This window comes from Micromonospora sp. LHW51205 (assembly GCF_003315815.1).
GTDB lineage: Bacteria > Actinomycetota > Actinomycetes > Mycobacteriales > Micromonosporaceae > Micromonospora > Micromonospora chalcea.
Genome location: NZ_QMEZ01000007.1, coordinates 111,572 through 223,391 on the forward strand (window position 1 = coordinate 111,572; position 111,820 = coordinate 223,391).

A 111,820-nucleotide genomic window follows, 5' to 3' on the forward strand; every position below is an offset into this window, starting at 1 on the left:
GGCGCGGGCGGCGATCCGGGAGGTGTTCCTGCGGCACGTCATCGGCGGCAAGAAGCTGTCCCGGGGTACGCGGTTCGCGCGGCTGGTCCGCGCCGCCACCCCCGACGCGGTGCTGACCGGCGTGGAGGTCCTCGCCGGGACGCTCGGCGGTGACCTCGCGGTGGTGGACGTGGGTGGCGCGACCACCGACGTGTACTCGGTGCTCACCCCCGACGAGCGGGACAGCGGCCCGAGCCAGGAGGTCGCCGGGACGCTGTGGCGGGCCCGCACCGTCGAGGGTGACCTGGGCATGCGGTGGAGCGCGCCGGGTGTGGTGCGTGCCGCGGTCGAGGAGCGGCTGCTCGACGCGGCCGAGGAGGCGGATCTGGCGGCCGCGGCGGCGGTCCGGGCCGCCGACCCGGGGTTCCTGCCCGCCGGTGACGCCGACCGGGCCGTGGACCGGCGCATCGCGGCCCTCGCGGCGACGGTGGCGCTGCGGCGGCACGCGCGTGGGGCGGCGACGGGGGAGCGGGCCGGGCGGGACCTGCGGGAGGTGAAGCTGCTCGTCGGCTCCGGCGGGGTGCTACGGCACGCCGACCCGGGTGACGCGGCGGCGGTGCTCGACGCGGTGCTCACCGACCACGCCGGCGGGTGGGCGTTGCCGCGGGCGGCCCGCCCGGTCGTCGACGTGGACTACGTGCTGGCCGCCGCCGGGTTGCTCGCCGACGATCATCCGGGTGCGGCGGCGGCGATGCTGCGGCACCACCTCGGCGCCTGAAGCAGGCTCAGGAATCGAGACGCGCCGACGCGACACGCCGTGTCGCAACACACGACAGGCCCGGGTGGGTTGACAGCGGCGGGGGTCTACGCCGTACCGTCTTTGAGTCCTACCACGGGAAGCGGCTGTTGTTCGCTTCGTCCCTTCGTCCGCTGGCCGAGCGACCGGAAGGTTGCGGCGGCCAGGTCCAGCGGGCGGGGGTCGGCGGGGCGGCGCGAACCGGCCGCGGTTACCGGTGTACGGGCAAGGTGAAAGGCACGGCCAGTAGACAACGGCCAGGCGGGGGCAGCCAGTCCACGTCGGGTCGGTCCGAAGGTCGGCGCTGATCGTCTTCGCCCCACCGGCCGGGAAGGGCCTGGGAGCATCGGGGCGCGGCTTCGGCCGCGCCCCGATTTCATCCCCCCGATGCTCCCCGTGTCAGCGGCCGAGCCGCCGGTAGCGGCGCACCGCCGCCGGCGCGGCCACCGCGATCAGCGCCAGCGGCCAGGCGACCGCCAGTTCCAGCGCGTGCCGGGCCGGCCACGAGTCCCCGCTCAGGCCCGGGTTGCCGAACAGGTCCCGGGCCGCCGCCACCGTCGCCGACAGCGGATTCCACGCGGCGATCGCGCCCAGCCAGTCCGGCATCAGCTCCGGCGCCACGAACACGTTGGACAGGGCGGTCAGCGGGAACGCCAGCGGGAACACCACCACCGCGACCGTGTCCGGGTTCGGCACGAGCAGCCCGAACAGGATGCCCACCCAGGTCATCGCGACGCGCAGCAGCAGGATCAGCGCCACCGCCGTCAGGGCCGGGCCGACTCCGTCGCGCCACTGCCAGCCCACCAGCAGCCCGCACACCACCAGCGTGGTCATCTCCAGGCACGCGCGTACCAGGTCGGCGCCGGCGCGGCCGGACAGCAGCGCCGAACGGGCCATCGGCAGTGACCGGAACCGGTCCACCACGCCCCGGCCGGCGTCCGCCGCGATCGCCGACGCGGTCGCGCCGAGCCCGTAGAGCATCGTCATCACGAACACGCCGGGCAGCAGGAACTCCCGGTAGTTGCCGCCGCCCGGCACGGACATGCCGCTGCCGAACACGTAGCCGAACACCAGCACGAACATGATCGGCAGGCTGAAGTAGATGATGATCTCCTCCGGGGCGCGGACCACGTGCCGCATGTTCCGGCCCGCCATCAGCCACCCGTCGGTCAGCGCCCTCACGACGCCACCTCCATCCGCTGCGCGTCGAACCGGCCGCCGGTCAGGCGCAGGAACGCCTCGTCCAGCGTCGGCCGGCGCACCAGCACGTCCTCCACCGCCACCCCGGCGTCCTCCAGGGTCCGCAGCACTGTCATGAGCACGGCGATCCGGTCGGCCACCGGCGCGTCGACGCGCCGCAGCTCCGCGTCCACCGTCACCGCCGCGCCGGTGGCGCGTTCCACCACCGCCGCCGCCGTGGGCAGGTCCGCCGCGTCGCGGACCACCAGCTCCAGCCGGTCCGCGCCGATGCGGGCCTTCAACCGCTCCGGGGTGCCCTCGGCCACGACCCGGCCGGAGTCGATGACGCACACCCGGTCGGCGAGGTGGTCGGCCTCCTGCAGGTACTGGGTGGTCAACAGCACGGTCGTGCCGTCGGCGACCAGTTCCCGCACCGCCGACCACAGACCGTTGCGGCTGCGCGGGTCCAGGCCGGTGGTCGGCTCGTCGAGGAACAGCACCCGCGGCGGCACCACCAGGCTGGCCGCCAGATCCAGGCGGCGGCGCATCCCACCGGAGTAGCCGCCCGCCGACCGGTCCGCCGCCTCGGTCAACCCGAACCGGTCCAGCAGCTCCTCGGCGCGGTCGCGGGCCCGCCGCGCGGACAGCCGCCGCAGCCGCCCGAACAGCACCAGGTTCTGCCGCCCGCTGAGCACCTCGTCGACCGCCGCGTACTGCCCGGTCAGGCTGATCGCCGCACGCACCCGGTCCGGGTCGGAGGCGACGTCGTGCCCGGCCACCCGGGCCCGGCCGGCGTCGAACCGCAGCAGCGTGGTGAGGATCCGCACCGCAGTGGTCTTGCCGGCGCCGTTGGGGCCCAGCACCCCGTACACCGTGCCGGCCGGCACGGCCAGGTCGAAGCCGTCCAGCGCGGTGGTGCGTCCGTACCGTTTTCGTATCCCGTCGGCCAGCACGGCCGTCGTGTCGTCGCTCATGCCGGCAAGCGTCACCGGTGCCGCTGACCGGGCGCGCACCGCGCGCGCACCGGGCCGGTCAGCGCCCGTCGACCAGCGCCAGCGCCCGCTGCCGGGGCAGGTCCGCGCCCCCGGCGTACGCGGTGGCGAACGCCGCCTCACCCAGGTGTTCCCGCAGCTCGACGGCGGTGGGTGTGCCGGCCGGGGCGTCGGCCGCGCCGGTGCCCGCCAGCAGCGCCGCCGCCGCGCCCAGCAGCCGGGCCGCCGACTCGGGGTCGCCGTCGCGCAGCAGCGGCCCGGCCAGCCCGTCCGCGGCGGCGGCCACCACCGGCACGTCCCACACACCGACGCCGGCGGTGAGGACCTGCCGGTAGTGGGCGCGGGCCGTAGCCGGGTCGCCGGTGGCGTCGGCGAGCTGCCCGAGCGTCACCAGCGCCGCGAGCCGCACCACATCGGCGCCGAACCAGCCCGACGGGCACTGCGCGACCGCCCGTTCGCACAACGCCCGCGCGCGCCGCGGGTCGCCGTCGCGGCGGGCGATCTCGCCGAGCCCCAGGTACGCGGCGGCGACCAGCTCCGGCGCGCCGGCCGGACCGGCGATGCGCCGCACCCGCCGGAAGTCCTCGGCCGCGCCGGTCAGGTCACCGGCGGCGAGCCTCCCGTCGGCGCGGGTCCGCAGCAGCTCCGCCAGGTCCAGGGTGGAGCCGAGCTGCTCGGCCAGCTCCAGCGCCTCGGCCATCGGCGCGGCCGCCGACGCGACGTCACCGGTGCGGTAGGCGGCCTCGGCGCGGGTGGACAGCGTCACGATCATGCCCCAGCGGTCGTCGAGCGCCCGGAAACCGGCCAGCGCGCCGTCGAGGTCGGCGTGGGCCTGGGCGTGACGGCCGTGCAGCAGACCGACCATCGCGGTGCCCAGCAGGCCCAGCGCCCGGCTCCACGGGTCGGCGCCGAGCAGCCGGTCCCGGACGGCCCGCTCGTGCAGCGCCGCCGCGTCCTGCGGCGACGGGGGCCCGCTGGCCATGCCGGACAGGTAGAGCAGGAACGGATGCCGGGGCGGCCGGGCCATGGTCCACAGGATCCGCGACGCGGCGTCGACCTCGCTGCGGTCGCCGCCGCCGGCGAGCGTGGCGATCAGCAAGGCCAGCGCGTACTCCTCGGCCAGGCCGTCGGGCGGGCCGCCGAGCCGGTCGACAAGCCGCCGGGCCGGCGCCGCGCCCTCCCCACGCAGGCCCCGCAGCCACCAGTAGAACGCCAGCGCCGCGACCAGCCGCAGCCCGGTCGCGGTGTCCGCGTGGCGCAGCGCCGCGTGCAGGTCGTCGCGGGCGGCGTCGAGGCGGCGCAGCCACCGCTCCTGGCCGCCGCCGCGCAGGCCCGCGTCGCCGGCCTGCGCCAGACCCAGGAAGTACGCGGCGTGCGCGTCGCGGATCCGCCCGGTCTCGCCGTGCTCGGCCAGCCGGGCGGCGGTGAACTCGCGGATCGTCTCCAGCATCCGGTAGCGCCCGCCGGTGGCCTCCACCAGCGACTTGTCGATCAGGCCGGTGAGGGTGTCCAGGACGTCGGCGGCGTCCGGGCCGCACACCGCCTGCACGGCGGCCAGGTCGGCGGCGCCGGCGAACACGCTCATCCGGGCGGCCAGCCGCCGCTCCGGGGCGTCGAGCAGGTCCCAGCTCCACCCCACCACCGCCTCCAGCGTGCGGTGGCGGGGCGCGGCGGCGCGGTCGCCGCGGCGCAGCAGCCGGAACCGGTCGTCCAGGCGGGCCGCGACCTGCGTCACCGGCAGGGCCCGCAGCCGCGCCGCGGCCAGCTCCAGGGCCAGCGGCAGCCCGTCGAGGGTACGGCAGATCCGCAGCACCGCCGGGGTGGTGTCGGCGTCGAGGGTGAACCCGGGCGCCACGTCGGCGGCCCGGTCGGCGAACAGCCGCACCGCCGGGTACGCGGCCGCCGTCTCCGGTGCGCTCGGCGCGTCCGGTACGGCCAGGCCACCGACCGGGCACAGTGCCTCACCGGTGAGGCCCAGCGGCTCCCGGCTGGTGGCCAGCACCCGCAGCCCGGGAGCGGCGGCGAGCAGCCGGGCGGCCAGCCGGGCCGCGTCGTCGATCACGTGCTCGCAGTTGTCCAGCACCAGCAGCAGACGCCGGCCGGCCAGCGCCGCCACCAGCCGGTCGGTGAGGTCCCGGGGCCCGCCCGGGGCCCGCAGCCCGGCGTCGCGCAGGTCCAGCGAGGTCAGCACCGCCGGCGCCACAGGCGAGCCGGGCGCGACAGCGGCCAGCTCCACCAGGCACACCGGCCCGTCGTGCCGGGACGCCGCGGTGGTGGCCAGCCGGGTCTTCCCGGCGCCGCCGGGGCCGTGCAACGTCACCAGCCGCGCCGAGGCCAGCAGCTCCTCGACGCGCCGCAACTCCCGTTCCCGGCCGACGAAGCTGGTCAGCGGGGCGGGCAGCCGCGCCGGCGGCGCGGGGTCGTCGCGCAGCAGCGTGGCGTGCAACGCGACCAGCTCCGCCGACGGGTCGGCGCCCAGCTCCTCGGCCAGCACGCGGCGCGCGTCGGCGTACGCGGCGAGGGCCTCGGCGCGGCTGCCCGCGCCGTGCAGGGCGCGCATCAGTAAACCGTGCAGCCGCTCCCGCAGCGGATGCGCCGCCACCAGGGTCCGCAGCTCGGCGATCAGCGGCGCCCCGGGCGGCGCGAGCGCCAGGTCCGCCTCGACCCGGTCCTCGATCGCCGCCAGGCGCAGCTCGCGCAGCCGGGCCGCCTCGACGTCGGCGAACGGCGCCCCGGCGACATCCGCGAGGGGTTCACCGCGCCACAGGTCCAGCGCGTCGCGCAGCAGCGCCGCCGCGCCGCGCGGATCACCGTCGGCCAGCGCCGCCCGTCCCGCCCCGGCCAGCCGGGTGAACCGGTGCACATCCACCCGCTGCGGGTCGACGGCCAGCCGGTAACCGGCCGGACCGAACTCGATGCGCGCCCCGGGCAGCAGCCGCCGCAGCCGCGACACCTGCGACTGCAACGCGTTCGCGGCCTGCTCCGGCGGCCGGTCGCCGTAGACGCCGTCGATGAGCCGCCGCGGCGGCACCGTGCGGTCGGCGTCGAGCAGCAGCAGCACCAGCAGGGCACGCAGCCGCTCACCGGCGACCGGGAGCGCGCTGCCGTCGGCCGCGTACGCCTGGGTCGCGCCGAGCACACCGAACCGCATGGGCCCGATTGTCGCCTGTCGCCGGTACCGCCCACACTCCCCACCCGCCGGTCACAGGTGACGCCGGCGCCATTCGGACTGCTCCCGCTCGGCGGCGACCTGCTCGTCCAACGCGGTCCGGCGCACCTGACGACGCCACGGGTCACCCGCGCGCAGACCGAACAGCACCAGGAAGACGCTGACCGCCGCCAGGATCGCCAGAGCGGCCACCACCGGCAGCCGGCCCGCCCACGGCAGCCCCACCGCCAGCACGAGCACCACACAGGTGGCGACCGCCGGAATCCGTTGGGTCGCCCGCACCGCCAGCGCCAGCAGTCCCAACATGTAGATGACCACCCCGGCGAACAGCACCCGGCTGTCCAGCTCGGCGGCGTGTTCCCACCAGGGATCGCCGTGCGGGTGGGAGATGACGGTGAGGTAGCGCTTGAGCCCGAGGGCGAACAGGATGATCCCGGTGATCAGCGGCAGGTGCAGGTAGGCGTAGGCGTCGCGGGCGAGCGCCGCTCGTGCCCGGACGTCGCGGGTGCGATGCAGCCGCTGCTCCAGCGCGGGTGCCAGAGTGTCGAAGTACAGCCACCACAGGGACGCGATGATGGTGACGCCGAGCACCGACGCCACGATCACCGGCCACGTGGCCGGCAAGCCGGCGCTCAGCTTCGGTCCCAGCCCGAGCGAAATGATCGACTCGCCGAGCGCGATGAGCAGGATCAGCGCGTATCGCTCGGCCCAGTGGGCGGCGGACACGACTGTCAGCCCGGCGCTGGGGGCGAGGCCCCCGGAGGTGTACTCGACGCAGACCGCGGCCAGCCACAGCGCCAGCGGCAGCCACCTCGCCCATGGCTGCTGGGGTGACTCGGGCAGTGCCTTGGTGGCGAGGATCAACGCCACGCTGGTCAGCGGTGGGAGACCGAGGCGCAGGGCGGTCCGTCCGCGGCGGCTGCTGCGGGCCAGGAACACCAGCACCTGGGCCGCCCGGATGATGAGGTAGCAGCAGGCGAACAAGACCAGACCGGGCGGACCGGACTGCTGCTGCGCCTGCTCCTCGGCGAACGCCGACGGTGTGCTCAGCGTCAGCACGAACAGCGCGGCCACCGTCACCGAGCCGACAAGCGGCATCACCCCCTGGTCGGTGCGGACGACGTTGCCCAGGGCGGCGAAGGACACCCAGCACCACCACAGCAGCAACAGCAACAGCAGTCCCGCCAGCAACGACCTGCCGCTCAGGGTTTCGGAGAGGACGTTCGTGACGTTCAGGAACGCGAACACGAACACCAGGTCGTAGAACAACTCCACCCGGGTGACGCGCGAGCCGGGCGCGGTCGGCAGGACACGACCCCGTCCCCGCTCAGCGTTCATGCTGCCGAGCATGGCAGCGGGCCCCGCCCACCGAGGCGCAGTTGCCCGATCGGTGGCGCAGGGGCGCGGGCCGACGGCCGGTACGGGCGGGTAGCCTTCGGCCCGTGATCGTGGGGAGAAGCCGGTGACGACGCTGGAGCAGGAGCAGTCGCGCACCGTCGCCGACGGGGCGCGTCCCCTGCCGCTGACGCTGGCCGTGCCGGCCGCCGTACTGGCCGGGGTGGCGCTGCTGCTGGCGTTCCCGCCGTACGGGATGTGGCCGCTCGCCCCGGTCGGGGTGGCGTTGCTGGCGGCCGCCGCGCACCGGCGGCGGTTGCGGGCCGGCGCCGGGCTGGGTTTCCTCACCGGGGTGGCTCTGTTCGCGCCGCTGCTGGAGTGGACGAACCTGCACACCGGCTACCTGCCGTGGGCGCTGCTGTCGCTGCTGCAGGCCGCCTACCTGGCGCTGCTGGGCGCCGCCACCGCCTGGGTGTCGCCGCTGGCCGACCGGCACCGGGCGGCATGGCCGCTGCTCACCGGCGTGTTGTGGGTGGGGCAGGAGGCGCTGCGTGACCGGACCCCGTTCGGCGGGTTCCCGTGGGGGCGGCTGGCGTTCAGCCAGGACACGTCGCCGATGCTGCGGCTGGCCGCGCTCGGCGGCGCGCCGCTGGTCACGTTCGCGGTAGCGGTCGCCGGTGGGATCCTCGTCGCGGTGGCGTGGCGGGACTGGCGTCGCGCGCCCGGGCAGTGGCGGCCGGTGGCCGGGCTCACCGCCGGGCTGGTCGCGCTGCTCGCCGCCGGCCCGGCCGTGCCCGCCGAGGTACGCGGCGCGGACGGCACCGTCACCGTCGCGATCGTGCAGGGCAACGTGCCGCGCCTCGGGCTGGACTTCAACGCGCAGCGGCAGGCGGTGCTCAACAACCACGTCGACGCCACGCTGGAACTGGCCGAACGGGTCACCGAGGGCGGGCAGCCCCGCCCCGACCTGGTGGTGTGGCCGGAGAACTCCAGCGACATCGACCCGCTGCGCAACCCGGCCGCGGGGGAACGGATCGGGCAGGCCGCCGACGCGATCGGCGCGCCGATCCTGGTCGGCGCGGTGCTCGCCGGCCCGGAGGCGGGGCAGGTGCGCAACGTGGGGCTGCTGTGGCGGCCCGGCACGGGCGTCGACCTGGACCAGACGTACGTCAAGCGGCATCCGGTGCCGTTCGCCGAGTACGTGCCGCTGCGATCCGTCGCCCGCATGGTCAGCTCGCAGGTCGACCGGGTCAGCTCCGACTTCGTCCCCGGTGACCGGCCCGGCGTGGTCGACGCGGGCGCGGCGGTCCTCGGCGACGTGATCTGCTTCGAGGTCGCCTACGACGGGATCGTCCGGGACACCGTGACCGGCGGCGCGCAGCTGCTGGTGGTGCAGACGAACAACGCCACGTTCGACGTGGCCGAGGCCCGCCAGCAGCTGGCCATGGTGCGGTTGCGGGCGGTGGAGCACGGCCGGGCCGCGTTGATGGCCTCCACGGTCGGGGTGTCCGGGTTCGTTACCCCCGACGGGCGGGTAGACGGTGTGACCGGGTTCAACACCGCCGCGGTGGTGGTGCGGCAGATGGAACTCGGCAACGGGCGTACCCCGGCGACCACGGCCGGGGTGTGGCCGGAGGTGGCGCTCACGGCGCTGGCGGTCGCGGCCCTGGCCGGCGCGGCCGTGCTGCGCCGGCGCCGGGAGGTCGCTCCCGGCTGAGCCGACGAGCGGGAGGCGGTGCGACGGTGGCGGTGACAGCCGACAGGCGGACGGCCGGCCACCCCGGGGTGGGGCGGGTCCTGGTGGTCATCCCCACCTACAACGAGGCCGACAACGTCGAACGGATCGTCGCCCGGGTACGCGCGGCGGCGCCGGGGGTGGACGTGCTCGTCGCCGACGACAACAGCCCCGACGGCACCGGCGCGATCGCGAACCGGCTCTCCGGGGACGACCCGCGGGTGCACGTGCTGCACCGCGAAGGCAAGGAAGGGCTCGGCGCGGCCTACCTGGCCGGTTTCGCCTGGGCCCGCGCACGCGGCTACGACGCCGTGGTGGAGATGGACGCCGACGGCTCGCACGCGCCGGAGGACCTGCCGGCGCTGCTGGACGCCGCCCGCGACGCCGACGTGGTGATCGGCTCCCGGTGGACGCGCGGCGCGCGGGTGCTGAACTGGCCGTGGCAGCGGCTGCTGCTGTCGCGGGTCGGCAACCTGTACGCGCGGCTCGCGCTGGGCATGCCGGTCAGCGACGCCACCGGCGGCTACCGGGTGTACCGGCGCAGCGCGCTGGACGCCATCGACCTGGACTCGGTGCGCTCCCAGGGGTACGCCTTCCAGGTCGAGCTGTCCCGGCTGGCGCACCGAGCCGGGGTACGCATCGTGGAGGTGCCGATCACGTTCGCCGAGCGGGAACACGGCGACAGCAAGATGAGCCCGCTGATCGTGGTCGAGGCGCTGTGGCGGGTCACCCGGTGGGGAGTGCGGGACCGTTTGGCGACCGCGTCCGCCCGCCCGGACGCGCTCGCCCGCTGGCCTTGAGCCGAGGCGTGTCATGCTTGAGGGGCGTGATGACCCCGGGCGGATGAGGTGAGATGCGCCGAGGACTGAAGTACGTACCCCCGGCCCTGCTGCTGTTGGCGCTGCTGGAGCTGACCGTTTTCGTGCTGGTCGGCCGGGCTGTCGGGTTCGGCGCGGCGGTGCTGCTGGTGTTCGGCGCGTCCCTGCTGGGGCTGGTGCTGCTGCGCCGCGAGGGCATGCGGGCGTGGCGCGGATTCCGCGCGGCGGCGCAGGCCGGCCGTCCACCGGGCCCCGAGGTGACCGACGGGCTGGTCGGGCTGCTGGGTGCGCTGCTGCTGGCGATGCCGGGCCTGGTCAGCGGCGTGGTGGGCCTGCTGTTGCTGCTGCCGCCGATGCGCCGGCTGGCCGGTGGCGGGGTGCGCCGGGCCACCGAGCGGCGGGTGTCGTCGATGGTCGCCGGTGACCTGTTCGGGCCACGGCGGGTACGGGTGTACCGGGGCGCGCCGCAGCCGACCCCGCAGCCCACACCGTCACCGTCGCCGGGTCCCGCGCCGACGCCCCAGCCGGTCACCGACCCGGGCAAGGCCATTGAGGGCGAGATCGTAGACCGCTGACGCGCTGCGCTGCGCCCACGCGGTGCCACGCCATCGGCCTTGATCGACTCCACTTCGCCGAGGTGGTGGCATCAGACCGCGCCCGACCTCGCCACCACCCCGAACTGGCGGCCCGTCCACAGACCCGGCACCCCGGTTTGCCCGCATGCGGCGGATCGGCCGCCCACGGTCTCCCCACCCGCCCCATGATCGACGCCACTTCGGGGAGGTGGCGGTATCAAGGCACCTGCGATACCGCCACCTCCCCGAAGTGGCGACCGCGCCCCGCCCGGGCAACGGAAACGCCCCCGGGTGACCCGGGGGCGTTTTCGGTCATGCGGGAGATGCTCAGGCGCGACCGCGACGGGTCCGGACCTCCTGGAGCCGCTCGGCGAGGATGTCCTCCAGCTCGGCGATCGAGCGCCGCTCCAGCAGCATGTCCCAGTGGGTACGCGGCGGCTTGGCCTTCTTCTGCTCCGGCTCGGTGCCGTCGACCAGGCGGGCGACGCTGCCGTCGAACTTGCACTCCCAGGTCGTCGGGACCTCGGCGTCGACGGCGAACGGCACCTCGAACTGGTGGCCCTTGGCGCAGAGGTACTCGCGGGTCTGGCGCGGCGCGAGCTCCGTGTTGCGGTCGGATTCGTAGCTGACCGCGCCCAGCCGGCTACCGCGCAGCATGCGCTCGCCCATGATCGACTTCCCCTCGTCCGTGGTGCTGGTCTTCAGGTGTAACGGCCGGTCACCGTTCGCCCATTCCCCACCCACGTCGGCAGGGCCGTACGCGGGTCGGAAGAACCAAGGGTAACCGGCCATGACAGCTGCCCGGCGGGGTCGTCCCCGGCCGGGCCGAATCGGTGGAGTGTTTCGCCTGTCAATGGGGATGTTACCCACCTGTTTGCGTGCCGGAGGTGACGATGAGCAGTGACGCGCCGGTCGGGGCCCGGCCACCCGCGGGCAAGACCTTCTTCGGTCATCCCCGTGCGCTGTCCACGCTCTTCCTCACCGAGATGTGGGAGCGGTTCAGCTTCTACGGCATGCGGGCGATCCTGGTGCTGTACCTGACCGCCGCGGTCGCCGACGGCGGACTCGACATCGGTGAGTCCAGCGCCAACGCCGTGTACGGCACCTACAACGCCATGGTCTACCTGATGGCCCTGCCCGGTGGCTGGGTGGCGGACCGGCTGATCGGCGCGCGACGCAGTGTGCTGTGGGGCGGCGTGGTGATCGCCGCCGGCCACTACGTGATGGCGATCCCGACCGGGTGGAGCGTGTTCGCCGGCATGGCGCTGATCGTGCTCGGCACCGGCCTGCTCAAACCGAACATCTCCACCATGGTCGGTGACCTGTACGAGCGGGACTCGCCGCGCCGCGACGCCGGGTTCTCGATCTTCTACATGGGCATCAACCTGGGCGCGTTCATCGCGCCGCTGATCACCGGCTTCCTCGGCGAGAAGATCAACTGGCATCTGGGGTTCGGCGCGGCAGCGGTCGGCATGACCTTCGGCGTACTCCAGTACGTGCTGGGCCGGCGCAACCTCGGCGACGCCGGCGCCCGCCCGGCGGACCCACTGCTCGGCGCGGACCGGCGACGCGCGCTGACCCGCATCGGCGTGGCCACAGGGATTCTGCTCGCGGTGCTGCTGGTGCTGCTGCTGGCCGGCTGGTTCACCGTCGACACCGTGGTCAACCTGCTCACCGTGGTGACGGTGCTGGTGACGGTCGGCTACTTCGCGCGGATCCTCACCGACCGGGAGATCAGCGGCACCGAACGCAGCCGCATGAAGGCGTACGTGTGGCTGTTCGTGTTCGCCGCCTCCTTCTGGCTCATCTACGACCAGGCCGGATCGGTGCTGAACATCTTCGCCGCCGACCAGACCGACCGCTCGGTGGGCGGGTTCACCTTCCCGGCGTCGTGGCTGCAGTCGGTGAACCCGATCCTGATCATCATCGGCGCGCCGCTGGCCGCCGCGCTGTGGCTCAAGCTCGGGCACCGGGTGTCCACGCCCACGAAGTTCGCGGTCGGCCTGGTGCTCAACGGTCTGTCGTTCGTGCTGATGGCCGCCGCCGCGCGGGCCGCCGTCGGCGGCGACCTGGTCTCACCGCTGTGGCTGGTCGCGGTGTACGCGATCCAGGTGGCCGGCGAGCTGTCGCTGAGCCCGGTCGGCCTGTCCGCCACCACCAAACTGGCCCCGGTCAAGTACGCCAGTCAGATGCTGGGCCTGTGGTTCCTCGCCACCGCCGTCGGCGACGCGATCGGCGGCCAGGTGGCCCGGCTGGCCGGCGCCTGGTCGCAGCCGGTGTACTTCCTGACCTTCGGGCTGGCCTCGGTGGTGCTGGGCCTGGCCGCGGTGATGTTCACCCGCCAGATCCGGACCCTGATGGCCGGCATCCACTGACCTGGCTCACACCGACGGAGTGGGCGGCAGTGGCAGCGGCAGGCCGGGCAGCCCGTCGATGCTGGTGGCGACGTGGTCCTTGCCGGCGAAGTACGCGCTCAGCGACGTGTCGTCCTCCCGGGCGAACCGGCGTTCGTGCAGGTCGCGGTCGGCGTCGTAGGTCATGAACGGCACCGCGTAGCCGCAGGTGTCGCGGATCAGCTCGGCGTGCGCCACGATGATCGCCCGCAGGCCGTGCGGGCCGGGGTCGATGTCGGGGAAGTGCCGCAGCAGGCCGGGCCAGCGCGGGTCGTCGCGGAACACCGGCTCGCCGCGCCCGTGCACCCGCACGATGTTCGGCGGGCCGGCGAACGCGCACCACATCAGCGTGATCCGGCCGTTCTCCCGCAGGTGGGCGATGGTCTCGGCGTTGCTGCCGGCGAAGTCCAGATACGCCACCGTGTGCTCGTCGAGCACCGCGAAGCAGCCGCGCAGCCCTTTCGGGGACAGGTTGACGGTGCCGTCACCGGACAGCGGGGCGGTGGCGACGAAGAACATCGGCTGCGCCTCGATGAAGTCCCGCAGCCGGCCGTCGATGCGCTCGTATGTCTTTCCCATGCCCCGATCCTCGCCGCCGGCACGGGTCCGGCGCTGCCCCCTTCCCAGCCCGTGGCGGTCAGCCGGTGCGGGTGCCGAGCCGCGCCAGCGCCGTCGCCAGGTCACTGACCTGGTCGGCGAGCTGCCCGGCGCGCCGCTGCGCGGCGTCCCGGTCCGCCTCGATCACGGCCGTGCGCGCGGCCAGGTCGGCCGCCCGCGCCTCGGCGGCGCTCGCGGCACGCCGCACGTCGGCCAGCTCCGCGGCGAGCGCGTCCCGCTCGGCGGTACGGGCCGCGGCCTGCTCCACCGCGGCGGCCACATCGGCCCGGAACCGCTCGACGGCAGCGGCAGCCTCGGCGCGGACCGCCTCGATCGCCGCGCTCGCCTCGGCGCGGGCCCGCTCCAGCGCCGCCTCGGCGTCGGCACGTACCGCGTCGGCCCGGTCCCGCTCGGCGCGCGCCGCCCGCGCGGCGGTGGCCTCGGCGTCGGCGCGTTCGGCGTCGGTCCGCGCCGCGCGCTCGGCCTCGGTGGCCCGCCCTTGCGCGGCCTGCGCGTCGGCGCGCGCCCGGTCGGCGTCGGCGCGGGACTGTTCGGCCCGGTCCAGGGCCTCGGCGGCGGACCGGGTGGCCCGCTCGGCGTCGGCGCGGGCGGTGTCCCGTTCGGTGGTCAGCTCAGCGACGCGGCGGCGTTCGGCGTCGCGTTCGGCGCGTACCGTGCGCAGGTCGTGCCGGGCGGCGTCGCGGTCGCGTTCGGCCTGCACCCGCAGCGCCTGCGCCGCGCCCGCCTCGGCACGGGCCGCGTCGCGGGCGTCCTCGGCGGCGGCGACCCGCTCGGCGGCCGTCGCGGCCGCCGCCTCTGCCCGCTCGGCCCGGTCGGCGGCGGCGTCGCGTTCGGCGTACGCGGCGCGGGCCTGCTGCCGTTCGCGGGCCGCTGCCGCGGTCGCGTCCTCGGTCTCGCGGCGGGCCTCGTCGCGTTCGGCGTGCGCGGCCGCCACCTGCGCGGACGTCTCCGCGCGCAGCTCGGCGAGCTGGCGTTCCACACCCGCCGGGGACAGCTCGGCGTGCAGCGCCTCGGTGAGGGTCTCGACGATCTGGTCGAGCCGGTCCACCGCCTCCCAGGTGCGCGCCACCTGCCCGGGCAGGCCGGGGGAGTTGCGGTGACGCATCCGCGAGTTGCGCGCGGCCCGCTGGCAGGCGCCGTCGTTGTCCCGGCAGTAGCGGAACGGGCGGCCCGCGCCGACGCGCTGCGGCACGTCGCGTCCGCAGTGGGCGCAGGGTCGGGTGTCGGTGGCGGGCTCGGCGTCCATCGGGGGCGAAGTCTATCCGGCGGCGTCGGCGCGGGCCGCGCCGTCGAGGGTGTAGCGGCGCTGCAACAGCACCGCTACCACCATCACGGCGGCGGGCAGCAGCCCGAAGCCGTAGCGCAGCGCGTCCAGCGCGGCCGGGGACTGGGTCACGGTCTGCCCGGCGGTCGAGGCCACGAACCCGCCGGCGGTCAGGCACAGCGCGTACGCGTACGGGCCGAGCGCCGCGCCGGTGGCCTCGGTGGCGGTCCACACCCCGGTGTACGTGCCGGCCCGCTCGGCGCCGCCGCCCGCGCGGATCACGTCGGGCAGCATCGAGAACGGCAGCAACTGCATGCCGGCGAACGCCACCCCGAGCACCGCCACGGCGGCCACCAGCACCGGCAGTCCGGCGGGACGGCCGATCGCCAGCACCAGCGACCCGGCGGCGAACGCGGCCTGCGCGGCGAGCAGGGCGCGTTGCTTGCCGATCCGCCGCGCCACCGCCAGCCAGACCGGGGTCACCAGCAGCGCGGGCGCGACGAACGCGGCCACGAGCACTGTGGTGAGTCCGGGGCGGCCCAGCTCGTACTCGGCGTAGTAGGGCACGCCGGCCAGCACGAGGTGGGTGGTGGTGGACATGGCCAGGTATGCGCCGACCAGCCAGCGGAACTGCCGGTCCCGCAGGCTCGCGGCCAGCGCCCGCCACCCGCCCGGACCGTGCGGCGGGGCCGTGTCGGCGGCGGTACGGCGCAACCGGCCGATCCCGGCGACGCCGACCAGCATCGCGGCGAGCATCCCGGCCGCCAGCACCACGCCCATCAGCAGGTAACCGTCGCGGGTGGCGTCGTCGCCGCCGGCCAGCAGCGGCGCGAGCAGCCCGGAGACCAGGATGCCGAGCGTCAGCACCACCATCCGGAACGCCATCAGCCGGGTCCGCTCGTGGTAGCCGATCCGCAGATCGGCAGGGGTGGCCAGGTAGGGCACCTGGTACGCGGCGAACAGCAGGTTGCCGGCGACGAAGAACACCGCCACCCAGCCGGCCGCGGCGGCGCCGGTGAGGCCGCCGGGCACGGCGAACAGCGCGGCGAACGCCAGCGGCAGCGCGCACCCGGCCAGCAGCAGCCGTCGGCGGTGACCCCGGCGGGCCTGCTCGACGTCGCAGAGGTGCCCGATCCACGGGTGCAGCAGCACGTCGGCGATCTTCGGCAGCAGCAGGGTGAGCCCGGCCAGCCACGGGGCGACCGCCAGCACGTCGGTCAGGAAGTAGAGCAGCAGCAGCCCGGGCACTGTCACCCAGACGCCCATGCCGAGTGAGCCGGTGGCGAACCCGGCGAGCGGGCCGCGTGGCAGGGTGAGCGCGTCGGAGCGCTGATCCAGCCCGGTCATCGCGGCCTCCTGTCCTCGGGGCACGCCGCCCCCAATCCAACGGTTGCTGGATTGTAGGGGGAACAATGGCCGGATGACCATGCCTCGCCGCCGGCCCGGTCGGCCACGCCGCGACGACCAGCGCCCGACCCGTGACCTGGTGCTCGCCGCCGCCACCGCATTGTTCGCCGAGCGGGGCTTCGACGCGGTCAGCGTCCGCGACGTCGCCGCCGCGGCCGGGGTGGACGCCGCCACCGTGGTGCACCACACCGGCACCAAGGCGCAGCTCTACGACGCCTGCTTCGCCCGGGTGTTCAGCGCCGAGCGGGAGGTCATCGAGGCAGCCGGGGAGCGCGCCCGGGCGGCCCTGCCCGCCGGGCCGCACGACGCGCTGCGCGCGCTGCACGACCTGCTGGACGTGTTCGTCGACTTCCTGGAGGACCGGCCGGAGACCACCGCGTTGTGGCTGCGCCGCTGGCTGGAGCCGCAGCGGCACGGCGAGCTGGACCGCCGCTACGCCGCGCCGCTGTACGGGCTGGTCGAGGAGCTGCTCGTCGCGGCGGCCGAGGCGGGCGCGCTGACCGAGCCGACGCCGCACGTGACGGTGCGTTCCCTGGTCTGGACGGTGCACGGGCACGTGGTGGCCCTGGCGGCGGGCACCGGCTCGGGCGCGCGCGAGCGGCGGGAGTTCCGGGCGTTCGTGCACCGCTTCCTCGACGCGCTGTACGGCGGCACCCGGCCTTGACGCCGGCCCGCGCTCCGGGGATTATCCATCAGTCGTTGGATTAAGGAGGCGGGCATGGCCGTACCAAGGGTGGCCGTCGTCGGCGCCGGAGCCGCCGGGCTGGCCACGCTCAAGGCGCTCGCCGACGCCGGCGTCCCGGCCGTCGCGTTCGAGGCGGCCGACACGCTCGGCGGCCTCTGGGTGTACGGCGCACCCGGCTCGCCCGCGTACCGCACGCTGCACCTGAACACCAGCAAGGGGCGCACCGAGTTCGCCGACCACCCGATGCCCGCCGACTGGCCCGACTACCCCGACCACACCCGCGTCGCCGGCTACCTCGGCGACTACGCAGACCGGTTCGGGCTGCGCGAGGCAGTACGGCTGCGCCACACCGTCGAGCGGGTCACCCGCACCGGCGACGGCTGGCGGGTACGCGCCACCGGCCCGGACGGCCCGGTCGCTGTCGACGTCGAGGCGGTGGTGGTCGCCAACGGACACAACCGGGTGCCGAAGCGGCCCGAGCCGTACCCGGGCGAGTGCGCCGCCGAGCAGATGCACAGCCACGACTACCGCGGCCCGGAACAGCTCGCCGGGCGCCGGGTCCTCGTCGTCGGTGGCGGCAACTCCGCCATGGACATCGCCGTCGACGCCTCGTACGCCGCCGCGCGCACGCTGCTGTCGCTGCGCCGCGGCGTCTGGGTGGTGCCGAAGTACCTGCTCGGCCGCCCGTCGGACACGCTCAACGGCGCGCTGGCCCGCCGGCTGCCGTGGCGGCTGCGGCAGCGGATCAGCCAGACCATGATCACCACAGCGGTGGGGCCACCCACCCGGTACGGGCTGCCCGCACCGGCGCACGGCTTCCTCCAGGACCACCCGACGCTGTCCGACGCGCTGCTGTCCCGCCTCACCCACGGCGACATCCAGGCCCGGCCCGGCATCGCCCGCTTCGACGGCGACCGGGTCGAGTTCACCGACGGCCGCCACGACGAGGTCGACCTGGTCGTCTGGTGCACCGGCTACCGGGTCGAGATGCCGTTCCTCGACCCGGCGCTGCTCGGCGACGGCGCGGACCGGCTGCCGCTGTACCGGCACGTGTTCCACCTGGACGCCCCCGGGCTGGCGTTCGTCGGGCTGATGCAGTCCACCGGCGCCGCGTTCCCCCTGGTCGAGGCGCAGGCCCGGCTGGTCGCCGCGCGCCTGGCCGGCACCTGGACGCCACCGGACGCGGCCCGGCAGGCCGCCGCCTGCCGCGACGAGCTGCGCGCCGCCACCGCCCGGTGGGGGCAACGCCGCCCGCACATGCGCGTCGACTTCGACGTCTACCTGGCCGAACTGGGCCGCGAACTGGCCGCCGGCCGGCGCCGCGCCGGAGCGGCACGATGAACGCCCCGGGACGGCCCCCGGCCGAGGACGCGCAGCGGACCGGATCCGGCGCGGCAGGCCGAGGCTCGGCCGCCGGATCCGGCACGCCGGGCCGCAGCGCCCTGGCCGGACGACGCGTGCTGGTCACCGGCGCGCGTGGCACATTCGGGCAGCACCTGGGCGCGGCGCTCACCGCCGCCGGCGCGCACGTGGTCGGGCTGGACCTGCACGCCGACCCCGATGCCACCCCTGCGGTGCTCGGCGTCGACCTGACCGACCCGGCCGCGACGCCACCGGCCGTGGCCGCCGCGATCGACCGGCTCGGCGGACTGGACCTGCTCATCAACAACGCCGGTGTGGGCGGGCCCGCGCCCGCCGAGCTGCCGCCGGACGAGGTGGTACGCCGCCAGATCGAGGTGAACCTGCTCGCCGCCTGGCGTACCACCGCCGCCGCGATGCCGGCCCTGGAGGCCGTCCGCGGACGGGTGATCTTCGTGGCCAGCCGGATGGCCGTGCTGCCGCTGCCCCTCGCAGCCGCCTACGGGGTCAGCAAGCGGGCGCTCGTCGCATACGCCGACGCGCTGCGCCACGAAGTAGGCACCCACGTCGGCGTCAGCGTGGTCTACCCGAGCATGGTCGCCTCCCCGATCCACGACAGCACGGTGGCGGCCGGGCTGTCGCTGAGCGGAGTGTCCCGCCCGGAACCCGTGGAGGGAGTGGTGGCGGCGATCCTGCGCGCCGCGACCGCCCGCCGCGCGCCACGGGACGTGGCCACCACCCGGCGCGGCCGGATCGAACTGGCGCTGGCCCGGCACGCCCCGGCCCTCGCGGACCGGATCGTGCGCCGTACCGTCGCCGGAAGGCTGGCCGCCGGTGACCTGGACGGTGCGGCGCTGGCCGAGGGCATGGTCCGGCGGCACCGGCAGGACCGCCGGTAGCCTGCTCGCCATGGCCGTCTCGCCCTACATCGCCCGGCTGCGCCGCCACATCGGCCACGACCTGCTCATGCTGTACGGCGTCAGCGGCGTGGTCACCGACGACGCGGGACGGGTGCTGCTGGCCCGCCGGGGCGACAACGGCCGCTGGTCGATCCCGGCCGGCACCGTCGACCCGGGCGAGCAACCAGCCGACGCGCTGGTGCGCGAGGTCCACGAGGAGACCGGCGTCGAGGTGGCGATCGACCGGCTGGCAGGTGTCGCCACCCACCCGGTGGTCTACCCCAACGGTGATGCCTGCGAATACCTGAACGTCTGGTTCCGCTGCCGGGCGATCGGCGGCGCGCCGACGGCCGACGGTGACGAGTCGCTGGCGGTGGCCTGGTTCGCCCCGGACGCGCTGCCCGAACTGGACGACTGGGCGCGGCTGCGGATCGGCACCGCGCTCACCGACGACGCCCCGCCCTGGTACGCCGCGCCGGGCGAGAGCCACCCGGCGCTGCACCAGCCCGACAACCTCTAGCCGAACACCACCTCGCACGGCCGGCCCGGAACCAGATCCACCGCACGGCGGTCCCCGGGCGCGTGCACCACCACGCGCTGCGCCACCGGCGACACCAGCCGCGCCCGCACCCGGCCCGGCGCCCAGCTCAGCTCCTCGACGGTGACCCGGCCCCGGCAGGTGACGCCGCGCAGCGTCCCGGCGGGCAGATCGGGTAGCGGCGCGGGCAGCAGCCGCAGCGTTCCCGGGCGCGACTGCACCAGCGACTCGATCAGCACCGCCGGCAGCGTGTGCGCGGCGTCGGCGTTGTACGTCCTCCGGCCCGGGTTGTGCGCGCTCATCAGCGACCGGAAGAACATGTCCGTGCCGAGGATCTTGCCCAGGTTCGCCGCGACCAGGTCGCCGTCGCGCAGCCGCGCCGCCGCCAGCGCCCGGTGCAGGCTGCCGTGCGCGGAACCGTCCTCGTCGCCGCGCAGCGTCAGCGCCCGGTGCGCGGCGGCGGCCAGTTCCGGGGTGTCGTCCGGGTTGATCTCGTCGAGCGGCCACACCGGATACAGGTGACTGATGTGCCTGTGGTTCTCGTCGCCGGTGCTGCCGGTCCACGCCCACTCGGCGAGCGCGCCGCGCCCGTCCACCAGGTAGCCGGGCGGCCGTACCCCGGCCCACCGGTCGGTGCCGGTCACCTCGGCGGCCAGCCGCAGCGCGTGCCGGGCCGCGGCGACGTCCATGGTGGCGTTGACCGCGACCGGCGCGGTCCGGCCGGTGTCGTCGTACGGGCCGGTCTCCGGCGAGTACGACGGCACCAGCGCCGGCTGCCCGTCCACATCGGTGAGCACGTCGGCGAAGAAGTCCGCCACCTCGGCCAGCCACCCGGCCACCTCGCCCAGCGGCTCACCGGTGACCAGATGATGCTCGTGCAGCGGGTGCAGCAGCCAGTCCGCGCCGGCCAGCCACGCGGTGAACGGCCAGTCCGGGTGGACGTGGAACAGGTGCCCGTGCTCACCGTCGGTGCGGCTGGGCGCCAGCAGCCCGCGCGCGCCGTACACGGCCCGCGCGTTGGCGCGCCAGTCGGCCACCTGCGCGGCGACCAGCCGGGCGTGCGCCGCTGTCACCTCCGGCAGCGCGCCCACGTTCGCCCCGGCGAGCTGGAGGTTCAGATTCGCGTCGGTGGTGAAGTCACCGGCCCACGCCGCGTCCCACGAGCCCAGCCACAGCCCGGTCAGCCGGGGCGGCAGCACCCCGCTGGCGCTGAACAGCAGGTACCGGCCGGAGTGGAACAGCCGCTCCAGCAGCGCCGGGTCCAGCCGGTGCGGCGCGGCGGCCTGCCGGGCCAGCAGCTCACCCACCGGCAGCGCCCGGTCGGCGGCGGACACGCCGAGGTCCAGGCCGACCCGGGTGTACGGGCCGCGATGGCGCGGCGCGTGCCGGGCCAGCAGCGCGGCGTAGTCCCCGGCCAGCGCGGCGAGCCGCCCCTCCGAGTCCCGGGTACGCCACGGCGGCGCGTCGGGCCGGTCGACGAGCGTGGTGAGCAGGGCCGGTCCGCGTACCCGCACCCGGTCGCCGTCGACGCTCACGTCGCCGCGCAGCAGCGTCAACCCCTCGAACCCGTACGCGCCGCCGGCGTGCGGGTAGCGGGCGCGTACCCGCAGGTACACCAGCCCGTCGCGGCGGTACGCGGCCTGCTCGTACACCACGTCGGCGGGCCGGCCGGGCAGCTCACCGGTCACACCGACCACGCAGTCGCCCTGGTCGAGGTGGAGCACCGCCACGCCGTCGGCGCGGGAGACGAAGCAACGCCGCCGCCCGCCCGACCACTGCACCTCCACCTCCCCGGTGGTGAAGTCGGTGTCGCGCCGGTAGCCGCGTACCGGTCCCGGCGGCGCGTCGACGGTGAGCGCGTACCCGGGGTGGAACGACTGGGTCCACTCCAGCTCCCGGCCGCCGGTGAGCAGCCGGGCGGCCTCGGCACGGCGCCCGGCGAGCACCAGCGCGCGGATGTCCGGCATCAGCGCGGCCAGCTCGGGCGCGCGGGCGTCCCGGGCGCCGTTCGGCAGGACGAGCCGGTGGTGGTTCACCACGATCCGCTCCGCGTACGGCTGCCCGTGGACCATGAGTCCCAGCTCGCCGTTGCCGGTGAGGAACGCGTCGGTCCAGTCGGCGGCCGGCGCGGTGTCGTGGACGCGGTGCACGGTCACCGGCGGGCGCTGGTGTCCCGCACGGTGAGGTGCGGTTCCAGCAACGTCACCTCCGGCACTCCCTCGCCGCTCAGTCGCCGCATCAGCAACGCCACCGCCTGCCGGCCGACCTCCTCGGCGGGCACCGGTACGCAGGTGAGCCCGGACTGCTCGGCCAGCTCGTCGGGGCAGATCGCGACCACCGACACGTCGCGCGGCACCCGGCGGCCGAGCAGCGGCAGCGTGGCCAGCACCGGCCCGACCGCCGACTCGTTCTGCACCACCAGGCCGGTGACGTCCGGGTGGTCGGCGAGCAGCGCCTCCAGGTCGCGGCGTACCGCAGCCGGTCCCTCCTCGCAGGGCCGGGTCACCGCGTCGACGCCGAGCCGCCCGGCGGCGGCGCGTACCCCGGCGCGGGTGCGGTGGGCGAACCCGGTGCCCCGGTCGTAGACCGCGGCGGGCGCGCCGAGCAGCGCGATCCGCCGGTGCCCGGCGGCGGCCAGGTGTTCCACGCACAGCTCCCCGGCGCGCCGGAAGTCGAGGTCCACGCAGGCCAGCCCGGTGCTGTCGGCGGGGTGCCCGATCAGGACACCCGGCAGCGCCAGCTCCCGCAGCAGCGGCACCCGGGAGTCCTCCAGCTCGACGTCCATCAGCAGCACGCCGTCGACGAGCGCGCTGCCGGCGATGCGGTGCAGCCCGGCCGGGCCCTCGTCGGCGGTGACCAGCAGCACGTCGTGGTCGTAGCGGCGGGCGGTGGTGACCACTGCGGTGGCGAACCGCATCACCACCGGCACCTGCATGCCGGTACGCAGCGGCAGCACCAGCGCGATCACGTTGGCGCGGCGACTGGCCAGGGCGCGCGCCCCGGCGTGCGGGTGGTAGCCCAGCGCGCGGACGCTGTCGAGGACCCGTCCCCGGGTGGTGGCCGAGATGGTGCGTTTGCCGCTGAGCACGTACGAGACGGTGCTGGCGGCCACTCCGGCGTGCCGGGCCACGTCGGCGATGGTGACCTGCTCGCCGGGGACGCGCCCGCTCACCGGGCGGCTCCACAGCTGCGGTCGGCCGGGGCGACCGTCGTGGCGTCTCCGGTCACGGCGAGCGCGCCGACGAGCCGGATGTCGCGAGCGGACCGGCCCACCAGCACCGAGTGGACGGTGTCCTCCACCACCATCGCCGCGCGGGTCTCGTCCCACCAGGCCAGATCGGCGGTACGCAGGCGCATCGTCACCCGGGCGGCGCAGCCCGGATCGAGCGTGACGCGGGCGAAGTCGCGCAGCTGCCGCAGCGGCTGCTTGACCCGCGAGCGCCGCTGCCGGGTGTAGAGCTGCACCACTTCGGTGCCCGGGCGGCGGCCCGTGTTGGTGACCTCGACGCTCACCTCCACCTCCTCGCCGGCACGTGCCGTGGCGGTGCTCAACCGTAGGTCAGCGTAGTCGAACTCGGCGTAGCTGAGCCCGTGCCCGAACGGGTACAGCGGCTCACCCCGGTGGTAGAGGTAGGTGCTGTCCGCGCCGATGACGTCGTAGTCGAGCAGGTCGGGCAGTTCGGCCGTGTCGGCGTACCAGGTCTGGGTGAGCCGCCCGCCCGGGTCGGCGGCGCCGAGCAGCACGTCGGCGAGCCCGTTGCCGTGCTCCTGTCCACCGTGGGCGCTCCACAGCACCGCCGGCAGGTGCGCCTGCGCCCAGCCCACCGCGTACGGGTAGCTGCTGGTCAGCGCCAGCACGGTACGCGGGTTCGCGGCGTGCACCGCGCGCAGCAGCTCCTCCTGGCCGGTGGGCAGCGTCAGGTCGGCCCGGTCCTCGGTCTCCCGGCCGTTGACCATCGGGTGGTTGCCGAGCACCACCACCGCCACGTCGGCGGCGGCGGCGAGCGCGGCGGCGTCGGCGGCCCCGTCGGCGCGCAGCGTCACGGTGAACGCGGCCGGGTCGCCGGTGGCGACGCTCAGCCGCCCGTCAGGTGCGACGCCGACGTGCCGTCCGGTGGCGAGGTGACGCAGCAGCGCCGTGCCGTCGGGCCGGTGGTCGAGGCGGAACGTCTCGCGTACCACCCAGCCGCCCGGTCCCTCGCGGTCGGCCACCAGGGCCCCGGCGTCGTCGGCGCCGACGTACCGGCCGGTGTCCACGGCGCGCAGCGCCACCACGTCCTGTCCCCAGTCGACCACCTCGAACTCGGCCGCGGTGTCGCCGAGCGCCAGCGGGCCGTCGCCGTCGAGGCGTACCGCCCGGTCGCCGACGTGCAGCGTGACCCGGTCCGTGCCGGGGTGGGTGGTCACCTCCGGCAGCCGTCCGAGCAGCCCCGCGTAGGCGCTGATCGTGTACGGCGGGGTGCCGCTGTACCAGTCGGTGAGCACGGTGTCGGCGAGCGGTCCGAGCACCGCGACGCGGGTGCCGGGGCGCAGCGGCAGCAGGCCGTCGTTGCGCAGCAGCACGACCGACTGGCGGGCGGCCTCGCGGGCGAGTTCCCGGTGGGCGAGGCTGTCGAGCGTGTGGGGCGGCACGTTGTCGTGGGGGTCCGGGTCCAGGTCGCCCAGGCGCGACCGGACGGACAGGATCCGCCGTACCGCCCGGTCCACGTGGGAGGGCTCGATGAGACCGCGGGCCAACGCCTCGGTGAGGCGTTCCACCGTGGGGGCGCTGTCCTCGTCGTCCTCGGTGAAGCTGTCGATCCCGGCGCGCAGCGCGGCGGCGAACCCGGCCACGTGGTCGGGCAGGTACTCCTGCACTCCGGCGATGTTGCCGACCGCCCCGGCGTCGCCGACGACCATGATGTCGTCGTCGGCGTAGCCGCGCAGCTCGCTCTCGATGAGCGGGCTCAGGTGCGCCGGTACGCCGTCGACCAGGTTGTACGACGCCATCACCGCGACCGCCGCGCCCGCTGCCAGCGGGGCGCGGAACGCCGGCAGCTCGTATTCGTGCAGCACCCGGGGTGGCAGGTCGCTGGACGTGGTGGCCCGGTCGGTCTCGTTGTTGTAGCCGAGGAAGTGCTTGAGCGTCGGCGCTGTGCGCAGCCGGATCGGGTGGTCGCCGCGCAGCCCCAGCGCGTACGCGGTGGCGAGCTTGCCGGTCAGCCACGGGTCCTCGGACCAGCCCTCCTCGTTGCGTCCCCACCGGGGGTCGCGCAGCGGGTTGACCACCGGCGCCCACACGTTGAGGCCGACGCGGACCGGGTCGGCGCGGTGCTTGACCCGTACCTCGTCGCCGACGGCGGCCCCGACCGCCCGGATCAGGTCCGGGTTCCAGCTCGCGGCCAGGCCGATCGCCTGCGGGAAGACGGTGGCGGTGCCGAGCCACGCGACGCCGTGCAGCGCCTCGGTGCCGGTGCGGAACGCGCGCAGTCCGAGCCGGGGCACCGGCGCCTGCCACTGGTGCAGCAGGCCGAGCTTCTCCGGCAGCGTGAGCCGGGCCAGCAGGTCGTCGAGACGGTGGGGGACGGGGTCGGTCATGGTGGGCGCCTCCGGTCGGCGTACGGGCCGTCGCCCAGCCGTCGAAGCGCTTCGACGACCGTGCCGGTGACGGGGCGGCGCGTACGCGAAAAAGGGTGGTGGTCGGTGTCGGCAGGGTCGGCCCGGAGCGGTGGTGAAGCGCTTCGACAACCGCCGAAAAACACGCCGCTTTCGCAGGTTGCCCGGTCCCGGAACGCGGCGCTACCGAGGTTGACACCTTCCGGCCGGTGCGGTCAAGGGGTCACCCGGCGGGCAGGCGTCCCGCCTCCACTGTGGCCAGCGCCGCGGTGGCCCCGCCCAGCGCGCCGGCCGCGGACCCGAGCGTGCTGGCCTCCAGCCGTACGCCGGGCGGGACCGGTGTACGGGCGGCGAGTTCGGCGTGGGCGGCCGGCAGCAGCCACGGCGCGAGCGCCGCCAGGTGCCCGCCGACCACCACCACCTCCGGGTCGAGCAGCCCGGCCAGCACCGACGCCGCCTGGCCGAGCAGCCGGCCGATCTCGGTGAGCCCGGTGCGTACCGGCTCGTCCCCGGCGCGGGCGAGCGCCTGGATCCGTTCGATCTCCGGCAGGTGGTCGGTGACCGGGCCGGCGTCCGGCAGCAGCCGGCCGATCACCGCGTCCACGCCGAGCAGCGCGGTGAGGCAGCCGCGCCGCCCGCACGCGCAGGGCGGGCCGTCGGCGGCCAGTGGCAGGTGTCCGATGTCGCCGGCGAAGCCCCTGCTGCCGCGCAGCAGCCGCCCGCCGCTGATCAGGCCCGCGCCGATCACCGGCCCGCCGGTGAGGTGCACCAGGTCGGCCGTGCCGGCGTACGGGCCGTGCCGCTGCTCGGCCAGGACGGCGAGGTTGGCCTCGCTGTCGACGGTGAGGGGGAAACCCGGATCACGCAGCGCGCGGCGCAACGCGGCGGCGAGCGGTACGCCACGCCAGCCGAGCGCCGGGGCGGCCGGCACGTCGCCGTCGGCGTCGACCAGCCCGGGCACGGCCACGGTGAGGCCGAGCACGGTGCGCTCGGCGCCGGTGACGCGGGTGACGGCGCGGCGGGTCAGCGCGGCGAGCGCCTTCACCGTCTCCTCGGGGCCGGCGGTGGCGGCGGGGAACGCGCGCCGCCACGTGAGCACCGGGTCGCCGCCCAGTCCGGCGGCCACCGCGACCAGCTCGTCCGCGCCGACGCGCAGCCCGAGCCCGACGTAGCGGGCGCCGTCGAGGACGAGCATGGTGGCGGGGCGGCCCACCCGGTTCTCGGTCAGCCCGGTCTCGCGCAGCAGCCCGTGTTCGATCAGCTCGGCGACCAGGCTGGAGACGGTGGCCTTGTTCAGCCCGGTGTGCGCGGCGACGTCGGCCCGGGAGCAGGGGGCGTGGCGGCGGACGTGCCGGAGCACCGCGGCCCGGTTCGTCACCCGCACGTCGCCGAGGTCGGCCGTCGGCCGGTCGATGCTGATCACGTACTGCCCGCCTCCTGCGCCCGGCCCTGGGTTCGGCTAAAGCTTAAACTAAATAGGCGCGATCCCGGCCGGGTGGGCCCGGCCGGGGAACCACGGCGCGAACGGCGTCACCGGGACCGGCTCGCCGTCGAGCACCACCCGGCGCGGCGGGTCCGTGCCGACCACGCTCACCCGCCGTACGTCCAGCGGCCCGTCGACGCGTACCCGCAGCGTGTCGCCGTCGCGCACGGCGGTGACCGTGGTGTCGCCGTCGGGGTCGCGCACCACGCTCACGCCGTCCACGCCGCCCCAGGCCACCACCGTGACGTCCCGGAACGGGCCGGTTCCGACGGTCGTCGCGGGCGCCACAGTGGGAATCAGGGCGCCGTGCCGCACGTACAGCGGCAGGCGGTCCAGCGGCACGCTCACCCGCAGGTGCCGTCCGCCGGTGTGCCGCTGCCCGGTGTACGCGTCCAGCCAGTCGTCGCCGGTCGGCAGGTAGACGGTGCGCTCGCCGGACCTGTCGAGCACCGGCGCCACCAGCAGGTCCGGGCCGAGGCGGTACTGGAGGTCGGCGGTCCAGGCGGCCGGGTCCTCCGGGGTGTCGACGAGCAACGCGCGCATCATCGGGCTGCCGGTGCGGGCGCTGTCCACTGCCGCCGACCAGAGGTACGGCAGCAGCCGGTAGCGCAGCCGCAGCGCGTCCACCGCGTGCCGTTGCGCCTCGGGCGGGAACTCCCACGGCAGCCGGCTGGTGGTGCCGTGCAGCCGTACCAGTGGTGAGAGCGCGCCGAACTGGGTCCAGCGCACGTACAGGTCCGGTTCGGGGGTGCCGTGGAAGCCGCCGGTGTCGTGGCTCCAGAACGGCACCCCGGACAGCCCGTGGGACAGACCGCCGCGCAGCGTGCTGGCCATGCCGGGCCAGGTGGCGTTGACGTCGCCGCTCCACTGGGCGCTGTGCCGCTGCCCGCCCAGGTACGACGAGCGCGCCCACACGGTGCGGTGCCCGGCCACCTCCTCGGTGACGTCGGCGACCGCGTCGTTGAACAGCAGCGCGTACACGTTGTGCAGCTCGACGCCGGTCATGCCGTTGTGGGCGACGGCGTCGGCGGGCACGCCCTCGGCGAAGTCGGTCTTGAACACGGCGACGCCCTGGGCGAGCAGCGGGCGCAGCAGGTCCTGGAACCAGCTCACCGCGGCCGGGTTGGTGAGGTCCACGATCGCGCAGACCGGGTAGCTGCCGTGCCACGTGTCGGCGACGTACGTGCTTCCGTCCGGGCGGCGCAGGAAGTAGCCGGCGGCCTCGGCCTCGGCGTAGAGCGGGCTGCCGGTCATCAGGTACGGGTTCATCCACAGGCACACCCGGAAGCCCTGCTCGGTGAGGTCCTTGAGCATGCCGTCCGGGTCGGGGAAGGCGTCGGTGTCCCAGCGCAGGTCCGACCAGTGTCCGGCGACCTGCCAGTAGCAGTCCAGGTGCAGCACGTCGCAGGGGATGTCGTCCGCGCGGATGCGCCGGGCCCGTTCCAGTACGCGCTGCTGGCTGTCCGGGAAGAAGCCGGAGGAGATCCACGCGCCGAACGCCCATCGCGGCGGCAGGTACGGCCGGCCGGTCAGCGTGTCGAGCCGGTCGAGCACCTGCGCCGGGGTGGGTCCGGCGAGCACGTAGTAGTCGAGCAGGTCGTCCGGGACGAGGATCTGCACGCTGCTGTGCGTGCTGGCGCACATGTCGAACTGCACCGGCAGCCCGCTGTCGACGAGTACGCCGTAGCCGCGGTCGGACAGGTAGAACGGCATGTTCTTGTGCGACCGGTCGGACTCGCCGCCGAAGGCGTCGAAGTTCCACATCAGTGGCCGCTGGCCGCGCTTGTCCAGTGGGGTGAACTTCTCGCCGAAGCCGACGAACCGCTCGTCGCCCGGCGCGACGAAGCTCTCGTGCCAGGCCACCGGCTCCCCGTCGACTGTGGAGCGGCCCAGCGGCAGCGTGCGGCGGCGGCCGCTGATGTCGCGGGTGCCGGCGTCGGAGGCCAGCAGCAGTCGTCCGTCCGGAGTGTGGAACCGCAGTCCCCACGGGTCCAGGCTCAGCTCGGCGACCATGCCACCGGCCGCCACCCGGACCTGCCCGTCGGCGACGGTCACGGTGGCCGGGTGGGGTTGCGGGTGGACCAGTGTCAGCGCCGGTGCGGACCGGCTGCGTACCGAGGGGTCGTCGGCGAGGCGTACCCGGATGATCCCGTCCCCGGCGGCCTCGACGCGCGTGACCAGCGTGCGGCCGGACGCGCAGGTCGCGGTGAGCGTGACCCCGTGCGCGTCGGTCGCGGCGACCTCGGCCCGCAGCACGTCGTCGGCGCCTTCCTCGCCGGGGGCGCGGACCGGCAGGTCGGGCGGGTCGGCCACGAAGGTCTCGTACGGGACCAGCGGCGGGCGGTACGGCATGGGCGTCTCCTCGCGGCGTCCACGGGCGGTCCCGCCAGTTTCTTTGGAAGCCCAACTAACTGTCAATGATCGACGCCATTGACTTTCCGTCTCACCTGTTCCTATTTTGGCCGGGATGACAACTAAAGTGCCGTGGAGCGACGGGCGGCTCTGCTACGGCGGCGACTGGAACCCGGAACAGTGGCCGCCGGAGGTGTGGCGCGAGGACGTCGCCCTGATGCGCGCCGCCGGGGTCAACCTGGCCACCGTCGGCGTGTTCGCCTGGTCCCGGCTGGAACCCGAACCCGGCCGCCACACGCTCGACTGGCTCGACCGCGTCCTGGACCTGCTGCACGCGAACGGCATCCGGGCCGCCCTGGCCACCCCCACCGCGTCACCGCCGCCGTGGTTCTCGCTGCGCCACCCGGACGCGCTGCCGGTCACCGCCGACGGCGTCCGCCTGACCCACGGCAGCCGCGACACCTACTGCGCCGCCGCGCCCGCGTACCGCGACGCCGCCCGCAGCATCGCCGAGGTGCTGGCCGCCCGGTACGCGCACCACCCGGCGCTCGCGCTGTGGCACGTGCACAACGAGTACGGCACCACCTGCCACTGCCCGCACACCGAGGCGGCGTTCCGCCGCTGGCTCACCGGCCGGTACGGCGACCTCGACGCGCTGAACGACGCCTGGGTGACCAGCTTCTGGAGCCAGCACTACTCCGACTGGGCGCAGGTCGGCACGCCCCGCGCCACGCAATATCTCGCGAACCCCGGCCATCTGCTCGACTTCCGCCGATTCTGGTCCGACACGCTACTGTCCGCGTACACCGAGCAGCGTGACCTGCTGCGGGCGGCGAACCCGGCGGTGCCGGTCACCACCAACTACGTGCTCGGCGACTGGGTGCCGGTGGACCACGCCCGCTGGGCGCGCGAGGTGGACGTGGTCGCGATCGACCACTACCCGTCCGCGGTCGGCGCGGGCGCGCAGGAGCAGACCGCGTTCGCCGCCGACGTGGCCCGCGGCTGGGCCCGCCACGGCGCCGGGCGGCCGGCGCCGTGGCTGCTGGCCGAGAGCGCGCCCAACCAGATCCACACCGCCGGGCGGATGCACACCAAGGAACCCGGCCGGATGACCCGGCACAGCCTCGCCCACGTCGCACGCGGCTCCGCCGGGGTGATGTTCTTCCAGTGGCGCGCCCCAGCCGGCGGCGCGGAACGCTTCCACTCCGCGGTGGTGTCGCACGCCGGCGCGGACACCCGCGTGTTCCGCGAGGCCACCGACCTGGGCGCCGCGCTGGGCCGGCTCGCCGGGACCGCGCCGGGCCGCGTCGAGGCGGGCGTGGCCATCGCGTACGACGCGGCGAGCGGCTGGGCGCTGCGGCACCCGGGGATGCCCCGCGCCGGACTCGACCACCCCGGCGAGGCGGCTGCCGCGCACCGGGCGCTGTGGCACGCGGGCGTCACCGCCGACGTGGTGCCGCCCGGCGCCCCGCTCGACGGTTGCCGGCTGCTCGTTCTCCCGGCCCTCTACCTGGCCTCGGACGCCACAGTCGACTGGGTACGCCGGCACGTCCACGCCGGCGGGCACCTGCTGGTGACCTGGCTCAGCGGTGTCGCCGACGAGCACGCCCGGATACGCCTCGGCGGCTACCCGGGCGCGTACCGGGACCTGCTCGGCGTACGGGTGGAGGAGTTCCACCCGCTCGCCGACGACGAACACGTGCCGCTGACCGGCGGCGGGACCGGCCGGATCTGGTCCGAGACGGTGCACCCGGCCGGCGCGGAGACGATCAGCGCGTACGCCGGGGGAGTGCTTGACGGCCGTCCCGCGATCACCCGGCACCGGATCGGTGACGCGTACGCCTGGTACGTCTCCACCCGCCCCGACGACGACACCTATCGGCGGTTGCTCACCGAGGCAGCAGGGCTCGCCGGTGTGACCCCGACCTGTCCCGGAGCGCCCGAGGGTGTCGAGGCGGTACGCCGCCACGACGGCCTGCTCTACCTGCTCAACCACACCGACCGGCCGCAGCGGGTGCCGGTCACCGGGCTCGACCTGCTGACCGGCGCGACGGCCGACGGCTCGTTGACGGTGCCGCCGGGTGGTGTTGCGGTCGTGCGCGAGGAGCCGTCGTGACGTCGCCCCGGCGGCATGCGTTCGTGACGGACGGCTTGGGTGCGCGTACCCCGGTCAGGGGGTGGCGACGGCGGCGCGGGAGCGGTCCGCGGCGATCCGCACCGCGAGCGCGGCAAGCACCGTGCCCATCACCCACCGCTGCAGGCGCGCCCAGCCCGGCCGCCGGGTGAGGAACGCCGACACCGAACCGGCACTCAGCACGATCAGCGCGTTCACGGTGAGCGCCACGACGATCTGGGTCAGGCCCAGCAGCAGGCTCTGCACCGCCACGTGCCCGCGCGCCGGGTCGACGAACTGCGGCAGCAGCGACACGTACAGGATGGCGATCTTCGGGTTGAGCAGGTTGGTGACCAGGCCCATCGTGAACAGGCGCCGGGGCCGGTCCGGCGGCAACGGCGTCGGGGTGAACGCCGACGTGCCGCCCGGGCGCAGCGTGCGCCAGGCCAGCCACAGCAGGTACGCCGCGCCGGCCAGCTTCACCGCCGTGTACAGCGGCGGGACCAGCACGAACACGGTGGCGATGCCGGCCACCGCGGCGGCCAGGTAGACCAGGAACCCGGCTGCCACCCCGAGCAGCGACACCAGCCCGGCCCGCCGGCCCTGGGTCACCGAGCGGGACACCAGGTAGACCATGTTCGGCCCGGGCGTGAGCACCAGACCGAGCGCCACCAGGGCGATCCCCATCACCGCGCCGACTGTAACCATGTCGCCTCCCCGTTGCCGACCGTGAACCGGACCCTACGCCCACCCGCCGACACCCACCGCCCCGCCGCGCCCTCGCCCCTGCTCCCACTCCGGCGATCATGAGGTTGACGGCGACAAATCGGTCACCGACGGCCGCTAACTTCATGATCGCCGGAGTCGGGGGTCAGCGCGGGGCGGGGGCGGTGGGGATACTTGTCGCATGTCGATCGTGCTGTCCGCGCCGGCGACCGCGACCGCGCCCGGTCTGCTGCTGCGACCGTGGCGCGACGGCGACGCCGACGCGCTGATCGAGGCGTACCGGGATCCGGTGCTGCGTGCCTGGACCAGACATCCGGTGACCGGACCGGCGCAGGCGCGGGTGTTCCTGCGCCGCAGCCACCAGGGCTGGGCCGCCGGGCACCGGTTCATGTTCGCGGTGCTGGAGGAGGAACGGGTGGCGGCCTGTGTGGTGCTCAAGGACGTCCGCCCGGGCCGCCCGGCCGCCGAGGTCGGCTACTGGACGGCCGCGCCGGCACGGGGCCGGGGCGTCGCGCCACGCGCGGTGGAGGCGGTCACCGGATGGGCGTTCGCCCGGTTCGCCGCCACCGGGCTGACCCACCTGGAGCTGCTGCACCAGGTCGACAACCCGGCGTCCTGCCGCGTGGCGGAAAAGAGCGGGTACGCGTTCGCCGAGGTCCTGCCGGCCCGCGCGCCGTTTCCCCGCGACGGCCACCGCCACGTCCGCCACCTGCCCTGACTGTCCGGCCCGCCGCTGCTCTCATGAGCCGAGCAGGCGCAGCAGCACCGCCCAGCTGCCGACCAGGCAGGCCGTCGCCACAGCGAGGCCGATCAGCCAGTCGCGCACGCCGGCACCCCTCACCCCGGGGGCACGCTACGCGGCGGTCCGCGCGGGAACAGCCCGGCCCCGCGCGATGCTGACTCTTGCCGGACGGCGGCGGCTACCGTGGGTACGGGAGGTGACGGCGGTGACGACAGCCTGGGAGGCCGCGGTCGAGGCGCAGATCCGCTCGGCCCAGGAACGCGGCGAGTTCGACAACCTGCCGGGCGCGGGCAAGCCCATCCCGGGGCGCGACATGCCCTACGACGAGGGCTGGTGGATCCGCAGCTTCATGGAGCGCGAGCAGATCCCGTCCGACCTGCTGCTGCCCACGCCGCTGCAGTTGCGCCGCCGCATCGAACAGCTTCCGGTCGAGCTGCGTGACCTGCCCACCGAGGAGGCCGTCCGCTCGTACGTGGCGGCGCTCAACACCGAGGTGGTGGCCTGGCTGCGTACCCCGACCGGGCCACGTGTGGTGGTACGCCCGGTGAACGTCGAGGAGGCGGTGCGCGGCTGGCGCGCCGACCGGGAACGCGCCGCGCCGGTCGTCACGACGCCGGAGCCAGCCCTTGCCGCGTCGGCCCGCCCGCGCCGCCGTTGGCGCTGGTGGCGCCGCTGAGCGTTCAGGGGCGCGCCGCCTGCCAGGTCCACGAGGTACGCCGTGGCCGGTCGCCGAGCGGCGCGCGGCCGGTCAGCCACAGCAGCACCGGCGCCGGCCTGCCGTCGGGCGCATCCGGGAACAACCGGCTCACCACCCGGGCGCACAGCTCGGCGGGTGGCGACCAGTCCAGGCCGAGCCCTCGGGTCAGGTCGTAGGTGTGCAGCAGCATCTCGGCCACGCCCATCGCGGCGAAGCCGCCCGGATCGCAGGGGCCGAAGTGCCACGCCCGGTCGTCCGGGCTCGCGGCGTCGACAGTGGCGGCCAGGATCCCGGCCGCGGCCGCCACGACGGTGAGCACCTCGGCGGGCGCGGCGTCCGCGTGTACCCGCAGGTCGTACGGGAGGTAGCCGCCGTCGGGCCGGCCGGACACCTGACCGGCGTACGCGATCAGGTCGTGCGCGATGTGCGCGGCCGTGGTCCAGCAGGACCAGTCCAGGTCTCCCGCGCGTATCGTCCAGTCCCGGTCGGCGGCGGGCCGCAGCACGGCGGTCGTCGCCGCGGCGGCGGCGCGGAGGTCCGCGCCGTTCACAATCGCCGCACGCGCAGCACACAGGTGAGCATCGGCAGCGTGAACTCGCCGTCGGCGGTCTCCGGCCGGCTCGCCAGGTACGCGCGGATACGGTCGAGCGTCTCCGTGCGCTCCCGTTCCGGCATGACCAGCATCCCGGCCCTGGTGGCGAGCGTCGCAACGAGCGAGTCGGCGGTCCGGCGCTGCCCGTGCGGGAACTCCGCCTGCTCGGGCGAGCCGAACCGGGCCCCGCCGGTCTTCGGCAGGTGCATGCCGGTCGTGGCGTCGCGCCAGCTCGCGGGCGTATCCCGGGGGCCGATGGCGGCGCTTCCGCTGACCGCCGCGAGCCCGGCGACCCAGTCGACCCGGTCGTCCACGACGTTCCACAGTCCGGCCAGGACACCGCCGGGGGAGAGGACGCGGGCGATCTCCGGCCCGGCCACGGCCATGTCGAACCAGTGCATGGCGTTGCCGGCGACCACGGCGTCGACGGAGGCGTGCGGCAGCGGGATCGCCTCGGCGCTGCCGGACAGCGCCCGTACCCCCGGCAGGGTGCGGCGGAGTTCGGCGAGCATCGCCGGGTCCGGCTCGACGGCCGTCACGTCGTCGCTCACCTCGGCCAGCGTGGCGGTGAGCTTGCCGGTGCCCGCGCCGAGGTCGAGCACCCGCGCGCCGGGTGCGGATTCGAGCGCCCACCGCAGCGCGGCCCGCGCGTAGTCGGGCCGGTGTTCGGCGTACGCGATGGCCGCTGCGCCGAACGACGAGGAGTGCCGGCGTCGTGCGTCTTCGTCCATCGGGTCACCCTATCGACGGGCGCCTTCGGCTGCGGCCCTCGCGGCGCCGTTCGGACAGCCACCAGCGCGAGAACGGGCGCACTACCATCTGCGCATGGACTCCAGCGGGACGTCTGTCGAGGCCATCTTCTTCGGCACCACGACCGTCTGGTTGTCCGACGGGACGTCCGGCATCCTGATCGACGGCTTCCTGAGCAGGCCCTCGCTGCTCCGCGTCGCGTTCGGTCGCGTCGCACCCGACCTCCGGCGGATCACCGGCGCTCTCGCCCGGGCCGGGGTGACCCGTCTCGACGCGCTCTTCGTCGCCCACTCCCACTACGACCACGTCATGGACGCCCCCGAGATAGTCAAGCATCTCGGGGGCAGGCTCTTCGGTTCCGAGTCGACCCTGAACGTGGGGCGTGGCGCGGGCCTCGCCGAGGAGTCGATGACGCGCATCGCGGACGGCGGCGAGCACACGGTCGGCGCGTTCACCGTGCGTGTGCTCGCCGCCGTCCACAGCCCCGGCAACAGGTTCCCGGGCACGATCGACGAACCGCTCGTCCCACCGGTCCGGGCAGGCAGCTACCGCGACGGCGGGTGCTTCTCCTTCTTCATCACCCATCCCGGCGGCTCGCTGCTGATCCATCCGAGCGCCAACTTCGTACCCGGCAAGTTCGACGGGCTCGACGTCGACGTCCTCTACCTCGCCACAGGCGCTCTGGGTGTTCAGCCGCGGCGGTTCCAGGACGACTACTGGCGGCACGTGGTGGAAGCGACGCGGCCCGGCCTCATCGTGCCGATCCACTGGGACAACTTCTTCGTGTCGCTGGACCGCAGGCTCCGCCCGCTGCCGCCCGTCTTCGACAGGTTCGCCGTGACGGAGGCGTTCCTCGACCGCAGGAGCGAGGAGGCCCGGATCCCCGTACGGTTCCCCGAGCCCTTCGAGGTGACCAGGCCGTTCGCGAGGTAGGCGTCAGCGGAACCGGTCGACGGTGACGGGAAGCATCCCCTGCTCGCGCATCCGAGTCGTCAGACCGTACAGCAGCACACCGACGGCCTCATCGCGGTCGCCGAGAAGGTCGCAGGTCACGTCCAGTCCCCAGGCGGCACCCGCGGCGACGCGGCGCAGATCCCAGCGGAAGGCGTCGCCGCGGACCTGTCGGCGCGCCGATCCCAGGACACGCGTGCCGGGATCCGCCGGGTCGCCGGTGATCGGCATCTGCCACGCCTCGCTGAGTGCCGTGAGATCGTCCGGGCTCAGCTCGCCGGCGAACAGGATCCGGTAGACGCGCGTCTCGCGGAACCCCGGCCGGGGACCGGAGTCGCCCAGGCGCAGAGGGGGCGGCTGAGCCGGAGGGGCGCCGAAGCACTCCCGCAGCGTGTCCTCGTCCGGCAGGTCCGCGCCGCAGAGATCTCGATAGAGCGCCGCCGCCGCGTCGCGGTCGACGGGCGTCACCCGCTCGCGTAACCCGGCGTCCGCACGTAGCCGCCGGCTGGTGGCCGACGCCTCGTGCCAACGCCCCTCGGACCGGATCCAGCCACCGCTCACCAGCCCGGCGGAGGAGTAGTCCGCCGCGAGCAGGAACTCCTCGGCCAGCAGTCCTTCCGGCGCGCCGGCGGCGTCGTACAGCACGTAGTAGTGCAGTGCGGGAGGTGAGCCGGCCATCTGGCGCGCGGGGGATGTCGTCGTCACCCGTGGATTGTCGAGCAGGCCGGGAGCCGACGGTGTTCGGCTCGCCGAACACTTTCGGTGCCGCGACTATTATCGGATTACCGGTAACAGTAATCGACCTACCTGGGCGGTCAAATAGGACGAATCATCGCTACACCATAATGACAGTTATGTGCGGGCGGGTTCAGAGGGCCGCTGTCGGCGTACGATCACGCCACCGCAGCCGATCCCAGGGAGCAGGCGATGGTGTTCGACGCGACGCTGACCCGGATCAACGACGGCGTACAGATGCACCACCAGCACGGCCGACACGAGGACGCCCGCGACTTGTTCGCCCGGATCTGGGACGAGATCGGCGGGGAGCAGGGTGATCCACTGCACGTCTGCGTCCTCGCCCACGCGATGGCCGACGTGCAGGACGACGCACGTCAGGAGCTTGTCTGGGACCGGCGGGCGCTCGCGGCGGCCGACCTGCTCACCGACGAGCGGGTCGCGCAGGCCGGGGTGCCGATGTCGGTCGCCGGGCTGTACCCGTCGCTGCATCTGAACCTGGCGGAGTGCCACCGCAAGCTCGGTGAACTCGACCAGGCGCGGGACCATCTCCGGCGGGCCCGGGACGGGATCGGGGCGCTCGGCGACGACGGCTACGGGAAGCTGATACGAGGCGGACTGGACCGGCTGTCGCAGGAACTGTCCGCCGGATAGACCGCAGACGAATGGCTAGCGGCCAGCGTTCGTCGACGGGGTGACCGCGGTGACGACCAGGTCGACGATCCCGTCGGCGTAGTCGTCGGTCAGCGGGCCGTTGCGCAGCAGCCAGCGGTGGTACAGCGGACCGAACAGCAGCTCCACCACCAGGTCCATGGCAGCGTCGGGGCGTACCTGGCCGGCCTCGCGGGCGGCCTCCAGCCGGGCGCGGACCGCGTTCAACTGAGGACGGAGCAGCCGGTCGCGCGCCTGGGCGGCCAGGTCCTCGTCGGCGAGCGTCTCGATGGTGATGGCACGGGTGGTGGCGGACAGCCGGGGATCGGCGAACTCGGCGACTGTGGCCCGGAGAACCTCACGCAGGTCAGCCCGCAGGTCGCCGGTGTCGGGCAGCGCGATCACCTCCGGCATGTCGTCGGCGAGCGCGTCCAGGATGACCGCGCCCTTGCCGCGCCACCAGCGGTAGATGGTCTGCTTGCCGACCCCGGCGCGGGCGGCGATCGCCTCGACGGTCAGGGCCGAATAGCCGGTCTCGGTCAGCAGCTCCAGGGCGGCGGCGAGGATCGCGCGGCGGGACTGCTCGTTGCGGCGGGTGGGCTGCGGAGTCACAGCGGCAGCCTACCGCGAGACGAGACGTATCGTCTTGACGGAGGTGGTCCTGCCATGCTCTGCTGGGCAAGCGAGACGGGACGTCTCGTCTCAGCAGAGATCAGGAGATCACTTGCCGCACATCGCCATGGTCAGCATCCCGTTCCACGGCCACGTCAACCCGAGCTTGGAGATCATCCGTACCCTGGTGCGGCGCGGCCACCGGGTCACGTACGCCAACGACCCCGCCTTCGCCGAGGTCATCCGGTCAACCGGCGCGGAGCTGAAGCCGTACGCCTCGACGCTGCCCGCTGACGGCGGCGCCGGCATCGACGACCCGATCGCACAGCTCACGCTCTTCCTCGACGACGCGATCGCCATGCTGCCGCAGCTGCGGGCCGCCTACGCCGACGACCGGCCGGACCTGTTCCTCTACGACATCGCCGGCGCGCCGGCCCGGCTGCTCGGCGAACAGTGGGGGATTCCGGCCGTTCAACTGTCCTCGACGTTCGTGGCCTGGGACGGCTACGAGCAGGAGATGGCATCCGCTGTGGAGGCGATGCGGGCCGATCCGCGCGGCGCCGACTACTACCGGCGGTTCACCGCATGGCTGACCGCCGAGGGTTCCTCGGTCACCGACAGCATGGCGTTCCAGGGGCGGCCGCCCCGCAGCCTCGTCCTGCCGCCGGAGGCGCTCCAGCCGAACGCCGACCGCGTAGACCGGTCGGTCTACAGCTTCGTCGGCCCGGTGCTGGGCGACCGCGCCGAGCAGGGTTCCTGGGTACGACCGGAGCACGCCGGGAAGGTGCTGCTCGTCTCGCTCGGCTCCGCCTTCACCAGGCAGCCCGAGTTCTACCGCCGCTGCGTCGCCGCGTTCGGCGACCTGCCCGGCTGGCACACCGTCCTGCAGATCGGCGAGCACGTCGACCGGGCCGAACTCGGTCCCGTCCCGGACAGCGTCGAGGTCCACCGGTGGGTGCCGCAGCTGGCCGTACTGGAGCAGGCGGATGCCTTCGTCACCCACGCCGGCATGGGCGGCAGCAGCGAAGGTCTCTACTGCGGGACGCCGATGATCGCCGTACCGCAGGCGGCCGACCAGTTCGCGAACGCCGAGCAGCTGGCCACGCTCGGCGTCGCCCGGGTCGTCGACTCGGGCGACGTCACCGCCGCGGAGCTGCGCGAGACGTTGCTCGCCCTCACCTCGGACCCGGCCGTGGTGGCCCGCAGCGCCGAGCTGAAATGGCAGGCCCGCGCCGCCGGTGGTGCCGACCGGGCCGCCGACCTGATCGAGGCCGAACTGGCCGCGGTACGGGGCGGCGCCGCGAGCGGCGGGTGAGGCGTGGTCGCGGCGGGATGCCGCCGCGACCACGCCCGGTCAGTCCTCCGCCAGCACCGTGAAGGTGAATGCGGTGCTCGTCGGACGGTTCAGCGGGATGTCGCACTTGACCCGGCGCAGCACGGCGGACCGGGTGAGGCCGAACCGGTGGGCGATGAGCCGGTCCGGGCGCACCGGCACCGGGTCGTCGAACGTGACGTTCACCTGCACCGGCCACCCGTCGAGCGGTACGACCGGCGCGTCCAGGCGCCACGCTCCGGTCCAGTCGAGGGTGAAGTGGCAGCGCCGGGCGAACGCCGGGTCCAGCAGTGTGGCCGCCACCAGGTCGGGATCGTTGAGTTGGTGGCCGTGCAGATCGGTGGGATCGAACGAGCTGACCGCCGCCCGCTCACGGACGGTGAGCTTGCTGGTCCGGCCGCAGGACACGCAGTGCACCAGCAGCCAGACGTCCAGCAGCTTGCCGTTGGCGTTGACGCGGAACCGGCCCCGGGCGGCGGTGGCCGTCTCCGCCCGGCAGATGACGCAGCGCAGCGACAGCAGCGGAAGGCGGGTCCGGCGTACGACCCAGGGCAGCACGATATGAGGTTGGGATGACATGGAGACCTGATCTCTGAAGACCTGACGCGAGGCCGATTACGCGCGGCCTCGGACGCTGTGGCCGGGCGCGCGAGGGCAGCCCGGGGAGCCGTCGCGCAGGCGACGGCTACAGGCGTGGGAACGTGTCAGGTTCTAGAGAGCAGGAGGGGTCACGCGGAATCGTCCTTCTTCGCTGCGACAGGAGTGCGGGAACCGTACGGGACGTGCGGAACCGCTCTCAACCCGTTTTCCGGCACCGCTGCGTCAAAATTCACTGACTAAAAGTTTGCAGTCGCTGCAAGATCGCTCGTAGGGTCGTGGCGTGACCACGGATCAGAGCCGCCCCGGCCTGCGCGACCGCAAGAAGCGGCAGACCCGCGCCGCCCTCAGCGCCGCCGCGCTTCGGCTGGTCGCCGAGCGTGGCCTGGACCAGGTGACGGTGGAGGAGATCAGCGAGGCCGCCGACGTGTCGGCCCGCACCTTCTTCAACTACTTCCCCAGCAAGGACGAGGCGCTGCTCGGCGACCAGCCGACCGACCGCGAGGTGCTGGCCGCCCACATCGTCGCCGCGCCGCCGGAGGTGTCCGCGTTCGACGCGCTGCGGCTGGCCTTCGACGACGTCGTCGAAGCCGTCGAGGCCGACCGCGAGGTGTGGCTGCTGCGGCTGCGGGTGATCGCGGCAAACCCGTCGCTTCTTCCGCGTCTGATCAGCGGCAACGCCGAGACCGAGCAGGTGATCGTCGCGGCGGTGGCCGCCCGGCTGGGCCTCGACCCGTGCCACGGCCACCCGACGCTCGTCACCACTGTCGCCGGCGCGATTCTGCGCACCGCCCTGATGCAGTGGGTCGAGCGACCCGACACGACGACGCTGCGCGAGCTGACCGCCGAGGCGTTCGCCGCCGTCGCCGCCGGCCTGCCCGATCCTTCCTGACCCCTCCCATCCGTACCGGCCGCGGCCGCCCGCCCGCGCACACGACAAGGAGTTCGATGACCACCGCCACTGTTCCGCCCGCCGAGACGGGTACGCGGATGTCACGCCGGGAGATCCTCCAGGCGTTGTCCGGCCTGATGGTCGGCATGTTCGTGGCGATCCTCGCCTCGACGGTGGTGGCGAACGCGCTGCCCCGGATCATCGCCGACCTCAACGGCAGCCAGACCGTCTACACCTGGATCGTCACCAGCGAGCTGCTGGCGATGACCGCGACGGTCCCGCTGTGGGGCAAGATGGCCGACCTCTACAGCAAGAAACTGCTGATCCAGTCGTCCCTCGGCCTGTTCGTGGTCGGCTCGCTGGTCGCCGGATTCACCCCGAACGTCGAGGTGCTGCTGCTCAGCCGGGTCATCCAGGGCATCGGCGCGGGCGGCATGACCGCGCTCGCCACGATCGTCATGGCGGCCATGATCCCGCCGCGTGAGCTGGGCCGGTACGCCGGCATCTTCGGCGCGGTCTTCGGTGTCGGCACCATCGCCGGCCCGCTGATCGGCGGCGTCCTGGTCGACACGTCCTGGCTCGGCTGGCGCTGGTGCTTCCTGATCGGTGTGCCGTTCAGCCTGCTGTCCATCGCGCTGCTGCAGAAGACGCTGCACCTGCCGGTGGTCCGCCGCAGGGTCCGCATCGACTGGCTCGGCGCCCTGCTGATCACCTCGGGTGTGTCCACGCTGCTGATCTGGTCGTCGCTGGCCGGGAACAAGTTCGACTGGGCCTCGGGCTGGACCGCGCTGCTGGTCGGCGGCGGGCTGGCGCTGCTCGCGCTCGCCGTGTTCGTGGAGGCCCGTACCGAGGAGCCGATCATCCCGCTCGGCATCTTCCGCAACCGCACCGTCAGCCTCACCACGGTGGCCAGCATCCTGGTGGGCGTGGCGATGTTCGGCGGCACGGTGTTCCTGTCGCAGTACTTCCAGACCTCGCTCGGCAAGTCGCCGACGGTGGCCGGCCTGATGAGCCTGCCGATGGTCCTCGGCCTGCTGGTCTCCTCGACCGTGGCGGGTCAGCTGATCACCAAGTACGGCCGGTGGAAGATGTTCCTGGTCGCCGGCGCCGCGGTGATGACGGTCGGCATGCTGCTGCTGAGCACCATCGACGCGAACACGAGCGTGCCGATGCTCTCGGTGTACATGGCGGTGCTGGGCGTCGGCGTCGGCATGCTGCTGCAGAACCTGGTGCTGGCCGCGCAGAACGATGTGCCGGCCGCCGAGCTGGGCGCGGCGACCTCGGTGCTGACGTTCTTCCGCAGCATGGGCGGCGCGGTCGGGGTCAGCGCGCTCGGCGCCGTCCTGGCCAACCGGGTGACGTCGCTGACCACCGAGAAGCTCGGGCCGCTGGCCACCGGCGGCGGATCGGCCGAGGTGCCGGATCTGTCGGCCCTGCCGGAGCCGGTGCTGCGGATCGTGCAGGAGGTCTACGGCACCGCCACGTCGGAGATGTTCCTCATCGGCGCGCCGTTCGCGCTGCTCGCCCTGGTCGTCGTGCTGTTCATCAAGGAGAAGCCGCTGAACACGCTCAGCGGTGACGAGCGCCGGGTCCGTGAGGAGGCGGCGGCCGCCGGGATGCACTGACCCCGCACGGTCGAGCGTGGGGCCGCCCCCGGGAGTCACCGGGGGCGGCCCCTTGTGCGATTGCGGTCAGCGTTCCGTACGGTCGTTGATCTCGGTGCCGGACTCGCCGGGCATGGCACCGATCGACTCCTCGGCGGCCCGGCCGCCGGTGCTCTCGTCGCCCTGCTTCAGCGAACTGCGGGGCAGCCCGGCCAGGTGAGCCGGGTCCTCGATCGGCTGGGGCGGCCACTGGTCCTGCGTACCGTCGGTCACCCCGGCGCGGCGCAGCGCCTCGACCAGTTGGTCCGGCGACAGGCGGTCGACCTCCTGTATCCCGGCCCCGCGCGCAATCGCCTGCAGTGTCTTCAGGTCTTCGCTCACGAATGTCTCGGCCATGCCCGAGCCTTCCCGCCCCTCAAGACAAGGAAACCGGCGGGCCTGCCACCGCCGGGTCGATCATGAAGTTGTACCGGACAAACCGGGCGCCGAACACCGTCAACCTCATGATCGACGCGAAATGGGAGGTTCGGTCAGCGGCGGGCGGGTTTGCGGTCGGGGCGCGGGCGGTCCCGGTCCGGGTCGATCCCCACCTGGACGGCGAACGCCGGGTCCACGGCGAGCAGGGGGCGGGGGCCGAACAGGGCCATTCCGGTGAGCAGCGTGTCGGTGTCGCGGCCCTGCCAGACCGGGCGGCGCTCGGGGTCGAGGTCGGCGTGCTCGCGGCGCAGCCGCCGCAGCAGGCGCCGGGCGGCGGACCCGGTCTCCGGTACCTCGGTCAGCCACCAGCCGCCGAGCGCGGTGGCCAGGCAGCACAGCAGGAGTCCGGCGACCGAGGCGGGACCACCGGCGGAGCGCCCCTCGACGGCGCTGTCCACGAGCCGGGTCAGCCCGACCACGGCGACCGCGAACAGCGGCACCGTGCCGAGCGCGATCCGCCGTCGCTGCGCGCGGGTGAGCAGCCAGCCGTCGCGGACCAGCCGCCCGACCGTACGGCGCAGCGCCCGGCCCACCTCCGGGTCGGCGAGCACCGCGGCCCAGGTCTGCGGGCGGCGCAGCGCGCTGTGCAGGGCGCGCACCAGCGCGGGCGAACCGGCCGGGGGACGCCCCTGCGCGTGCAGGGTGGCCAGCTCGCCGATCTCGACGCCACCGGCGCGGCGCAGCGCGGCCACCCCGAGCTGGCAGGCCAGCAGCGCCCGGTCGGTCAGGTACGCCAGCTCGACCCGGTCGGGCGTCGCGCCCCGGGTACGGCGGCCGGTCAGTTCGCGTACCGCGATCGCGATCGCGACGGCCACGGCGACCGCGCCGAGGTAGTCGAGGAGGAAGATCGACCCGCTGACTCCCCAGAGCATGGCGGCAAGTATGTCAGGAGCCGTGCCGTACCTCGGAGTCCCAGATCTGCGACCACTGGCGGCGCAGCCCTCGGGCGACGAAGATCGGCTCGCCGTTCTCGTCGTTGTCGACGTCGACCCGCTGGTCGACCCGGCCGGCCTCGGTGACCTCGGTGAACCAGGCGCGCAACCGGTCCGGGCGGGACCAGCCGACGACGATCACCACGTCGGCGTCGTCGGGCGGCCGGCCGAACGTGGCCATGCTGTTGTGCCCGGAGTACGCGCGGGGCAGTCCCCGCTGCGGCCCGTACCGAGCCAGCGCGCCGGCCTCGCCGTAGTTGCCGGTCAGCACCACCGCCCGGTCCCGCTCGGGCGGGGGCAGGGCGCGGTGCACGGCGGCGACCGAGTCGGCGAACTCGGGCCAGCCGATGGTCTCGCCCGCGTCGTAGTTCGCCGCGACCACGAACCCGGGCAGCCGGTCGGCGGGCAGCGTGGGCAGCAGCAGCACCGCGCTGCTCGCGGCCATCAGCACGGCGGCGGTGACCAGCAGCGCCTGCCGGATCCGGGGCGCGCCCCGCCGCGCCCATTCGACGGCCGGCACCACCCCGGCGGCGGTGAGCACCAGCAGCAGCGGCGCGTCATAGTAGCCCTTGCCGCCGGCCACCAGCACGATCGTGACCACCACCAGCCAGGCCCAGGCAAGCGACCGGTACGCCGCCCAGGACGGCCGGCGCAGCAGCGCGGCCAGCCCGGCCACCCACACCGGAACCGCGAACGGGCTGATGATCAGGAACTGGAGCACCACCGCGTCGATCCGGCCGCTGTAGGAGCTGTCGCCGCCGGCGATCGACGCGGCGACGTCGAGCTGCGGGAAGCCGTGCGCGGCCAGCCACGCCACGTACGGCACGGCGAGCAGCACGGCGACGCCCGTGCCGGCGAGCACCCACCGGTCGCGCAGCAGCCGGCGCGGCCCGGCGATCAGCAGACCGGCGACCAGGCCGACGCCGAGCAGGGCGGGCAGCGGCTTGTTGAGCAGGCCGACGCCGAGCGCGAGCCCGGCGCCGAGCGCCCACCGGCTGTCGCCGGTGCGCAGCATCCGCACCACGCACAGCGCCGCGGCCAGCCACACCAGCAGGTCGACGCTCGTGGTGCTGAGCAGGTGGCCGCCGGCCAGCACGATGCCCGAGGCGGCGGCGAGCACCGCCGCGGCGCTCTGGGTGACGCGGTCGGCGCCGAACTGCCGGGCGATGGCGGCGACCAGCACCACCGCCGCGCCGCCGATGAACGCCGACGGGGTACGCAGCACGACCAGGTTGCCCGGCGCAATCGTGTCGGCCAGCCGGGCCAGCGCCGGCACGAGAGGCCCCTGGTCGACGTAGCCCCAGTCGAGGTGCCGGCCGCACAGCAGGAAGTACAGCTCGTCGCGGTGGTAGCCGTAGCGGCCGGCGAGCGACAGCAGCACGACGGTGAGGACCGCGCCCACCACCATGGGCGCTGCGGTACGCGGACCGGCGGGCGGCGGGCCACCGGGCGCGGCGGCCTGGCTCCGATCGACGTCGGCGACTGATTCGGCCACCTGCCCATGATGGACCGCACCGGTGGGCCGTCGATGCCCCGTGACCCTCGGCCGGGTGGACGGAAACCGGTGGCCGGACGGCCGGGGCGACGGTTAGCGTGCCCGGCGATGAGGATTCGTGACTACGCCGACGCCGACTGGGACCAGGTCTGGCCGATCTTCGCCGACGTCGTGACCGCCGCCGACACGTTCGCGTACGACCCGGAATGGTCGCCGGAGACGGCGCGCGAGGTGTGGGTGGAGCGGCCGCCGGGGCGTACCTCGGTCGCGGTGGACCACGACGGCGCGGTGCGCGGCACCGCGAAGATGGGCCCGAACCGGCCCGGGCCGGGGTCGCACGTGGCGACCGCGAGCTTCATGGTGGCGGCGCACGCGCGCGGCCGGGGCGTGGGCCGTGCGCTGTGCGAGGACGCGTTGGACTGGGCGCGGCGGCAGGGCTTCGCCGCGATGCAGTTCAACGCCGTGGTGGAGACCAACACGGCGGCGGTGGAGCTGTACCGGCGGCTGGGCTTCACGGTGATCGGCACCGTGCCGGAGTCGTTCGCCCACCCGACGCTGGGCCGGGTCGGGCTGCACGTCATGCACCGGCGGCTGTGACATCGGCGGCCGGAAAACGCCTGGCCGGACCGGGTGGGTTGCTGACAGGCTGCCCGCCATGACCGCTCATGCCCTCGCCGGGGCGCTCGCCGACGAGCGCCGCCGGACCGTGTTCGCCGCGATCGTGCTCGGCGCCCGGGACCTGTCTGCCGTGGTGGCCCGCACCGGGCTGCCGGCCCGCGACGCCGCGGTGGCCGTACGCCGTCTCACCGACACCGGTGTGCTCGCCGACGACGGGGATGGGCTGCGGGTCGACGCCGAGCGGCTGCGCGAGTTCGCCCGGGCCGGGGCGGCGTCTCCGGCGGCCCCGGCGGCGAACCCGCGCGAGACGATCCTGCGCACGTTCCTGCGTGACGGCGCGCTGACCCGGCTGCCCGCGCAGCGCGGACGCCGCCGCGTGCTGCTGGAGCACATCACCGAACGCACCTTCGAGCCGGGACGTCGTTATCCGGAGCGGGAGGTGGACGACGCGCTGCGCCGGTGGTGCGAGGGCGGCGAGGCCGACCACGTGACGCTGCGCCGCTACCTGATCGACGACATGCTGCTCACCCGCGAGCAGGGCGTCTACTGGCGGACCGGGCCGTGAGCGGCTGGAGCACGCACGTCGCGCGTCCGGAGCAGCCGGACGCGACGCTGGTGCTGCGCGAGTACATGGCGGAGATGGTGCGCCGCTGGTACGGGCGTCCGGAGCAGCCGGGTGAGGTGGACGCCGCGCTGGCCGAGGACCCGAGCGACGACCTGGTCGCGCCGAGCGGGCTGCTGGTGCTGGCCCGCCGCGACGGTCGCCTCGCCGGGTGCGCCGGGCTGCGATGGCAGCCGGACTGGGCCGAGCTGACCCGTGTGTACGTGCGCACGGAGCACCGTGGCGCCGGTGGTGGAGCGGCGCTGCTCGCCGCGGTCGAGGCGTACGCCGTCGGTGGCGGGGCGACGCGGATCCGGCTGGACACCCGCTCCGACCTGGTCGAGGCGCGGGCCCTGTACGCCCGGCACGGCTACCGGGAGATCCCCGCCTTCACCAGCGGCCCGTACGCGCAGCACTGGTTCGAGAAGTCACTGCCGGCGCGAGTTGACGACGCGGCGCGGGCGCGTTAAAACAGAACCAGGAACTTGAGTCACCAAGACTCAACTTGAGACCTTGGGCCAGGAGAACCGAGGAGGCAAGAGCCATGTTGATGCGTACCGACCCGTTCCGCGAGATCGACCGGATCGCCGAGCAGTTCTTCGGCACCGCCGCCCGGCCCGCCGTGATGCACCTGGACGCCTACCGCGACGGTGATCACTTCTACGCGGCGTTCGACCTGCCCGGCGTCGACCCGGACAGCATCGACTGCACCGTCGAGCGCAACGTGCTGACCGTCCGCGCCGAGCGCCGCCGCCCCAGCGGCGAGAACGTCGAACTGGTCGCCGCCGAGCGTCCGATGGGCACGTTCACCCGGCAGCTGTTCCTGGGCGACACGCTCGACACCGACCGGCTGGAGGCCGGCTACGAGAACGGCGTGCTGACGCTGCGCATCCCGATCGCCGAGCGCGCCAAGCCGCGCCGGATCACCGTGGCCACGCCCGCCGAGGGCAACGGCCGCCGCCAGCTCACCACCGCCTGAGCACGGCACGGCGACGCGGGGGAGGCCGGAGCGCCGGCCGACCCCGCGTTGTCGTACCAGCGCGCCTGATCGCCAAACCATCCGCGGGCTGAGAGCCTTTCTCACATGCTTCGCCCCGAGGTGCTGCCGCGCGCCCGCACCGCCGCCCTGCCCGCCGGCCCGGCCGACGTCACCGAGGCGTGGCTACGCAACCGGCGGCTGTCCGAGCACACCCGTGACGCGTACCGCCGTGACGTCACCGGCTGGCTGACCTGGTGCGCCGAGCGTGGGCTCGACCCGCTGCGGGCCACCTTCCTCGACGTCAACGCCTACGGCCGGGAGTTGGAGTCCACGCCGCGCGGGCGCGACGGCCGGACGCTCACGCCGGCCACCGTGGCGCGCCGGTTGTCCGCGTTGTCGAGCTGGTACGACTTCCTCGCCAAGCTGGGCGCGGTGACCGCCAACCCGGTGTCGGCGGCGGACCGGCCGCGGGTGGACCGGGACCACTCCGCCACCGTCGGCCTGACGCCGGAGGAGGTCGACGCGCTGATCGCCGCCGCCGAGGCCGACACCGGCCCGACCGCCGCCCGCAACCGGGCCGCCGTCGCGCTCCTGGCCGACCTGGGGCTGCGGGTGGGGGAACTGGTCGCGCTGGACGTGTCCGACCTGGGCACCGAGCGCGGTCACCGCAGCGTCCGCTTCGTCGGCAAGGGCGGCAAGGTACGCCGGCGCGCGCTCACCCCGGGCACCGCGTACGCCCTCGACGCCTACCTGACCGCGCGGGCCGAGGCGCAGGGCGTGACGGTGCCGGAGCTGACCGGTCCGCTGCTGGTCACCGCGACCGGCGGCCGGCTGGACCGGCATGCCGTGTTCCGGCTGGTGCGTCGCCTCGCCCAGCGCGCCGGGATAGCCGCCTGGGCGAAACTGTCGCCGCACTCGCTGCGCCACGCGTTCGCCACCACGGCCCGCTCCGAGGGGGTGCCGCTGGAGGACGTGCAGGACGCGATGGGGCACGCCGATCCGCGTACCACCCGCCGCTACGACCGGGACCGGCACAACCTGGACCGCGACCCGGCGTACGCGATCTGGGCGGCCCGCGCCCGCCGTCGCGGCTGAGCCGTCGCGCGGACCGGTCAGCCCTGCGGGCGGGGGCAGAGGCAGAACGGCTGCCCGATCGGGCGTACCGGCAGTCTGCCGCCGCCCCCTGACATCTTCGGCCCGTCACGGGCGCGCGGCGCAACCGCCTGCGCGGCGCGTTCCGGTTGCCTACCGTCGACGGTGATGGGCAGGCAGCAGGAGTGGCACCACACGGCCCGGCGGCGCCGGCCGCTACGCGCGGGCGTGCTGATCGCCGGTCTCGGCGTGGGCACCTGCCTGATCGGGGTGGCCGGGCTGGCGGTGTGGAACGCGCAGGTGGTGCTCCAGTCCGACGGGCCGGTCCGGGAGACCGCCGACGGGTTCTTCCGCGACGTCGCCGCCGGGGACACCGACGCGGCGTACGAGCGGCTGTGCGCCGAGGCCCGGGGTAGGTGGAGCAAGGCCGGCTTCGGCAGTTGGGTGCGTACGCCGCCGCAGGTCAGCGGCTACGAGATCGTCGACGTGTCGGTGGCGACCCGCTCCGGCAAGCCGACCGGGACGGTGATCGTGCGGATCAACCGTGACGGCGGCGGCAGCGAGGAACGTGAGTTGCCGATCGTGTCGGAGGGCGGGTCGTGGCGGGTGTGCGGGGACCCGTTCTGAGGCTCAGGCGCGGGGGCCGAGGTCCCCGGAGCGGTAGTGCCGCCGGCACAACACCTGGTAGCGCACGTCGGCGGTGTCCACGGTGTCGCCGATGACGACCTGGGCGCCCTCGCGGACCACCGCGCCCTGCACGACCCGGGCGTTGAGCAGCCCTTCCCGCCCGCACCAGCACAGCACCTCGACCTGGATCCGGGCCACCTCGTCGGCCAGTTCGAACAGCCGCTGCGCGGCCGGGAACAGGCAGGAGCGGAAGTCGGTGGCCAGCCCGAAGGCGTAGACGTCGACGTCGAACCGGTCGACCAGCTCGGCCATCTGCTCGACGTGTTCGAGGTTGTAGAACGACGCCTCGTCGCAGATCAGGTAGTCCACCCGTACCCCTTCGGCCCAGGCGTCGCGGACCAGGTCGCGCAGGTCCAGGTCGTCGGTGACCTCGACGGCCTCGTGGGCCAGGCCGATGCGGGTGGTGACCTGCGGGCCCAGCGAGCGGTCGATGCGGGTGGTGACCAGGCCGCGGCGGCCCTGGCGGGCGTGGTTGTGGTTCATCTGCAACGCCATGGTGGACTTGCCGCAGTCCATCGGCCCCCAGAAGAACTTCAGGGCGGCGGCGTGCAGCGGCCGGCCGTCGACGCCGCGGGCGGCGGCGCAGCCGGCGGCTCGGTCGTCGCCCGGCCCCGGCAGGGGACGGGCCAGGCAGGTCGGGGCGGCGTCGTCGGTCACGTCGGGGCAGCCTAGTCCATCGACGCCGCCGGATCCGGTCCGCGATGATCGACCCGTCAGAGCACCCGGGGCGGGGTGTTGCCGGCGGCGATGATGGCCCGGCGCATCGGCACGGCGGCGAGCAGCGCGAAGCCGACCACGAAGAAGATCAACAGCGACACCAGGCCCACCCGGTACGACGAGGTCAGCTGGAACACCAGGCCGAACGCCAGCGGGCCGAGCCAGCTGGTGCCCTTGTCGCTGATCTCGTAGAAGCCGTAGTACTCGCCTTCCTTGCCGGCCGGGATGAGCTGGCTGAACAGCGACCGGCTCAGCGCCTGGCTGCCGCCGAGGACCAGGCCGATGCAGCCGCCGAGGATCATGAACGGCACGGGCGCCTCGGCCGGCAGCCGGAACGCGGCGATGATCACACCGGTCCAGAGCACCAGCGACAGCAGCACGGTCTTCCAGGCGCCGATGCGCTTGGCGAGCGCGCCGAGGGCGAGCGCGCCGCCGAACGCGAGGAACTGCACCAGCAGGATGGTGACGATCAGCGTGCTCTGGTCCAGTCGCAGCTCCTCGGTGCCGTACTGGCTGGCCAGGGTGATGACGGTCTGGATGCCGTCGTTGAAGACCAGGAACGCGAGCAGGAAGAACAGCGTCAGCGGGTACGTCTTGAGTTCGCGCAGGGTGCGCCCGAGCTGCCGGAACCCGTCGGTGAGCACATTGCCGCCCGCCTGCAGGGCGGCGGCGGTGGGGTGCTCGCGCAGCCAGCGCAGCGGGACCAGGGTGAACGCCGCCCACCACACGCCGGCGGACACGATCGACCAGCGGGCCAGGTCCAGCGTGCGCTGGGCGTTGCCCTCCTCGCTGAGCATGGTGACGGCGACGAGGTTCAGCGCGAGCAGCAGACCGCCGCCGAGGTAGCCGATGGCCCAGCCGCGGCTGGAGATGCCGTCGCGCTCGTCCGGGCCGCCGAGTTGCGGCAGGAACGAGTTGTAGACGACCACGGCGGCGCCGAAGGAGATGTTCGCGACCAGGAACAGCGCGCCGCCGAGCAGGTAGCGCTCGCCGGTGACGAACGCGAACGCGATGGTCGCGCCGGCGCCGGTGAACGCCGCCGCGGCGAGCAGCCGCTTCTTGTGCGCCGACCGGTCGGCGATCGCGCCGATCACCGGCAGCACGAACACGGTGAGGAAGACCGACAGCGAGATCAGGTACGGGTAGAACGAGCCGGCGGCGACCTTGACGCCCAGCGGGTACACCGCGCCGTCGCAGCTGTCCGCGCCCAGTTCGCAGCCGGCGGCCAGCTCGGTGACGGTGGTCAGGAACGGCCCGAGGAAGACCGTGATGACCGTGGTCTGGAACGCGGAGTTCGCCCAGTCGTAGAAGTACCAGCCGGTGCGCTCGCGGCGGGTGCTGCCCGGTCCGGCGGGGTCGGCGACGGCGGGGGTGACCGTATCGGCCATCGGGGGTCGTCCTCGGGGGGTCAGGCGGCCCAGTGGCCGCGGCTGCGGTAGACGTCGCGGAGCACGCTGACGTGATCGGTCATGATGCCATCCACACCAAGATCAAGTAAGTGGTGCATCTGGGCGGGTTCGTCGATCGTCCAGACGTGCACGTGCAACCCGATCCGGCGGCAGTACGCGAGGAACCGCCGGTCCACCACCGGCACCCGCCCGAAGGAGACCGGGACCTGCGCGGCGACCACGGACGGGGGCAGCCGCACCGGTCGCCCGTGCAGCGAGGCCAGCCGCAGCCGGGCCACGCCGCGCATGCCGAGGCTGGTGGCGACCGTCGGGCCGGCCAGCGCGCGCAGCCGCGACAGCCGGGCGTCGCTGAACGAGGCGAGCAGCACCCGGTCACCCGCGCCGGCCCGGGTGACGGTGGCGACCGTGGGCGCCACGCCGCCGTCGGACTTGACGTCGATGTTGAACCGCACCTGCGGCCAGGCGTTCAGCACGTCGTCCAGCCGGGGCACCAGGGCGGCCCCGCCGACGCGCACCGAGGTCAGGTCGGCCCAGCGCAGGTCCGCGATGCGACCGGGCTCGCCGGTGACCCGGCGCAGCGTCGGGTCGTGGAAGACCACGGGTACGCCGTCGGCGGTGGCGTGCACGTCGGTCTCCACGTACCGGTAGCCCAGGGCGACGGCACGGGCGAACGCGGCGGCGGTGTTCTCGTCGCCGTCGGCCGCACCGCCGCGGTGGGCGAACGCCAGCGGCGCGGGCGCGTCGAGGTAGCCGTGACGGGGCTGCACGCGGGCAGTATGCCCGGCCCGGGTGGCGCGCACATGGCCGGGCGATGAAATTACCTATCGTTCCCTATCGTGACTAAGATAGGGTGCGATGAGTAACGACATGTATTCGGTTGAGCAGGTCGCTGACCTGCTCGGCCTGCACGTGCGAACGGTGCGCCGCTACATCCGGTCCGGGCGGCTGCGGGCCACCCGGATCGGCAAGCAGTACCGGATCGCGCGCGCGGACCTGGACGCGCTGACCGGCCGGCCGGCCGTCGCGGCCACCGGACCGGCGGCGGAGGTGTCGAGCGTCCTGCGGCTCGACGGCGTCGACCGGGCCGCCGCCGACCGGCTCGCGACGCTGGTGCTGGCCGGCGTGAACACCCACCACGACCCGGACCGTCCGCTGCGGGTGCAGACGGTCCACGACGAGGAGCGGCAACGCATGACCATCATGATCCTGGGCGACCTCACCGCCACCGCCGACCTGCTGCGCCTGGTCGACGGTGTGCTGGGCGGCGGCAACGACCTGCTCGGCGGCGGCCGTGACTGACCTGATGCAGGAGCGCGCCGGCGTGGCGGTGCTGGTCTGCGACCCGGACGGCCCGCCGATCGCCACCGAGCGCGACGCGCTGGACCTGATCGGCGCGGCGTTCCTCGGCGCGACTGTGGTGGCGGTGCCGGCCGAGCGGCTCGACCCCGGCTTCTTCACGCTCGGCACCCGCTTCGCGGGCGAGGTGATGCAGAAGTTCGTCAACTACCGGCTGCGCCTGGCGATTGTCGGCGACATCTCCGACCACATGGAGCGCAGTGGCGCGCTGCGCGCGCTGGTGGCCGAGTCCAACCGCCACGACCAGGTGTGGTTCGTACCGGACCTCGACGCCCTGGACGCCCGCCTGCGCGCCACCCCCTGACCCCCGTCGATCTCGCGCTTGCGGCCCTCGTTCGGGGCGGTTTGCCGGGTTCAGCCGGACAGCAACTGCAAGATCAACGGGGGCGGGCGGGGGCGGTGGCTGCGTCGCGGGTTCCCGGCGGCGGGTAGGGCTGCTCCGCGAGCAGCCGGGCCAGGTGGGCGCTGTTGAGCGCCAGCGCGGCGGTGGTGCGGCCGGTCGTGTCGGGTTTGGGGCGGGCGTCGACGTAGTCGGTCTTGTGCAGCGCCTCGCCGACCCAGTAGGTGGCCCCGGCGGCCGGGCAGGTGAACCCCACCTCGTTGAGGGCCTGCTGCACCTCGGCGATGGTGTGGTGCGCGCCGTCCTCGTTGCCGACCACTGCCACCCCGCCGACTTTGCCGTAGGTACGCAGGCGGCCCTGGTCGTCGGTCTCGGACAGTTCGGCGTCCAACCGTTCCAGGACCATCTTGGTGACCGACGAGGGCTGACCGAGCCAGATCGGCGTGGCGATGATCAGGATCTGGGCGGCGAGCAGCTTGGCGCGGATGGCGGGCCAGCCGTCGCCGGCACCCTCGTCGACGGCGACCCCGAAGCGCACGTCGTGGTCGACCACGCGGACGATCTCGCCGTCGACACCCTGATCGGCCAGCGCGTCGAGCACCTCCTGACCGAGCACCTGGGAACTGGACGTCGCCGGTGAGCGCTTCAGGGTGCAGTTGAGAACGAGTGCTCGAACAGCGGTCATGGCCGGATCCTCTCCGCCTCGGGATTGCGGGACTTGATACCCGCCTCCGGGGCCGGGATGCGTCAGCCGGGGCGGTGGCGGCGGTGGGCGCGGGCGGTGTCGACCGGCCGGCCCGGGTCGACGTGGCGCGGCAGTTCCGGCTCGTCGGGGCGCAGCGGGACCAGGTCGTCGGTGATCGCGTCGATGATCCGGTCGGTGGCGTGCCGGGCCGCGCCGGGAGAGCCCGACCGCAGGTCGTCGATCGGCACCGGGGCGCCGAAGTGCACCCGGATGGCGGGCCGGCGGACGAGCGCGCGGGCCACCCCACGCAGCATCCCCTTCGGCGCGCGGTACGGCAGCACCTCGTGCGAACCCCACTGCGCCACCGGTACGACGGCGGCGCCGCTGGCGAACGCGAGCCGGGCCGTGCCGGTCTTGCCCCGCTCGGGCCACATGCCCGGGTCGAGCCCGATGCGTCCCTCCGGGTAGACGAGCACCACCGAGCCGCCGGCCACGGCCTGGGCGGCGACCTCCAGCGAGCGGTGCACGGCGGCGGTGCCGCGGTCGACGCGGATGTGCCCGGCGCGGCGCATCAGCGCCCCGATCACCGGGGTGCGGAACAGGCCGCCGGTGGCCATGATCCGTGGCGCGACGTCGCGGACCCGGCAGGCGGCGGCGAGCACGACCGGGTCGAACGGGCTGATGTGGTTGGCGGCCAGGATCAGCGGGCCGCGGCGCAGCGCGTCGGGCACGTCGCCGGTGACCTCCAGCCGGCCGACCAGCCCGACGGCGGCGCGGGCGAGCGTCTGCGCGCCCCGCCACAGCAGCGGCGCGCGCCAGAGGGTGCTGTTCATCAGTGCTGGATGGTCGCACGTGCAGGGGTGGCGGCGGGAGCCGGTGGGTCCTCCGGCAAGGGTGATCAGGGTCATTGGTCCCGGGCCGGGTGGGGCCCTGCGGCCCTGCTGCTTTCGCTACGACGCCGAGTAGTATCTACTACGTCTCGTAGTATGCACAGCTGGGGGTTTTCTGGTGGACGCGTTGGACGTCGCCCGCTGGCAGTTCGGTGTCACCACCGTCTACCACTTCTTGTTCGTGCCGTTGACCATCGGCCTGTCCGTGCTGGTGGCGATCCTCCAGACCATGTGGCACCGCACCGGTAACGAGCGGTACCTCAAACTCACCAAGTTCTACGGCAAGCTCTTCCTGATCAACTTCGCGATGGGTGTGGTCACCGGCATCGTGCAGGAGTTCCAGTTCGGCATGAACTGGAGTGACTACTCCCGCTTCGTCGGTGACATCTTCGGCGCGCCGCTGGCCATCGAGGCCCTTGTGGCGTTCTTCCTGGAGTCCACGTTCATCGGCCTGTGGATCTTCGGCTGGGACCGGCTGCCCAAACGCCTGCACCTGGCCGCGATCTGGGCCGCCGCGATCGGCACCAACCTGTCGGCGTACTTCATCCTCGCCGCCAACTCGTTCATGCAGAACCCGGTCGGCTTCCGGATCAACCCGGAGAGCGGCCGCGCCGAGCTGACCGACTTCGTCGCCGTGCTCACCAACAAGGTCGCCCTGGTCACCTTCCCGCACACGCTGGCCGGCTCGTTCCTGGTCGCCGGGTCGCTGATGGTCACCGTCGGCCTGTGGCACGTGATGCGCAACCGCGACAGCGCCGACACCGGCGCGTACCGCTTCGCCACCAAGCTCGGCTCCTGGGTCGTCCTGATCTCCTCGGCGCTGGTGATCCTCACCGGCGACATCCAGGGCAAGATCATGACCGAGGTGCAGCCGATGAAGATGGCCGCCGCGGAGGGCCTCTACACCACCGAGAGCCCCGCCTCGTTCTCCGTGCTCACCGTCGGCAGCCTCGACGGCAGCCGCGAGATCTTCGCTCTCAAGATCCCGTACCTGCTGTCGTTCCTCGGCACCGGCGACCCCAACGGCACCGTCCAGGGCATCAACGACCTCCAGGCCCAGTACGCCAGCCAGTACGGCCCCGGCAACTACGCCCCGATCATCCCGGTCACCTACTGGAGCTTCCGCTTCATGATCGGCTTCGGGCTGGCCGCCGCCGCGATCGCGCTGCTGGTGCTCTGGAGCCAGCGCAAGGGCCGCACCCCCACCAGCAAGTGGCTGCTGCGCGCCGGCCTGGTCATGCCCGTGCTGCCGCTGCTGGCCAACTCCTTCGGCTGGATCTTCACCGAGATGGGCCGCCAGCCGTGGATCGTCTTCGGCGAGATGCTCACCCGTGACGGCGTGTCCCGCAGCGTCTCCCTGACCGAGGTCCTCACCTCCTTCACCGCGTTCACGCTCATCTACGCCGTCCTCGCGGTGGTCGAGTTCAAGCTGCTGGTCCGCTATGCCCGCGCCGGCGTCCCGGACGTCACCCCGCAGACCGACGACGACGACACCGACGACGCCGAGCGCCCGCTGGCGTTCGCCTACTGACACCCCGGAGCCCAACCGTGGAACTGACGACCGTCTGGTTTCTCCTCGTAGCAGTGCTCTTCACCGGCTACTTCATCCTCGAAGGCTTCGACTTCGGCGTCGGGATGCTGCTGCCGGTGCTCGGCCGCGACGACCGGCAGCGCCGTGTCCTGATCAACACCATCGGCCCGGTCTGGGACGGCAACGAGGTGTGGCTGATCACCGCCGGCGGCGCCATGTTCGCCGCCTTCCCCGAGTGGTACGCCACCCTGTTCTCCGGCTTCTACCTGCCGCTGCTGCTCATCCTGCTGGCCCTGATCGCCCGCGGCGTCGCCTTCGAGTACCGCCACAAGCGGCCCGAGGCGTCCTGGAAGCGCCGCTGGGACCAGGCCATCTTCTGGGGCTCGGCGATCCCGGCCGTGCTGTGGGGCGTGGCGTTCGCCAACATCTTCCGCGGCGTGCCGCTGGACGCCGACCACGAGTACGTCGGCGGGCTGCTCGACCTGCTCAACCCGTACGCGCTGCTCGGCGGCCTGACCACGCTGGGGCTGTTCCTCACCCACGGCGCGGTGTTCCTGGCGCTCAAGACCACTGGCGACATCCGCGAGCGCGCCGGCGCCCTCGCCGTCAAGCTCGGCGTCGGCACGGCCGTGGCCGCGGTGGCGTTCCTGAGCTGGTCGCTGACCATCCGCTCCAGCGCCGCCGCCGTCGTGCTCGCCGTCGGCGCCGCCCTCGCCCTGCTCGGCGGTCTGGCCGCAGCCAAGGTACGCCGGGAGGGCTGGGCGTTCACCGGCACCGCCGTGGCGATCGCGCTGGCCGTGGCGACGCTGTTCGCGGCGCTGTTCCCGAACGTGATGCCGTCCACGCTCGACGCGGCCGGCACGCTCACCGCCACAAACGCCGCGTCCACCCCGTACACCCTGAAGATCATGACCTGGGTGGCGGTGATCTTCACGCCGATCGTGCTGGCGTACCAGGGTTGGACGTACTGGGTGTTCCGCCGCCGGATCGGGGTACAGAACATTCCGCAACACTGATCGACCTGTGGGCGCAGGGGCGCGGGGCCGGTGCGAGGGGGTCGCACCGGCCCCGCGGGGCGTTCAGCGCGCCTCGCGCAGCTCCGCCAGCCGCGCCTCGATCTCGGCCAGCTCGGCGCGCAGCTTCTCCGCCTGCTGCTCCGCCTCGGCCCGCTCGGCGGCGAGGATCTGCTCCACCGCCTCCTGCACCCCCGGCACGTCCACCAGCGCCACCATCCGCAGCGCCTCGGCCGGCTTCACCACGTACGGCCGGGCCAGCGCCTTCGTGCCCTGCTGCGCGGCCACCGTCCACTCGCCCTCGGCGTACGCCAGCGTCACCGTCAACCCCGGCGGGGTCTTCGGCTTCGCGGCCTTCACCGCCCGCTTCGCCGGCTTCGGCTCCGCCTGCGGCACCTCGGTCTTTGGCTCCTCCCGTCGTGGCGCCGGCACCCGCGGGGTGTCCAGCACGAACTCCGGCTCCGGCGCGGCCGGCGGCTGCTCCGGTTCCGGCTTCGCCTCGGCGGCCGGACGCCGCCCGGCGCCCTTCGGCGCGACCGCCACGTCGGCGGGGGAGAACGGCAGCTCGTCGCGGCCGAACCGCACCACCACGAACTCCTCCGACGCCTCCGGGTCGGTCAGCTCCACCACCTGCCCGATCTGCCCGGCGATCTGCCCGGCCGCCTCGGTGAACACCACCCGGGGCTTGCGGCCCGCCGCGAGCGCCTCCCGGATCCCCTGAACCTCGTCAGTGGACAAACCCTGACCCGCCATCACGCCCTCTTCCGTACACCTGTTTGACGCAGCCTTGATACCAGCCGGCTGCGACACCACGATGATCAGCCCCCGAGGGCCCGCAACGCCGCGTCGGCGTGCTCGTTCATGCTCAGCTCGCTGCGCACCACGGCGAGGACCCGCCGGTCCGTGCCGATCACGAACGTCATCCGCCGCGTGCTCAGCGGCCCCAGCGGCAGCCGCCGCCGCACCCCGAACGCGTCCGCCACCGCGCCGTCGACGTCGGAGAGCAGCGGATAGTCGAACCCGTGCCGGCGGGAGAACTCCGCCTGCCGCTCCACCGGATCACGGCTGATCCCCACCCGCTGCGCGCCCACCGCCGCGAACTCCGCCGCCAGATCCCGGAAGTGACAGCTCTCCGCCGTGCAGCCCCGCGTCATCGCCGCCGGATAGAAGAACAACACCACCGGCCCGGCGGCCAGGAACTCCGACAGGCGACGCGGCGTCCCCGTCTCGTCCGGCAGCGTGAAATCCTCGACCAGGTCACCGACACCCAACGCGTTACTCATGACGCGAGAATATGTAGACATCGGCGATCCGGCTCCGTCGTACCCGGCGAGCGGCGGGGAGGCACCGCCGCACGACGCGAAGGACCGACAGTGAAGTACGTCATCATGATCCACTCCAACCCGGAGCCGTGGGGCCACCCCACCTCCGAGTATCTGGCCTCCTACCAGGAGCTGCCCGCCGAGGTACGGGACCGGCTCAACGCCGACTTCGAGCAGGTGCTGACCGAGCTGCACGCCAACGGTGAGCTCGTCGTCGGTGAGGCGCTCGCCGACCCCGCCACCGCACGGCTGTACCGGTGGAGCGACGGCGCGCCGCTGGTGACCGACGGCCCGTACTCCGAAGCCAAGGAACACCTCGCCGGGTTCTTCCTGATCGACGTGGAGGACCAGGCCCGCGCCGAGGCCGTCGCGGCGAAGTTCGCCGGCCCGGGGGAGACCGTCGAGCTGCGGCCCCTGATGTGGCCGGGCGGCTCCGATCAGTAACGCCACCGCGCTGGCGGACGTGTGGCGCCGGGAGGCGCCGCACGTCCGCGCCGCGCTGCTGCGCCGCTACGGGCACCCCGACGCCTGCGAGGACGCCCTGCAGGACGCGGCGGAGGCGGCCGCCGCCAACTGGCCGCGCACCGGCGTCCCCGACGACCCCCGCGCCTGGCTGATCCGGGTCGCCGCGCGGCGACTGATCGACCGGATCCGCGCCGACGCGGCCCGTACCCGCCGCGAGCGGCTCGACGCGGCCCGGCAACCCGACGCCGGCCTCGTACCGCCCGTCGACGACACGCCGGTGACCGGCGCCGACGACACGATGCGGCTGCTGTTCCTGTGCTGCCACCCGGCGCTGAGCCGCCCCTCACAGGTCGCGCTGACCCTGCGCGCGGTGGCCGGCCTGCGCGTCGAGCAGATCGCCGCCGCCTACCTGGTGCCGGCCCGGACCATGACGCAGCGGCTGAGCCGGGCCCGCGCGACGCTACGCGAGGCGGGCGCCCGGTTCACCATGCCGCCGCCGCACGCGCTGCCCGCCCGGGTGGCCGCCGTGCTCGACGTGTGCCACCTGGTGTTCAGCGAGGGCTACACCCGCACCTCCGGCGACCAGCTCCTGGACGTCGCACTCGCCGAGGAGGCGATCCGGCTCACCCGCCAGGTCCACACCGCACTGCCCGAGCACCACGAGGTGACCGGCGCGCTGGCGCTGATGCTGCTCACCCACGCCCGGTCGCCCGCCCGCACCGACGCCGCCGGTGACCTCGTGCCGCTGGCCGACCAGGACCGCTCCCGCTGGCGCGCCGACCTGATCGACGAGGGCGTCGCGCTGCTCGGCCGGGCCCTGCCCCACGGCCCGGTGGGCCGCTACCAGCTCCAGGCGGCCATCGCCGCCGTCCACGCCGAGGCCCCGACGTTCGACGACACCGACTGGCTGCAGATCAGCGTCCTCTACGACATGCTGAGCCGGGTCGCCCCCAGCCCGTTCGTCACACTCAACCAGGCCGTCGCCGTGGCCATGGCGCACGGCCCCGACGTCGGGCTGGCGCTGCTCGGCCCGCTGCTGACCGACCCGGCCATGCGCGGCCACCACCGGCTGCACGCCGTCCGCGCCCACCTGCTGGAGCTGCACGGCGACCCGCAGGCCGCCGCCGAGCACTACCGGCTGGCCGCCCGGCTCACCGGCAGCCTGCCCGAACAGCGCTACCTCAACCGGCGGCTGGCGCGCCTGACCAGCGACTCCTGATCGCGGTCACCGCCACACCCCGGCCACCTCGGCGGCCACCGTGTCGGCCTGGGCGAACCCGGCCCGCGCCGACGCGGCCCGCCGCGCCGGATCCAGCACGTTACGGCCGATCGCCGTGCGCGCCGCCCGGTCCGGCGACACCACCGCCACCCGCGCGCCGGCCGCCCGCAGCGCCGTCACCTGCGCCGACAGCCGCGGCATCGGTCCGACCGCCGCACGGGTCGGCGCCAGCACCACCACCCGCTCGCACCCGGCCGCCAGGTCCGCGTTCACCGGCGACCGGACGCCGCCGTCGACGAAACGCCGGTCACCGATCGTCACCGGCGGCCAGACCCCCGGCACCGCGCAACTGGCCCCGACCGCGTCCACCAGCGACGCCCCGCTGTCCGCGTCGAACACCACGAACTCGCCGGAGGCCGCGTCGACGGCGGTGACCAGCAGCCGCGCCGCCGGCCAGTCCGACGACGGCAGCCGCGCCGCGATCACCGCCCGCCGCGACTGCTCCGACGGGGTACGCGCCGACAACGCCATCGCGCCGATACGCGCCCGGGCCCGCGCCGCGTCCCGGCCCACCGGCCCACGCCCAGCGCAACAGCACCCCCGTCCCGAGGCGCGCCGGCACCTCCTCGCGGGGCGGCCGCAGCTGCGCCTCGTACAACTGCGTCACCGGCGTACCCGAACGCACCTGCGCCCCGACCACCGACCCGGCCGACGTGCCCACCACCAGCTCCGCCTCGTCCAACCGCAGGCCGTGCCCGGCCAGCCCGGCCAGCAGACCCAGCTCCCAGGCCACCCCGGTGACCCCGCCGCCACCCAGCACCAACGCGCGCCCCATGTGACAGTCCTCTCCACCCCGGATGGTCCCGCCCACGGTAACGTCGCCCCCACCGCAAGGCAGGGGAGAAGTGCATTGACCTCCGTCACCATCGTCACCGGGGGAGGACGCGGCATCGGCGCGGCCACCGCCCGGCGGCTCGCCGCCGAGGGCCACGACCTGGTCATCGGCTACCGCGCCGACCACACCGCCGCCGAATCCGTGGCCGCCGACGTGCGCGCGGCCGGCCGCCGCGCGGTCACCGTCGCCGCCGACACCACCGACCCGGACCAGGTACGCCGCATCTTCGACGCCGCCGACCAGCTCGGCCCGCTCACCGGCCTGGTCAACAACGCCGGCGTCACCAGCCCGATCGGCCCGTTCACCGACCTGCGCGTCGACGACCTGCGCGAGGTCGTCGACGTCAACCTCATCGGGTACGTGCTCTGCGCCCAGCAGGCGGCCCGGCGGCTCACCCGTGGCGGCGCCATCGTCAACGTCTCCTCCGTCGCCGCCACGCTCGGCTCACCCGGCGAGTACGTCCACTACGCCGCCGTCAAGGCCGCCACCGACACCCTCACCGTCGGGCTCGCCAAGGAACTCGCGCCGCACGGCATCCGCGTCAACGCCGTCGCTCCCGGCATCATCCGCACCACCATCCACGCCCGCTCCGGCGTGCCCGACCGCCCCGACTCCGCCGCCGGGCGGATCCCGATGGGCCGCGCCGGGGAACCCGAGGAGGTCGCCGGCGCGATCGCCCACCTGCTCGGCCCGGACGCCTCGTACACCACGGGCGCGGTCCTGCGCGTCGGCGGCGGGCTCTGACACGACGGCGGCCCGGGGTGTTCGCCCCGGGCCGCCGCCTCGCCTTCTGCGCTACTGGGTGAACAGCTTCGCCGCCGTGATCACCGTCTGCACCACCCCGTAGCCCAGCAGCACCGACACCACCAGCCACGACACCACCAGGCGGGTCCGCTGCCCGCCACCGCTGTGCTCGTTCACGATCCGCTCCTCTCCGTCGGCCCCTGCGCTGTCCCGTCCCGTCCCGACGCCGGCTCGTGGTAGCGCTCCGGCACCGGCCGCACCAGCAGGTTCGCCACCAGGCCGACGGCCAGCACGCCGACCATCGTGAACAGCGCCGGCCGGTACGCCGCCGCGGTCAACGTGCCCGGCTCGCCCTGCGCGTCGAGGAATCCGTTGACGATCAGCGGCCCGGCCACCCCGGCCGCCGACCACGCGGTCAGCAGCCGGCCGTGGATCGCGCCCACCTCGAACGTGCCGAACAGGTCCCGCAGGTACGCCGGAATGGTCGCGAACCCGCCGCCGTAGAACGACAGGATCACGGACGCCAGCAGCACGAACAACGCCGTCGAGGTCTGCCCCACCAGCGCCAGCAGCAGGTACAGCACCATGCCCACACCCAGGTACACCACGTAGATCGGCTTACGGCCGATCACATCCGACGTGGACGACCACACGAACCGGCCCGCCATGTTGAACAGCGACAGCACTCCCACGAACCCGCCGGCCGCCGCCACCGACACCGCCGAGGTCCCGTTGTCGCGGAAGAAGTCCTGGATCATCGGGCTGGCCTGCTCCAGGATGCCGATACCCGCCGTCACGTTGCAGAACAGCACCACCCACAGCAGCCAGAACGACCGCGTCTTCAGCGCGTTGGCCGCCGACACGTTCGCCGTGGTCACCAGCGGCTTCTCCGCCACCGTCGACGGGTCGAAACCGGCCGGCCGCCAGTGCGGCGCCGGCACCCGCACGTTGAACACCCCGAACATCATGATCACGAAGTAGCCGATGCCGAGCGTCACGAACAGCCACACCAGCGCCGAGCCCGACGCGGTGGAACCGCTGTCCGACGGGTCGTACCCGGCGTCGTAGAACGACAGCAGCTGCCGGGACAGGGGAGAGGCCACCATCGCCCCGCCACCGAACCCCATGATCGCCAGCCCGGTCGCCAGCCCCGGCCGGTCCGGGAACCACTTGATCAACGTGGAGACGGGGGAGATGTACCCGATCCCCAGACCGATCCCGCCCAGCACCCCGTACCCCAGGTACAGCAGCCACAGCTGCCCGGTCGCGATGCCCAGCGCCCCGACCAGGAAACCCGCCGCCCAGAAACACGCCGACACGAACATGGCCTTACGCGGCCCGTTCGCCTCCACCCACGTACCGGCGACCGCGGCCGACAACCCCAGCATCACGATCGCGATGCTGAAGATCACCCCGATCGCCGTCTGACTTGTGTCGAAATGCGCGATCAGGGAGTTCTTGTACACGCTCGTCGCGTACACCTGCCCGATGCACAGATGGATCGCCAGCGCCGCCGGGGGGATCAGCCAGCGGCTGTACCCCGGCGGCGCGACGGTGTGCCGACGATCGAGTGCGGAAAGCATCGTTGCTTCCTCCGTCCAGAAGGCGAGAACAGCCCGTTCATGCCCCCACCGCACGCTGCGCCCAAACCCGCCCCGCGCCCGGCGGTCGAAACCCTGAGCCGAACGGTCACCGCGGTCCCGGCCCGTCATCACCCCACCACGGGCCGTCAGCCCTCGCCGGGGATGCGACCATGAGCAGGTGAAGATCCTGTCCATCCAGTCGTCGGTCGCCTACGGCCACGTCGGCAACTCCGCCGCCGTGTTCCCGCTGCAACGCCTCCGACACGAGGTCTGGCCGGTCCTGACCGTGCACTTCTCCAACCACACCGGCTACGGCGCCTGGCGCGGCCCCCTGCTCGCCCCCACCGACGTCGCCGACGTCATCGCCGGCATCGCCGACCGCGGGGTGCTCGGCACCGCCGACGCCGTGCTCTCCGGCTACCAGGGCGACCCCGCCGTCGGCGCGGTCATCCTCGACGCCGTCGCCCAGGTCAAAGCCGCGAACCCGGCCGCCCTCTACTGCTGCGACCCGGTCATGGGCGACGTCGGCCGCGGCATGTTCGTCCGCCCCGGCATCCCCGAGTACCTCCGCGACACCGTCGTCCCCCGCGCCGACATCGTCACCCCCAACCAGTTCGAGCTGGAGTTCCTCGCCGGCCGCACCACCGACACCCTCGACGACCTGCTCGCCGCCGTCGACACCGTCCGCGCCACCGGCCCCCGGCACGTCCTGGTCACCAGCGTCCTGCACGGCGACCTGCCCGCCGGGCACCTGGAAGTCGTCGCCGTGTCCGACGAGGGCGCCTGGGCCGTCACCACCCCGCTGCTGCCGATCGCCCCCAACGGCGGCGGCGACGTCACCGCCGCCCTCTACCTGGCGCACCTGGCCACCACCGGCTCACCGCAGACCGCGCTGGAACGCACCACAAACTCGATCTACGCGGTACTCGAGGCGACCCTCGACGCCGGCACCCGGGAACTGCAACTCGTCGCCGCCCAGGACGCCATCGCCGAGCCGCCCACCCGGTTCACCGCCCGCCGGCTGCGCTGACCGCCGCCCGGGTGCACCAGCCGCCCAGGTGCACCCGGGCGGCGACTCGCCGCTCGAACAGGTGGACGACACCACCGCCCAGCAGGCAGGATGCGGACGTGTCACCGCACCAGGGCACCGACGACCCCGCGTTCGCCCAACGGCTGCGCGACCTGACCCGGCTGCGCCGCGTCCGCGACCGCATCGACCGCGAGTACGCCAGTCCCCTCGACGTCGAAGCCCTCGCCCGCGGCGAGCACATGTCGGCCGGCCACCTCAGCCGCCAGTTCCGCCAGACCTACGGCGAGTCCCCGTACTCGTACCTCATGACCCGCCGCATCGAACGCGCGATGGCCCTGCTGCGCCGTGGTGACCTCAGCGTCACCGATGTCTGCTTCGCCGTCGGCTGTCAGTCCCTGGGCACCTTCAGCACCCGGTTCACCGAACTCGTCGGTGAACCGCCCAGCGCCTACCGCGCCCGTCACGCCCCCGACACCGCCGAGCCGCCCCCGTGCCTGACCAAACAGGTGACCCGACCGATCAGGAATCGAGAAGCCCGCACCGGTCGGCCACCGTTAGCGTGACCACCATGACGATCACCATTCACTACACGTTCCTGCCGCACACCGACGCCGACGCCGCCATCGCCTTCTACCGCGACACCCTCGGCTTCGAACTGCGCAACGACGTCGGCCAGGGCGACACCATGCGCTGGCTCACCGTCGGCCCACCGAACCAGCCCGAGACCGGCATCGTCCTGCACCCGCCGGCCGTCGACCCCGGCATCAGCGACGACGAGCGCCGCACCATCCTCGAACTCATCGCCAAGGGCAGCTACGGCGCGCTCACCCTCGCCACCGACGACCTCGACGGCCTGTTCGACCGGCTGGCGGCCAGCGGCGCCGACGTGGTCCAGGAACCCACCGAACAGCCCTACGGCGTGCGCGACTGCGCGTTCCGCGACCCCACCGGCAATCTCATCCGCATCAACGAGCGGCGCTGACGGCGCCCGCGGCGGACGCTGGCTCGACCGGAACACCCGACCCGGACGGAGAGATCATGAGCGAGGCCACCACCGGCCTGCACCGCGCCGACAGCCACGACGTCATCCGCGTCCTCGGCGCCCGCGAGAACAACCTGCGCGACGTCCACGTCGAACTGCCCAAACGTCGCCTCACGGTGTTCACCGGCGTGTCCGGCTCCGGCAAGAGCTCACTGGTCTTCGGCACCATCGCCGCCGAGTCCCAGCGCCTGATCAACGAGACCTACAGCGCCTTCGTCCAGGGTTTCATGCCCACCCTGTCCCGGCCCGAGGTCGACGTCCTGGAGGGCCTCACCACCGCCATCATCGTCGACCAGGAACGCATGGGCGCGGACCCACGCTCCACCGTCGGCACCGCCACCGACGTCAACGCGATGCTGCGCATCCTGTTCAGCCGCCTCGGTGACCCCCACATCGGCCCGCCCAACGCCTACTCGTTCAACGTCCCCTCCGTACGCGCCGCCGGCGCGATCACCGTCGAGCGGGGCCCCGGCAAGACCCAGACCAGGAAGGGCACCTTCAACCGCCTCGGCGGCATGTGCCCCCGCTGCGAGGGCCGCGGCGCGGTCACCGACTTCGACCTGACCGTCCTCTACGACGAGAAGTTGTCCCTCAACGAGGGCGCCATCACCATTCCCGGCTACAGCATGGACGGCTGGTACGGCCGCATCTTCCGCTCCAGCGGCCTGTTCGACCCGGACAAGCCGATCCGCGACTACACCAAGCGGGAACTGAGCGACCTGCTCCACAAGGAACCCACCAAGATCAAGGTCGACGGCATCAACGTCACCTACACCGGCCTGATCCCCGCCATCAGCAAGTCGATGCTCGCCAAGGACGTCGACGCCATGCAGCCGCACATCCGCGCCTTCGTCGAACGCGCCATCACGTTCACCACCTGCCCCGACTGCGACGGCACCCGCCTGGCCCCCGAGGCCCGCTCCTCGAAGATCAACGGCGTCAGCATCGCCGACGTCTGCGCCATGCAGATCAGCGACCTCGCCACCTGGGTACGCGACCTGCGCGAACCCTCCGTCGCCCCGCTGCTCAAGGCGCTGGGGGACACCCTCGACTCGTTCGTCGAGATCGGCCTGGGCTACCTCAGCCTCGACCGGCCCGCCGGCACCCTCTCCGGCGGCGAGGCCCAGCGCACCAAGATGATCCGCCACCTCGGCTCGTCCCTCACCGACGTCACCTACGTCTTCGACGAACCCACCATCGGGCTGCACCCGCACGACATCGCCCGCATGAACAACCTCCTGCTGCAACTGCGCGACAAGGGCAACACCGTCCTCGTCGTCGAACACAAACCCGAAACCATCGCCATCGCCGACCACGTCGTCGACCTCGGCCCCGGCGCCGGCACCGCCGGCGGCACCATCTGCTACGAGGGCACCGTCGCCGGCCTGCGCGCCAGCGGCACCACCACCGGCCGCCACCTCGACGACCGCGCAACCCTCAAGGACAAGCCGCGTACGCCCACCGGCGCGCTGCCGATCCGCGGCGCCCGCACCCACAACCTGCGCGACGTCGACGTGGACATCCCCCTCGGTGTCCTGGTCGTGGTCACCGGCGTCGCCGGCTCCGGCAAGAGCAGCCTCATCCACGGCTCACTGGCCAGACGCGACGACGTCGTCAGCGTCGACCAGACCGCCATCCGTGGCTCCCGCCGCAGCAACCCGGCCACCTACACCGGCCTGCTCGACCCCATCCGCAAGGCGTTCGCCAAGGCCAACGGCGTCAAACCCGCCCTGTTCAGCGCCAACTCCGAAGGCGCCTGCCCGACCTGCAACGGCGCCGGCGTCATCTACACCGACCTCGGCATGATGGCCGGCGTCGCCAGCACCTGCGAGGACTGCGAAGGCAAACGGTTCCAGCCCGCCGTGCTCGACTACCACCTCGGCGGCCGCGACATCAGCCAGGTCCTCGCCATGTCCGTCGACGAGGCCGAGATCTTCTTCAGCGACGGTGAGGCCCGCACCCCGGCCGCCCACACCATCCTCGACCGGCTCGCCGACGTCGGCCTCGGCTACCTCACGCTCGGCCAGCCGCTGACCACGCTGTCCGGCGGGGAACGCCAGCGCCTCAAGCTCGCCACCCGGATGGGGGACAAGGGCGGCGTGTACGTCCTGGACGAACCCACCACCGGCCTGCACCTGGCCGACGTCGCCCAGCTGCTCGGCCTGCTCGACCGGCTCGTCGACGCGGGCAAGTCCGTCATCGTGATCGAGCACCACCAGGCGGTCATGGCGCACGCCGACTGGATCATCGACCTCGGCCCGGGCGCCGGTCACGACGGCGGCCGGATCGTCTTCGAGGGCACCCCGGCGGATCTGGTGGCCGCCCGGTCCACGCTCACCGGCGAACACCTCGCCGACTACGTCGGCGCCTGACCGGCGCGCCCGCTGAGATCCCCGGCCGCGCCGCGGACCTCAGCGGGACAGACCGGCCATCCGGGCCGGCGGCGCCGTGCCGGGCTCCACCAGGCCGCACTGGTACGCGGCCACCACCGCGTGCGTCCGATCCCGCAGCCCCAGCTTCGTCAGCACCCGGCTGACGTGCGTCTTGACAGTCGCGTCGCCCAGCACCAGATGCTCGGCGATCTCCCGGTTCGACATCCCGTACGCCATCAGCACCAGCACCTCCCGTTCCCGCGGGGTGAGCCTGCGCATCTGCACCGGGGTGGGCAGTCCCGGGTCGGGCCGGGCGGCGAGGTCGTCGAGCAGCCGCCGGGCCACCGCCGGATCCAGCCACGCCTCGCCGTCGGCCACCGCCCGGATCGCCGACACCAGCTCGGCGGGCGCGGCGTCCTTGAGCACGAAACCGGACGCGCCCGCCCGCAACGCGGCGTGCACCGCCTCGTCCACGTGGTACGTGGTCAGCATGATGATCCGTACCGGCTGCTGCGGGTCGTCGATGAGCTGCTCGTCGGCCATCAGCCTGGTCGCGGCCAACCCGTCGGTGCCGGGCATCCGCACGTCCATCAGCACCACGTCCGGGCGCAGCCGCCGACTGACCTCCACGGCCTGCGCCCCGTCGTCGGCCTCGGCGACGACGTCGATGTCGGGTTCGTTGGTGAGCAGCATCGCGAGTCCCGCCCGTACGAGCGGCTGGTCGTCGGCGAGCAGCACCCGGATCATGAAGGCTCCCGTCGTCGGCGGCCGGGACAGTGGCCCCACCACATGATCATCGACGCCGGCGGCGGCGGCCACCCTGATGTCGCACAGCGGACACGCCGTTCACCCGACAGCCGGCGCCCCGCCGTCACCGGAGGCCGCCACGAGGTCGCCGTGCTGCGCGACCGGCAGCGTCGCGCTCACCCGGAACCCGCCCTCGGCACGCGGCCCGGCGACCAGACGACCGCCGACACGCTCCAGCCGCTCGGCGAGGCTGGCCAGCCCGTTACCGGTCGACAGCCCCGCCGCCGCGCCCGGCTCGCGGCCCGAGCCGTCGTCGTCGACGCGCAGCAACAGCACCCGCTCCTGCCACCCGAAATGAACAGTCGCGCAGGCCCGCCGGCCGACGTGCTTGAGCGTGTTCGTCAGGCTCTCCTGCACCGTCCGGTACGCCGCCAGCTCGATGCTCGGATCCAGCGGCCGAGGGCTGCCGGACACCGACATCGTCACGGTCAGCCCCGCGCACCGCATCGACGTCAGCAGCACCTCGATGTCGTCCAGCCGCGGCTGCGGACCCGGCTCACCGTCGCCCACCGGCCCCGACTCGGCCCGCATGACCGCCAGCAGCCGCCGCAACTCCGCCATCGCCTGCTGCCCGGCCTGCTGAATGTGCAGCAGCGCCTCCCGGGTCCGCTCCGGATCGGACGCGCTGATCCGCGCCGCGCCGGCGGCCTGCAGCACCATCACCGTCACCGAGTGGGACACCACGTCGTGCAGCTCCGCGGCGATCCGGCGACGCTCCAACGCCACCGCCTCCGCCCGCGCCACACGCCGCTCCCGCTCCAACTGGGCCACCCGCCGCCGGTGCCGCCGCACCACCGACCCGGCCGCCCACGCAGCCGCGTAGATGAGCGCGAACATCAACGCGGTCACCACGAACTCCCCGGCCCGCGCGCCCGCACTCGGCTCCACCCGGAACGAGTCGAACGCGCTGAGCAGGCTCCGCGCGCACGCCGCCGCGTACGCCGCCGCCGACACCACCAGCGGCCGCAACGCCGCCACCGTGTACAACGCCACGATCAGGCCCGCCCACGGCCGGTAGTCGTGCAGCAGGAACCACATCGCCACGCCGTGCACGCACTCGAACGCGAACACCGCCACCGGCGCGCGGGCCCGCCACCACAGGGCGCCGACCGACAACACCGCGGCGAGCACCTGCAGCCACTGCCGGGCCGGGCCGACCGGCTCGCTCTGGATCACCACGGACGACGCCGTGAACAGGTCGAGCAGGCCCAGCACCGGCAGCAGCAGAAGATCGTGACGCCACCATCTCGCCGCCCGCGCCGGGGCGGACGGCGCCACCGCACCGGTCACCGACGTCATCGGCGGATCAGGAGTTTTCCGTAGGGCAGCCGATGCCGAACAACCGGCACGTCCAGGACAGCGGCGAGCCGTCGTCGTCACCGCCGCCGTCACCGTCCGGCGACGGCGTGGCCGCGCCCACCCGGTGCGTGGTCACCGGCACCGCCGTCCGGCCCGGCGCACCCGCCCGGCCCGCCCCCACCAGCACGACCGGCGCCACGACGTCCGCCGCCGCGTCCGCGGCCACCCGCCACCGCCCGTCCGCGTCGTCGGCGAGCATCGCCAACACCCGCCGCACCGCCAAGGCATCAGTGCCGTGCCCACCGGGAACCGTCGCACCGGCCAGCGACACCATCACCAGGTCCGCCTCGTCACGGTGCAACACCGACACCTCGGCGACAGCGAGCGACCGCGCGTCCCCACCGGCCACCCCCACCAGCCGCACCGCGTCGCCGGAACGCGCCCGGCCCGCACCCACCGTCCTCAGCAGACACCGCCGTCCGTCCAACGGCACCCCACGCGCGACGGTCACCCACCCCGCCGGCCGCTGCGCCTGCAGGAACACCACCACCGGCGGCGACTGGACCTCGGTCCTCATCACAGACCTCCACAGAAGGAAATGCGGGCGAACAGCCCGCGTACGCGAGAAATTCTGGTCCACACCGGCCCGCCGGACGTCCCCGTACCGGGTGACATCCGGTGTCACCTTCCAGACGGACCCCCGACGTCCACCACCGGGCCGGGACGGACCCCGAACCTCGCCCCACGGCCGGACGCCAGGACCGGCCGGCTACCACCACGATGGAACCAGTCCAGGCGACAACGGCAACACACCGAACCCGTCCCGGACACCCAACCCATCGTCACGGCCGCGAGGTTTGCCATGCCCACGCCCGGAGCGTTCCTGATCGCCGACCCGGTCCACGTCGACTCACCGGCGTACGTCGCCGACACGGCGAGCCGGTTCCCGCTGGCCGACCAGACCCCGCCCGACGGCTGGCGCGTCGCCGAACACGGCGGCTGGATCATGTGGCACCCGCCGCAGGCGCAGCTGCCCCAGCAGGGCTGGAAAATCCACGTGTCGGTGAACCTCGACGACGCCGCCGACGTCCTCGACCTGGTACGCGACCACTGCGTGACCCACCGGGTCGCGTTCAAGTTCCAACGCAGCCGCCGCCTCGCCCTGGTCAACAACGAGAAGTACGCCCACCGCGCCGGCAGCGGCAAACTCGCCGCCCTCTACCCGGCCGACGACGCCGCCCTGCGCCGCGTCCTCGACGACCTCGGCGCCCGGCTCGCCGGATACCGCGGCCCCTACGTCCTCAGCGACCTGCGCTGGCACGACGGACCCCTCTACCTGCGCTACGGGGGATTCGCCGAACTCTGGTGCGTCGACGGCGACCAGCCCGTCCCCGCCGTCGCACGCCCCGACGGAACCCTCGTCCCCGACCGCCGCGAACCCGTCTTCACCGTGCCCGACTGGGCCCCCGTGCCCGACTTCGTCGCCGAGCACATCGCCGCCGTCGCCGCTGTCGACGCGCACACCGACGACGAACCCCCGTACCGCATCGAGGAAGCCCTGCACCACTCCAACGCCGGCGGCGTCTACCGCGCCACCGACCTACGCGACGGCCGCACCGTCGTCCTGCGCGAAGCCCGCCCGCACGCCGGACTCGACGGCGCCGGAACCGACGCGCTCACCCGCCTGCGCCGCGAAGAGACCATGCTGCGGCGCCTCGCCGGCCTCGACTGCGTCCCACGACTGCTCGACCGCCTCACCTGGTGGGAACACCAGTTCCTGGTCGAAGAGCACGTCGACGGCGACACCCTCCAACACCACCTCGCCATGCGGCACCCACTCATCCACCCCGACCCCACCGACCAGGACCTGGCCGACTACACCACCTGGGCACTCGACGTCATCGACCAGGTCCAGGCAGCCCTGGCCCGGATACACGCCAGGGGAGTGGTCTTCGGCGACCTGCACACCGCCAACATCATGATCCGCCCCGACGGCCGGATCGTGCTCGTCGACTTCGAACAGGCGTACCTGACCGACGAGGACTTCACCCCCTCACTGGGCGACCCCGGCTTCGCCACCCCCCGCATCCGCCGAGGCACCGCCGTCGACACCTACGCCCTCGCCTGCCTGCGCCTCGCCGTCTTCGTACCGCTGACACCCCTCGCCGCCCTGTGCGACGACAAGTTCGACGACCTCCTCACGATCGCCCGGCGCTTCCCGCTACCACCCGGATACCTCGACCGCATCCGCGACGACCTGCACGCCGCACTGCACCCACCCACGCCCGGCCGCCGCCGCGTCACCCGCCACCAGTGGTCCGCCGACCCGCGCCAGCTGATCGAATCCCTGGCCGCCGGCATCCGCGCCACCGCCACACCACACCGCACCGACCGGCTCTTCCCCGGCGACCCCGGCCAGTTCCCGCACGGCGGCGCCACCCTCGCGCACGGCGCCGCCGGCATCATCTGGGCACTCGTCACCACCGGCGTCGACTACCCCGAACGCGACGAACACCTCGACTGGCTCACCCGCGCCGCCCGCCGCCTGCCCGCCGCCCACCTCGGCCTCTACGACGGCCTCGCCGGCATCGCCGCCCTCCTCGACCGCACCGGACGCCACGACGACGCCGACGAACTGCTCGACCGATGTCGCACCGGCCTGCACCACCGCTACGGCCCCGGCCTGCACAGCGGCCTCGCCGGCATCGGACTCGCCCTGCTGCGCCCCGGCCGACCCGCCCCCGACGACGCCCTGCACATCGGCGACCGACTCGCCCGCACCCTCACCGGCGACACCACGCAACCCGTACCCGAACCCACCCGCCCCGGCCTGCTCCACGGCTGGTCCGGCCCCGCGACCTTCCTCACCCGCCTGCACGAAACCACCGGCGACCCCGCCTGGCTACGCGCCGCCCGCACCGCCCTGCGCCGCGACCTGCAACACACCGTCCGCGACGACAACGGCAACCTCCACGTACGCGACGGCGCACGACGACTGTTCTACCTCGACGAAGGCAGCGCCGGCATCGCCGTCGCCGCACACACACTGCTCCGCCACGGCGAACGCCAGTGGCTGCGCGACATCGTCACCACCGTCCGCCGCACCATCGACGTCGAATTCGTCCTGCTGCCCGGCCTCTTCCACGGCCGCGCCGGACTCCTCGCCACCGCCGCACTGCTCACCGACGACCCACCACGCCGCGCCACCCCGCACGGCCCCATCGGACTCGTCCGCGACGACGCGCCCCACCACGTCCCCGCGCACCTGACCCGCCTCGCCTGGCACGCCTACGCCCTCGACGGCCACCTCGCGTTCCCCGGCGACACCCTGCTGCGCATCTCCACCGACCTCGCCGCCGGCGGCGCCGGAATCCTGTCCGCCATGCACGCCGCGCTGCACCGCACCGCCGTGACGCTGCCCTTCCTCGACGCGCCCACCCACGTCGCGCCCACCGGCCACCTCCTCGCCGCGAGCTGAACCCCCGCCCGGCGCCCACAGACCCCGTCGGAACCACCGACGGCCAACCCACCACACCCGAGAAGGAGGTGAACCCCCATGACGAAGCTCCTCAACCTGCAGGCCATGGCCACGCAGAACGGCACCCGCCACGCGGTCCCGCCGCAGTCCAGCAGCATCAGCATCGCCTGCTGCAACGGCTGAGACGGCAGTGGCGAACGGGCCACCAGCCCCAGCCACACCTGATCCGCCTGGCGACCCGGGCGGGCGGCCACCGCCCGCCCGGGTCCGTCGTCAACCCGGCCCGGTGAAGCCGGCATCCCGCCCGCCACCACGCACACGGAGCCCCCATGCCGCCCACCGGCCTACGACACAACCGCGACTTCCTCCTCATCACCGTCGCCCGCACCGCGTCGAAACTCGGCACCCAGGTCACCGCCGTCGCCACGCCGCTGCTCGTCCTGCTGACCACCGGCTCCGCCACCGACGCCGGCCTCGTCGCCTTCGCCGAAGGCATCGCCCTGGTCCTCGTACTCCTGCCCGCCGGCCTGCTCGCCGACCGCCGCGACCGGCGCATCCTCATGCTCTGCTGCGACGCCGGCGCGCTGCTCGCCGTCACCGGCGTCACCGTGCTCGCCCTCGTCGGACACGCGCCAGTCCTGCTCATCGCCGTCCTCGCCGCCGCCACCGCCGGCCTCGGCGCCGCGCTGCAACCCGCCGCCGCGGCCGCCACCCGCGCCGTCGTCCCCGCCCGGGACCTGCGTACGGCCACCGTGTTCAACGAGACCCGCAACGGCGTCGTCCACCTCGCCGGTCCGCCGCTCGGCGGCTTCCTGTTCGGCCTCGCCCCGGCACTGCCGTTCCTCGTCGACGCGCTCTCCTACGCCGTCTCCCTGGTCGCCGTGGCCCTGCTGCGCGGCCCACTCGGCCGGTCGGCGACCACGCCGGGGGAGTCCCTGCCCCGGCAGGCCGTCGCCGGGGTCCGGTTCCTGTGGCGGCAACCGTCGCTGCGGTTCACGCTGCTCTGCGGCGCCGTCCTGAACTTCGCGTTCGCGGGCGTCCTCCTGGCGATCATCGTCGTGCCGGTCCGCAACGGCGCCTCCGGCCTGTCCGCCGGAACCGTCATGGCATGCGTCGGCCTCGGCGCCGTCGCCGGATCACTCGTCGCGTCCTGGCTGACCGCCCGGGTACCCACCCGCTGGCTGATCCTCGCCGTCGTCTGGGCCTGCGCCGTGCTGACCGCCGCGATGGCCACCACCGACAACGGACTGGTCCTGGGCGCGCTGGCCGGCGCCTGCGTCCTGGTCGTACCGGCCGCCAACATCAGCATGCTGACCCTCCAGACCCTGCTCACCCCCGGCGACCTGCAGGGGAGAGCGAACGCCGCGACCAGCTTCATCGCGCTGATCGTGGCGCCGTTCGGCCCGGCCCTGTCCGGCCTGCTGATCGACCGCGTACCGGCGCCGGTGGTGTTCGGCAGCTTCGCGGCGATCATGCTGGCGCTCGCCGTCGGTGCCACCGTCGCGCCCGCCGCACGGGCCATGCCCGACCTGCGGGCCGTCGAGGAAGCCCCGGAGCCCGGCGAGGCCGAGCGCCGCGACCCGCAGCCGGTCTGAGCTGATCTTCGTACCGGCAGGCAGGGGAGAGGTGCTGGTCCTTCCGGGGACGTTCGGATGATCACGAGAGCGCCTCGCCCGTGCCACCATGTAGGGCCCTCCCAGACAGGCCACAAGGGACGAGGTGCCGGCATGGAGCTGCGTAGGAGCCGAGAGAAGCTGTGGAGGGGCCTCACGGTCTTCGGAGTCGGCGTGCTCCCGCTGCTGTACCACACTTCCGCGTCGACCGGACGATGGATCCTTCTCGGCCTCTGGCTGGTGTCGGCCGGCCTGTTCGTCGCCTACCAGCTCAGGCCGTTCCGGTTCCGCATCGGAGCCGACGGACTGGACCTGCGGGTCGCCGGGCTCAACCGGCTCGTGGCATGGGCCGAGATCGACGCTGTCGTGCTCGACCAGCCGCTACCGTCCCGTGGCCGGAACCAGAGAGCCGCAAAGGTGCTGCTGGTGCCGGCCACCGCCGCGACGATCGACCGTCCGCTCACCGGCCGGAGCCCGGTCGACGGGCGGCCGGCCCTGAAGCTGCTCGACCTCGATCAGGTGCGGCAGCCGGCGGACGACGTGGCGGACGCCCTGGCCCGGTTCGGGGCAGGGCGATTCGCAGACGTCCGGCAGCAGGCCCCGGAACTGTCCGACGACGCGGATACGCCGGACACGGAGGCCCTGACGTTGTTGGCCGACCTGACACCGCGAGTCCAGAAGGCGCTCGACTCGGGGCAGGTGTCGCAGCGGCAGGCGGTCAAGGCAGAGGTGGACGCGGCACTCGCGAGACTGCAGGCCGGAGGTCACCAGCCACGGCTGGCCGCGCTTCTGAAGGTCATGTCGGACACCCTCGGCGAAGACGTAAAGCCCTCCTGAGCCGTGATTCGATAATGCACATTATGTCAAGTAAAGCTCCGGCGGGCCTCCCCGGACGTCCTCGCGAGGCGGCTGACCTTCCGGGACTTGGAGGTCCGGCCAGCTGCCCCGTCGCACCGCACACCTAGGCGCGGCCCGCCGACGCCGCACTCTCAACCCATCCACCGCTCCGGCGATCATGAGGTTGGCGGCGACAAATGGGACAGCATCCGCGGTCAACTTCATGATCGCCGGAGCGCAGAGGGCACCGGCCCCTTTCACCGCCCTCCCTGCTCCGGCCGAGTGCCGACAGGTGTGACTGCCGCTGCCAGTACGCGGATGTGGCTGCATCGGAGCGCCCGGGTTGCCGCCACCTCGGCGTAGTGGAGTTGATCATCGACTGAGCGGGCCGCGCTCCCCCTCGAAAGGACCCCCTGGCAGGGACGCGAGAATCATGCATAATATCCCTTATGCATGACAAACCGGACGAAACGGTAGGCGCTCTGATCGAAGAGTTCCTGACCGCCCGGGCCACCCGCAAGCCCTCCCCCCACACCCTGGCCGCGTATCGGAGGGATCTGACCGCAGTGGCCGAGCTGATCGCCGCCGACGGCGACGCCACTCCCCTCCCCCTGGACCGGGTCGCGGTCAGCTCCCTCTCCCCCAGAGTGATGCGCGCGGCGTTCGCGCGGTTCGCCGCTCCCCGCGCCGCCGCGTCGGTCCATCGTGCCTGGTCGACGTGGAACAGCTTCTTCACGTTCCTAGTGGCCGAGGGCGTCGTACCGGGCAATCCGATGCCGGCAGTGGGGCGGCCCCGTACGCCGCTCCCCCGACCCAAACCGCTGCGGGGCGAGGACACCCCGGAGGAGCTGCTGGCGGCGGTGGCCCGGGCGGAGGGCCGGCAGCGTGACCCGTGGCCGGAGCGCGACCTGGCGGTGCTGGCGCTGGCGTTGTGCGCCGGGTTGCGCCTGTCGGAACTGCTGGCGCTGCGGGTGTCGTCGGTGGCGGGGCGCGACGGCGAGCGGCGGGTGGACGTGGCGGGCAAGGGCGGGCGGCCCCGTACGGTGCCGATCGAGGATGCCGTGGACCGGGTGCTCACGGGTTATCTGGACAGCCGGCGGCTCCGCTTCGGGGCGCGCAGTGTGCGGCCGGACTCTGCGTTCCTGGTGGACCGCCAGGGTGAGGCGTTGCGGCGGGGTGGGCTGCAGTACCTGGTGGAGTCGTGTTACCGGCGGGCGGGCATCGGTGACCGCGTGCCCCGGGGCGCGCGGTTGCACGCGCTGCGGCACACGTTCGCGACGCGGTTGGCGGAGGACGGGGCGAGCGCGGCGGAGATCATGCGGTTGCTGGGGCATGCGTCGTTGGCGTCGTCGCAGACATACATCGAGGTGACGGCGGGTCAGCAGCGGGCGGCGGTGGCGGCGAATCGCACCAATCGGGCGTTGTCGGGGTTGGCGCCGCGGCGGTGAGGGCCGCGCGGCGGTCTGCCGGGCTGGCAGGATTGGGCGGATGCGGGTGGGTGCGGCGCGGGCGGTGGCGGCCGGGTGGGTACGGGAGCGGATGCGCGTTGACCCGTCGGTCGAGGGGGCGTTCTTCAGCGGGTCGACTGTGGGGTTGCCGGACGACGCGTTGTTGCCGCCGTGGTCGGACGTGGATGTGTTGCTGGTGTGCCGGGAGCCCGGTGTGAAGGTGGGCAAGTTCGTGCATCGGGGGGTGCTGCTGGAGGTCAGCACGATCACGTGGGCGGAGTTGGGCGGCCCGGAGGATGTGCTGGGGTCATGGGTGTTCGCGCCGATGTTGCGTACCGATGGGGTGATCGCGGATCCGTCGGGCCGGTTGGGCGCGGTGCGGGAGCGGGTGGCGGCGGGGTTCGCGGATCCGGTGTGGGTGCGGGCGCGGTGTGCGGGTGTGCGGCGGCGGATCGAGGCCGGGTTGCGGGCGGTCGACGCCGAGCTGCCAACCGCGGAGCAGGTGTTGGCGTGGGTGTTTCCGACGTCGTTGCTGGCGGTGTGGCCGGCGGTGGCGGGGCTGGTGGATCCGACGGTGCGGCGGCGGTACGTGCGGGCGGAGCGCGTGTTGTCGCGGTTCGGGTTCGCCGATCGGTATCCGGGGTTGCTGGACACGCTCGACGGCGGCGGGGCGGGTGTGGACGTGACGCGGGTGCGGGCGCATCTGGCCGGGTTGGCGGTGGTGTTCGACGAGGTATCCGGGCTGCCGCGGGAGGGGTTCGCGTTCGGGGCGGATCTGGGTGCGGCGGGGCGTCCGGTGGTGTTCGACGGTGCGGTTGAGCTGATCGGGGCGGGGCGGCATCGGGAGGCGATGTTCTGGGTGCTGGTGACGTACGCGCGGTGTCATGTGGTCTTGGGCGCGGTGGCGCCGGAGCGGGAGCGGGCGTTGCGGCCGGCGTTCCAGGCGGTGCTGGCGGATCTGGGTGTGGCGTCGGCGGCGGATCGGCGGCGGCGGGCGGACGGTCTGCTGGCGGCGTTGCCGGGGTGGCAGGTGGTGGTGGATGCGGTGGTGGCGGAGGCTGTGGCAGGCTGAGGGGGAACGCGACTGGCGGCACGGGGATGGGTGAACCATCGGGGAGCTCGTCGTGGGGGTCGACCGCCTGGGCCCCTGCGGGCGAGGTGTCGTATGTCTTCTGCGCGGTTGTTGCCGGGTGCTCCGGTGGCGGAGCGGGTGTTGTCGGAGGTCGCCGCGTCGGTGGCCGAGTTGCGTGCGGCGGGGGTGACGCCGGCGCTGGCGACGGTGCTGGTGGGTGACGACGACGCGAGCGCGGGTTATATCCGGATCAAGCAACGCCAGGCGGCGGAGCTGGGTTTCGTGTCGCCGCACGTGCATCTGCCGGCGTCGGCGTCGCAGGCGGATCTGCATGCGGTGCTGGCGGATTTCAACGCGGACGCCACGGTCCACGGGGTGCTGGTGCAGTATCCGATCCCGGGTCATCTGGACTACGACCGGGCGTTGGCGGTGCTGGATCCGGACAAGGACGTGGACGGGATGCATCCGGTGAACATGGGCCGGCTGGCGTTGGGGTTGCCGGGTCCGTTGCCGTGTACGCCGGCGGGGATCGAGGCGTTGCTGGCGTTTCACGGTGTGCCGGTGGCGGGCCGGGAGGTGGTGATCCTGGGCCGGGGTGCGACGTTGGGTCGGCCGCTTGCGATGTTGCTGGCGCAGAAGCGGCCGACGGCGAACGCGGCGGTGACTGTGGTGCACACGGGGGTGGCGGACTGGCCGCGGTACACGCGGCGGGCGGAGATCCTGATCGCGGCGGCGGGGGTGCCGGGGATCGTGCGGCCGGAGCATGTGCGTCCGGGTGCGGTGGTGGTCGGTGGTGGGGTGCGGTACGAGGGGCGGCGGTTGTTGCCGGACGTGGACGAGTCGTGTGCCGAGGTGGCGGGTGCGATCACGCCGCGTGTGGGCGGGGTGGGTCCGACGACTGTGGCGATGTTGTTCCGTAACGCGGTGGACGCGGCGCGGCGGCAGGCCGGGCTGGGTTGAGCGTCAGCCGAGGTCGACGACGAGGGGCCGGTGGTCGGAGATGATGGCCAGCGGTGTGTGGACGGCGGTGACGGGTGGGAGCCGGTCGAGTGCGTGCCGGTCGGCGAGGATGTGGTCGAGTTGGACGCGGGGTTGCCCGGCCGGGTAGGTGGGGCGGCGGGCGAGGGGTCGCCAGCGGGTGAGCGCGGCGGCGGGTCCGGCGGGCAGGTTGAGGTCGCCGAGCAGGATCCGGGGTGCGGGCAGGGTGCGCAGGGCGCGGATGACGCGGCGTAGTTGCCAGACGTTCCAGCCGGGGACGAAGGACAGGTGGGTGGCGGCGACGGTGAGGGGGCCGTGGGGGGTGTCGAGGACGGCGGCGAGCACGACGCGGGGTTCGTCGCGGAGCAGGATGAGGCCGCCGCCGGGTCCGGGTGCGTAGATGGGTGAGCGGACGGGGGCGGCGCGTAGGCGGGTGACCTGCCAGGAGCGGACGGGGTGGCGGCTGATCAGGCCGATGCCGTAGAGGGGTTCGCCGTGGCCGTCGTCGTCGTGGGTGAGGGGGCGGAACTGTTCTCCGGGGGTGCCGACGACGGCGGCGGCGAAGCGGTGGTGGTCGGCGTGCAGGGCGCGGGCGGCCAGGGCGGTGAGGTCGAGTTTGCTGCTGCGGGTCTGGTCGCGGTCGACTTCCTGGAGGGCGAGGACGTCGGCGTCGAGGGCGGTGACGGCGGCGGTGAGCCGGTCGGGGTCGACGAGTCCGTCGGTGAGGGATCGGCCGTGCAGCAGGTTGAAGGTGGCCAGGCGCACCTGGACACCCTACGTCGTCGTGGCAGTCTTGCCGGGTGCTGAGACTGTTGTGCTGTTCGATGCTGGTGTTCGTGGCGGTGGGGTCGGTGGGGGTGTGGTTGCGGCGTCGTCGGGGCCGGTGAGGCTTGCCACAGGTGGCGTTGTCGCTGGTGGCGGGGTGGGCAGAATGCGGCGGTGGATGCCCTGTCGTTGACGACGTTGCTGACCGCTGCCCTTGTCGCGGGGTGGGTGGACGCGGTGGTGGGTGGCGGTGGTCTGTTGTTGTTGCCGGCGTTGCTGGTGGCGGCGCCGGGTGTGCCGGTGGCGACGGCGTTGGGCACGAACAAGCTGGCGGCGATTTTCGGTACGTCGACGGCGGCGGTGACGTATGCGCGGCGGACGAAGCTGGACTGGGGTGTGGCGGGTCCGGCGGCGGGGTTGGCGGTGCTGACGGCGGGGTTGGGTGCGGCGCTTGCGGGTGCGGTGCCGGGTGGCGCGTACCGGCCGGTGGTGCTTGTGGTGCTGGTGGCGGTGGCGGTGTTCGTGATGGCGCGGCCGTCGCTGGGTGTGGTGTCGTCGCCGCGGCGCACGCCGGGGCGGGTGGTGGTGGCGGTGGCGGTGGCCGGGTTGGGCATCGCCCTGTACGACGGGTTGATCGGTCCGGGTACGGGCACGTTTCTGGTGTTGGCGTTCACGGCGATTCTGGGTTCGGATTTCGTGCACGCGTCGGCGATGGCGAAGGTGGTGAACGCGGGTACGAATCTGGGTGCGCTTGTGGTGTTCGGGTTGACGGGGCACGTGTGGTGGGCGTTGGGTGCGGCGATGGCGGTGTGCAACGTGGTGGGGGCGGCGGTGGGCGCGCGGATGGCGTTGCGGCGGGGTGCGGGGTTCGTGCGGGTGGTGCTGCTGGTGGTGGTGCTGGCGTTGGTGGCCCGGTTGGGTTACGACCAGTGGTTGGCGGGCTGATCGCGGTGGCGGTGCGGGCGGAGCACGATCGGGCGGTGCTGGCGGGTCTGCTGGGCCGGGATCCGGTGTTGCACGCGTACCAGTTGGGTGATCTGGACGATTTCTTCTGGCCGTACACGTCCTGGTTCCGGCGTGGCGACCAGGTGGTGTTGCTGTATCACGGGGTGGAGCTGCCGACGTTGCTGGCGTTCGCGGCGCCGGATCGGGTGCCGGACCTGGCGGGGTTGCTGGCGGAGGCGGCGCCGGTGTTGCCGGCGCGGATGTGGGCGCACCTGTCCCCCGGTCTGGAGGCGGCGGTGGGCCGCTGCTTCGTGGTGTCGGAGGCGGCGGCGCATCACCGGATGGCGTTGACGGATCCGGGGCGGCTGGCGGCGGTGCCGGCGGTGGGTGAGCCGTTGGGGCCGGCGGACGCGGCGGAGCTTTCCGGGTTGTACGCGGTGGCGTATCCGGGGAACTGGTTCGATCCGCGGATGCTGGACACGGGCCAGTACGTGGGCGTGCGGGAGCGGGGCCGGCTGGTGGCGGTGGCGGGGGTGCACGTGTTCTCGCCGCGCTGGCGGGTGGCGGCGCTGGGGAATGTGACGACGCATCCGGACGTGCGGGGTCGGGGTCTGGGTGCGGGTGTGGTGGCGGCGTTGTGCGCCCGGCTGCGCGCGTCGGTGGATCACGTGACGTTGAACGTGCGGGCGGACAACGCGGCGGCGGTGCGGCTGTACGAGCGGCTGGGGTTCTCCCGGGTGGCCGGGTTCACCGAGTGCGCGTTGACGTCAGCGGCCGCGGCTGGGTGAGTCGAACCGGCCGGCGCGGATCTCGCGCAGGGCCCGGCGGCGGGTGTCGCCGCGCAGGGTGTCGACGTAGAGGCGTCCGCGCAGGTGGTCGGTCTCGTGTTGCAGGGCGCGGGCGAGGAAGCCGCTGCCGGTGACGGTGAGCGGTTCGCCGTGCTGGTCGTAGCCGTGGGCGGTGGCGTGCAGCGCGCGGGGGGTCGGGAAGTACAGGCCGGGGATGGACAGGCAGCCCTCCTCGTCGTCCTGGAGTTCGTCGGACAACTCCAACGTGGGGTTGATCATGTGGCCGCGCCGGCCGTCGGCGTCGTAGACGAACACCTGGGCGTTGACGCCGATCTGGGGTGCGGCGACGCCGGCGCGGCCGGGCGCGCCGAGCAGCGTGTCCATCAGGTCGGTGACGAGGGCGCGCAGTTCGGCGTCGAAGCTGGTGACGGGTTCGCTGGGGGTGCGCAGCACGGGGTCGCCGATGATCCGGATCGGGCGCATAGTCATGTCCGGAAGGCTATCCGTTGCTTACCGCTGCGCGGGGGGCACCCGCCGGGGCGGCGACGCTCGTAGGGTGTGCGGACACCGACGCTGGGAGGCTGCCGCATGTATCCGCCGATCGAGCCGTACGCGCACGGGATGCTGGACGTCGGGGACGGGCAGCGCGTGTACTGGGAGACGTGCGGCAATCCGGACGGCCGGCCGGCGCTGGTGGTGCACGGCGGCCCGGGTTCGGGCGCGGGCGCGGGGTGGCGGCGGCTGTTCGACCCGGCCGTGCACCGGATCGTGTTGTTCGACCAGCGTGGCTGTGGGCGCAGCACTCCCCTGGCGTCGGATCCGGCCACCGACCTGTCGGTGAACACCACCGGGCATCTGCTGGCCGACATGGAGGTGCTGCGCGCGCACCTGGGGATCGACAGGTGGCTGTTGTGCGGCGCGTCGTGGGGGTCGTCGCTGGCGCTGGCGTACGCGCAGCGGCACCCGCAGCGGGTCAGCGCGCTGGTGCTGTTCAGCGTGGTCGCCAACACCAGCCGGGAGATCGAGTGGTTGACCCGGGACATGGGCCGGGTGTTCCCGCAGGAGTGGGCGCGGTTCCGTGACGGGGTGCCGGAGGCCGACCGGGACGGTGACCTGTCGGCGGCGTACGCCCGGCTGCTCGACGACCCGGACCCGGCGGTGCGGGAGCGGGCGGCGCGGGACTGGTGCGACTGGGAGGACGTGCACGTGTCCCTGGCGGGCGGGTACGCGCCGGATCCGCGGTTCGCCGATCCGGTGTTCCGGTACGGGTTCGCCCGGCTGGTGACGCACTACTTCGCGAACCGGGGTTTCCAGCCGGACGGGCAGGTGCTGCGCGACGCGGGCCGCCTGGCGGGGATTCCGGGGGTGCTGGTGCAGGGCCGGCTGGATGTCAGCGGCCCGCCGGACATCGCGTGGCTGCTGACCCGGGACTGGCCTGATGCGCGGCTGGAGATCGTGGAGTCCGGCGGGCACGGCGGCGGGCACGGCATCGGCGAGCGGGTGGTCGCCGCCCTGGACGCGTTCGCCGCCGGCCGGTAACCGCCGCGCACGGCCGCTACCGGCCGGCGGAGCCGCCGCGAGCGGGCCGGCCCGTCAGCCGGCGAGCAGGGCGCGGATCGGGGCGGCTTTGGCGGCGGCCTCGGCGACCTCGGCGGCCGGGTCGCTGTCCCAGGTGATGCCGCCGCCGGCCCACAGGTGCAGCAGGTCGCCGTCGGCGGCGGCGGTGCGGATGGTCAGGCCCAGGTCGAGGCGGTCGGGTCCGACCCAGCCGAGCGCGCCCATGCTCGCGCCGCGTCCGACCGGCTCCAGCGCGGCGATCTGCGCCAGCGCGGCGCGTTTGGGCGCGCCGGTGACCGAGCCGCCGGGGCAGACCGCGCGCAGCAGGTCGGCCAGGCCGAGGCCGTCGGCGGGCGCCGCGGACACCGTCGACTCCGCCTGCCACAGGTCACACCAGCGGCGTACGGCGAACAGCTCGTCGACGCGCACCGAGCCGGTGCGGGCGACGCGGGCCAGGTCGTTGCGTTCCAGGTCGACGATCATGACGTGTTCGGCGCGTTCCTTGGCGGAGGCGAGCAGCTCGCGGCGGCCGGCGGGGGTGGCCGGGCGGGTGCCCTTGATGGGGCGGGTGACCAGGCGGCCGTGTTCGACGGCGATGAGGGTTTCCGGGGAGGCGCAGCCGAGCGCCCAGCCGGGGCCGTGCAGGGTGCCGCCGTAGCGGGCGCCGGGCAGCGCGGCGAGGCGGGCCAGCGCCGGCCGGGGGTCGCCGGTGTACGGGGCGGCGGCGTGGCCGACGAGGTTGGTCTGGTAGACGTCGCCGCGGGCGATGGCGGCGCGGACCGCGTCGACGGCGGCGGCGTGCGCGGCCGGGGTCCAGCTGTCGCGCCACGGTCCGAGCCGCCACCGGGCGTGGGCCGGTGGCGGGGTCGGCGGGGGCCGGTCGGTGTGGTGGTAGACAACGACGACCAGGTCGGGCAGCGTCGGCGCGGGGCTCGGCGCGCCGGGCGACACGCCGAGGGTGTACGCGCCGGCGGCGGCGGACAGGTAGAGCGCCGCGCCGCAGACCGCGTCGTCGGGGTCGTGGCGGCCGGGGCGGGTGAGGTCGTCGCGGGTGACGCCGTGCGCGGCGAGGAAGCGTTGTGCCAGGTCGGCGGGGTCGCCGCCGTCGGTGGCGGACCAGTGCAGGCGGGCTGTCTCGACCAGTCGGCGACGGCATCCGGGTGGGGCGCCGGGGGTATCGACCTCCACCTGTGGGAGCGCTTCCACAACGTCTGGCCCGTTACGGGTCATCCGTTCAGCCCATTCTCGGTGAACAAGACGCATCCTTGCTCGTTGCCGCTCAGTTTTCCTTGGTACTGTGCGTCACTGGTCATGTGAACCATGACACAGTGCCCCCACAGTCCGGAGAACCCGATGTGTCAGCACCAGCCCACCTGCCCCTCCGCCGACGCGACCGACCGCGAGGCCGCCCGCGTCCTCGCCTGCTTCCCTGAGCAGGGCTGGAGCCTGCTCTGCAACGGTGTCATCGTCTTCGAGGACACCGGTGAGCTGCTCCCCGACGGACGCACCATCGCCCCGCACCGGGGTCCGGCCCGTCACGCTCTCGTGGCCTGAGCCATCACGCAGCGTCAGTGAGCGTACGCGCCGGTCATGACCGGCCGGCGCGCCGGCCGGGGCGGCGAGAGCCCACCGCCCCGGCGTTCGCCGCTCAGTCCTCGAACGCCTCCGGCGCGGGACACGAGCAGACCAGGTTCCGGTCGCCGTACGCGCCGTCAACGCGCCGCACCGGAGGCCAGTAGCGGCCCGCCCGGTCCACGCCCGCCGGGTAGGCGCCCACCGACCGCGGGTACGGGTGCGGCCACTCGTCGGCCGACACCATCGCCGCGGTGTGCGGCGCGTTGGACAGCGGGTTGTCCCCCGCCGGCCACTCCCCCGAGCCGACCTTGTCGATCTCCGCACGGATCGCGATCATCGCGTCGCAGAACCGGTCCAGCTCGGCCAGGTCCTCACTCTCGGTCGGCTCCACCATCAGCGTCCCGGCCACCGGGAACGACATCGTCGGCGCGTGGAAGCCGTAGTCGATCAGCCGCTTCGCCACGTCGTCGACGCTCACGCCGGTGGCCTTGGTCAGCGGACGCAGGTCCAGGATGCACTCGTGCGCGACCAGGCCCTTGTTGCCGGCGTACAGCACCGGGAAGTGGTTACGCAGCCGCGCCGCCACGTAGTTCGCGGCCAGGACGGCCACGCCGGTGGCGCGGGCCAGCCCGTCGGCGCCCATCATCCGCAGGTACGCCCACGGGATCGGCAGGATCCCCGCCGACCCGTGGTTGGCCGCCGAGATCGCCGGCCGCCCGTCGGCGCGGGCACCGAGGGGGTCGCCGGGCAGGAACGGCGCCAGGTGCGAACGCACCGCCACCGGCCCGACGCCGGGGCCGCCGCCGCCGTGCGGAATGCAGAACGTCTTGTGCAGGTTCAGGTGCGACACGTCCGCGCCGAACCGGCCCGGCTTGGCGAACCCGACCAGCGCGTTGAGGTTCGCGCCGTCGACGTACACCTGACCGCCGGCGTCGTGGACCTTCGCGCACAACTGCGCGATGCCGGTCTCGTACACGCCGTGCGTCGACGGGTACGTCACCATGATCGCGGCGAGCGCGTCCCGGTGCTTGTCGATCTTCGCGTCGAGATCGACCAGGTCAACGTTGCCGTCGGCGTCGCAGCCGACCACCACGACCCGCATGCCGGCCATCACGGCGGACGCGGCGTTGGTGCCGTGCGCCGACGACGGGATCAGGCACACGTCGCGGTGGGCCTCGCCGCGCTCGCGGTGGTAGCCGCGGATCGCCAGCAGCCCGGCCAGCTCACCCTGCGACCCGGCGTTGGGCTGCACGCTGACCGCGTCGTAGCCGGTGACCTCGGCCAGCCAGCCCTCCAGCTGCGCGATCAGCTCCCGGTACCCGGTGGTCTGCGCGTTCGGCGCGAACGGGTGCAGGTGCGCGAACTCCGGCCAGGTGATCGGTTCCATCTCGGTGGTGGCGTTGAGCTTCATCGTGCACGACCCCAGCGGGATCATGCCGCGGTCCAGCGCGTAGTCGAAGTCGGCCAGGCGGCGCAGGTAGCGCAGCATCGCCGTCTCCGAGTGGTGGCTGTGGAACACCGGGTGGGTGAGGAACTCCGACGTGCGGGCCAGCCCGCCGGGCAGGGCCGCGTCCACCTCGCCGTCGAACCCGTCGACGCCGAACGCCGCCCACACCGCCTCCAGGTGCGCGGGCGTGGTGGTCTCGTCGCAGGAGATGCCGACCCGGTCGGCGTCGACCAGCCGCAGGTTCACGTTGCGCGCCGCGGCGGCGGCCACCACGTCGGCGGCCCGGCCCGGCACGGTCGCGGTGACGGTGTCGAAGAACGCGACGTCCGCGACCTGAACGCCGCCGGCGCGCAGCCCGGCCGCGAGCCGCGCCGCCGCCTCGTGGGTACGCCGGGCGATGGCGCGCAGCCCGTCCGGGCCGTGGTAGACGGCGTACATGCCGGCCATCACGGCGAGGAGCACCTGCGCGGTGCAGATGTTGCTGGTCGCCTTCTCCCGGCGGATGTGCTGCTCGCGGGTCTGCAACGCCAGCCGGTACGCCGGGTTGCCGTCGGCGTCGCGGGACACCCCGACCAGGCGGCCGGGCAGCATCCGCTCCAGCCCGGAGCGCACCGCCAGGTAGCCGGCGTGCGGCCCGCCGAAGCCCATCGGCACACCGAAGCGCTGGGTGGTGCCGGCGGCGATGTCGGCGCCGATCTCGCCCGGCGGGCGCAGCAGCGTCAACGCCAGCAGATCCGCGGCGACGGTCACCAGCGCGCCCACGCCGTGCGCCGCGTCGACCAGTGCCCGGTCGTCGCGGACCGCGCCGGACGCGCCCGGGTACTGCAGGTGCAGGCCGAAGAACTCCGCCGGCAGCTCGTCGCGCTCCACGTCGATCACCCGCACGTCGATGCCGAGGGGCTCGGCGCGGCTGGTGATCACCGCGACGGTCTGCGGCAGCGCGTCGGCGTCGACCACGTACACCGGGCTCTTGCTCTTGGACGCGCGGCGCGCGAGGGTCATCGCCTCGGCCGCGGCGGTGCCCTCGTCGAGCATCGAGGCGTTCGCAGTGGCCAGACCGGTCAGGTCGGTGACCATGGTCTGGAAGTTCAGCAGCGCCTCCAGCCGGCCCTGGCTGATCTCCGGCTGGTACGGCGTGTACGCGGTGTACCAGGCGGGGTTCTCCAGCACGTTGCGGCGGATCACCGCCGGGGTGTGCGTGCCGTGGTAACCCAGACCGATCATGGACACGGCGACGGTGTTGCGGGACGCGAGGGCGCGCAGCTCGGCGATCGCCTCCCGCTCACTGGCCGGGGCGGGCAGGTCCAGGGTGCCGTGCCAGCGGATCACCTCGGGGATCGCGGCGTCCATCAGCTCGTCGACGGAGCCGTAACCGACGGCCTCCAGCATCCGGCGCTCGTCGGCCGGGCCGGGGCCGATGTGCCGGTCGGCGAACTGCTCTGCGGTCATGCGCTGCGCTCCTTGGGGGGCGAGGTCGACGGGTCGGCCTCCCCCTGAGTCGCGCTGACGCGCTCCACAGCGCCTGCCCACGTGGTCCTTTTGCCTGAGAGGTTCCGGGGAGAATCTGCCCCTTCGGCGCCGCCGGGATCGGCGGTCTCTCCCACGTGGGTGGTACCGGCACCCCCAACGCTACCAGCGGGCGTGTTTCCGGCTCATGTCCCGGGGTTGTCGATCACACCGGCGCCGGGGCCGCCGCGCACCGGTCCGCCAGCGCGCGCAGGGTGGCGCCCAGCGGCGCGTCCAGGCGCAGCGCCGCGTAGGTGTCGCCGCGGGTGACGCCCTGGTTGACGATCGCCACCGGGATGCCGTGGCGGGCCGCGCGCAGCACGAACCGCCGCCCCGACATCACCGTCAACGACGACCCCAGCACCAGCAGCGCCCGGGCCCCCTCCACCAGGGCGAAACAGTCGGCCACCCGCGGCGCGGGCACCGTCTCGCCGAAGAACACCACGTCCGGTTTCAGCATGCCGGTGCCGCACAGCGAGCAGTCGACGGTGCGGAACCCGGTCACCGCCTCGTCCGGCAGGTCCACGTCGCCGTCGGGGTTGACGCGCGCCACCCGCGCGTCGAAACCCGGGTTCGCCTCCGACAGGCGCCGGTGCAGCTCCTCGCGGCCGGTGGCGTTGCCGCAGTCCAGGCACGTCACCTCGTCGAGGCGGCCGTGCAGCTCGATCACACCGGTGGCGCCGGCGGCGGTGTGCAGCCCGTCGACGTTCTGCGTGATGATGCCGCCGAGCAGCCCGGCCGCCTGCAGCCGCGCCACCGCCCGGTGCCCCTCGTTCGGCGCCGCCCGCGCGATCATCTGCCAGCCCAGGTGGCTGCGCGCCCAGTACCGCCGCCGCGCCAGCGGATCCCGGGTGAACTCCTGGTACGTCATCGGGGTGTGCCGGCGGGACGCGCCGCTGGGCCCCCGGTAGTCCGGAATGCCCGACTCGGTGGACAGGCCCGCACCGCTGAGCACCACCACGTCCCCGGCGGCCACCAGCCGCGCCAACGCCTCGAACGCCTCACTCACCCGTCCATGGTCCCTCGCCGGACCCGCACCTCCCACCCGGACGCCCGGCGGGGCGCGCCCGGCCGGGCTACGTTGATCGCATGCGCGTCGTCATCGCCGGAGGGCACGGCAAAATCGCCAAACTGCTGGAGCGGGAACTGGCCGGACGCGGAGACACCGCGCTCGGGCTCATCCGCAACCCCGACCACGCCGCCGCGCTACGTGCCGCCGGCGCCGAACCGGTCCTCTGCGACCTGGAACACACCGACGTCGACACCCTCGCCGCCCACCTGGCCGGCGCCGACGCCGTCGTGTTCGCCGCCGGCGCCGGACCGGGCAGCGGCGCCGCCCGCAAGGACACCGTCGACCGCGGCGCCGCAGTGCTGCTCGCCGACGCCGCCGCACAAGCCGGCGTACGCCGCTACCTGCTGGTCTCCTCCATGGGCGTGGACGACGCACCCGCCGACGGCACCGACGACGTGTGGGCGGCGTACCTGCGGGCCAAGAAGGCCGCCGAGGACGACGTCACCGGCCGGGACCTCGACGTGACGGTGCTGCGGCCCGGCCGGCTCACCGACGACGAACCCGAAGGCCGCATCACGCTGGCCCGGCACGTCACCGGCGGCGCGATCAGCCGCGCCGACGTCGCCCGGGTCCTGCTGGCCCTGCTCTACGCCCCCGGCACCGCCGGGCACACCCTCGAACTGGTCGGCGGCGACACCCCCATCGCCGAAGCGATCACCGCCGTCACCACCTGAGCCGCACCGCCCGGCCCGCCGCACCGCAGGCCGGGCGGTACGGTCACCGCTGATGCCGGGGCAACGCCGGCTGCGGCGCGCCGCCACCAGCCGCCGGCAACTCCCGGGAGATCCGCTCCATCGTGCGCGCCAACTGCTCACTACCGTCGTCGAGATGCCGGGCCGCCGCCTGCATGTGCGAGATCATCATCTCGCCGAAGATCCGCAACGCCTCCCGCGTCGCCACCGAGTCGTCGAAGCTGCCCCCGGCGGCGCTGCGGTACTCCGCCACCGCCCGCTCGGCCTCCTGCTTCGCCTCCTCCGCCGCCGCCCGCATGTAACTCTCGTACTGGGTACGGGCGTACTCGGCCACCCGGCGCGCGTAGTCGTGCGCCTGCGCGATGATCTGCTCGGCCTCCCGCTGCGCCGCCGACAGCAGGTTGACCTCCTTCGCCGCCGGCGCCGCCGTCTTCTCCGCGCTCGGGATCACCCCGTGCCGGTGCAGCTCCAGATGGTCGTTGAGCCGCTCGTTCTCCGCCCGCAGGTCCCCCACCTGCGCCGCCAGCAGATCCAGCTCGTCGGCCACCTGCAACCGGAACCGGTCCACGTCCGCCGGGTCGTACCCGCGCCGGGTGAACGCCGCCGACCCGAACTCCCACCGACGCACCCGGTCCGCGGTCAGCCGCACCTGCACCGGACCCGACACGTGCTGCGAGTCATAGCTGCTGATCGGGCTCGCGCTCACCGGATCACCTCTGTTCCCTCGGCCACCGTCCGCCAGGACGGGCCGTACCAGTGCTTGCCGAAACCCTCGTGGTGCAGCTGGCCCGGCTGGTAACCCGCCGCGGTCAGCGCCGCCACCGAATCACCGACCATCTCGTCGGACCCGCACACATACACGTGCCTCGACCGCCAGTCCCCGTCGGCCAGCACCCGGTCGGCCAGCCGCACCATCTCCCCCGGCCGCTGCGGATCCGATCCGGCCACGTACGACACCCGCAACCACGGATGCGTCGCCGCCAACTTGTCGATCGCCTCGCTGTCGTAGAACTCCGTACGCGAACGGGCCCCCACATACAGGTCGACCCGCCGCCCGGAACCCTCCGCCGCCACCTGCTCCACCAGCGCCTTCACCGGCGCCCAGCCGGTCCCGGCGGCCAACAGCAGCAGATCCGACGACCCGGCCTGCCACAACGTCAACCGCTCACCCACCGGCGACGCCAGATGGATCTGATCACCCGCCGCGCACCCGTACACCAGACGCGACGACACCACGCCACCCGGCGCGGCCCGCACGTGCAGCTCCACCGTGCCGTCCGAACGCGGCGCGTTCGCCGGCGAGTAGTACCGCCACGACCGCACCGCCGGATGCGACACCCCGATCGACTGCCCCGGCCTGAACGGCAGCAGATACTGCGGGCGCACCGTCAGCACCGCCACGTCGAACGTGCGCTGCTCGTGCGACAGCACCTCCGCCACCCACCACGGCGGCGACTGCGACTCCGCCGCCTGCGCGCCGTCGGTCATCACCTGCGCCACCAGGCCGTACGCCGCGGTCCAGTCGGCCGCCAGCTCGTCGGTCCACGCCTCACCGCAGAAATGCCGCAACGTCGCCAGCAGCGCCTCACCGACCGCCGGATAGTGCTCCGCGCGCACCGCGAACTTCCGGTGATCCGCGCCCAGGTCCCGCAGGAACCCGACCAGCTGATCCACCTGGTCCACGTGGGACACCACATGCCCCAGGGCCGCCACCAGACGATCCCGCTGCCCGGCCATGTTCGTCGGGAACATCTGCCGGGTCTCCGGATGCGCCAGGAACAGCGTCGAATAGAAGTAGAGCGGCACCTGGTCGCCGTGCGCGGCGACCAGGGACCAGCTCTGCTTCAGCCGTGCCGCGTCCACGCTCAGGCATCCCCCGCCGACACGACCTGATCGCGGACCTGCCCGAGCACGACCTGCACGTCGGCGATCACGTCGGCCGGCACGCCCAGCTCCACCAGCGTCGCCGTCAGGTGCTCACCGACCTTCGCGTAGTGCTCACCCGGAATGTTCAACGGCTGGTGCGCCTCGGCCAGCCCGCGGCCGGCGTACTCGTTCGGCCCACCGAGCACCACCGCCAGCATGAGCGCCAGGTGCCGCCGCTGCTCCACCATGTCCACCCCGGTGAAGTAGCCCGCGAGATCCGCATCGGCCAGCACCTTGTCGTAGAACAACTCCACAGCGGCCTTCACCGCCGCCGCGCCGCCGATGCGCTCGTAATGGGAGATCGGGGTGGTCTCGCTCGTCACCGTCATGCTCGGTCCTTCCACCAGGGGTCCGCGGGCAGCGCCGCGTCAGGGGCTCACCGTCCGGCGCGCGAAGTCACACAGCGTTCCACCGTGACGTCGACACGCCGACGATCGGAACGGACGATAGCGCGCCCCCCACCACGCTTCACGCCGCCCCTGTCCCGATCCCGAGAACCGTCAACTACGGACAGTCAACAACAGCCGCGAATTCGATGAACACACCGCAGTCAGCCGAGCACCCCCGGTCAACCCGCAGCGCGTACCGTCCCTTTCGGACATTGCGCACCGACCAGCCGCGACCTGCGGATACACCGACCGGGCCGCGCCCGACCACCGGACCGGGCCCGCCCGGCCCGCGCACAGCACACCCCGTCACCAAAACACGAATCGCGCCACACCCTTTTCGGGCGCGGCGCGATCCCGTCAACGAGACGCGATGCAGGTCACCCGGCCCGGCGCCGCGCCCGACGCGCCGCCAGCTCGTCACCCACCGCGTCCGCCTCCGGCTCCACCGCCGGAGCAACCGGCTCCTGCCCACCCACCGGCTCCGCCGGCAGATGCGACAACGAACCCTGGATCTCCTTGAACGCCCCACCGATCGCGATGCCGAACACGCCCTGGCCGCCCTGCAACAGGTCGACCACCTCCTCCGGCGACCGGCACTCATACACAGTCGTCCCGTCGGAAATCAACGTGATGCCCGCCAGATCATCCACCCCACGCGACCGCAACGCCTCGATCGCCTTCCGAATGTTCTGCAACGACACCCCGGCGTCCAGCAGCCGCTTCACGACCTTCAACACCACCAGGTCGCGGAACGAGTACAACCTCGACGTCCCCGAACCCGAAGCATCACGCACACTCGGCACCACAAGCGCCGTACGCGCCCAGTAGTCCAACTGCCGGTAACTGATGCCCACCGCCGAACACGCGGTCACACCCCGGTAGCCGACCTCACCGTCACCGACCGACTCAGGCCCCACACCCGCCTGCTGCTCCGCACCCGGACCAGGATCCCGCGGCTCGTGCATCCGGACCAACCTCCCCGCGTCCGTGGCGGTGCCGCGCCGACTCCCCGTCACGCGCACCCCTCGACACGGCAACCCTATCGCCGCCGCCCACACTTCACCCGCAGGAGACACCGCGACACGCCGCGCGACCGCCCGGCACCAACGACACACGGCGGCCAGCCATCACCCACAGTGACAACCACCGCCGCGCCGACCCCGGCCACCCGGCCGGGCACACCTCAACCCGCGAAGTCCTCCGGACGCACCTGATCCAGGAACTCCCGGAACTTCTCCACCTCGTCCTCCTGCTCGTCCGGAATCACGATCCCCGCCTCGCCGAGGACCTGCTCCGCACAACGAATCGGAGCGCCGACCCGCAACGCCAACGCGATCGAGTCACTCGGCCGCGCCGACACCCGCACCCCGTCACCCAGCAGCAGATCCGCGTAGAACACGTTGTCCTTCAACTCGGTGATCTCCACCGCCCGCAACGGCGCCTGCAACGCCGCCAGCACATCCCGCAGAAGATCATGCGTCAACGGCCGGGCCGGCTTGACCCCCTGCTGCTCGTAAGCGATCGCCGTCGCCTCGACCGCGCCGATCCAGATCGGCAGATAGCGGTCCCCCTCGACCTCCCGCAGCAGGACGATCGGCTGGTTGCTCGGCAACTCCACCCGAACTCCGACCACGCTCAGCTCGCGCACCGCCGCCTCCGTGTCGTCGTCACCTTGCACCGCGCCCCTCCCTGCACGGTACACGGACCAGGACACAGGAGTCCCACACGCTACGTGCACCACGCCTCGCCGGAGGGGCTTACCCCGGCAAGCCTACGACACGCTCCCCCGACCAGATCTTTCCGCGCCACCCCACGACGAAGGGCCGGGCGTCCACGACACCCGGCCTCCACCGACAACATCACCGGCCCAACGTCGACCGCAGCCCCACCCGCACCAACGCCGCGTGCAACCGCTGCGACAACGCCACCAGCTCCCGCGCCGTCTCCGCCGCACGAGCCCGCGCCGCCGGATCACTCTGCCGCGCCAACGGCGCCACAAGCTGCGCGAACAAACCAACCTCACGATCCGCCGCCGACCGGTACGCCCGCAGATGCCGAGGCTCCAACCCGTACGCCGCCAGACCCGCCACCGCACTCGCGATGATCAAAGCATCCGCGTCGTACCAACCCGGCGGATCCGACACCAGCACACCGAGCCGCTCCAACTCCGCAAGCGTCGACTCGTCCACGCCGCTACGCGAGATCAGCCCCGCCCGGTCCAGCCGCACCTCCGACGACTCGACCGAATCCACCGGCTCCCGGCCCGGCACCTCACCACCCGGACCCACAGCCACCAGATTCGGCCGCCCCCGCCCCGGCGACGGACCAGAACCGTCCCACTCGGCCAACTGCTCCCGGATCACCCGCAACGGCAGATACTGATCCCGCTGCGCGGTCAACACGAACCGCAGCCGCGCCACATCGTCCCAGCCGTACTTGCGATAACCCGCCGGCGTCCGCTGCGGCTCCACCAGGCCCTCGGCCTCCAGGAACCGCAACTTCGAGATCGTGACGTCCGGAAACTCCGGCCGCAACTGAGCCAGCACCTCGCCGATACTCATCAGCGCAGGCGCCCGCCCAGCCCCGGACGGCGTCGAAGCCGCAGGCTCGTTCACCCCCGGCCGGCCTCACCCTCCGGGCGCGGACCGGCGATGAACACCACCCGGAACTTACCGATCTGCACCTCGTCACCGTTGCTCAACGTCGCCGCCTCGACCCGCTCACGATTCACGTACGTGCCGTTCAGGCTGCCCACATCCCGCACCGTGAACGTCCCACCGTCCCGGTGGAACTCCGCGTGCCGACGCGACACCGTCACGTCGTCCAGGAAGATGTCACTGTCCGGGTGCCGCCCACTCGTCGTCACGTCGTGGTCCAACAGGAACCGGGCGCCCGCGTTCGGACCCCGGCGAACCACCAGCAACGCCATACCCGGCGGCAAAGAACCGGACATCCGGCTCGGCACCACATCGGTGTCCGGCCCCTCCAGCACTTCGTCGAGCGAACCGAGATTGAGCGTCGAAGTGACGTCGAGCGGGGGGAACTCGTCGTCTGGGCGCGTCATGGGACCACCTCACGGATCTGTTCGGTCGGCGTCAGGAAATGGCGGGTCTGGCCGCCGGGCAACACCACACCCGGCGGCTGGCTCCCCGTGCCCGGGAAGGCGCATTCCGCAACGCTCAAACTATTGGTTCTCGGTCGACTGGGCGAGCCTAGCCAGCGCCGAAATGCAGGGCAACCGGACGCGCGGAACCACGCCGCCGCCCGGAACAGCACGAACTCAGCTCTCGGTGAGCTCGCGGTACGCATCAGCGGTCAACAACCCCTCGACCGCCGCCGGATCATCCGGAGTGATCTCCACCAACCACCCCGCACCGTACGGATCCGTGTTGATCACCTCAGGGGTGTCGGCAAGCGCCTCGTTGCGCGCCGCCACCGTGCCGCTCAACGGCGCGTAGATCTCCGACACGCTCTTCGTCGACTCGATCTCGCCCAGCGACTCGCCCGCCGCCACCACCGAACCGGAATCCGGCAGCTGCACGAACACGATGTCACCCAGAGCGTCCTGCGCGAAGTGCGTGATACCGACGCGGACGACACCACCGTCACCACCGACCACCCACTCGTGCTCGGCGGTGTACCGCAGATCCTCAGGAATCACCAACTGCGTCCTTCGTCATCGGTGCACCGGAAAAACCGGCGCGGCCGCGCCCGGTCAGGAAACCGGCCGCGCGTGGTCCAGCTTGATCGGCGCGTGCAGCTGCGAAACCTCCACAACCTCACGATCCTCGGAGGTCACGTTACCGCCGCCGTCCCGCACCGATGCGACCACCCCGCCAGGAATGTTCAACGCCGTACGCATCGTCGCCGGATCCCCGATCACCATGATCGTAAACGGACCCGTCAACCGCCGCCCGTCCACCACCAGAACACCATCGGCCCCGTCCACGAAATACGTCGACGCGATGATCCGCACCGCCGAACCATCAGCGCCCTGGATCTGCATCGCCTCCGCGCCCGCACCCCGCAGCTCCTGCACCGCGTCCAGGATCCGCGTCGACGACACCGCCTTCGCCGGCCCCGAGAACCGCACCTCCAGCCCCGGACCCACCGCCGGCAACGTACCCGCCAGGATGCCCAGCTCGTCCGCCCGCCGCGTCGCCTCCTCCAGCGCCGCCTGCCGGCCCTGCTCACCCGAGCGCAACTGCCGCTGACTCTCCTCCAGGGCGTCGATGTCCTGACGCAGCCGCCGCTCCCGCGAATCCAGATCCGACGAGATCCGCACCAGATCCTCCTCCCGCGTCGCCGCGAGCGTCGGATCCGTCGACGTCGTCTTCAACTGCACCACGAGCGTGAAACCCAGCAACGCCAGCAGCACCGCGATCATCAGACCCGCCGAGGAGAACCGCCGCGACCGCGACGGCCGCGCCACCGCACCCGGCTCCGGCTCGGACTCCGGCACCGCCTCCCGCTCCGCCGGCTCCGACGACTCATCCGGCGCCGGCTCCACCGGCGCCAACGGGCTCAACTCGTCCGGATCGGGCGCGTCCGGGCGCGGATCCGGCTCACCCGCCGGACCCGACGGCCGCTCCGGCTCCACCGGACGCGGCCACCCCGTCCCCGTCTCCCTGTGTTCCTCACTCATCGCCACAAACCTACGCCCGGAACAGGTGCCGACGGATCGCCGCCACATTTCCGAAGATGCGCACCCCGAGCACGACCACCACACCCGTGGACAACTGACCACCCACGCCCAACTGGTCACCCAGGTACACGATCAGCCCCGCCACCAGCACGTTCGAGATGAACGACACCACGAACTGCTTGTCGTCGAAGATCCGGTCCAGCTTCGCCCGCACCCCACCGAACACCGCGTCCAACGCGGCCACCACCGCGATCGGCAGATACGGCTGCAACGCCGCCGGCACCGTGGGGTCCAGATACACCCCGAGCACCACACCGGCGAGCAACGCCAGCACCGCGATCATCGGCCACCTCCCGAGGGGCTGGAAGAACCACCCGGGCCGGACGACCCGGGACTCGACGAACCGGCGGCCCCCGAACCCGACGGACGCGGACTCGGACTGACCGAAGGCTCGGCGTAGCGTAGCCGCGGCTGCGGCGCCGCCGGCAAGGTGAGGTCGTCGACCCGCTTCACCCCGAACGACAGCCCCGTCGTCCGCGCCACCTCACGCATGAGCGCCGCCGCCCGGCTCTCGTTGAACCGGTCCCGCATCGACCGCGGCCCGATCGCCTGCACCTCGTACGGGCCCGTCACCGGCCGGTAGTCCACCAGGATCGCCTCACCCGCCGACCGGATCGTCGACGTCGCGGTCAACCGCTGGCCGTTCACCGCCACCGCCTCGGCGCCCGCCGCCCACAACGCGTTGGCCACCTTCTGCAGATCCGAGTACAGCACCCGGGACGGGCCCGCGTCCCCGCTGGTCACGCCGTCCTGGTCCGCCGTCGCGTCGGCCAGCCGCACCACCACGCCGTCACCGCGCACCCGAGCCAGACCGGTGCCCGCCTCCAGCGTGCGCAACCGGGACGCCTGCGAACCGCTCAGCGCCGCGTCCCGCTGCCGGCCGACCTCCTCGCGCAACTGCTCGGCCCGCTCGGTCAACCGGTCGGTCGCCGCCTCACGCCCCTTGATCTCGGCGATCAGCCCCGCCCGCGCCGTCGCCCGGCTCGGCTCCTCCGCCATCGTCTCCCGGTACGCCACCGCGAACAGGAACCCGATCACCGCCAGGACGAGCAGGCTCACCGGACGGCCCAGCACCTGCCGCACCCGCGACATGCCACCCGCCGCCCGGCGCGCCGCCGCGTCCCCGTACCCCGGGTCCAGCGGATTGCGGAACAGCTCGGTCAGGAAGTCCGGCGCGTACACCCGGCTCGACGGGTCGCGCTCCTTCTCCGCGTCGCCGGACGCCGGCCCGGTCACGCCGCCACCTCCGCGCGCCGCGCCCGCATCTGCCGTACGAGACGGCTCGCCTGCACCACGTACATCGCGCCGGCCACCCAGTAGAGGACCAGACCCCACCAGCCCAGGCCCCAGCCGATCGCGGCGGCCGCGGTGCCGATGTCCGGCACGGCGTCGGCCAGCAGCAGGATCGGGAACGCCGCCAGCAGCAGGAAGGTGGCGGTCTTGCCCACGTAGTGCACCGGCGGCGGGCCGTAGCCGTAGCGGCGCAGCACGCCGAGAGAGACCAGCAGCAGCAACTCGCGGGCCAGCAGCGCCCCGGTGAACTGCCAGGGCACCACCTCCCGCGCGGTGAAGGCGAGCAGCGTGGCCAGGATGTAGAGCCGGTCGGCCAGCGGGTCGAGCAGTTCGCCGAGCCGGCTCACCTGCCCCAGCCGGCGGGCGATCCAGCCGTCCACCCAGTCGCTGGTGCCGCCCACGGCGAGCACCACGATGGCCGCGACGTCGGCGCGGACCACGAGGAACAGGTAGAGGAAGATCGGCACGCCGACGAGCCGGACGAAGCTGATCAGGTTGGGCAGCGTGAGGACGCGGTCTCCCACGATCGTGGCGTCCCCGGAACCCGGGTGCTCCGCTGGAGCCGGCCGACGCGACACCGAACCCTCCCTTCGCAGCACGGTCCGGCAGCCGGACGAGCGGCCGCTGGAGGGACGTGCGCGTTGCCGGCCGGTCAGACGCCGGCGCCCTCTGTGATCCCGGGCTGGGACCTCCCCCGACGCGGCCGGTGATCACCGGCCGCTCAGTTGCGCTGCCACTATATCGGGCTCCCCCGCTCGGGCCGGTGGGCGCGCTGCGCCGTTGCTCAGTGTTGTGAGGGTGGGGACCGTCACAACCGCTATGGCATCCTAGGACACTAGCTGACCATCACGGCTGTTGGTCAGGATCAGCGCCGGGGTGGGACTCAGGCGGTGCGGGCGGTGGAGTCGGAGCCCGCCTGCGGCGCGACCGCCGCGGCGGCCTGACTGAACGCCACGAGCGCCAGCAGCAGCTCGTGCTGCGCACGGTTGGGCATCCGGTCGAGCACCGCCTGGACCGCACGGTGCCGGCGCTGCTGCAGGTCGCGCAGCAACGTGTCCGCCGCCGCGGTCGGGATCAGCCGCACCTCTCGCCTGTCACGCGGGTCGGCCACCCGGCGCAGCAGGCCGACGGCCTCCAGGCGGTCACAGAGCCGGCTCGCCGACGACGGGACCACGTCCAGCAGCTCGGCCAGCCGGTTCACGTTGGTGTCCGGATGGGACACGATCAGCGACAGCACCCGCAGCTGCGTCGGCGAGACGCTGACGGTGTGCCGTGAGGTCGCGGAGTCGAGCACACCGATGAGCGCCTCGGCAGCCGACTCGATGGCCGCGGCAAGATTCGGAGGTCGCTCCACCCGCTGTCCCCTGCGATCGTCCCGCTCGTGTTCGCTCCGCCGCCCCGATCACTGCCCCGTGACGTCGTCGGACCGGCCGGAACCGCGCCAGTCCAGGCAGACGACGACCGCGTCGTCACGGAGATCCGCGTCGGCGTGGTACGCATGCAGTTCGCGCATCACCGTACCAACTGCCTCGGTCGCCGGCTGCAGCCGAGTAGCCCGCATCGCGCGCGCCATGGCCCGGACGCCGTACGGCTCCTGGCCGTCGGGCTCCGCCGCGTACACCCCGTCGCTGACCACGAAGAGACGATCGCCCGGCTCCAGAGTGAACTCCTGCACGTCGTACCGGGTCTCGGCGAACATGCCCAACGGCAGTTGCTGCTCCAACGCGATCGGGGTGACCCGCCTCCCCCGCAGCCGCAGCAGTTGCGGGGAACCGGCGTCCACCGCCCGCACCACGCCCCGGCGGCTGTCCAGCTCCAGCAGCAGCGTGGCCACGTGCCGGCCGCCCCGGTGCTGGTAGTAGATGGTGTCCGAGGCCAGCTCCGCCTGCTCGACCAGGCTGCCGCCGGAACGCCGGGCGTTGCGCATGGCGTTCACCGTCATCGCCGTGAGCAGCGACGCGGCCAGACCGCTGCCGGTGCCGTTGAGCACGGTGAGGGTGAGCCGCTCACAGTCCACCGACCAGTCGAAGTGGTCACCGCCCACCGTGTACGCCGGTTCGAGCTGCCCGGCCAGCAACGCGTCGCCGTGGCGCACGCTGCGCCCCGGCAACAGGTCCCACTGCATCTCCGCAGCCATGCTCAGCCGTTCCCGCCGCCGGGCGCGGCGGTACCTGTCGGTCTCCCGGTCGGCCGCGCGGATGGCCACGGCCAGCTCGCCGGCGGCGTCCCGCGCCGCCTCCACTGTGGCCGCGTCCGGGTCACCGGGCAGCTCGACCATCAGGACGCCGAGCCGCTCCCCCCACACCGACAGCGGCAGGTAGGCCCGGCAGCGGCCGTCGTCGATGATGTCCAGGACCGGCTCCTGGCTGCTGAAGCAGCGTTGCGCCACGGTGTGTGCCGGCAACGGGCCACCGTCGGGCACGTCCGGGTCGAGCACCGGCCAGAGGCCGCTGGCGCGGTAGTCGGCGACGAACACCTCCGCCCGCGCGGCCCCGAGCGTCTGGCGCAGCACCGCGTCCGCGGTCTCCACCAGCTGGTCGGGTGGCGCCGTGCGCAGGGCACGTGACACCGATCCGGACGCCTCCGGCATGCTCATCCTCCGATGACGACTATTGCTACAGAGCAAACATCATACGAAGGACCCCCGACCGCCGAACGGCCCGCCTCGACCGGCGCGGCTCAGTCCGCCGGCCGCAGCGCCAACGCGCCGTAGAACGCGTCCGGCACCGGCTCCGGCTCACCCTCGGGCCGCCACCGGGCCACCGGCACGACGCCCTCGTCGGTGGGACGCCAGCGGCCCAGCAGCGGCGCGAACCGCTCGGGCGCGCGCATCCGGAACGCCGGGCCCATCATGGCCAGCGCCTGCGGATGCCCGGCCAGCTCCTCGCTGTCGAAGTCGATCGCCAGCCGGCTGCCCGGCGCGACCGCCCGGTACAACTCGTCCAGCGTACGGGCGAGCGTGTCGTCGTCCAGGAACGCGGCCAGCCCGAGGAACACCACTCCGACCGGCCGTCTCCCCCACCCCGGCACGAAACGGTGCAGCTGCGCCCGGTCGACGGTGCCGATGTCGGTGGCGTCGCCGTAGCCGTAACCGGCGCGGTCACTGCCGGCGAGCAGGCGCTGGCCGAGCCGGACCGTCTCCGGGTCGACGTCGGTGTAGAGGACCGTCGCCTCCGGTGCGACCTCGTGCACGTTTCCGCAGGTGGGCACGCCCGCACCGAAGACCAGGAAGCTGTCCACGCCGTCGCCGGCCATGACGCGCACGGTCCGGCCCAGGAAACCGCGCAGCGAGCGGAAGATCGCCGCGCAGGGCCCGTACGCCGCCTCGAACGCGGCGGCCGCGGCGACGTCGACCGGACGGTGGTGCCGGCCGCCGAGCCAGTAGTCGATCATGCGGGCGGTGCTCGGTCCGTCCGGCTGATCCATCGACGGGCCTCCCTCCCTGGGCGCTGTCCGCCAGCGTACCGACCGGGCGACCGGCGCGGTATCGCCCCGGGCCGGTCCCGCCGGCCGCGATACTGGCCGCGGGAGCGCCGGCCACGAGGAGGTACCTGGTGAACTCCGCTGACGGTGCGGCCGTGGTGGTCGGGGTGGACGGCTCCGAGCCGGCGACCCGGGCCGTGCTCCTGGCCGCCCGGGAGGCCGCCCGCCGCAACCGGCCGCTGCGGGTGGTCCACGGATTCATCTGGCCGCTGCTGGGCGTACCGGTGGCCGCTCCGGCCGGGGCGCCGCCGCACGCCGGCCTGCGTCACCAGGCCGAGCAACTGGTCGCCGACGCGGTCAACGCGGCCCAGGCGCAGGAGCGCGGGCTGCGCATCACCGGCGAGATCATCGACGGGGAGGCGGCCGCCGTGCTGATCGGCGAGTCCCCCACCGCCGCGCTGATCGTGCTCGGCGACCGGGGTCTCGGCGGGTTCGCCTCGCTGGTGATCGGCTCGGTCGCGCTGCAGGTCACCGCGTACGCCGACTGCCCGGTGCTGGTGGCCCGGGGCGCCGCCCGCGACACCGGCCCGGTGGTGGCCGGGGTGGACGGCTCCGCGCTGTCCCGCGCCGCCGTCGAGTTCGCCGCCGAAACGGCGTCCCACCGCGGCGCCCCGCTGCGTGTGGTGCACGCCCACCCGGGCGGCCGGTCGGCGCAGGCCGACGAGCAGGAGCGGGTCCTGGCCGAGTCGGTCGCCGGCGTCGCCGAACGCTGGCCGGACGTGCCGATCAACCGGGAGGCGGTGCGGGCCCGCCCGGTCGCGGCGCTGACCGAGGCGTCCCGGGACGCCCAACTGGTCGTGGTGGGCCGGCAAGGCCGCGGCGAGCTCAGCGGCTTGCTGCTCGGCTCGGTGAGCCAGGGGATCCTGCACCGCGCCGCGTGCCCGGTCGCTGTCGTCCGCGCCCCGGCCTGAGCGCACGGTTGGCCCCGGCCCGGGCGGGTAGACGGGTTCGTCAGCCGACGGCGACCCGAGGAGGCAGTGATGGCAGGACCCCGTCCGGGCAGCAACGCGTACGACAAGCAACGGGCACGGCTGCGCGACCTCGTCGAGCAGTCCGGGCGCGCCACCGACAAGGAGGCCAACCAGGTCGCCAACCGGATCCTGCAGGACGACCGTGGGCAACGCGGCGTGGTCCGGGGCGAACGGACCTACGGCCCCAAGGGCAACCGGGAACCGGGTGACCCGAAGTGAGAGCGGCATCCGCCGTCGACGGCGCCATCGCGGGCGCCGTCGGCAGCGCCGTGCTCAACGCGGTCTCCTACCTCGACATGGCGCTGCGGGCGCGGCCGGCGAGCAGCACCCCGGAGTCGGTGGCCGGACGGCTGGCCGACGTCACGCACGTCGACCTGGGCCCCGGCGACGAGGCGGCGAACCGCCGTTCCGGTCTGGGGCCACTGCTCGGGTACGCCACAGGCATCGCCGCGGGGGCCGCGTTCGGTCTGCTCGCCGGACACCGGCGGATCCCGTTGCCGCTGGCCACGGTGCTGCTCGGCGGTGGGGTGATGGCCACCTCGGACGGCTCGATGACGGTGCTGGGCGTGACCGATCCGCGTACCTGGCGGCGCGCCGACTGGGTCTCCGACCTGATCCCGCACCTGGCGTACGGGCTGTCGGCCGCAGCCACCTGGCGGCGGCTGCGGCCGGCGTCGGCTCGCGGTTAGCTCTCGTCGTCGGCAACCGGCTCACCGGCCGGGCCGTACGGCGACACCTGACCCTTCGGAACGGGCCGTCCCGCGTCGGCGTTCGACGTGCCCCGGCTCCGCGAACGGCCGCCCGCCTGGGTGGCCGTCTTGCGGCTGTCCTGGCTGGTGGCGCCGAGATCGTTCCGGCGCAGTTCCTCCTGCTGCGGCTTGACCACGGCTCTCTCCTTCCCGGTGGGGCGCACGGCTGTCGGCCGCGCACCAGACAGGCGTACCCGTCGCCGCCCGGCGCATTCCGGATCGGCGCGGGGGTCTGGCCGGGGCCGGGACGGGTAAGCCGGATGGATGCCAGACGATCGCAACGTCGCGCGCGCCCTGCTGGACCGGCAGTCCCGCACGTACGCGGAGGAGGCGGGGATCACCCTCGCCGACCGGCCCGGCCCGCTCTACCAGCTGCTGGTGCTCACCACGCTGCTGAGCACCCGGATCCGGGCGTCGGTGGCGGTGGCCGCCGCCCGGGAGCTGTTCGCCGCCGGTTACCGCACCCCGCAGACGATGGAGGCGGCGAGCTGGCAGGACCGGGTCGACGCGCTGGGCCGGGGCCACTACCGGCGCTACGACGAGCGGACCGCGACCATGCTCGGCACCGGCGCCCGGCTCTGCCTGGACCGCTGGCACGGCGACCTGCGCCGGCTGCACCAGGAAGCCGGCGCCGACCGGGCCGCGCTGCGCCGGTTTCTCACCGAGTTCCCCGGCATCGGCCCCACCGGGGCGGACATCTTCCTGCGCGAGGCGCAGTCGGTGTGGCCGGACGTGCGCCCGTACGCCGACCGGCGCACGCTGGCCGGGGCGAAACGGCTGGGCCTGCCGGCGAGCCCCGGCGACCTGGTCGGGCTGGTCGGCGAGGCCGACTTCGGACGGCTGGCGTCGGCGCTGGTGCGGGTGGCGCTGGGCGAGGAGTCGGCCGGCGAGGTGAGCCGCAGCGCCGCCACGGCGCGCTGAGAGCGCTACTTGGCCGGCCCGGGCTTGGTCAGGTTCCAGGCCAGCAGCGCGGCGAGCAGCGCGAGCAGCACCACACCGCCGGAGACGCCGCCCTCCCCGCCGCTATCGCGGCTTCCCGAGAAGCCGAAGTAGATCACGGCCAGTCCGGCCAGCACGGTGATGAACGTACGCAGTCCCCTGTCCTTCACGCCCGCACCGTACGACCGGCGGCGCCGCCCGGGGCGGGGATCGGGCGGCCGTCCCCCGTCCGGGTGTCAGTCCGTCTCCAGGTCGTCCAGGGAGATCGCGTGGGTCATCAGCCAGCGGGCCAGCGCGGCCATCCCGAACAGCCACAGCGGCGCCGACTCGGTGGGGCCGTTCGTGGCGTAGATGGCGAACCTCAGGTCCGGTGCGCGGTACGCCTCGATCCGCCACTTGTGGTTCTTGTCCCGCCAGACCGCGGAAGGGTCCATGGCGTCACGGTAGGTGACCGGAGCGGGCGGGCGACGCCTGTTGCGTCAGCCCGGCGGGCGGAGCACCTCGCGGGCGTCGTCGGGCAGCCGCCGGGTGGCGCCGCGCCGGTCCAGCAACTCCAGCAGCGGCACCGCCACCCGGCGGGTGGTGCCGAGCGCCTGCCGGGCGGCGCTGAGCGTGAACGGCTGCGGCAGCCCGGCCAGCACGCGCACCGCGTCGTCCGGGGCGCCGGGGAGCAGCACCACGTTCTCGGCGAGCTTCAGCAGCGCGCCGGCCCGGACGGCGGCGCCGATCTCGCGGGGGCCGAGCCCGAGGTCGGCCAGGTGGTGCGCCTCGGGCGCCTGGAACGGGCGGTCGCCGTACTCGGCCCGGACCCGGTCCACCGCCCGCGCCACCGGATCGGGCAGCGTGTGCTGCCCGGCGGCGGTGACCAGGCCGTCGCGCAGCCGCAGCGGCGGGCGCAGCAGCGCCGTGACCAGCGCGCGGTCGGGCAGGTCGAGCCGGTGCCGCAGCACGTCGACCGGCACGCCCGCGGCCAGCGGATGCTCGGCGGTGTACCGGGTCACCTCCTCGGTGAGGCGGCGGCCCAGGTCCCGCCAGTGCTCCGGGTCGGCCAGCCACTGCCCGGCCACCGGCGTCGCGGTCGGCGGCACGCCCATCCGGGTCAGGTCCCCGGCCCGGATCAGCAGCCGCCGGCGCAGCTCCCCGTGCAGGTCCGGGCGCCCGTCCAGCCCGGCGAGCACGGCCGCGCGGGCCGCTGCCGCGCCCCGGCGGCGCAGCGGCGGCGGGTCCACGTCCAGCACCGTGACGCCACCGCAGACGTGGTGCCGGCCGGGGTCGCGCAGCAGCGCCCGGTCCCCGATCAGCAGCGGCAGCGGCCGGGCCAGGCGCAGCCGGACCGTGTCCGGGCCCAGCGGCCGGACCCGGGCAGGCACCGCCGCCGAGCCGGCGTGCAGCATGAGCGTGGCCGGCAGGTCGGCGGCCGGGTCGCCGGACAGTCGCACGTCGAGCAGGTCGGTACGCCCGAACCGGCCGGGTGTGAGCAGCGCGTCGCCGCGCCCGACGCGGTCCCGGGGCAGGCCGCGCAGGTTCACCGCGACCCGGGCCACCGCCTCGACGGCGGTGTGCGCGGCGCCGAGGGAGTGCAGCCCGCGTACCCGCACCGCCTCGCCGGTGCCGGCCAGCTCCAGTTCGTCGCCGACGCGCAGCCGGCCGCCGCCGAGCGTGCCGGTGACCACGGTGCCGCTGCCGCGTACCGTGAACGCGCGGTCCACCCAGAGCCGCACCGGCGCGTCAGCGGCCGGGTCGGGCAGCCGGGCGGTCAGGCGGTCCAGGGCGGCGCGCAGCTCGGGCAAGCCGGCGCCGGTGACCGCGGAGACCGGCACCGCCTCCACCTCGCCCAGCGACGTCGCGGCGATCTCCGTGCGGGCCCGCGCCGTCGCCGGCCCTGGGTCGGCGAGGTCCGCGCGGGTCACCGCGAGCAGCCCGTACGACACACCCAGCGCGTCCAGCGCGGCCAGGTGCTCGGCGGACTGCGGCATCCAGCCCTCGTCGGCGGCCACCACGATCAGCGCGGCCGGGACCGGGCCGACACCGGCGAGCATGTTCGGCACGAACCGCTCGTGCCCCGGTACGTCGACGAAGGCGACGGTGCCGCCGGAGGGCAGCGTGGTCCAGGCGAAGCCGAGGTCGATGGTCATGCCCCGGCGGCGTTCCTCCGCCCACCGGTCCGGTTCCATCCCGGTCAGCGCCCGCACCAGCGTCGACTTGCCGTGGTCGACGTGCCCGGCGGTGGCCACCACCCACATGCCGGTCAGTCCTCCACGCTCAGCACGGCCACGCGGACCCGGTCGTCGGCGCCCTCCGGCACGGCGCGCAGGTCCAGCAGGAGCCGGCCCTGCAGCACCCGTCCGAGGACCGCCGGGTCGCCGGCGCGCAGCGGCTCGGCGTACCGCTCGGGCAGGCTCAGCGCCCACGAGTCCAGCTCCACGCCGGGCGCCCCGCCGCCGCCGACGACTGCCGCGCTGGGCACCACCTCGGCCTTGCAGCCGTCCTCACCGAGCCGGTCACGCAGCCGCTCCACCCGCTCCCGCAGCCGGACCGGGTCGGCGTGCAGCGCGTCGCGGGTGGGCGTGGTCGGGGCGTACAGGGTGGCGGCGAGCGCGGCGAGGGTGAGCTTGTCGACGCGCAGCGCCCGCGCGAGCGGGTGCCGGCGCAGCCGGTGCACCAGGTCGGCGTCGCCGAGCAGCAGACCGGCCTGCGGGCCGCCGAGCAGCTTGTCGCCGCTGGCGGTGACCAGGTGCGCGCCCGCGCGCAGCGTGGTGGCGGCGTCCGGCTCGTCGGGCAGCAGCGCGTCGGGCGCGAGCAGGCCCGACCCGATGTCGACCACCACCGGTACGCCGAGCGTGGCCAGCTCGGCGACCGGCACCGCCGAGGTGAAGCCGGTGACCACGAAGTTCGACGGGTGCACCTTCAGCACGAACCCGGTGTGCTCGCCGATCGCGGCTTCGTAGTCGGCGCGCGTGGTGCGGTTGGTGGTGCCCACCTCGCGCAGCCGCGCGCCGGTGCTGGCCAGCAGGTCGGGCAGGCGGAACCCGTCGCCGATCTCGACCAGCTCACCGCGGCTGACCACGATCTCCCGGCCGGCGGCGAGCGCGGTCGCGGCCAGCGCCAGCGCGGCGGCGCCGTTGTTCACCACGTGCACCGCCCCGGCGTCGGGCACCGCGGCGGCGAGCGCGTCCAGCGCCTCCCGGCCGCGCCGCGCCCGCCGTCCGGTACGCAGGTCCAGCTCCACGTCGGTGTGCCCGGCGGCGGCCACGAGCGCGTCCACGGCGGACGGGGCGAGCGGGGCACGGCCCAGGTTGGTGTGCAGCACGACGCCGGTGGCGTTGAGCACGGCGCGTGGCGTACGGCCGGGCAGGTCGGCGAGCGCCGCGTCGCGTACCTGATCGGGGGTCAGCTCGCCGCGGCGGGCGCGGTCCTGCGCGCTGACGATCGCGGCCTTGACCCGGTCGCGGCCCAGCGTCACGGCGGCGGCGGCCAGCGCGGGATCGGCGAGCAGCGCGTCGGTGCGCGGCACCCGCCGTCGCGGGTCGACCTCACGCATCGCGCACTCCCGGGAACGGTTTGGCGGAGACGGACGGGAATCGAACCCGCCTGGCCCGGGTCCCGGACCACACCGGTTTTGAAGACCGGGAGGGGCACCAGCCGCCTGAACGCCTCCACGCAGCAGTCAACCACAGCGGACGGGAGGCCGCCCGGGGAGGTGTCAGACCTGGTCGGCGGCCCGCCGGTCGGCGCGTTCGCGCTGCGGCACCACCGTGTACCGCGGATCGCGCGCGGAGGCGACGCCGCCGTGGAAGATCCCGAACCGGGTGCACACCGACGCGGCGATCAGCGCGCCGCCGGACAGCGCGGACAGCACCCGGCTGCGGCGACCGACCAGCGCGCCGACCACACCGGCGGCGGTCAGCGCGCGGCCCGCGCGCAGCAGCTTGCCGGGTGTGCCCTGCGTGTAGGGCTCGCTGAGCAGCCCGAGCCGGTTCTCCACCCGGTGCGAACCCCACAGCTCCATCGCCGCGCCCGCGACCGCGAGGCGCCGCGCCGGACCGGCCTGGGCGCAGGGCGCGGCCACCAGCCCGACACCGGCGCCGCTGGCCAGCGCGCTGCCCGCGAAGATGGCCGGCAGTTCCGGGTACGCCTCGTGCCACGACGGCACCGCCGTGTCCGCCAGCAGCACCCCGGTGTACGTGGCCAGCGCGGGCGCGGTGACGGCGGCGACCACACCGGCGGTGTGCCCGGCCGGGGGCAGCAGCCGGCGGCCGAGCCCCAGCACGCCGCGCTCGGGCAGCAGCGGCGCCGCCTCGGCGATCGCGGCGAGCCCGGCGGCCGGGCCGAACACGCTGAGGATCCAGGTGCCCACCGACATCGGCGAGGTCACCTTCGCCACCCGCAGCATGTGGTGGAACCGGGACGGCCGGCCCAGGTCGTGGACCAGGAAGTACGTACTCGCGCCCACCGCCGCCAGGGCGGTGACCCGGCCGGCGCGGCGCAGCGCCGGGCGGCCGGTGAGCTGCCCGCCCGCGGCCAGCAGCGACGAGCCGGCGGCGAGACCGCCGGTGAACAGGTACGCGGCGATGTCCCACCGCCACACCGGCGGCTTGAGGACGGGCCGGCCGTAGTAGGAGGTGAACTCGGCCGGCGGCACGTTGAGCTGCTCACCACCACCCTTGCCGCGCCGGCGCGGGGCCGCGTCGCGGGGCGGGTGCGGGGCCAGCCGCGCGTCGCGGGAACCCGCGTCGGTGCGCCCCACGCCAGGACCGGCCGCGGTGGCCCGGCTGCCGTTCTCCCGCTCGGCGGCGCCGCGGTCCTCCGGTCCCGTGGACAGGCGCTCGCGGAAGCGGCGGAACAGGTCACCGACCGGGCGGTCCGGGCTCACGACGATCCTCCGACGAACGCGGCGACGGCAGCCGCCGCCATGGCCAGCGCGGCGAACCCGGCCCGCTTCCACATCTTCGGCAGGTCCCGGGTGGTGACCACCGGGTCCGGCGGCAGCCCGTACACCTCCGGCTCGTCGAGCAGCAGGAAGAACGCGCCGTCGCCGCCCACGCCGTCGGTCGGGTCGTGGCCGTACAGGCGCGCCTCCGGCACGCCCCGCTCGTGCAGCGCGGCGACCCGCGTGGCGGCCCGTTCCCGCAGCTCGTCGAGCGGGCCGTACTGGATCGACTCGGTCGGGCACGCCTGCGCGCAGGCGGGCGTCATGCCCGCGCCGATCCGGTCGTAGCACAGCGTGCACTTCCACGCCCGGCCGTCGCCCTTGCGCTGGTCGATCACGCCGTACGGGCAGGCGGAGATGCAGTAGCCGCAGCCGTTGCAGATGTCCTCCTGCACCACCACCGTGCCGAACTCGGTGCGGAACAGCGACCCGGTCGGGCACACGTCCAGGCAGGCCGCGTGCGTGCAGTGCTTGCACACGTCGGACATCATCAGCCAGCGGAAGTCGGTGCGGGTCTCCGCGCCGCTGTCCCGCCCGGGCGGCTGCGCGCCGGGCATGCCGAGGAACTCCGGACCGGCCGCCATCCGTGCCGCCGCCTCCGGCCGCCCCGGCGGCAGACCGGGATTCGTGCCGGTGTCGGGGGCCGTGCCCGCGCCGACCGCCGCGGACGCGGGGCTGGTCGCCGGGCCGGTCGGGTCGCCGGCGAACGGCGGCGTGCGGTGCCCGGCCGGGCGGGGCTGCTCGATGAACGCGACGTGCCGCCACGAGTTCGCGGTCAGCGCGCCGGTGTTGTCGTACGACATGCCGAGCAGGTCGAACCCGGAGTCCGGGACGCCGTTCCACTCCTTGCAGGCCACCTCGCACGCCTTGCAGCCGATGCAGACGCTGGTGTCGGTGAAGAAGCCCATCCGGGGCGGCGCTTCGACCCAACCCGCGTCGGGGGCCGGGTCCAGCGGACCGTACAGGCTGTTGGCGTCAGGCATGCGGCTCCCCGTCCTGGTGCGCGGCGGGCGACTGCTCGTCGGTGCTGCCGGCGGCGTCGTCCCCGCCGGCCGCGTCGGTGGTCACCAGCGGGATCTTCCGGTCCGGCGTCATCCCGGCCCGCCGCTGGTAGTCGCCGACCAGGTCCAGCAGCGGCGGACCGGTGGGACGACGGCCGGGCCGGATGTCGCAGGTGCCGACCTTGCTCTCCTGGATGAGCACGTTCGGGTCCAGCGTGATGCCGAACAGGTCGTTCGCCGAGTCGCCGGTGACCAGACCCTCGGTGCCGAAGTGGTACGGCAGCCACACCTGGTGGATGATCCGCCCGTCCACCCGCAGCGGAGTGAGCCGGTCGGTGACCAGCACCCGCGCCTCGATCACCGCGCGGCCGCTGATCAGGTGCGCCCAGCCCAGGTGCGCCAGCCCGACCTCGCCGGCCAGTTCCGGGGACACCTCGACGAACATCTCCGGTTGCAGCTCGGCCAGGCGCGGCACGGTACGGCTCATCCCACCGGCGGTGTGGTGCTCGGTGAGGCGGCTGACCGTGAACACGTACGGGAAGACCTGGCTGTGCGGCTCCGGCGGACTCGGGTTCATCCGGTTGATCGGGTGCTCGTAGATCTTGCGGGTCGGGTTGGCCTGCTGACCGTAGAGCGGGTTGCGCATCGGCGACTCGGCCGGCTCGTAGTGCGTCGGCAGCGGGCCGTCCAGGACGCCGCTCGGCGCGTACAGCCACGCCTTGCCGTCGCCCTGCATGACGAACGGGTCGTCACCGGCGAGCGCGGCCGGCCCGGAGGCGCCCTCCGGCGGCCGGTACGACGGCGGCTTCGTCTTCTCGAAGTCCGGCACGTCGTAGCCGGTCCACTCGCCGGCATCCGGGTCCCACCAGACGTACTTCTTGCGCTCGCTCCACGGCCGGCCCTCGGGGTCGGCGGAGGCGCGGTTGTAGAGCGTGCGGCGGTTCGCCGGCCACGCCCAGCCCCACTCGGCGGCCACCCAGTCCTGCTCGTGGCGGGACCGGCGGCGGGCCGCCTGGTTCACCCCGTCGGCGTAGACGCCGGAGTAGATCCAGCAGCCGATCGCCGTCGAGCCGTCGTCCCGGGCCTCGCCGAACGCGTTCAGCGGGCGGCCGGTCGCCACCTCGTACCCGTTGATCTCCTTGAGCACCGCCTCGGCGCTCGGCTCCGCGTGCGGACCGTGCGTGGGGTAGTCCCAGGCCAGGTCCAGCAGCGCCCGGTCGCGGCGCTCGGTGGAGCCGGCCAGCTTCTCCCGCAGCACGCGGCCGAGGTGGTAGAAGAACCACAGCTCGGAGCGGGCGTCGCCCGGCGGGTCGACGGCCTTCTCCCGCCACTGCAGCAGCCGCTGCGTCTGGGTGAACGTGCCCTCCTTCTCCACGTGCGAGGCCGCCGGCAGGAAGAACACCTCGGTACGGCACTCCTCCGGCACGATCTCACCGGTGGCGACCTCCGGGCCGTTCTTCCAGAACGTGGCGCTCTCGATCATGAACAGGTCGCGGACCACGAGCCAGTCGAGGTTGGCCATGCCGAGGCGCTGGGCGCGGCCGTGCGCCGAGCCGACCGCCGGGTTCTGGCCGAGCAGGAAATAGCCCTTCACCTTGCCGTCGATCATGTTCAGGACCTGCTGGTACGTGCCGTGGTCGCCGGTCATCCGGGGCATGTAGCCGTAGCAGAAGTCGTTCTCCGGCGTCGCCGCGTCACCCCAGTACGCCTTGAGCAGGCTCGCCGCGAACGCCCGCGAGTTGCCCCAGAAGCCCTTCTGGCCCGGGTGCCGGATGCTGTCCACCCACCTGTCGAACGTCGGGTGGTCGGCGTGGTGCGGCATCGGCAGGTAGCCGGGCAGCAGGTTGAACAGCGTCGGGATGTCGGTGGAGCCCTGGATGCTGGCGTGACCGCGC

Annotated in this window: 112 protein-coding genes, 1 tRNA gene, 1 pseudogene and 1 riboswitch (2 of these 115 cut by a window edge); of the genes and pseudogenes, 49 read left to right on the forward strand and 65 right to left on the reverse strand. The window is 73.7% G+C overall.

What is annotated here, in order from left to right:
• A protein-coding gene (locus DQE82_RS23995; RefSeq protein ID WP_113974067.1) for a glutamate mutase L crosses the window boundary here: on the forward strand, positions 1-757 show its 3' portion. It extends 578 nt beyond the left edge of the window; the window shows 757 of its 1,335 coding nt (coding positions 579-1,335); the start codon falls outside the window, past its left edge; it ends in the stop codon at positions 755-757.
• Positions 758-1,174: 417 nt separating this feature from the next.
• Here the strand turns inward: DQE82_RS23995 and DQE82_RS24000 are convergent, their stop codons facing one another.
• From DQE82_RS24000 to DQE82_RS24015, 4 genes are read right to left on the reverse strand one after another with little or no spacing between them, the layout of a single operon-like run.
• Positions 1,175-1,957, reverse strand: coding sequence for an ABC transporter permease (locus tag DQE82_RS24000; RefSeq protein WP_113974069.1), 783 nt, complete (start codon positions 1,955-1,957; stop codon positions 1,175-1,177).
• Complete coding sequence (locus DQE82_RS24005; protein WP_113974071.1) at positions 1,954-2,928, reverse strand: ATP-binding cassette domain-containing protein; 975 nt, start codon at positions 2,926-2,928, stop codon at positions 1,954-1,956. Before DQE82_RS24005 ends, DQE82_RS24000 begins: the two co-directional genes overlap by 4 nt.
• A 58-nt stretch (positions 2,929-2,986) precedes the next feature.
• Positions 2,987-6,097, reverse strand: a complete 3,111-nt coding sequence (locus tag DQE82_RS24010; RefSeq protein ID WP_113974073.1) for a BTAD domain-containing putative transcriptional regulator — start codon at positions 6,095-6,097, stop codon at positions 2,987-2,989.
• A gap of 51 nt (positions 6,098-6,148) precedes the next feature.
• Positions 6,149-7,465 (reverse strand): low temperature requirement protein A, encoded by a 1,317-nt coding sequence (locus tag DQE82_RS24015; protein WP_069089687.1) that lies wholly within the window; start codon positions 7,463-7,465, stop codon positions 6,149-6,151.
• Between the two features lie 112 nt (positions 7,466-7,577).
• On the opposite strand from DQE82_RS24015, the gene lnt reads away from it, so the two are divergent.
• The 3 genes from lnt to DQE82_RS24030 are packed head-to-tail and all read left to right on the forward strand — an operon-like array spanning position 7,578 to position 10,578.
• Complete coding sequence (lnt, locus tag DQE82_RS24020; protein ID WP_113974075.1) at positions 7,578-9,167, forward strand: apolipoprotein N-acyltransferase; 1,590 nt, start codon at positions 7,578-7,580, stop codon at positions 9,165-9,167.
• 26 nt (positions 9,168-9,193) lie between these two features.
• Positions 9,194-9,985, forward strand: a complete 792-nt coding sequence (locus tag DQE82_RS24025; RefSeq protein ID WP_043324106.1) for a polyprenol monophosphomannose synthase — start codon at positions 9,194-9,196, stop codon at positions 9,983-9,985.
• Between the two features lie 53 nt (positions 9,986-10,038).
• Positions 10,039-10,578, forward strand: coding sequence for an FxsA family protein (locus DQE82_RS24030; RefSeq protein ID WP_043324104.1), 540 nt, complete (start codon positions 10,039-10,041; stop codon positions 10,576-10,578).
• A 327-nt stretch (positions 10,579-10,905) separates the two neighbouring features.
• On the opposite strand, the gene DQE82_RS24035 is transcribed toward DQE82_RS24030, so the two are convergent.
• Positions 10,906-11,247, reverse strand: coding sequence for an RNA polymerase-binding protein RbpA (locus tag DQE82_RS24035; RefSeq protein WP_007070998.1), 342 nt, complete (start codon positions 11,245-11,247; stop codon positions 10,906-10,908).
• A 224-nt stretch (positions 11,248-11,471) separates the two neighbouring features.
• On the opposite strand from DQE82_RS24035, the gene DQE82_RS24040 reads away from it, so the two are divergent.
• The gene (locus DQE82_RS24040) at positions 11,472-12,953 is read left to right on the forward strand and encodes a peptide MFS transporter (protein WP_043330143.1); all 1,482 of its coding nucleotides are present in this window, start codon (positions 11,472-11,474) and stop codon (positions 12,951-12,953) included.
• A gap of 6 nt (positions 12,954-12,959) precedes the next feature.
• Here DQE82_RS24040 and DQE82_RS24045 read toward each other — a convergent pair whose 3' ends face one another.
• From DQE82_RS24045 to DQE82_RS24055, 3 genes are read right to left on the reverse strand one after another with little or no spacing between them, the layout of a single operon-like run.
• Complete coding sequence (locus DQE82_RS24045) at positions 12,960-13,550, reverse strand: pyridoxamine 5'-phosphate oxidase family protein (protein ID WP_043324102.1); 591 nt, start codon at positions 13,548-13,550, stop codon at positions 12,960-12,962.
• Between the two features lie 58 nt (positions 13,551-13,608).
• Positions 13,609-14,835, reverse strand: coding sequence for a hypothetical protein (locus DQE82_RS24050; protein ID WP_064445992.1), 1,227 nt, complete (start codon positions 14,833-14,835; stop codon positions 13,609-13,611).
• Positions 14,836-14,847: 12 nt separating this feature from the next.
• Positions 14,848-16,200 (reverse strand): MFS transporter, encoded by a 1,353-nt coding sequence (locus DQE82_RS24055; RefSeq protein WP_064445991.1) that lies wholly within the window; start codon positions 16,198-16,200, stop codon positions 14,848-14,850.
• 73 nt (positions 16,201-16,273) lie between these two features.
• Here DQE82_RS24055 and DQE82_RS24060 point away from each other — a divergent pair, with 73 nt between their 5' ends.
• Genes DQE82_RS24060 through DQE82_RS24075 form a run of 4 tightly spaced genes read left to right on the forward strand, consistent with a single transcriptional unit; the run spans position 16,274 to position 19,723 of the window.
• A complete protein-coding gene (locus DQE82_RS24060; protein ID WP_233514762.1) occupies positions 16,274-16,924 on the forward strand; it encodes a TetR/AcrR family transcriptional regulator in 651 nt (216 codons plus the stop codon).
• 54 nt (positions 16,925-16,978) lie between these two features.
• Positions 16,979-18,286 (forward strand): NAD(P)/FAD-dependent oxidoreductase, encoded by a 1,308-nt coding sequence (locus tag DQE82_RS24065; protein WP_113974077.1) that lies wholly within the window; start codon positions 16,979-16,981, stop codon positions 18,284-18,286.
• Positions 18,283-19,203, forward strand: a complete 921-nt coding sequence (locus tag DQE82_RS24070; protein ID WP_233514763.1) for an SDR family oxidoreductase — start codon at positions 18,283-18,285, stop codon at positions 19,201-19,203. Before DQE82_RS24065 ends, DQE82_RS24070 begins: the two co-directional genes overlap by 4 nt.
• Positions 19,204-19,213: 10 nt before the next feature.
• Positions 19,214-19,723, forward strand: a complete 510-nt coding sequence (locus DQE82_RS24075) for an NUDIX domain-containing protein (protein ID WP_043324087.1) — start codon at positions 19,214-19,216, stop codon at positions 19,721-19,723.
• Here DQE82_RS24075 and DQE82_RS24080 read toward each other — a convergent pair.
• From DQE82_RS24080 to DQE82_RS24100, 5 genes are all read right to left on the reverse strand, one after another.
• The gene (locus DQE82_RS24080) at positions 19,720-21,897 is read right to left on the reverse strand and encodes a glycoside hydrolase N-terminal domain-containing protein (protein ID WP_113974079.1); all 2,178 of its coding nucleotides are present in this window, start codon (positions 21,895-21,897) and stop codon (positions 19,720-19,722) included. The genes DQE82_RS24075 and DQE82_RS24080 overlap by 4 nt on opposite strands.
• On the reverse strand, positions 21,894-22,913 hold the full coding sequence (locus DQE82_RS24085) for a LacI family DNA-binding transcriptional regulator (RefSeq protein WP_113974081.1): 1,020 nt from the start codon (positions 22,911-22,913) through the stop codon (positions 21,894-21,896). The genes DQE82_RS24080 and DQE82_RS24085 overlap by 4 nt, the downstream gene beginning before the upstream one ends.
• A complete protein-coding gene (locus DQE82_RS31390) occupies positions 22,910-25,318 on the reverse strand; it encodes a beta-glucosidase (protein ID WP_113974083.1) in 2,409 nt (802 codons plus the stop codon). Before DQE82_RS31390 ends, DQE82_RS24085 begins: the two co-directional genes overlap by 4 nt.
• A gap of 241 nt (positions 25,319-25,559) precedes the next feature.
• Positions 25,560-26,759: an ROK family transcriptional regulator gene (locus tag DQE82_RS24095; RefSeq protein WP_113974084.1), complete on the reverse strand. Its 1,200-nt coding sequence runs from the start codon at positions 26,757-26,759 to the stop codon at positions 25,560-25,562.
• A gap of 48 nt (positions 26,760-26,807) precedes the next feature.
• The gene (locus tag DQE82_RS24100; RefSeq protein ID WP_113974086.1) at positions 26,808-29,171 is read right to left on the reverse strand and encodes a TIM-barrel domain-containing protein; all 2,364 of its coding nucleotides are present in this window, start codon (positions 29,169-29,171) and stop codon (positions 26,808-26,810) included.
• 115 nt (positions 29,172-29,286) lie between these two features.
• Between DQE82_RS24100 and DQE82_RS24105 the strand changes: the two genes are divergently transcribed.
• Positions 29,287-31,287, forward strand: a complete 2,001-nt coding sequence (locus DQE82_RS24105) for a beta-galactosidase (RefSeq protein WP_113974088.1) — start codon at positions 29,287-29,289, stop codon at positions 31,285-31,287.
• 54 nt (positions 31,288-31,341) lie between these two features.
• On the opposite strand, the gene DQE82_RS24110 is transcribed toward DQE82_RS24105, so the two are convergent.
• A complete protein-coding gene (locus DQE82_RS24110; RefSeq protein WP_043324080.1) occupies positions 31,342-31,992 on the reverse strand; it encodes a LysE family translocator in 651 nt (216 codons plus the stop codon).
• A gap of 199 nt (positions 31,993-32,191) precedes the next feature.
• On the opposite strand from DQE82_RS24110, the gene DQE82_RS24115 reads away from it, so the two are divergent.
• Both DQE82_RS24115 and DQE82_RS24120 read left to right on the forward strand, forming a co-directional pair.
• Positions 32,192-32,728 carry a GNAT family N-acetyltransferase gene (locus tag DQE82_RS24115; RefSeq protein ID WP_064445981.1) on the forward strand — a complete coding sequence of 179 codons (537 nt, stop codon included), beginning with the start codon at positions 32,192-32,194 and terminating at the stop codon, positions 32,726-32,728.
• Positions 32,729-32,957: 229 nt separating this feature from the next.
• Positions 32,958-33,428: a DUF1992 domain-containing protein gene (locus tag DQE82_RS24120; protein ID WP_113974241.1), complete on the forward strand. Its 471-nt coding sequence runs from the start codon at positions 32,958-32,960 to the stop codon at positions 33,426-33,428.
• Between the two features lie 4 nt (positions 33,429-33,432).
• On the opposite strand, the gene DQE82_RS24125 is transcribed toward DQE82_RS24120, so the two are convergent.
• Together DQE82_RS24125 and DQE82_RS24130 are read right to left on the reverse strand one after the other, a co-directional pair.
• Entirely contained in the window at positions 33,433-33,999 is a 567-nt protein-coding gene (locus tag DQE82_RS24125) for a maleylpyruvate isomerase N-terminal domain-containing protein (RefSeq protein WP_113974090.1), read from the reverse strand.
• Positions 33,996-34,772 (reverse strand): class I SAM-dependent methyltransferase, encoded by a 777-nt coding sequence (locus tag DQE82_RS24130; protein ID WP_113974092.1) that lies wholly within the window; start codon positions 34,770-34,772, stop codon positions 33,996-33,998. The genes DQE82_RS24125 and DQE82_RS24130 overlap by 4 nt, the downstream gene beginning before the upstream one ends.
• A gap of 94 nt (positions 34,773-34,866) precedes the next feature.
• Here DQE82_RS24130 and DQE82_RS24135 point away from each other — a divergent pair, with 94 nt between their 5' ends.
• On the forward strand, positions 34,867-35,724 hold the full coding sequence (locus DQE82_RS24135) for an MBL fold metallo-hydrolase (protein WP_113974094.1): 858 nt from the start codon (positions 34,867-34,869) through the stop codon (positions 35,722-35,724).
• 3 nt (positions 35,725-35,727) lie between these two features.
• On the opposite strand, the gene DQE82_RS24140 is transcribed toward DQE82_RS24135, so the two are convergent.
• On the reverse strand, positions 35,728-36,447 hold the full coding sequence (locus tag DQE82_RS24140) for a hypothetical protein (protein ID WP_233514764.1): 720 nt from the start codon (positions 36,445-36,447) through the stop codon (positions 35,728-35,730).
• 222 nt (positions 36,448-36,669) lie between these two features.
• On the opposite strand from DQE82_RS24140, the gene DQE82_RS24145 reads away from it, so the two are divergent.
• A complete protein-coding gene (locus DQE82_RS24145; protein ID WP_113974098.1) occupies positions 36,670-37,131 on the forward strand; it encodes a tetratricopeptide repeat protein in 462 nt (153 codons plus the stop codon).
• A gap of 15 nt (positions 37,132-37,146) precedes the next feature.
• On the opposite strand, the gene DQE82_RS24150 is transcribed toward DQE82_RS24145, so the two are convergent.
• Positions 37,147-37,740 carry a TetR/AcrR family transcriptional regulator gene (locus tag DQE82_RS24150; RefSeq protein WP_113974099.1) on the reverse strand — a complete coding sequence of 198 codons (594 nt, stop codon included), beginning with the start codon at positions 37,738-37,740 and terminating at the stop codon, positions 37,147-37,149.
• A 127-nt stretch (positions 37,741-37,867) separates the two neighbouring features.
• On the opposite strand from DQE82_RS24150, the gene DQE82_RS24155 reads away from it, so the two are divergent.
• Positions 37,868-39,055: a macrolide family glycosyltransferase gene (locus DQE82_RS24155; protein ID WP_370446808.1), complete on the forward strand. Its 1,188-nt coding sequence runs from the start codon at positions 37,868-37,870 to the stop codon at positions 39,053-39,055.
• Positions 39,056-39,094: 39 nt separating this feature from the next.
• Here the strand turns inward: DQE82_RS24155 and DQE82_RS24160 are convergent, their stop codons facing one another.
• Positions 39,095-39,631, reverse strand: a complete 537-nt coding sequence (locus DQE82_RS24160; RefSeq protein ID WP_233514765.1) for a DUF1062 domain-containing protein — start codon at positions 39,629-39,631, stop codon at positions 39,095-39,097.
• A 322-nt stretch (positions 39,632-39,953) separates the two neighbouring features.
• On the opposite strand from DQE82_RS24160, the gene DQE82_RS24165 reads away from it, so the two are divergent.
• The gene (locus DQE82_RS24165; protein WP_064445974.1) at positions 39,954-40,562 is read left to right on the forward strand and encodes a TetR family transcriptional regulator; all 609 of its coding nucleotides are present in this window, start codon (positions 39,954-39,956) and stop codon (positions 40,560-40,562) included.
• A 56-nt stretch (positions 40,563-40,618) separates the two neighbouring features.
• Positions 40,619-42,187 carry an MDR family MFS transporter gene (locus tag DQE82_RS24170; protein ID WP_113974106.1) on the forward strand — a complete coding sequence of 523 codons (1,569 nt, stop codon included), beginning with the start codon at positions 40,619-40,621 and terminating at the stop codon, positions 42,185-42,187.
• Between the two features lie 66 nt (positions 42,188-42,253).
• Here the strand turns inward: DQE82_RS24170 and DQE82_RS24175 are convergent, their stop codons facing one another.
• The 3 genes from DQE82_RS24175 to DQE82_RS24185 all read right to left on the reverse strand — a co-directional run bounded on the left by DQE82_RS24175 (position 42,254) and on the right by DQE82_RS24185 (position 45,070).
• Complete coding sequence (locus DQE82_RS24175) at positions 42,254-42,562, reverse strand: hypothetical protein (RefSeq protein ID WP_013286318.1); 309 nt, start codon at positions 42,560-42,562, stop codon at positions 42,254-42,256.
• A 134-nt stretch (positions 42,563-42,696) separates the two neighbouring features.
• Positions 42,697-43,515 (reverse strand): TIGR04222 domain-containing membrane protein, encoded by an 819-nt coding sequence (locus DQE82_RS24180; RefSeq protein WP_113974108.1) that lies wholly within the window; start codon positions 43,513-43,515, stop codon positions 42,697-42,699.
• A gap of 13 nt (positions 43,516-43,528) precedes the next feature.
• Positions 43,529-45,070, reverse strand: coding sequence for a glycosyltransferase family 39 protein (locus tag DQE82_RS24185; RefSeq protein ID WP_113974110.1), 1,542 nt, complete (start codon positions 45,068-45,070; stop codon positions 43,529-43,531).
• Positions 45,071-45,178: 108 nt separating this feature from the next.
• On the opposite strand from DQE82_RS24185, the gene DQE82_RS24190 reads away from it, so the two are divergent.
• From DQE82_RS24190 to DQE82_RS24215, 6 genes are all read left to right on the forward strand, one after another.
• The gene (locus tag DQE82_RS24190) at positions 45,179-45,667 is read left to right on the forward strand and encodes a GNAT family N-acetyltransferase (protein WP_113974112.1); all 489 of its coding nucleotides are present in this window, start codon (positions 45,179-45,181) and stop codon (positions 45,665-45,667) included.
• A 58-nt stretch (positions 45,668-45,725) separates the two neighbouring features.
• Positions 45,726-46,253 carry a DUF2087 domain-containing protein gene (locus DQE82_RS24195; protein WP_113974114.1) on the forward strand — a complete coding sequence of 176 codons (528 nt, stop codon included), beginning with the start codon at positions 45,726-45,728 and terminating at the stop codon, positions 46,251-46,253.
• On the forward strand, positions 46,250-46,759 hold the full coding sequence (locus DQE82_RS24200; RefSeq protein ID WP_233514766.1) for a GNAT family N-acetyltransferase: 510 nt from the start codon (positions 46,250-46,252) through the stop codon (positions 46,757-46,759). The genes DQE82_RS24195 and DQE82_RS24200 overlap by 4 nt, the downstream gene beginning before the upstream one ends.
• Before the next feature lie 74 nt (positions 46,760-46,833).
• Positions 46,834-47,268: an Hsp20/alpha crystallin family protein gene (locus DQE82_RS24205; RefSeq protein WP_030504676.1), complete on the forward strand. Its 435-nt coding sequence runs from the start codon at positions 46,834-46,836 to the stop codon at positions 47,266-47,268.
• 105 nt (positions 47,269-47,373) lie between these two features.
• On the forward strand, positions 47,374-48,363 hold the full coding sequence (locus DQE82_RS24210; RefSeq protein WP_113974116.1) for a tyrosine-type recombinase/integrase: 990 nt from the start codon (positions 47,374-47,376) through the stop codon (positions 48,361-48,363).
• A gap of 165 nt (positions 48,364-48,528) precedes the next feature.
• Positions 48,529-48,987, forward strand: coding sequence for a hypothetical protein (locus DQE82_RS24215; RefSeq protein ID WP_064445967.1), 459 nt, complete (start codon positions 48,529-48,531; stop codon positions 48,985-48,987).
• Positions 48,988-48,990: 3 nt separating this feature from the next.
• On the opposite strand, the gene DQE82_RS24220 is transcribed toward DQE82_RS24215, so the two are convergent.
• The 3 genes from DQE82_RS24220 to DQE82_RS24230 form a co-directional block, all read right to left on the reverse strand.
• Complete coding sequence (locus DQE82_RS24220) at positions 48,991-49,677, reverse strand: thymidine kinase (RefSeq protein ID WP_369799353.1); 687 nt, start codon at positions 49,675-49,677, stop codon at positions 48,991-48,993.
• Between the two features lie 83 nt (positions 49,678-49,760).
• Positions 49,761-51,152 carry an MFS transporter gene (locus DQE82_RS24225; protein ID WP_043324045.1) on the reverse strand — a complete coding sequence of 464 codons (1,392 nt, stop codon included), beginning with the start codon at positions 51,150-51,152 and terminating at the stop codon, positions 49,761-49,763.
• 20 nt (positions 51,153-51,172) lie between these two features.
• Complete coding sequence (locus DQE82_RS24230; protein WP_064446492.1) at positions 51,173-51,940, reverse strand: glycerophosphodiester phosphodiesterase; 768 nt, start codon at positions 51,938-51,940, stop codon at positions 51,173-51,175.
• An 88-nt stretch (positions 51,941-52,028) separates the two neighbouring features.
• On the opposite strand from DQE82_RS24230, the gene DQE82_RS24235 reads away from it, so the two are divergent.
• Positions 52,029-52,472 carry a helix-turn-helix domain-containing protein gene (locus tag DQE82_RS24235; RefSeq protein ID WP_233514767.1) on the forward strand — a complete coding sequence of 148 codons (444 nt, stop codon included), beginning with the start codon at positions 52,029-52,031 and terminating at the stop codon, positions 52,470-52,472.
• Positions 52,465-52,833, forward strand: a complete 369-nt coding sequence (locus tag DQE82_RS24240) for a DUF4180 domain-containing protein (protein ID WP_043324041.1) — start codon at positions 52,465-52,467, stop codon at positions 52,831-52,833. Before DQE82_RS24235 ends, DQE82_RS24240 begins: the two co-directional genes overlap by 8 nt.
• Positions 52,834-52,906: 73 nt before the next feature.
• Here DQE82_RS24240 and DQE82_RS24245 read toward each other — a convergent pair whose 3' ends face one another.
• Positions 52,907-53,554 carry a flavodoxin family protein gene (locus DQE82_RS24245; protein ID WP_113974120.1) on the reverse strand — a complete coding sequence of 216 codons (648 nt, stop codon included), beginning with the start codon at positions 53,552-53,554 and terminating at the stop codon, positions 52,907-52,909.
• Between the two features lie 62 nt (positions 53,555-53,616).
• Positions 53,617-54,387 (reverse strand): 1-acyl-sn-glycerol-3-phosphate acyltransferase, encoded by a 771-nt coding sequence (locus DQE82_RS24250; protein ID WP_113974122.1) that lies wholly within the window; start codon positions 54,385-54,387, stop codon positions 53,617-53,619.
• 175 nt (positions 54,388-54,562) lie between these two features.
• Between DQE82_RS24250 and DQE82_RS24255 the strand changes: the two genes are divergently transcribed.
• Both DQE82_RS24255 and cydB read left to right on the forward strand, forming a co-directional pair.
• A complete protein-coding gene (locus tag DQE82_RS24255; RefSeq protein WP_043324038.1) occupies positions 54,563-55,975 on the forward strand; it encodes a cytochrome ubiquinol oxidase subunit I in 1,413 nt (470 codons plus the stop codon).
• A gap of 17 nt (positions 55,976-55,992) precedes the next feature.
• On the forward strand, positions 55,993-56,991 hold the full coding sequence (gene cydB / locus DQE82_RS24260; protein WP_069089654.1) for a cytochrome d ubiquinol oxidase subunit II: 999 nt from the start codon (positions 55,993-55,995) through the stop codon (positions 56,989-56,991).
• Between the two features lie 63 nt (positions 56,992-57,054).
• Here cydB and DQE82_RS24265 read toward each other — a convergent pair whose 3' ends face one another.
• Positions 57,055-57,741 (reverse strand): hypothetical protein, encoded by a 687-nt coding sequence (locus DQE82_RS24265; protein WP_113974124.1) that lies wholly within the window; start codon positions 57,739-57,741, stop codon positions 57,055-57,057.
• Between the two features lie 65 nt (positions 57,742-57,806).
• Positions 57,807-58,271, reverse strand: coding sequence for a peroxiredoxin (locus tag DQE82_RS24270; protein WP_304441228.1), 465 nt, complete (start codon positions 58,269-58,271; stop codon positions 57,807-57,809).
• 90 nt (positions 58,272-58,361) lie between these two features.
• Here DQE82_RS24270 and DQE82_RS24275 point away from each other — a divergent pair, with 90 nt between their 5' ends.
• Complete coding sequence (locus DQE82_RS24275) at positions 58,362-58,754, forward strand: YciI family protein (protein ID WP_043324033.1); 393 nt, start codon at positions 58,362-58,364, stop codon at positions 58,752-58,754.
• A 19-nt stretch (positions 58,755-58,773) separates the two neighbouring features.
• A complete protein-coding gene (locus tag DQE82_RS24280; RefSeq protein WP_113974128.1) occupies positions 58,774-59,994 on the forward strand; it encodes an RNA polymerase sigma factor in 1,221 nt (406 codons plus the stop codon).
• A gap of 6 nt (positions 59,995-60,000) precedes the next feature.
• Here the strand turns inward: DQE82_RS24280 and DQE82_RS24285 are convergent, their stop codons facing one another.
• On the reverse strand, positions 60,001-60,567 hold the full coding sequence (locus DQE82_RS24285) for a patatin-like phospholipase family protein (protein WP_233514768.1): 567 nt from the start codon (positions 60,565-60,567) through the stop codon (positions 60,001-60,003).
• A gap of 103 nt (positions 60,568-60,670) precedes the next feature.
• Positions 60,671-60,829: pseudogene (locus DQE82_RS31515) on the reverse strand (patatin-like phospholipase family protein); the annotation flags it as partial.
• A gap of 75 nt (positions 60,830-60,904) precedes the next feature.
• Between DQE82_RS31515 and DQE82_RS24290 the strand changes: the two are divergent.
• The gene (locus DQE82_RS24290) at positions 60,905-61,633 is read left to right on the forward strand and encodes an SDR family NAD(P)-dependent oxidoreductase (protein WP_043324027.1); all 729 of its coding nucleotides are present in this window, start codon (positions 60,905-60,907) and stop codon (positions 61,631-61,633) included.
• A 51-nt stretch (positions 61,634-61,684) separates the two neighbouring features.
• Here the strand turns inward: DQE82_RS24290 and DQE82_RS31350 are convergent, their stop codons facing one another.
• Positions 61,685-61,810 (reverse strand): hypothetical protein, encoded by a 126-nt coding sequence (locus DQE82_RS31350; RefSeq protein ID WP_255361250.1) that lies wholly within the window; start codon positions 61,808-61,810, stop codon positions 61,685-61,687.
• Entirely contained in the window at positions 61,807-63,216 is a 1,410-nt protein-coding gene (locus DQE82_RS24295; protein ID WP_064445960.1) for an OFA family MFS transporter, read from the reverse strand. The genes DQE82_RS31350 and DQE82_RS24295 overlap by 4 nt, the downstream gene beginning before the upstream one ends.
• 178 nt (positions 63,217-63,394) lie before the next feature.
• On the opposite strand from DQE82_RS24295, the gene pdxY reads away from it, so the two are divergent.
• The 4 genes from pdxY to DQE82_RS24315 all read left to right on the forward strand — a co-directional run bounded on the left by pdxY (position 63,395) and on the right by DQE82_RS24315 (position 67,660).
• Positions 63,395-64,246, forward strand: a complete 852-nt coding sequence (pdxY, locus tag DQE82_RS24300) for a pyridoxal kinase PdxY (protein WP_043324020.1) — start codon at positions 63,395-63,397, stop codon at positions 64,244-64,246.
• A 98-nt stretch (positions 64,247-64,344) separates the two neighbouring features.
• Complete coding sequence (locus DQE82_RS24305) at positions 64,345-64,809, forward strand: helix-turn-helix transcriptional regulator (RefSeq protein WP_113974130.1); 465 nt, start codon at positions 64,345-64,347, stop codon at positions 64,807-64,809.
• A 5-nt stretch (positions 64,810-64,814) separates the two neighbouring features.
• The gene (locus tag DQE82_RS24310) at positions 64,815-65,228 is read left to right on the forward strand and encodes a VOC family protein (RefSeq protein ID WP_043330132.1); all 414 of its coding nucleotides are present in this window, start codon (positions 64,815-64,817) and stop codon (positions 65,226-65,228) included.
• 56 nt (positions 65,229-65,284) lie between these two features.
• Complete coding sequence (locus tag DQE82_RS24315; protein ID WP_064445959.1) at positions 65,285-67,660, forward strand: excinuclease ABC subunit UvrA; 2,376 nt, start codon at positions 65,285-65,287, stop codon at positions 67,658-67,660.
• 39 nt (positions 67,661-67,699) lie between these two features.
• Here the strand turns inward: DQE82_RS24315 and DQE82_RS24320 are convergent, their stop codons facing one another.
• From DQE82_RS24320 to DQE82_RS30700, 3 genes are all read right to left on the reverse strand, one after another.
• Entirely contained in the window at positions 67,700-68,407 is a 708-nt protein-coding gene (locus DQE82_RS24320; protein WP_199496099.1) for a response regulator transcription factor, read from the reverse strand.
• A 99-nt stretch (positions 68,408-68,506) separates the two neighbouring features.
• Positions 68,507-69,766 carry a sensor histidine kinase gene (locus DQE82_RS24325; RefSeq protein ID WP_113974134.1) on the reverse strand — a complete coding sequence of 420 codons (1,260 nt, stop codon included), beginning with the start codon at positions 69,764-69,766 and terminating at the stop codon, positions 68,507-68,509.
• A 7-nt stretch (positions 69,767-69,773) separates the two neighbouring features.
• Complete coding sequence (locus tag DQE82_RS30700; RefSeq protein WP_158560005.1) at positions 69,774-70,343, reverse strand: hypothetical protein; 570 nt, start codon at positions 70,341-70,343, stop codon at positions 69,774-69,776.
• Between the two features lie 285 nt (positions 70,344-70,628).
• Here DQE82_RS30700 and lanKC point away from each other — a divergent pair, with 285 nt between their 5' ends.
• The 6 genes from lanKC (at position 70,629) to DQE82_RS24355 (ending at position 79,174) form a co-directional block, all read left to right on the forward strand.
• Positions 70,629-73,244, forward strand: a complete 2,616-nt coding sequence (lanKC, locus tag DQE82_RS24330; protein WP_113974136.1) for a class III lanthionine synthetase LanKC — start codon at positions 70,629-70,631, stop codon at positions 73,242-73,244.
• 329 nt (positions 73,245-73,573) lie between these two features.
• Positions 73,574-74,839: an MFS transporter gene (locus tag DQE82_RS24335; protein WP_113974138.1), complete on the forward strand. Its 1,266-nt coding sequence runs from the start codon at positions 73,574-73,576 to the stop codon at positions 74,837-74,839.
• 132 nt (positions 74,840-74,971) lie between these two features.
• Complete coding sequence (locus DQE82_RS24340; RefSeq protein WP_147265160.1) at positions 74,972-75,694, forward strand: hypothetical protein; 723 nt, start codon at positions 74,972-74,974, stop codon at positions 75,692-75,694.
• Between the two features lie 449 nt (positions 75,695-76,143).
• Positions 76,144-77,142 (forward strand): tyrosine-type recombinase/integrase, encoded by a 999-nt coding sequence (locus tag DQE82_RS24345; RefSeq protein ID WP_064445953.1) that lies wholly within the window; start codon positions 76,144-76,146, stop codon positions 77,140-77,142.
• A 139-nt stretch (positions 77,143-77,281) separates the two neighbouring features.
• Positions 77,282-78,214 (forward strand): hypothetical protein, encoded by a 933-nt coding sequence (locus tag DQE82_RS24350; RefSeq protein WP_233514769.1) that lies wholly within the window; start codon positions 77,282-77,284, stop codon positions 78,212-78,214.
• A 93-nt stretch (positions 78,215-78,307) separates the two neighbouring features.
• Positions 78,308-79,174, forward strand: coding sequence for a bifunctional 5,10-methylenetetrahydrofolate dehydrogenase/5,10-methenyltetrahydrofolate cyclohydrolase (locus DQE82_RS24355; RefSeq protein ID WP_064445951.1), 867 nt, complete (start codon positions 78,308-78,310; stop codon positions 79,172-79,174).
• A gap of 3 nt (positions 79,175-79,177) precedes the next feature.
• Here DQE82_RS24355 and DQE82_RS24360 read toward each other — a convergent pair whose 3' ends face one another.
• Complete coding sequence (locus DQE82_RS24360; RefSeq protein WP_113974144.1) at positions 79,178-79,957, reverse strand: endonuclease/exonuclease/phosphatase family protein; 780 nt, start codon at positions 79,955-79,957, stop codon at positions 79,178-79,180.
• 174 nt (positions 79,958-80,131) lie between these two features.
• Between DQE82_RS24360 and DQE82_RS24365 the strand changes: the two genes are divergently transcribed.
• Both DQE82_RS24365 and DQE82_RS24370 read left to right on the forward strand, forming a co-directional pair.
• A complete protein-coding gene (locus tag DQE82_RS24365; protein ID WP_176722890.1) occupies positions 80,132-80,902 on the forward strand; it encodes a TSUP family transporter in 771 nt (256 codons plus the stop codon).
• Positions 80,887-81,690, forward strand: coding sequence for a GNAT family N-acetyltransferase (locus tag DQE82_RS24370; RefSeq protein ID WP_113974146.1), 804 nt, complete (start codon positions 80,887-80,889; stop codon positions 81,688-81,690). The genes DQE82_RS24365 and DQE82_RS24370 overlap by 16 nt, the downstream gene beginning before the upstream one ends.
• Here DQE82_RS24370 and def read toward each other — a convergent pair.
• Entirely contained in the window at positions 81,670-82,179 is a 510-nt protein-coding gene (def, locus tag DQE82_RS24375; RefSeq protein ID WP_113974148.1) for a peptide deformylase, read from the reverse strand. The two genes, DQE82_RS24370 and def, sit on opposite strands and share 21 nt — an antisense overlap.
• A 99-nt stretch (positions 82,180-82,278) precedes the next feature.
• Between def and pip the strand changes: the two genes are divergently transcribed.
• A complete protein-coding gene (gene pip / locus DQE82_RS24380) occupies positions 82,279-83,229 on the forward strand; it encodes a prolyl aminopeptidase (RefSeq protein ID WP_113974150.1) in 951 nt (316 codons plus the stop codon).
• 54 nt (positions 83,230-83,283) lie between these two features.
• Here pip and DQE82_RS24385 read toward each other — a convergent pair whose 3' ends face one another.
• On the reverse strand, positions 83,284-84,477 hold the full coding sequence (locus DQE82_RS24385; RefSeq protein WP_113974151.1) for a chorismate-binding protein: 1,194 nt from the start codon (positions 84,475-84,477) through the stop codon (positions 83,284-83,286).
• Positions 84,478-84,600: 123 nt separating this feature from the next.
• On the opposite strand from DQE82_RS24385, the gene DQE82_RS24390 reads away from it, so the two are divergent.
• Positions 84,601-84,801, forward strand: coding sequence for a DUF5999 family protein (locus tag DQE82_RS24390; RefSeq protein ID WP_013286363.1), 201 nt, complete (start codon positions 84,601-84,603; stop codon positions 84,799-84,801).
• A 94-nt stretch (positions 84,802-84,895) separates the two neighbouring features.
• Here the strand turns inward: DQE82_RS24390 and gcvP are convergent, their stop codons facing one another.
• Entirely contained in the window at positions 84,896-87,718 is a 2,823-nt protein-coding gene (gene gcvP, locus DQE82_RS24395; protein ID WP_113974153.1) for an aminomethyl-transferring glycine dehydrogenase, read from the reverse strand.
• 72 nt (positions 87,719-87,790) lie between these two features.
• Positions 87,791-87,882: riboswitch (glycine riboswitch) on the reverse strand.
• Positions 87,883-87,941: 59 nt separating this feature from the next.
• Positions 87,942-88,784: an NAD-dependent protein deacetylase gene (locus DQE82_RS24400; RefSeq protein ID WP_113974155.1), complete on the reverse strand. Its 843-nt coding sequence runs from the start codon at positions 88,782-88,784 to the stop codon at positions 87,942-87,944.
• A gap of 80 nt (positions 88,785-88,864) precedes the next feature.
• Between DQE82_RS24400 and DQE82_RS24405 the strand changes: the two genes are divergently transcribed.
• Positions 88,865-89,521: an NAD(P)H-binding protein gene (locus DQE82_RS24405; protein WP_113974157.1), complete on the forward strand. Its 657-nt coding sequence runs from the start codon at positions 88,865-88,867 to the stop codon at positions 89,519-89,521.
• Positions 89,522-89,564: 43 nt separating this feature from the next.
• On the opposite strand, the gene DQE82_RS24410 is transcribed toward DQE82_RS24405, so the two are convergent.
• The 15 genes from DQE82_RS24410 to DQE82_RS24480 form a co-directional block, all read right to left on the reverse strand.
• Positions 89,565-90,245, reverse strand: coding sequence for a DivIVA domain-containing protein (locus DQE82_RS24410; RefSeq protein WP_113974159.1), 681 nt, complete (start codon positions 90,243-90,245; stop codon positions 89,565-89,567).
• A complete protein-coding gene (locus DQE82_RS24415; protein WP_064445942.1) occupies positions 90,242-91,402 on the reverse strand; it encodes a globin domain-containing protein in 1,161 nt (386 codons plus the stop codon). Before DQE82_RS24415 ends, DQE82_RS24410 begins: the two co-directional genes overlap by 4 nt.
• A gap of 2 nt (positions 91,403-91,404) precedes the next feature.
• Positions 91,405-91,794, reverse strand: coding sequence for a group 1 truncated hemoglobin (locus DQE82_RS24420; protein ID WP_069089632.1), 390 nt, complete (start codon positions 91,792-91,794; stop codon positions 91,405-91,407).
• Between the two features lie 437 nt (positions 91,795-92,231).
• Positions 92,232-92,819, reverse strand: a complete 588-nt coding sequence (locus DQE82_RS24425; RefSeq protein ID WP_051611479.1) for a MerR family transcriptional regulator — start codon at positions 92,817-92,819, stop codon at positions 92,232-92,234.
• A 218-nt stretch (positions 92,820-93,037) separates the two neighbouring features.
• Positions 93,038-93,502, reverse strand: coding sequence for a bifunctional nuclease family protein (locus tag DQE82_RS24430; RefSeq protein WP_043330120.1), 465 nt, complete (start codon positions 93,500-93,502; stop codon positions 93,038-93,040).
• A gap of 211 nt (positions 93,503-93,713) precedes the next feature.
• Positions 93,714-94,415: a MerR family transcriptional regulator gene (locus tag DQE82_RS24435; protein ID WP_176722889.1), complete on the reverse strand. Its 702-nt coding sequence runs from the start codon at positions 94,413-94,415 to the stop codon at positions 93,714-93,716.
• 50 nt (positions 94,416-94,465) lie between these two features.
• Positions 94,466-94,918: an FHA domain-containing protein gene (locus DQE82_RS24440; protein ID WP_030503922.1), complete on the reverse strand. Its 453-nt coding sequence runs from the start codon at positions 94,916-94,918 to the stop codon at positions 94,466-94,468.
• Between the two features lie 216 nt (positions 94,919-95,134).
• Positions 95,135-95,515, reverse strand: coding sequence for a glycine cleavage system protein GcvH (gene gcvH, locus DQE82_RS24445; RefSeq protein ID WP_043330119.1), 381 nt, complete (start codon positions 95,513-95,515; stop codon positions 95,135-95,137).
• A gap of 54 nt (positions 95,516-95,569) precedes the next feature.
• Entirely contained in the window at positions 95,570-96,499 is a 930-nt protein-coding gene (locus DQE82_RS24450) for a DUF881 domain-containing protein (protein ID WP_043323991.1), read from the reverse strand.
• Positions 96,500-96,509: 10 nt separating this feature from the next.
• Positions 96,510-96,842 (reverse strand): small basic family protein, encoded by a 333-nt coding sequence (locus DQE82_RS24455; RefSeq protein WP_007071104.1) that lies wholly within the window; start codon positions 96,840-96,842, stop codon positions 96,510-96,512.
• Positions 96,839-97,795, reverse strand: a complete 957-nt coding sequence (locus DQE82_RS24460; RefSeq protein WP_043323986.1) for a DUF881 domain-containing protein — start codon at positions 97,793-97,795, stop codon at positions 96,839-96,841. The genes DQE82_RS24455 and DQE82_RS24460 overlap by 4 nt, the downstream gene beginning before the upstream one ends.
• Positions 97,792-98,430: a CDP-alcohol phosphatidyltransferase family protein gene (locus tag DQE82_RS24465; protein ID WP_113974161.1), complete on the reverse strand. Its 639-nt coding sequence runs from the start codon at positions 98,428-98,430 to the stop codon at positions 97,792-97,794. The genes DQE82_RS24460 and DQE82_RS24465 overlap by 4 nt, the downstream gene beginning before the upstream one ends.
• A 305-nt stretch (positions 98,431-98,735) precedes the next feature.
• Positions 98,736-99,206 carry a MarR family transcriptional regulator gene (locus DQE82_RS24470; protein ID WP_043323983.1) on the reverse strand — a complete coding sequence of 157 codons (471 nt, stop codon included), beginning with the start codon at positions 99,204-99,206 and terminating at the stop codon, positions 98,736-98,738.
• A 48-nt stretch (positions 99,207-99,254) separates the two neighbouring features.
• Positions 99,255-100,442: a PP2C family protein-serine/threonine phosphatase gene (locus DQE82_RS24475; protein WP_043323981.1), complete on the reverse strand. Its 1,188-nt coding sequence runs from the start codon at positions 100,440-100,442 to the stop codon at positions 99,255-99,257.
• 89 nt (positions 100,443-100,531) lie between these two features.
• Positions 100,532-101,278, reverse strand: coding sequence for an SAM-dependent methyltransferase (locus tag DQE82_RS24480; RefSeq protein ID WP_113974163.1), 747 nt, complete (start codon positions 101,276-101,278; stop codon positions 100,532-100,534).
• A 128-nt stretch (positions 101,279-101,406) separates the two neighbouring features.
• Here DQE82_RS24480 and DQE82_RS24485 point away from each other — a divergent pair, with 128 nt between their 5' ends.
• From DQE82_RS24485 to DQE82_RS24495, 3 genes are all read left to right on the forward strand, one after another.
• Positions 101,407-102,246: a universal stress protein gene (locus DQE82_RS24485; protein WP_113974165.1), complete on the forward strand. Its 840-nt coding sequence runs from the start codon at positions 101,407-101,409 to the stop codon at positions 102,244-102,246.
• Between the two features lie 69 nt (positions 102,247-102,315).
• Positions 102,316-102,525 (forward strand): hypothetical protein, encoded by a 210-nt coding sequence (locus tag DQE82_RS24490; protein ID WP_030503913.1) that lies wholly within the window; start codon positions 102,316-102,318, stop codon positions 102,523-102,525.
• Positions 102,522-102,995: a hypothetical protein gene (locus tag DQE82_RS24495; RefSeq protein WP_113974167.1), complete on the forward strand. Its 474-nt coding sequence runs from the start codon at positions 102,522-102,524 to the stop codon at positions 102,993-102,995. The genes DQE82_RS24490 and DQE82_RS24495 overlap by 4 nt, the downstream gene beginning before the upstream one ends.
• Here DQE82_RS24495 and DQE82_RS24500 read toward each other — a convergent pair.
• The gene (locus tag DQE82_RS24500; RefSeq protein ID WP_043323973.1) at positions 102,992-103,192 is read right to left on the reverse strand and encodes a hypothetical protein; all 201 of its coding nucleotides are present in this window, start codon (positions 103,190-103,192) and stop codon (positions 102,992-102,994) included. The two genes, DQE82_RS24495 and DQE82_RS24500, sit on opposite strands and share 4 nt — an antisense overlap.
• A gap of 127 nt (positions 103,193-103,319) precedes the next feature.
• Here DQE82_RS24500 and DQE82_RS24505 point away from each other — a divergent pair, with 127 nt between their 5' ends.
• Complete coding sequence (locus DQE82_RS24505; protein ID WP_043323971.1) at positions 103,320-103,976, forward strand: hypothetical protein; 657 nt, start codon at positions 103,320-103,322, stop codon at positions 103,974-103,976.
• Positions 103,977-103,981: 5 nt separating this feature from the next.
• On the opposite strand, the gene DQE82_RS24510 is transcribed toward DQE82_RS24505, so the two are convergent.
• The 8 genes from DQE82_RS24510 to fdh all read right to left on the reverse strand — a co-directional run.
• Complete coding sequence (locus DQE82_RS24510; RefSeq protein ID WP_043323969.1) at positions 103,982-104,164, reverse strand: hypothetical protein; 183 nt, start codon at positions 104,162-104,164, stop codon at positions 103,982-103,984.
• A 66-nt stretch (positions 104,165-104,230) separates the two neighbouring features.
• Positions 104,231-104,428: a hypothetical protein gene (locus tag DQE82_RS24515; RefSeq protein ID WP_030503909.1), complete on the reverse strand. Its 198-nt coding sequence runs from the start codon at positions 104,426-104,428 to the stop codon at positions 104,231-104,233.
• A gap of 45 nt (positions 104,429-104,473) precedes the next feature.
• Positions 104,474-106,237 carry a selenocysteine-specific translation elongation factor gene (selB, locus tag DQE82_RS24520; protein ID WP_113974169.1) on the reverse strand — a complete coding sequence of 588 codons (1,764 nt, stop codon included), beginning with the start codon at positions 106,235-106,237 and terminating at the stop codon, positions 104,474-104,476.
• A gap of 5 nt (positions 106,238-106,242) precedes the next feature.
• Positions 106,243-107,535, reverse strand: coding sequence for an L-seryl-tRNA(Sec) selenium transferase (selA, locus tag DQE82_RS24525; protein ID WP_113974171.1), 1,293 nt, complete (start codon positions 107,533-107,535; stop codon positions 106,243-106,245).
• 21 nt (positions 107,536-107,556) lie between these two features.
• A tRNA-Sec gene (locus DQE82_RS30705) sits at positions 107,557-107,652 on the reverse strand.
• A gap of 45 nt (positions 107,653-107,697) precedes the next feature.
• Entirely contained in the window at positions 107,698-108,867 is a 1,170-nt protein-coding gene (gene nrfD / locus DQE82_RS24530; protein WP_113974173.1) for an NrfD/PsrC family molybdoenzyme membrane anchor subunit, read from the reverse strand.
• Positions 108,864-109,907, reverse strand: coding sequence for a 4Fe-4S dicluster domain-containing protein (locus tag DQE82_RS24535; protein ID WP_043323965.1), 1,044 nt, complete (start codon positions 109,905-109,907; stop codon positions 108,864-108,866). The genes nrfD and DQE82_RS24535 overlap by 4 nt, the downstream gene beginning before the upstream one ends.
• Positions 109,900-111,820, reverse strand: partial view of a formate dehydrogenase gene (gene fdh, locus DQE82_RS24540; protein WP_147265161.1) — the 3' portion only. It continues 1,403 nt past the right edge of the window; 1,921 of the gene's 3,324 nt are visible here — the last part of the coding sequence; its start codon lies off the right edge, out of view; it ends in the stop codon at positions 109,900-109,902. The genes DQE82_RS24535 and fdh overlap by 8 nt, the downstream gene beginning before the upstream one ends.

What these genes read in the sequence shown, in the direction of transcription:
- DQE82_RS24055 (WP_064445991.1), bottom strand. Translation starts at nt 16,200, where the DNA reads ATGACCGGGCTGGATCAGCGCTCCGACGCGCTCACCCTGCCACGCGGC.
- DQE82_RS24170 (WP_113974106.1), top strand. Translation starts at nt 40,619, where the DNA reads ATGACCACCGCCACTGTTCCGCCCGCCGAGACGGGTACGCGGATGTCA.
- DQE82_RS24295 (WP_064445960.1), bottom strand. Translation starts at nt 63,216, where the DNA reads ATGCTTTCCGCACTCGATCGTCGGCACACCGTCGCGCCGCCGGGGTAC.
- DQE82_RS24320 (WP_199496099.1), bottom strand. Translation starts at nt 68,407, where the DNA reads ATGATCCGGGTGCTGCTCGCCGACGACCAGCCGCTCGTACGGGCGGGA.
- DQE82_RS24270 (WP_304441228.1), bottom strand. Translation starts at nt 58,271, where the DNA reads ATGAGTAACGCGTTGGGTGTCGGTGACCTGGTCGAGGATTTCACGCTG.
- gcvP (WP_113974153.1), bottom strand. Translation starts at nt 87,718, where the DNA reads ATGACCGCAGAGCAGTTCGCCGACCGGCACATCGGCCCCGGCCCGGCC.
- def (WP_113974148.1), bottom strand. Translation starts at nt 82,179, where the DNA reads ATGACTATGCGCCCGATCCGGATCATCGGCGACCCCGTGCTGCGCACC.
- DQE82_RS24245 (WP_113974120.1), bottom strand. Translation starts at nt 53,554, where the DNA reads ATGACCGCTGTTCGAGCACTCGTTCTCAACTGCACCCTGAAGCGCTCA.
- DQE82_RS24405 (WP_113974157.1), top strand. Translation starts at nt 88,865, where the DNA reads ATGCGCGTCGTCATCGCCGGAGGGCACGGCAAAATCGCCAAACTGCTG.
- DQE82_RS24340 (WP_147265160.1), top strand. Translation starts at nt 74,972, where the DNA reads ATGGAGCTGCGTAGGAGCCGAGAGAAGCTGTGGAGGGGCCTCACGGTC.
- DQE82_RS24115 (WP_064445981.1), top strand. Translation starts at nt 32,192, where the DNA reads ATGTCGATCGTGCTGTCCGCGCCGGCGACCGCGACCGCGCCCGGTCTG.
- DQE82_RS24005 (WP_113974071.1), bottom strand. Translation starts at nt 2,928, where the DNA reads ATGAGCGACGACACGACGGCCGTGCTGGCCGACGGGATACGAAAACGG.
- DQE82_RS24475 (WP_043323981.1), bottom strand. Translation starts at nt 100,442, where the DNA reads ATGCCGGAGGCGTCCGGATCGGTGTCACGTGCCCTGCGCACGGCGCCA.
- DQE82_RS24235 (WP_233514767.1), top strand. Translation starts at nt 52,029, where the DNA reads ATGAGTAACGACATGTATTCGGTTGAGCAGGTCGCTGACCTGCTCGGC.
- DQE82_RS24480 (WP_113974163.1), bottom strand. Translation starts at nt 101,278, where the DNA reads ATGGATCAGCCGGACGGACCGAGCACCGCCCGCATGATCGACTACTGG.
- DQE82_RS30700 (WP_158560005.1), bottom strand. Translation starts at nt 70,343, where the DNA reads ATGAGGACCGAGGTCCAGTCGCCGCCGGTGGTGGTGTTCCTGCAGGCG.
- DQE82_RS24420 (WP_069089632.1), bottom strand. Translation starts at nt 91,794, where the DNA reads ATGACGGTGACGAGCGAGACCACCCCGATCTCCCATTACGAGCGCATC.
- DQE82_RS24310 (WP_043330132.1), top strand. Translation starts at nt 64,815, where the DNA reads ATGACGATCACCATTCACTACACGTTCCTGCCGCACACCGACGCCGAC.
- DQE82_RS24390 (WP_013286363.1), top strand. Translation starts at nt 84,601, where the DNA reads ATGTGTCAGCACCAGCCCACCTGCCCCTCCGCCGACGCGACCGACCGC.
- DQE82_RS24490 (WP_030503913.1), top strand. Translation starts at nt 102,316, where the DNA reads ATGGCAGGACCCCGTCCGGGCAGCAACGCGTACGACAAGCAACGGGCA.
- DQE82_RS24210 (WP_113974116.1), top strand. Translation starts at nt 47,374, where the DNA reads ATGCTTCGCCCCGAGGTGCTGCCGCGCGCCCGCACCGCCGCCCTGCCC.
- DQE82_RS24130 (WP_113974092.1), bottom strand. Translation starts at nt 34,772, where the DNA reads ATGGACGAAGACGCACGACGCCGGCACTCCTCGTCGTTCGGCGCAGCG.
- DQE82_RS24215 (WP_064445967.1), top strand. Translation starts at nt 48,529, where the DNA reads ATGGGCAGGCAGCAGGAGTGGCACCACACGGCCCGGCGGCGCCGGCCG.
- DQE82_RS24030 (WP_043324104.1), top strand. Translation starts at nt 10,039, where the DNA reads ATGCGCCGAGGACTGAAGTACGTACCCCCGGCCCTGCTGCTGTTGGCG.
- selA (WP_113974171.1), bottom strand. Translation starts at nt 107,535, where the DNA reads ATGCGTGAGGTCGACCCGCGACGGCGGGTGCCGCGCACCGACGCGCTG.
- DQE82_RS24225 (WP_043324045.1), bottom strand. Translation starts at nt 51,152, where the DNA reads ATGGCCGATACGGTCACCCCCGCCGTCGCCGACCCCGCCGGACCGGGC.
- DQE82_RS24355 (WP_064445951.1), top strand. Translation starts at nt 78,308, where the DNA reads ATGTCTTCTGCGCGGTTGTTGCCGGGTGCTCCGGTGGCGGAGCGGGTG.
- DQE82_RS24035 (WP_007070998.1), bottom strand. Translation starts at nt 11,247, where the DNA reads ATGGGCGAGCGCATGCTGCGCGGTAGCCGGCTGGGCGCGGTCAGCTAC.
- DQE82_RS24455 (WP_007071104.1), bottom strand. Translation starts at nt 96,842, where the DNA reads ATGATCGCGGTGCTGGCGTTGCTCGCCGGTGTGGTGCTCGGGGTGTAT.
- DQE82_RS24315 (WP_064445959.1), top strand. Translation starts at nt 65,285, where the DNA reads ATGAGCGAGGCCACCACCGGCCTGCACCGCGCCGACAGCCACGACGTC.
- DQE82_RS24045 (WP_043324102.1), bottom strand. Translation starts at nt 13,550, where the DNA reads ATGGGAAAGACATACGAGCGCATCGACGGCCGGCTGCGGGACTTCATC.
- selB (WP_113974169.1), bottom strand. Translation starts at nt 106,237, where the DNA reads ATGTGGGTGGTGGCCACCGCCGGGCACGTCGACCACGGCAAGTCGACG.
- DQE82_RS24335 (WP_113974138.1), top strand. Translation starts at nt 73,574, where the DNA reads ATGCCGCCCACCGGCCTACGACACAACCGCGACTTCCTCCTCATCACC.
- DQE82_RS24440 (WP_030503922.1), bottom strand. Translation starts at nt 94,918, where the DNA reads ATGACGCGCCCAGACGACGAGTTCCCCCCGCTCGACGTCACTTCGACG.
- DQE82_RS24265 (WP_113974124.1), bottom strand. Translation starts at nt 57,741, where the DNA reads ATGGCGGGTCAGGGTTTGTCCACTGACGAGGTTCAGGGGATCCGGGAG.
- lanKC (WP_113974136.1), top strand. Translation starts at nt 70,629, where the DNA reads ATGCCCACGCCCGGAGCGTTCCTGATCGCCGACCCGGTCCACGTCGAC.
- DQE82_RS24105 (WP_113974088.1), top strand. Translation starts at nt 29,287, where the DNA reads ATGACAACTAAAGTGCCGTGGAGCGACGGGCGGCTCTGCTACGGCGGC.
- DQE82_RS24040 (WP_043330143.1), top strand. Translation starts at nt 11,472, where the DNA reads ATGAGCAGTGACGCGCCGGTCGGGGCCCGGCCACCCGCGGGCAAGACC.
- DQE82_RS24535 (WP_043323965.1), bottom strand. Translation starts at nt 109,907, where the DNA reads ATGCCTGACGCCAACAGCCTGTACGGTCCGCTGGACCCGGCCCCCGAC.
- DQE82_RS24450 (WP_043323991.1), bottom strand. Translation starts at nt 96,499, where the DNA reads ATGAGTGAGGAACACAGGGAGACGGGGACGGGGTGGCCGCGTCCGGTG.
- DQE82_RS24345 (WP_064445953.1), top strand. Translation starts at nt 76,144, where the DNA reads ATGCATGACAAACCGGACGAAACGGTAGGCGCTCTGATCGAAGAGTTC.
- DQE82_RS24075 (WP_043324087.1), top strand. Translation starts at nt 19,214, where the DNA reads ATGGCCGTCTCGCCCTACATCGCCCGGCTGCGCCGCCACATCGGCCAC.
- DQE82_RS24050 (WP_064445992.1), bottom strand. Translation starts at nt 14,835, where the DNA reads ATGGACGCCGAGCCCGCCACCGACACCCGACCCTGCGCCCACTGCGGA.
- DQE82_RS24205 (WP_030504676.1), top strand. Translation starts at nt 46,834, where the DNA reads ATGTTGATGCGTACCGACCCGTTCCGCGAGATCGACCGGATCGCCGAG.
- DQE82_RS24175 (WP_013286318.1), bottom strand. Translation starts at nt 42,562, where the DNA reads ATGGCCGAGACATTCGTGAGCGAAGACCTGAAGACACTGCAGGCGATT.
- DQE82_RS24385 (WP_113974151.1), bottom strand. Translation starts at nt 84,477, where the DNA reads ATGACCCGTAACGGGCCAGACGTTGTGGAAGCGCTCCCACAGGTGGAG.
- DQE82_RS24505 (WP_043323971.1), top strand. Translation starts at nt 103,320, where the DNA reads ATGCCAGACGATCGCAACGTCGCGCGCGCCCTGCTGGACCGGCAGTCC.
- DQE82_RS24110 (WP_043324080.1), bottom strand. Translation starts at nt 31,992, where the DNA reads ATGGTTACAGTCGGCGCGGTGATGGGGATCGCCCTGGTGGCGCTCGGT.
- DQE82_RS24060 (WP_233514762.1), top strand. Translation starts at nt 16,274, where the DNA reads ATGACCATGCCTCGCCGCCGGCCCGGTCGGCCACGCCGCGACGACCAG.
- DQE82_RS24250 (WP_113974122.1), bottom strand. Translation starts at nt 54,387, where the DNA reads ATGAACAGCACCCTCTGGCGCGCGCCGCTGCTGTGGCGGGGCGCGCAG.
- DQE82_RS24015 (WP_069089687.1), bottom strand. Translation starts at nt 7,465, where the DNA reads ATGCTCGGCAGCATGAACGCTGAGCGGGGACGGGGTCGTGTCCTGCCG.
- DQE82_RS24070 (WP_233514763.1), top strand. Translation starts at nt 18,283, where the DNA reads ATGAACGCCCCGGGACGGCCCCCGGCCGAGGACGCGCAGCGGACCGGA.
- DQE82_RS24155 (WP_370446808.1), top strand. Translation starts at nt 37,868, where the DNA reads ATGGTCAGCATCCCGTTCCACGGCCACGTCAACCCGAGCTTGGAGATC.
- DQE82_RS24010 (WP_113974073.1), bottom strand. Translation starts at nt 6,097, where the DNA reads ATGCGGTTCGGTGTGCTCGGCGCGACCCAGGCGTACGCGGCCGACGGC.
- DQE82_RS24180 (WP_113974108.1), bottom strand. Translation starts at nt 43,515, where the DNA reads ATGCTCTGGGGAGTCAGCGGGTCGATCTTCCTCCTCGACTACCTCGGC.
- DQE82_RS24325 (WP_113974134.1), bottom strand. Translation starts at nt 69,766, where the DNA reads ATGACGTCGGTGACCGGTGCGGTGGCGCCGTCCGCCCCGGCGCGGGCG.
- DQE82_RS24100 (WP_113974086.1), bottom strand. Translation starts at nt 29,171, where the DNA reads ATGCCGTACCGCCCGCCGCTGGTCCCGTACGAGACCTTCGTGGCCGAC.
- DQE82_RS24435 (WP_176722889.1), bottom strand. Translation starts at nt 94,415, where the DNA reads ATGAGTATCGGCGAGGTGCTGGCTCAGTTGCGGCCGGAGTTTCCGGAC.
- DQE82_RS24190 (WP_113974112.1), top strand. Translation starts at nt 45,179, where the DNA reads ATGAGGATTCGTGACTACGCCGACGCCGACTGGGACCAGGTCTGGCCG.
- pip (WP_113974150.1), top strand. Translation starts at nt 82,279, where the DNA reads ATGTATCCGCCGATCGAGCCGTACGCGCACGGGATGCTGGACGTCGGG.
- DQE82_RS24195 (WP_113974114.1), top strand. Translation starts at nt 45,726, where the DNA reads ATGACCGCTCATGCCCTCGCCGGGGCGCTCGCCGACGAGCGCCGCCGG.
- DQE82_RS24135 (WP_113974094.1), top strand. Translation starts at nt 34,867, where the DNA reads ATGGACTCCAGCGGGACGTCTGTCGAGGCCATCTTCTTCGGCACCACG.
- DQE82_RS24425 (WP_051611479.1), bottom strand. Translation starts at nt 92,819, where the DNA reads ATGCACGAGCCGCGGGATCCTGGTCCGGGTGCGGAGCAGCAGGCGGGT.
- DQE82_RS24515 (WP_030503909.1), bottom strand. Translation starts at nt 104,428, where the DNA reads ATGGACCCTTCCGCGGTCTGGCGGGACAAGAACCACAAGTGGCGGATC.
- DQE82_RS31390 (WP_113974083.1), bottom strand. Translation starts at nt 25,318, where the DNA reads ATGACCGACCCCGTCCCCCACCGTCTCGACGACCTGCTGGCCCGGCTC.
- DQE82_RS24145 (WP_113974098.1), top strand. Translation starts at nt 36,670, where the DNA reads ATGGTGTTCGACGCGACGCTGACCCGGATCAACGACGGCGTACAGATG.
- DQE82_RS24065 (WP_113974077.1), top strand. Translation starts at nt 16,979, where the DNA reads ATGGCCGTACCAAGGGTGGCCGTCGTCGGCGCCGGAGCCGCCGGGCTG.